Source organism: Alginatibacterium sediminis (genome assembly GCF_003610775.1).
GTDB lineage: Bacteria > Pseudomonadota > Gammaproteobacteria > Enterobacterales > Celerinatantimonadaceae > Alginatibacterium > Alginatibacterium sediminis.
Genome location: NZ_RAQO01000005.1, coordinates 1 through 115343, shown reverse-complemented (window position 1 = coordinate 115343; position 115343 = coordinate 1). Strand labels below are relative to the sequence as shown.

Annotated in this window: 108 protein-coding genes and 4 tRNA genes (1 of these 112 running past the window's edge); 49 read left to right on the top strand and 63 right to left on the bottom strand. The window is 44.0% G+C overall.

Annotated features, from left to right (window positions below; genetic code table 11):
- Positions 1 to 148, bottom strand: the beginning of a protein-coding gene (locus DBZ36_RS08930) for an acyl-CoA thioesterase (RefSeq protein WP_120354602.1). Its footprint begins 299 nt before the window's first position; only the first 148 of its 447 coding nucleotides appear in the window; its start codon is at positions 146 to 148; its stop codon lies off the left edge, out of view.
- A gap of 177 nt (positions 149 to 325) precedes the next feature.
- On the opposite strand from DBZ36_RS08930, the gene DBZ36_RS08925 reads away from it, so the two are divergent.
- The 4 genes from DBZ36_RS08925 to DBZ36_RS08910 all read left to right on the top strand — a co-directional run bounded on the left by DBZ36_RS08925 (position 326) and on the right by DBZ36_RS08910 (position 2407).
- Positions 326 to 1171 carry an ion transporter gene (locus tag DBZ36_RS08925; RefSeq protein ID WP_120354601.1) on the top strand — a complete coding sequence of 282 codons (846 nt, stop codon included), beginning with the start codon at positions 326 to 328 and terminating at the stop codon, positions 1169 to 1171.
- A gap of 91 nt (positions 1172 to 1262) precedes the next feature.
- Positions 1263 to 1973, top strand: a complete 711-nt coding sequence (locus DBZ36_RS08920) for a glycerophosphodiester phosphodiesterase family protein (protein ID WP_120354600.1) — start codon at positions 1263 to 1265, stop codon at positions 1971 to 1973.
- 54 nt (positions 1974 to 2027) lie between these two features.
- On the top strand, positions 2028 to 2219 hold the full coding sequence (locus tag DBZ36_RS08915; RefSeq protein WP_120354599.1) for a DUF2061 domain-containing protein: 192 nt from the start codon (positions 2028 to 2030) through the stop codon (positions 2217 to 2219).
- 2 nt (positions 2220 to 2221) lie between these two features.
- Positions 2222 to 2407, top strand: coding sequence for a DUF4250 domain-containing protein (locus tag DBZ36_RS08910; protein ID WP_120354598.1), 186 nt, complete (start codon positions 2222 to 2224; stop codon positions 2405 to 2407).
- On the opposite strand, the gene DBZ36_RS08905 is transcribed toward DBZ36_RS08910, so the two are convergent.
- The 5 genes from DBZ36_RS08905 to thrA are packed head-to-tail and all read right to left on the bottom strand — an operon-like array spanning position 2404 to position 8444.
- Entirely contained in the window at positions 2404 to 2874 is a 471-nt protein-coding gene (locus DBZ36_RS08905; RefSeq protein ID WP_120354597.1) for a methyltransferase family protein, read from the bottom strand. The genes DBZ36_RS08910 and DBZ36_RS08905 overlap by 4 nt on opposite strands.
- Complete coding sequence (gene tesB / locus DBZ36_RS08900) at positions 2874 to 3734, bottom strand: acyl-CoA thioesterase II (protein WP_120354596.1); 861 nt, start codon at positions 3732 to 3734, stop codon at positions 2874 to 2876. The genes DBZ36_RS08905 and tesB overlap by 1 nt, the downstream gene beginning before the upstream one ends.
- A gap of 7 nt (positions 3735 to 3741) precedes the next feature.
- Positions 3742 to 5022 carry a threonine synthase gene (gene thrC / locus DBZ36_RS08895; protein ID WP_120354595.1) on the bottom strand — a complete coding sequence of 427 codons (1281 nt, stop codon included), beginning with the start codon at positions 5020 to 5022 and terminating at the stop codon, positions 3742 to 3744.
- On the bottom strand, positions 5019 to 5972 hold the full coding sequence (thrB, locus tag DBZ36_RS08890) for a homoserine kinase (RefSeq protein WP_120354594.1): 954 nt from the start codon (positions 5970 to 5972) through the stop codon (positions 5019 to 5021). Before thrB ends, thrC begins: the two co-directional genes overlap by 4 nt.
- The gene (thrA, locus tag DBZ36_RS08885) at positions 5973 to 8444 is read right to left on the bottom strand and encodes a bifunctional aspartate kinase/homoserine dehydrogenase I (protein ID WP_120354593.1); all 2472 of its coding nucleotides are present in this window, start codon (positions 8442 to 8444) and stop codon (positions 5973 to 5975) included.
- A gap of 386 nt (positions 8445 to 8830) precedes the next feature.
- Here thrA and aceK point away from each other — a divergent pair, with 386 nt between their 5' ends.
- Together aceK and DBZ36_RS08875 are read left to right on the top strand one after the other, a co-directional pair.
- Positions 8831 to 10567 (top strand): bifunctional isocitrate dehydrogenase kinase/phosphatase, encoded by a 1737-nt coding sequence (aceK, locus tag DBZ36_RS08880; protein WP_120354592.1) that lies wholly within the window; start codon positions 8831 to 8833, stop codon positions 10565 to 10567.
- A gap of 191 nt (positions 10568 to 10758) precedes the next feature.
- Positions 10759 to 11316 carry a hypothetical protein gene (locus DBZ36_RS08875; protein WP_120354591.1) on the top strand — a complete coding sequence of 186 codons (558 nt, stop codon included), beginning with the start codon at positions 10759 to 10761 and terminating at the stop codon, positions 11314 to 11316.
- Positions 11317 to 11324: 8 nt separating this feature from the next.
- Here DBZ36_RS08875 and DBZ36_RS08870 read toward each other — a convergent pair whose 3' ends face one another.
- On the bottom strand, positions 11325 to 11807 hold the full coding sequence (locus tag DBZ36_RS08870; protein ID WP_120354590.1) for a putative 4-hydroxy-4-methyl-2-oxoglutarate aldolase: 483 nt from the start codon (positions 11805 to 11807) through the stop codon (positions 11325 to 11327).
- Positions 11808 to 12208: 401 nt separating this feature from the next.
- On the opposite strand from DBZ36_RS08870, the gene arcA reads away from it, so the two are divergent.
- The 3 genes from arcA (at position 12209) to DBZ36_RS08855 (ending at position 15394) form a co-directional block, all read left to right on the top strand.
- The gene (arcA, locus tag DBZ36_RS08865; protein ID WP_120354589.1) at positions 12209 to 12922 is read left to right on the top strand and encodes a two-component system response regulator ArcA; all 714 of its coding nucleotides are present in this window, start codon (positions 12209 to 12211) and stop codon (positions 12920 to 12922) included.
- 150 nt (positions 12923 to 13072) lie between these two features.
- Positions 13073 to 14485, top strand: coding sequence for a pyruvate kinase PykF (gene pykF, locus DBZ36_RS08860; RefSeq protein WP_120354588.1), 1413 nt, complete (start codon positions 13073 to 13075; stop codon positions 14483 to 14485).
- Between the two features lie 69 nt (positions 14486 to 14554).
- A complete protein-coding gene (locus tag DBZ36_RS08855; RefSeq protein ID WP_120354587.1) occupies positions 14555 to 15394 on the top strand; it encodes a 23S rRNA (adenine(2030)-N(6))-methyltransferase RlmJ in 840 nt (279 codons plus the stop codon).
- Here DBZ36_RS08855 and DBZ36_RS08850 read toward each other — a convergent pair.
- Positions 15372 to 16145: a phosphotransferase gene (locus DBZ36_RS08850; RefSeq protein WP_120354586.1), complete on the bottom strand. Its 774-nt coding sequence runs from the start codon at positions 16143 to 16145 to the stop codon at positions 15372 to 15374. The two genes, DBZ36_RS08855 and DBZ36_RS08850, sit on opposite strands and share 23 nt — an antisense overlap.
- A 65-nt stretch (positions 16146 to 16210) precedes the next feature.
- Between DBZ36_RS08850 and thiB the strand changes: the two genes are divergently transcribed.
- Genes thiB through DBZ36_RS08830 form a run of 4 tightly spaced genes read left to right on the top strand, consistent with a single transcriptional unit; the run spans position 16211 to position 19870 of the window.
- Positions 16211 to 17197 carry a thiamine ABC transporter substrate binding subunit gene (gene thiB, locus DBZ36_RS08845; RefSeq protein ID WP_120354585.1) on the top strand — a complete coding sequence of 329 codons (987 nt, stop codon included), beginning with the start codon at positions 16211 to 16213 and terminating at the stop codon, positions 17195 to 17197.
- 30 nt (positions 17198 to 17227) lie between these two features.
- Entirely contained in the window at positions 17228 to 18820 is a 1593-nt protein-coding gene (locus DBZ36_RS08840; protein WP_120354584.1) for an ABC transporter permease subunit, read from the top strand.
- A complete protein-coding gene (gene thiQ / locus DBZ36_RS08835) occupies positions 18804 to 19532 on the top strand; it encodes a thiamine ABC transporter ATP-binding protein (protein WP_120354583.1) in 729 nt (242 codons plus the stop codon). The genes DBZ36_RS08840 and thiQ overlap by 17 nt, the downstream gene beginning before the upstream one ends.
- Positions 19529 to 19870: a hypothetical protein gene (locus DBZ36_RS08830; protein ID WP_120354582.1), complete on the top strand. Its 342-nt coding sequence runs from the start codon at positions 19529 to 19531 to the stop codon at positions 19868 to 19870. Before thiQ ends, DBZ36_RS08830 begins: the two co-directional genes overlap by 4 nt.
- Here the strand turns inward: DBZ36_RS08830 and dapA are convergent.
- Positions 19867 to 20739 carry a 4-hydroxy-tetrahydrodipicolinate synthase gene (gene dapA, locus DBZ36_RS08825; protein WP_120354581.1) on the bottom strand — a complete coding sequence of 291 codons (873 nt, stop codon included), beginning with the start codon at positions 20737 to 20739 and terminating at the stop codon, positions 19867 to 19869. The genes DBZ36_RS08830 and dapA overlap by 4 nt on opposite strands.
- Before the next feature lie 248 nt (positions 20740 to 20987).
- Between dapA and rsmC the strand changes: the two genes are divergently transcribed.
- The 5 genes from rsmC to DBZ36_RS08800 all read left to right on the top strand — a co-directional run bounded on the left by rsmC (position 20988) and on the right by DBZ36_RS08800 (position 27557).
- On the top strand, positions 20988 to 22010 hold the full coding sequence (gene rsmC, locus DBZ36_RS08820; RefSeq protein WP_158589058.1) for a 16S rRNA (guanine(1207)-N(2))-methyltransferase RsmC: 1023 nt from the start codon (positions 20988 to 20990) through the stop codon (positions 22008 to 22010).
- Positions 22011 to 22208: 198 nt separating this feature from the next.
- Positions 22209 to 23429, top strand: a complete 1221-nt coding sequence (glgC, locus tag DBZ36_RS08815) for a glucose-1-phosphate adenylyltransferase (protein WP_120354579.1) — start codon at positions 22209 to 22211, stop codon at positions 23427 to 23429.
- Between the two features lie 250 nt (positions 23430 to 23679).
- Positions 23680 to 25107: a glycogen synthase GlgA gene (gene glgA, locus DBZ36_RS08810; protein ID WP_120354578.1), complete on the top strand. Its 1428-nt coding sequence runs from the start codon at positions 23680 to 23682 to the stop codon at positions 25105 to 25107.
- 80 nt (positions 25108 to 25187) lie between these two features.
- Positions 25188 to 25478: a late competence development ComFB family protein gene (locus DBZ36_RS08805; RefSeq protein WP_120354577.1), complete on the top strand. Its 291-nt coding sequence runs from the start codon at positions 25188 to 25190 to the stop codon at positions 25476 to 25478.
- Between the two features lie 309 nt (positions 25479 to 25787).
- On the top strand, positions 25788 to 27557 hold the full coding sequence (locus DBZ36_RS08800) for a putative bifunctional diguanylate cyclase/phosphodiesterase (protein WP_120354576.1): 1770 nt from the start codon (positions 25788 to 25790) through the stop codon (positions 27555 to 27557).
- A 25-nt stretch (positions 27558 to 27582) separates the two neighbouring features.
- Here DBZ36_RS08800 and DBZ36_RS08795 read toward each other — a convergent pair whose 3' ends face one another.
- Complete coding sequence (locus tag DBZ36_RS08795) at positions 27583 to 28455, bottom strand: CvfB family protein (protein WP_120354575.1); 873 nt, start codon at positions 28453 to 28455, stop codon at positions 27583 to 27585.
- 166 nt (positions 28456 to 28621) lie between these two features.
- Here DBZ36_RS08795 and DBZ36_RS08790 point away from each other — a divergent pair, with 166 nt between their 5' ends.
- The 6 genes from DBZ36_RS08790 to DBZ36_RS08765 all read left to right on the top strand — a co-directional run bounded on the left by DBZ36_RS08790 (position 28622) and on the right by DBZ36_RS08765 (position 33378).
- Positions 28622 to 29962 carry a MipA/OmpV family protein gene (locus tag DBZ36_RS08790; RefSeq protein ID WP_158589057.1) on the top strand — a complete coding sequence of 447 codons (1341 nt, stop codon included), beginning with the start codon at positions 28622 to 28624 and terminating at the stop codon, positions 29960 to 29962.
- A 117-nt stretch (positions 29963 to 30079) separates the two neighbouring features.
- Positions 30080 to 30155, top strand: a tRNA-Phe gene (locus tag DBZ36_RS08785).
- A gap of 267 nt (positions 30156 to 30422) precedes the next feature.
- Entirely contained in the window at positions 30423 to 31349 is a 927-nt protein-coding gene (locus tag DBZ36_RS08780) for a class I SAM-dependent methyltransferase (protein WP_120354573.1), read from the top strand.
- Positions 31350 to 32024, top strand: a complete 675-nt coding sequence (locus DBZ36_RS08775; RefSeq protein ID WP_120354572.1) for a trimeric intracellular cation channel family protein — start codon at positions 31350 to 31352, stop codon at positions 32022 to 32024.
- A gap of 65 nt (positions 32025 to 32089) precedes the next feature.
- A complete protein-coding gene (locus tag DBZ36_RS08770; protein WP_120354571.1) occupies positions 32090 to 32836 on the top strand; it encodes a winged helix-turn-helix domain-containing protein in 747 nt (248 codons plus the stop codon).
- Positions 32830 to 33378 carry a hypothetical protein gene (locus DBZ36_RS08765; protein WP_120354570.1) on the top strand — a complete coding sequence of 183 codons (549 nt, stop codon included), beginning with the start codon at positions 32830 to 32832 and terminating at the stop codon, positions 33376 to 33378. The genes DBZ36_RS08770 and DBZ36_RS08765 overlap by 7 nt, the downstream gene beginning before the upstream one ends.
- A gap of 83 nt (positions 33379 to 33461) precedes the next feature.
- Here DBZ36_RS08765 and DBZ36_RS08760 read toward each other — a convergent pair whose 3' ends face one another.
- The 9 genes from DBZ36_RS08760 to DBZ36_RS08720 form a co-directional block, all read right to left on the bottom strand.
- Entirely contained in the window at positions 33462 to 34625 is a 1164-nt protein-coding gene (locus tag DBZ36_RS08760; RefSeq protein WP_120354569.1) for a carbohydrate porin, read from the bottom strand.
- Between the two features lie 194 nt (positions 34626 to 34819).
- Positions 34820 to 35506, bottom strand: a complete 687-nt coding sequence (gene aqpZ, locus DBZ36_RS08755; protein WP_120354568.1) for an aquaporin Z — start codon at positions 35504 to 35506, stop codon at positions 34820 to 34822.
- A gap of 146 nt (positions 35507 to 35652) precedes the next feature.
- Entirely contained in the window at positions 35653 to 36765 is a 1113-nt protein-coding gene (locus DBZ36_RS08750; protein ID WP_120354567.1) for a carbohydrate porin, read from the bottom strand.
- 282 nt (positions 36766 to 37047) lie between these two features.
- The gene (locus DBZ36_RS08745) at positions 37048 to 38187 is read right to left on the bottom strand and encodes a carbohydrate porin (protein ID WP_120354566.1); all 1140 of its coding nucleotides are present in this window, start codon (positions 38185 to 38187) and stop codon (positions 37048 to 37050) included.
- A gap of 779 nt (positions 38188 to 38966) precedes the next feature.
- The gene (locus tag DBZ36_RS08740; RefSeq protein ID WP_120354565.1) at positions 38967 to 39941 is read right to left on the bottom strand and encodes a substrate-binding domain-containing protein; all 975 of its coding nucleotides are present in this window, start codon (positions 39939 to 39941) and stop codon (positions 38967 to 38969) included.
- Positions 39942 to 39971: 30 nt separating this feature from the next.
- Entirely contained in the window at positions 39972 to 40979 is a 1008-nt protein-coding gene (locus DBZ36_RS08735) for an ABC transporter permease (RefSeq protein WP_233558114.1), read from the bottom strand.
- On the bottom strand, positions 40976 to 42508 hold the full coding sequence (locus DBZ36_RS08730) for a sugar ABC transporter ATP-binding protein (protein ID WP_120354564.1): 1533 nt from the start codon (positions 42506 to 42508) through the stop codon (positions 40976 to 40978). Before DBZ36_RS08730 ends, DBZ36_RS08735 begins: the two co-directional genes overlap by 4 nt.
- The gene (locus DBZ36_RS08725; RefSeq protein ID WP_120354563.1) at positions 42508 to 43656 is read right to left on the bottom strand and encodes a Gfo/Idh/MocA family protein; all 1149 of its coding nucleotides are present in this window, start codon (positions 43654 to 43656) and stop codon (positions 42508 to 42510) included. The genes DBZ36_RS08730 and DBZ36_RS08725 overlap by 1 nt, the downstream gene beginning before the upstream one ends.
- A gap of 3 nt (positions 43657 to 43659) precedes the next feature.
- Positions 43660 to 44721, bottom strand: coding sequence for a sugar phosphate isomerase/epimerase family protein (locus tag DBZ36_RS08720; RefSeq protein ID WP_120354562.1), 1062 nt, complete (start codon positions 44719 to 44721; stop codon positions 43660 to 43662).
- A 382-nt stretch (positions 44722 to 45103) separates the two neighbouring features.
- Here DBZ36_RS08720 and DBZ36_RS08715 point away from each other — a divergent pair, with 382 nt between their 5' ends.
- Positions 45104 to 46096 carry a LacI family DNA-binding transcriptional regulator gene (locus DBZ36_RS08715; protein WP_120354561.1) on the top strand — a complete coding sequence of 331 codons (993 nt, stop codon included), beginning with the start codon at positions 45104 to 45106 and terminating at the stop codon, positions 46094 to 46096.
- 189 nt (positions 46097 to 46285) lie between these two features.
- Complete coding sequence (locus DBZ36_RS08710) at positions 46286 to 46837, top strand: thioredoxin family protein (protein WP_120354560.1); 552 nt, start codon at positions 46286 to 46288, stop codon at positions 46835 to 46837.
- On the opposite strand, the gene rimI is transcribed toward DBZ36_RS08710, so the two are convergent.
- The 6 genes from rimI to DBZ36_RS08680 all read right to left on the bottom strand — a co-directional run bounded on the left by rimI (position 46822) and on the right by DBZ36_RS08680 (position 49465).
- Entirely contained in the window at positions 46822 to 47277 is a 456-nt protein-coding gene (gene rimI, locus DBZ36_RS08705) for a ribosomal protein S18-alanine N-acetyltransferase (protein ID WP_120354559.1), read from the bottom strand. The two genes, DBZ36_RS08710 and rimI, sit on opposite strands and share 16 nt — an antisense overlap.
- Positions 47274 to 47663, bottom strand: a complete 390-nt coding sequence (locus DBZ36_RS08700; protein ID WP_120354558.1) for a DNA polymerase III subunit psi — start codon at positions 47661 to 47663, stop codon at positions 47274 to 47276. The genes rimI and DBZ36_RS08700 overlap by 4 nt, the downstream gene beginning before the upstream one ends.
- Before the next feature lie 139 nt (positions 47664 to 47802).
- Positions 47803 to 47878 (bottom strand) — tRNA-Trp (locus DBZ36_RS08695).
- Between the two features lie 87 nt (positions 47879 to 47965).
- Positions 47966 to 48538 (bottom strand): YceI family protein, encoded by a 573-nt coding sequence (locus DBZ36_RS08690; protein WP_120354557.1) that lies wholly within the window; start codon positions 48536 to 48538, stop codon positions 47966 to 47968.
- Positions 48539 to 48558: 20 nt separating this feature from the next.
- Entirely contained in the window at positions 48559 to 49110 is a 552-nt protein-coding gene (locus tag DBZ36_RS08685; protein ID WP_120354556.1) for a cytochrome b, read from the bottom strand.
- A 279-nt stretch (positions 49111 to 49389) separates the two neighbouring features.
- Positions 49390 to 49465: transfer RNA gene (locus tag DBZ36_RS08680), tRNA-Phe, on the bottom strand.
- 388 nt (positions 49466 to 49853) lie between these two features.
- Here DBZ36_RS08680 and DBZ36_RS08675 point away from each other — a divergent pair.
- The 5 genes from DBZ36_RS08675 to DBZ36_RS08655 all read left to right on the top strand — a co-directional run bounded on the left by DBZ36_RS08675 (position 49854) and on the right by DBZ36_RS08655 (position 55901).
- On the top strand, positions 49854 to 51323 hold the full coding sequence (locus DBZ36_RS08675) for a peptidoglycan DD-metalloendopeptidase family protein (protein WP_120354555.1): 1470 nt from the start codon (positions 49854 to 49856) through the stop codon (positions 51321 to 51323).
- A gap of 64 nt (positions 51324 to 51387) precedes the next feature.
- Complete coding sequence (locus tag DBZ36_RS08670; protein ID WP_120354554.1) at positions 51388 to 52578, top strand: class I SAM-dependent rRNA methyltransferase; 1191 nt, start codon at positions 51388 to 51390, stop codon at positions 52576 to 52578.
- Between the two features lie 251 nt (positions 52579 to 52829).
- Complete coding sequence (locus DBZ36_RS08665; protein WP_120354553.1) at positions 52830 to 53783, top strand: pyridoxal-phosphate dependent enzyme; 954 nt, start codon at positions 52830 to 52832, stop codon at positions 53781 to 53783.
- 263 nt (positions 53784 to 54046) lie between these two features.
- A complete protein-coding gene (locus DBZ36_RS08660) occupies positions 54047 to 55114 on the top strand; it encodes a FecCD family ABC transporter permease (RefSeq protein ID WP_120354552.1) in 1068 nt (355 codons plus the stop codon).
- 10 nt (positions 55115 to 55124) lie between these two features.
- Positions 55125 to 55901, top strand: a complete 777-nt coding sequence (locus DBZ36_RS08655; RefSeq protein WP_120354551.1) for a heme ABC transporter ATP-binding protein — start codon at positions 55125 to 55127, stop codon at positions 55899 to 55901.
- On the opposite strand, the gene DBZ36_RS08650 is transcribed toward DBZ36_RS08655, so the two are convergent.
- The 3 genes from DBZ36_RS08650 to DBZ36_RS08640 all read right to left on the bottom strand — a co-directional run bounded on the left by DBZ36_RS08650 (position 55888) and on the right by DBZ36_RS08640 (position 60407).
- Positions 55888 to 56877 (bottom strand): TIGR01620 family protein, encoded by a 990-nt coding sequence (locus DBZ36_RS08650; protein ID WP_120354550.1) that lies wholly within the window; start codon positions 56875 to 56877, stop codon positions 55888 to 55890. The two genes, DBZ36_RS08655 and DBZ36_RS08650, sit on opposite strands and share 14 nt — an antisense overlap.
- Positions 56877 to 58283, bottom strand: a complete 1407-nt coding sequence (locus tag DBZ36_RS08645; RefSeq protein WP_120354549.1) for a YcjX family GTP-binding protein — start codon at positions 58281 to 58283, stop codon at positions 56877 to 56879. Before DBZ36_RS08645 ends, DBZ36_RS08650 begins: the two co-directional genes overlap by 1 nt.
- Positions 58284 to 58406: 123 nt before the next feature.
- Positions 58407 to 60407, bottom strand: a complete 2001-nt coding sequence (locus tag DBZ36_RS08640; RefSeq protein WP_120354548.1) for a methyl-accepting chemotaxis protein — start codon at positions 60405 to 60407, stop codon at positions 58407 to 58409.
- A gap of 269 nt (positions 60408 to 60676) precedes the next feature.
- Between DBZ36_RS08640 and bfr (DBZ36_RS08635) the strand changes: the two genes are divergently transcribed.
- Both bfr (DBZ36_RS08635) and bfr (DBZ36_RS08630) read left to right on the top strand, forming a co-directional pair.
- A complete protein-coding gene (gene bfr, locus DBZ36_RS08635; RefSeq protein ID WP_120354963.1) occupies positions 60677 to 61153 on the top strand; it encodes a bacterioferritin in 477 nt (158 codons plus the stop codon).
- A 1-nt stretch (position 61154) separates the two neighbouring features.
- Complete coding sequence (gene bfr / locus DBZ36_RS08630) at positions 61155 to 61622, top strand: bacterioferritin (protein ID WP_120354547.1); 468 nt, start codon at positions 61155 to 61157, stop codon at positions 61620 to 61622.
- Positions 61623 to 61657: 35 nt separating this feature from the next.
- Here bfr (DBZ36_RS08630) and DBZ36_RS08625 read toward each other — a convergent pair whose 3' ends face one another.
- The 6 genes from DBZ36_RS08625 to DBZ36_RS08600 form a co-directional block, all read right to left on the bottom strand.
- Positions 61658 to 61876, bottom strand: a complete 219-nt coding sequence (locus DBZ36_RS08625) for a hypothetical protein (RefSeq protein ID WP_120354546.1) — start codon at positions 61874 to 61876, stop codon at positions 61658 to 61660.
- A 10-nt stretch (positions 61877 to 61886) separates the two neighbouring features.
- Positions 61887 to 62897, bottom strand: a complete 1011-nt coding sequence (locus DBZ36_RS08620; protein WP_233558113.1) for an HD domain-containing phosphohydrolase — start codon at positions 62895 to 62897, stop codon at positions 61887 to 61889.
- Positions 62898 to 62907: 10 nt separating this feature from the next.
- Positions 62908 to 63702, bottom strand: a complete 795-nt coding sequence (locus DBZ36_RS08615; RefSeq protein WP_120354545.1) for an ABC transporter ATP-binding protein — start codon at positions 63700 to 63702, stop codon at positions 62908 to 62910.
- On the bottom strand, positions 63703 to 64596 hold the full coding sequence (locus DBZ36_RS08610; RefSeq protein WP_120354544.1) for an ABC transporter permease: 894 nt from the start codon (positions 64594 to 64596) through the stop codon (positions 63703 to 63705).
- A 21-nt stretch (positions 64597 to 64617) separates the two neighbouring features.
- Positions 64618 to 65586, bottom strand: a complete 969-nt coding sequence (locus tag DBZ36_RS08605; RefSeq protein WP_120354543.1) for an ABC transporter substrate-binding protein — start codon at positions 65584 to 65586, stop codon at positions 64618 to 64620.
- Between the two features lie 141 nt (positions 65587 to 65727).
- Positions 65728 to 66138, bottom strand: coding sequence for a DUF3859 domain-containing protein (locus tag DBZ36_RS08600; protein WP_120354542.1), 411 nt, complete (start codon positions 66136 to 66138; stop codon positions 65728 to 65730).
- Positions 66139 to 66207: 69 nt separating this feature from the next.
- On the opposite strand from DBZ36_RS08600, the gene DBZ36_RS08595 reads away from it, so the two are divergent.
- Positions 66208 to 66648, top strand: coding sequence for a DUF2059 domain-containing protein (locus tag DBZ36_RS08595; RefSeq protein ID WP_120354541.1), 441 nt, complete (start codon positions 66208 to 66210; stop codon positions 66646 to 66648).
- Between the two features lie 35 nt (positions 66649 to 66683).
- Here DBZ36_RS08595 and DBZ36_RS08590 read toward each other — a convergent pair whose 3' ends face one another.
- The 12 genes from DBZ36_RS08590 to nudF all read right to left on the bottom strand — a co-directional run bounded on the left by DBZ36_RS08590 (position 66684) and on the right by nudF (position 79387).
- Positions 66684 to 67361: a ChrR family anti-sigma-E factor gene (locus tag DBZ36_RS08590; RefSeq protein WP_120354540.1), complete on the bottom strand. Its 678-nt coding sequence runs from the start codon at positions 67359 to 67361 to the stop codon at positions 66684 to 66686.
- Entirely contained in the window at positions 67348 to 67911 is a 564-nt protein-coding gene (locus DBZ36_RS08585; RefSeq protein ID WP_158589056.1) for a sigma-70 family RNA polymerase sigma factor, read from the bottom strand. The genes DBZ36_RS08590 and DBZ36_RS08585 overlap by 14 nt, the downstream gene beginning before the upstream one ends.
- A gap of 165 nt (positions 67912 to 68076) precedes the next feature.
- The gene (locus DBZ36_RS08580) at positions 68077 to 68736 is read right to left on the bottom strand and encodes a 7-cyano-7-deazaguanine/7-aminomethyl-7-deazaguanine transporter (protein WP_120354538.1); all 660 of its coding nucleotides are present in this window, start codon (positions 68734 to 68736) and stop codon (positions 68077 to 68079) included.
- Positions 68737 to 68910: 174 nt separating this feature from the next.
- Entirely contained in the window at positions 68911 to 69312 is a 402-nt protein-coding gene (rraB, locus tag DBZ36_RS08575) for a ribonuclease E inhibitor RraB (protein ID WP_120354537.1), read from the bottom strand.
- Complete coding sequence (locus DBZ36_RS08570) at positions 69309 to 70088, bottom strand: 1-acylglycerol-3-phosphate O-acyltransferase (protein WP_120354536.1); 780 nt, start codon at positions 70086 to 70088, stop codon at positions 69309 to 69311. Before DBZ36_RS08570 ends, rraB begins: the two co-directional genes overlap by 4 nt.
- A 121-nt stretch (positions 70089 to 70209) precedes the next feature.
- Complete coding sequence (parC, locus tag DBZ36_RS08565) at positions 70210 to 72492, bottom strand: DNA topoisomerase IV subunit A (protein WP_120354535.1); 2283 nt, start codon at positions 72490 to 72492, stop codon at positions 70210 to 70212.
- Positions 72485 to 74908: a putative bifunctional diguanylate cyclase/phosphodiesterase gene (locus tag DBZ36_RS08560; protein ID WP_120354534.1), complete on the bottom strand. Its 2424-nt coding sequence runs from the start codon at positions 74906 to 74908 to the stop codon at positions 72485 to 72487. The genes parC and DBZ36_RS08560 overlap by 8 nt, the downstream gene beginning before the upstream one ends.
- On the bottom strand, positions 74905 to 76809 hold the full coding sequence (gene parE, locus DBZ36_RS08555; RefSeq protein ID WP_120354533.1) for a DNA topoisomerase IV subunit B: 1905 nt from the start codon (positions 76807 to 76809) through the stop codon (positions 74905 to 74907). The genes DBZ36_RS08560 and parE overlap by 4 nt, the downstream gene beginning before the upstream one ends.
- Before the next feature lie 52 nt (positions 76810 to 76861).
- Positions 76862 to 77446 (bottom strand): YqiA/YcfP family alpha/beta fold hydrolase, encoded by a 585-nt coding sequence (locus DBZ36_RS08550; RefSeq protein WP_120354532.1) that lies wholly within the window; start codon positions 77444 to 77446, stop codon positions 76862 to 76864.
- A complete protein-coding gene (gene cpdA, locus DBZ36_RS08545) occupies positions 77446 to 78270 on the bottom strand; it encodes a 3',5'-cyclic-AMP phosphodiesterase (RefSeq protein ID WP_120354531.1) in 825 nt (274 codons plus the stop codon). The genes DBZ36_RS08550 and cpdA overlap by 1 nt, the downstream gene beginning before the upstream one ends.
- A 62-nt stretch (positions 78271 to 78332) precedes the next feature.
- Entirely contained in the window at positions 78333 to 78755 is a 423-nt protein-coding gene (locus tag DBZ36_RS08540; RefSeq protein ID WP_199711818.1) for a DUF1249 domain-containing protein, read from the bottom strand.
- Between the two features lie 2 nt (positions 78756 to 78757).
- Positions 78758 to 79387, bottom strand: a complete 630-nt coding sequence (gene nudF / locus DBZ36_RS08535) for an ADP-ribose diphosphatase (protein ID WP_120354530.1) — start codon at positions 79385 to 79387, stop codon at positions 78758 to 78760.
- Between the two features lie 232 nt (positions 79388 to 79619).
- Between nudF and tolC the strand changes: the two genes are divergently transcribed.
- Positions 79620 to 80939 (top strand): outer membrane channel protein TolC, encoded by a 1320-nt coding sequence (gene tolC, locus DBZ36_RS08530; protein ID WP_120354529.1) that lies wholly within the window; start codon positions 79620 to 79622, stop codon positions 80937 to 80939.
- 72 nt (positions 80940 to 81011) lie between these two features.
- Here the strand turns inward: tolC and hldE are convergent, their stop codons facing one another.
- Positions 81012 to 82442: a bifunctional D-glycero-beta-D-manno-heptose-7-phosphate kinase/D-glycero-beta-D-manno-heptose 1-phosphate adenylyltransferase HldE gene (hldE, locus tag DBZ36_RS08525; protein WP_120354960.1), complete on the bottom strand. Its 1431-nt coding sequence runs from the start codon at positions 82440 to 82442 to the stop codon at positions 81012 to 81014.
- A 106-nt stretch (positions 82443 to 82548) separates the two neighbouring features.
- Between hldE and lpxL the strand changes: the two genes are divergently transcribed.
- Positions 82549 to 83475 carry an LpxL/LpxP family Kdo(2)-lipid IV(A) lauroyl/palmitoleoyl acyltransferase gene (gene lpxL / locus DBZ36_RS08520; RefSeq protein ID WP_120354528.1) on the top strand — a complete coding sequence of 309 codons (927 nt, stop codon included), beginning with the start codon at positions 82549 to 82551 and terminating at the stop codon, positions 83473 to 83475.
- An 11-nt stretch (positions 83476 to 83486) separates the two neighbouring features.
- Here lpxL and glnE read toward each other — a convergent pair whose 3' ends face one another.
- The gene (glnE, locus tag DBZ36_RS08515) at positions 83487 to 86351 is read right to left on the bottom strand and encodes a bifunctional [glutamate--ammonia ligase]-adenylyl-L-tyrosine phosphorylase/[glutamate--ammonia-ligase] adenylyltransferase (RefSeq protein WP_120354527.1); all 2865 of its coding nucleotides are present in this window, start codon (positions 86349 to 86351) and stop codon (positions 83487 to 83489) included.
- Positions 86352 to 86440: 89 nt separating this feature from the next.
- Here glnE and DBZ36_RS08510 point away from each other — a divergent pair, with 89 nt between their 5' ends.
- Positions 86441 to 87202 (top strand): potassium channel family protein, encoded by a 762-nt coding sequence (locus tag DBZ36_RS08510; protein WP_120354526.1) that lies wholly within the window; start codon positions 86441 to 86443, stop codon positions 87200 to 87202.
- 1 nt (position 87203) lies between these two features.
- On the opposite strand, the gene DBZ36_RS08505 is transcribed toward DBZ36_RS08510, so the two are convergent.
- Together DBZ36_RS08505 and DBZ36_RS08500 are read right to left on the bottom strand one after the other, a co-directional pair.
- Positions 87204 to 87998 (bottom strand): ElyC/SanA/YdcF family protein, encoded by a 795-nt coding sequence (locus DBZ36_RS08505; RefSeq protein WP_120354525.1) that lies wholly within the window; start codon positions 87996 to 87998, stop codon positions 87204 to 87206.
- 4 nt (positions 87999 to 88002) lie between these two features.
- Complete coding sequence (locus DBZ36_RS08500; protein ID WP_158589055.1) at positions 88003 to 89553, bottom strand: CYTH domain-containing protein; 1551 nt, start codon at positions 89551 to 89553, stop codon at positions 88003 to 88005.
- Positions 89554 to 89719: 166 nt separating this feature from the next.
- Here DBZ36_RS08500 and DBZ36_RS08495 point away from each other — a divergent pair, with 166 nt between their 5' ends.
- The 3 genes from DBZ36_RS08495 (at position 89720) to DBZ36_RS08485 (ending at position 92444) form a co-directional block, all read left to right on the top strand.
- Positions 89720 to 90397, top strand: a complete 678-nt coding sequence (locus tag DBZ36_RS08495; protein ID WP_120354523.1) for a TIGR00153 family protein — start codon at positions 89720 to 89722, stop codon at positions 90395 to 90397.
- Between the two features lie 19 nt (positions 90398 to 90416).
- Complete coding sequence (locus tag DBZ36_RS08490) at positions 90417 to 91682, top strand: inorganic phosphate transporter (RefSeq protein WP_120354522.1); 1266 nt, start codon at positions 90417 to 90419, stop codon at positions 91680 to 91682.
- Between the two features lie 153 nt (positions 91683 to 91835).
- A complete protein-coding gene (locus DBZ36_RS08485; RefSeq protein ID WP_120354521.1) occupies positions 91836 to 92444 on the top strand; it encodes a TIGR04211 family SH3 domain-containing protein in 609 nt (202 codons plus the stop codon).
- A gap of 71 nt (positions 92445 to 92515) precedes the next feature.
- On the opposite strand, the gene DBZ36_RS08480 is transcribed toward DBZ36_RS08485, so the two are convergent.
- Together DBZ36_RS08480 and DBZ36_RS08475 are read right to left on the bottom strand one after the other, a co-directional pair.
- Complete coding sequence (locus DBZ36_RS08480) at positions 92516 to 93250, bottom strand: general secretion pathway protein GspB (protein WP_120354520.1); 735 nt, start codon at positions 93248 to 93250, stop codon at positions 92516 to 92518.
- Entirely contained in the window at positions 93250 to 94950 is a 1701-nt protein-coding gene (locus DBZ36_RS08475; RefSeq protein WP_120354519.1) for an ExeA family protein, read from the bottom strand. The genes DBZ36_RS08480 and DBZ36_RS08475 overlap by 1 nt, the downstream gene beginning before the upstream one ends.
- Before the next feature lie 76 nt (positions 94951 to 95026).
- Here DBZ36_RS08475 and DBZ36_RS08470 point away from each other — a divergent pair, with 76 nt between their 5' ends.
- Positions 95027 to 96268, top strand: coding sequence for a multifunctional CCA addition/repair protein (locus DBZ36_RS08470; protein WP_120354518.1), 1242 nt, complete (start codon positions 95027 to 95029; stop codon positions 96266 to 96268).
- Here DBZ36_RS08470 and DBZ36_RS08465 read toward each other — a convergent pair.
- The 3 genes from DBZ36_RS08465 to folB are packed head-to-tail and all read right to left on the bottom strand — an operon-like array spanning position 96265 to position 97927.
- Positions 96265 to 97068, bottom strand: coding sequence for an undecaprenyl-diphosphate phosphatase (locus DBZ36_RS08465; protein WP_120354517.1), 804 nt, complete (start codon positions 97066 to 97068; stop codon positions 96265 to 96267). The genes DBZ36_RS08470 and DBZ36_RS08465 overlap by 4 nt on opposite strands.
- Positions 97068 to 97580 carry a 2-amino-4-hydroxy-6-hydroxymethyldihydropteridine diphosphokinase gene (gene folK / locus DBZ36_RS08460; RefSeq protein WP_120354516.1) on the bottom strand — a complete coding sequence of 171 codons (513 nt, stop codon included), beginning with the start codon at positions 97578 to 97580 and terminating at the stop codon, positions 97068 to 97070. Before folK ends, DBZ36_RS08465 begins: the two co-directional genes overlap by 1 nt.
- Positions 97577 to 97927, bottom strand: a complete 351-nt coding sequence (gene folB / locus DBZ36_RS08455; RefSeq protein ID WP_120354515.1) for a dihydroneopterin aldolase — start codon at positions 97925 to 97927, stop codon at positions 97577 to 97579. The genes folK and folB overlap by 4 nt, the downstream gene beginning before the upstream one ends.
- A gap of 134 nt (positions 97928 to 98061) precedes the next feature.
- On the opposite strand from folB, the gene plsY reads away from it, so the two are divergent.
- The gene (gene plsY / locus DBZ36_RS08450) at positions 98062 to 98655 is read left to right on the top strand and encodes a glycerol-3-phosphate 1-O-acyltransferase PlsY (protein WP_120354514.1); all 594 of its coding nucleotides are present in this window, start codon (positions 98062 to 98064) and stop codon (positions 98653 to 98655) included.
- A 2-nt stretch (positions 98656 to 98657) separates the two neighbouring features.
- Here plsY and tsaD read toward each other — a convergent pair whose 3' ends face one another.
- Complete coding sequence (gene tsaD, locus DBZ36_RS08445) at positions 98658 to 99674, bottom strand: tRNA (adenosine(37)-N6)-threonylcarbamoyltransferase complex transferase subunit TsaD (RefSeq protein ID WP_120354513.1); 1017 nt, start codon at positions 99672 to 99674, stop codon at positions 98658 to 98660.
- Between the two features lie 203 nt (positions 99675 to 99877).
- Here tsaD and rpsU point away from each other — a divergent pair, with 203 nt between their 5' ends.
- From rpsU to DBZ36_RS08415, 6 genes are all read left to right on the top strand, one after another.
- Positions 99878 to 100093, top strand: a complete 216-nt coding sequence (rpsU, locus tag DBZ36_RS08440; RefSeq protein WP_120354512.1) for a 30S ribosomal protein S21 — start codon at positions 99878 to 99880, stop codon at positions 100091 to 100093.
- Between the two features lie 21 nt (positions 100094 to 100114).
- Positions 100115 to 100558 (top strand): GatB/YqeY domain-containing protein, encoded by a 444-nt coding sequence (locus tag DBZ36_RS08435; protein ID WP_120354511.1) that lies wholly within the window; start codon positions 100115 to 100117, stop codon positions 100556 to 100558.
- 85 nt (positions 100559 to 100643) lie between these two features.
- Positions 100644 to 102401 carry a DNA primase gene (gene dnaG, locus DBZ36_RS08430; protein WP_120354510.1) on the top strand — a complete coding sequence of 586 codons (1758 nt, stop codon included), beginning with the start codon at positions 100644 to 100646 and terminating at the stop codon, positions 102399 to 102401.
- A gap of 147 nt (positions 102402 to 102548) precedes the next feature.
- Positions 102549 to 104381 (top strand): RNA polymerase sigma factor RpoD, encoded by a 1833-nt coding sequence (gene rpoD, locus DBZ36_RS08425; RefSeq protein ID WP_120354509.1) that lies wholly within the window; start codon positions 102549 to 102551, stop codon positions 104379 to 104381.
- A gap of 100 nt (positions 104382 to 104481) precedes the next feature.
- Positions 104482 to 104558 (top strand) — tRNA-Ile (locus DBZ36_RS08420).
- Positions 104559 to 104980: 422 nt separating this feature from the next.
- Positions 104981 to 106537 carry an amidohydrolase family protein gene (locus tag DBZ36_RS08415; protein ID WP_158589054.1) on the top strand — a complete coding sequence of 519 codons (1557 nt, stop codon included), beginning with the start codon at positions 104981 to 104983 and terminating at the stop codon, positions 106535 to 106537.
- A 136-nt stretch (positions 106538 to 106673) separates the two neighbouring features.
- Here the strand turns inward: DBZ36_RS08415 and DBZ36_RS08410 are convergent, their stop codons facing one another.
- Entirely contained in the window at positions 106674 to 107513 is an 840-nt protein-coding gene (locus DBZ36_RS08410; protein WP_120354507.1) for a glycerol kinase, read from the bottom strand.
- A 179-nt stretch (positions 107514 to 107692) separates the two neighbouring features.
- Between DBZ36_RS08410 and DBZ36_RS08405 the strand changes: the two genes are divergently transcribed.
- Complete coding sequence (locus tag DBZ36_RS08405; protein WP_120354506.1) at positions 107693 to 108622, top strand: DMT family transporter; 930 nt, start codon at positions 107693 to 107695, stop codon at positions 108620 to 108622.
- On the opposite strand, the gene DBZ36_RS08400 is transcribed toward DBZ36_RS08405, so the two are convergent.
- From DBZ36_RS08400 to DBZ36_RS08375, 6 genes are read right to left on the bottom strand one after another with little or no spacing between them, the layout of a single operon-like run.
- Entirely contained in the window at positions 108581 to 108982 is a 402-nt protein-coding gene (locus tag DBZ36_RS08400; RefSeq protein WP_233558112.1) for a type IV pilin protein, read from the bottom strand. The genes DBZ36_RS08405 and DBZ36_RS08400 overlap by 42 nt on opposite strands.
- A gap of 20 nt (positions 108983 to 109002) precedes the next feature.
- The gene (locus tag DBZ36_RS08395; protein ID WP_120354504.1) at positions 109003 to 112707 is read right to left on the bottom strand and encodes a pilus assembly protein; all 3705 of its coding nucleotides are present in this window, start codon (positions 112705 to 112707) and stop codon (positions 109003 to 109005) included.
- A 6-nt stretch (positions 112708 to 112713) separates the two neighbouring features.
- Positions 112714 to 113130: a pilus assembly PilX family protein gene (locus tag DBZ36_RS08390; RefSeq protein WP_199711817.1), complete on the bottom strand. Its 417-nt coding sequence runs from the start codon at positions 113128 to 113130 to the stop codon at positions 112714 to 112716.
- Positions 113130 to 114218 carry a PilW family protein gene (locus tag DBZ36_RS08385; RefSeq protein WP_158589053.1) on the bottom strand — a complete coding sequence of 363 codons (1089 nt, stop codon included), beginning with the start codon at positions 114216 to 114218 and terminating at the stop codon, positions 113130 to 113132. The genes DBZ36_RS08390 and DBZ36_RS08385 overlap by 1 nt, the downstream gene beginning before the upstream one ends.
- 1 nt (position 114219) lies before the next feature.
- Positions 114220 to 114654, bottom strand: a complete 435-nt coding sequence (pilV, locus tag DBZ36_RS08380; protein WP_120354502.1) for a type IV pilus modification protein PilV — start codon at positions 114652 to 114654, stop codon at positions 114220 to 114222.
- Positions 114645 to 115106 (bottom strand): GspH/FimT family pseudopilin, encoded by a 462-nt coding sequence (locus tag DBZ36_RS08375; protein WP_120354958.1) that lies wholly within the window; start codon positions 115104 to 115106, stop codon positions 114645 to 114647. The genes pilV and DBZ36_RS08375 overlap by 10 nt, the downstream gene beginning before the upstream one ends.
- Positions 115107 to 115343 lie beyond the last annotated feature (237 nt).

Sequence of the window (115343 nt, the reverse complement as noted above, 5' to 3'; positions counted from 1 at the left end):
CTATACCTGCTGCATGTAAAAATGCGATCCGAGCCGATTCGAAATATTTGAAATAGACAGTATTGTTGACATGCTGAAGTGCGTCCATATCGCCCCACGCAACGCTTTGCTCTAAAACAACTGGGTACTCGCTCAATTCCTTAATCATTAAATCATCCTTTAGCGCTTTTAAAGCTTGTTCAATAACAAGCTTGAATGTTATTAATATGTTGCTAGACTGCACCAAGTTTACTGGTCAGTCCAGAACAATTCGGCCAAAAAAACTTGATTTATACGAGTTAGCAGCCGATCTTAAGCGCAAATAATTGTTCGTAAGGTAGCGTTAATGGAATCAAGCTCAACTCGCTCGCCGCTGCAAGAGCGTTTATATGACATCATATTCGGTTTTGATAGTGTGGCTGGTAGACGCTTTGACCTCGTGTTAATCGTGCTTATTCTAAGCTCAGTGCTCGTCGTATTACTCGATTCCGTCAGTTCGATCCCATTACACTATCATCGCTATTTCTTTTGGTTAGAAATGCTATTTACGCTTTTTTTCACCGTAGAATATTTAGTACGTATCTATTGCTCGCCTAAGCCTCGTGAGTACATATTGAGTTTCTATGGTGTCATCGATTTTCTATCGATCGTTCCAGTCTATCTAAGCTTTTTCTTTCCTGCTGCCCAAGGCATGTTGCTACTGCGTATTTTGCGGTTTTTCCGTATTCTGCGCGTACTACGCTTAATGCGCTATTTAAGTGAAGCCAATTTGTTGATGCGCAGCCTCAAAGCATCAAGACGTAAGATCTTAATTTTCATGGTCGCAATTTGTGCACTGACGCTTATCTACGGCAGCTTAATGTACGCAGTTGAAGGACCAGAAAACGGTTTTACGAGTATTCCAAAATCGGTGTACTGGGCCATCGTAACCATAACAACCGTGGGCTACGGCGATATATCTCCTGCTACACCACTTGGGCAAGCACTGGCATCCTTAGTTATGATCACTGGTTTTGCCATCATTTCAGTACCGACGGGAATTGTGACCGCTGAACTTGCTAATGAGATGCGAAAAGAGCGTAGTAGCCTAATGTGTAACCATTGTGAGCGGGGCGGTCATGATCGCAACGCTAAATTTTGTAAACACTGCGGGGTAGAGTTAGAAGACGATACGCTCGTTGAATTGTCATAAACATCGCTTATAACTACAGTTATTCGCTTATACACCACAAATAGACCAAGCCTATGCTGAGCTTGATCTTTGATAAAGAAAAAGGAACGTTATGGTCATCGTCGGTCATCGCGGGGCAGCAGGCAACGCCCCAGAAAACACCCAAGCCGCTATTTTAGAGGCCAAACGCCAAGGTTGCAGTTGGATTGAAGTCGATGTCCAGCTAAGTTTGGACCATGAAGCAGTAATCTTTCATGATACGACGCTTGAGCGCAGTAGTAATGGCCGAGGGCATTTATCTGCGCACAGCTTAAGAGAATTACAGCAATTAGACTATGGGACTTGGTATAGCCCGCAATTCGAAGGCGAAGCTTTGTTATCACTTAAGCAGTGCTTAGACTTGTGCATGCGTTTAAATTTCAAAATTAACTTGGAACTTAAGCTTGTTGAAGGTCAAGATCCTAATCGTTTAGTTGCGGTGGTTCAAAGTTGCCTCGACGAAAGCCGCTTCGCCTGCGATGATATACTTATTTCTAGCTTCGACCATCAAGTACTGAAAATCTTCCAAAAAGACGCTCCCCATTACCGCTACGGTCACTTATTTGACCACCTTCCAGATAATTGGTTACAACAGTGTGAAGCTATAAAAGCTCAATCTTGTCATTGCAACATTGAACACTTATCGCGCGCGCAAGCCCAGGCTGTAAAAGAGGCCGGCTACCAATTGATCTTATATACAGTCAATCAAGTAGAGCAAATTGAGCCGATTAAAGACTTAGTCGATATTGTAATCAGCGATTATCCCGAGAGATTTCTAGGATAATCCTTGCAATGCAAATGATAATGGTTATCATTACCTTAAATTAAGGAGATAACCATGACTAAAACAATTAGCTTTGCCCTGATCCATTTTACGGTAGCGTTTAGCCTAGCTTACTTGCTTACCGGCGATATTATCGTCGGTGGTGCTTTGGCGTTAATTGAACCCTGTGTAAATACAGTTGTTTTCTATTTCCATGAGAAATTTTGGCAGAGAAAGCAGCATGCAGCGCAACTTTTAGCAGTATGAATATGCCAATTAACTTAGATCTAGACGCCGCGATTTTACTAAGTTTAGTCAACACTAAAATGCGTAACCAGAAGCTCGACTTAGTCAGCTTATGTAAACGCTATAATATCGACTCTAGCTTATTGCTAGAAAAAATGGCAAGTATTGACTTCAGGTATGTGGACGAATTAAAACAGTTTCGCAACTAAATCCAGCGACGTACTGTATTACAATAGCTCGTAAAGCTAGGTCCAAATTTATCAGCCAAATGTGCTTCTTCGATTTGAATTTGAAAGCGGTTCATGTAGAAGATGAACAGTGGACAAAGTGCTAGAGAAAATCCGTTATCCAGTAATATTCCCCAAGCAATAAGTGCCAAAAGCATGGCTACATAGATTGGGTTGCGCGAGTAAGCAAACACACCGCTTTGTACCAATTGCTGACTTTTCTCTGGATAACGAGGGTCTAATGTGGTTTTAGCTTGACGAAAGCTGGCTGCAGCTGCTGCCATAATCAACAGACTAAGACCTAACAACAGCACGAATATCAATAATCGTAAGCTAGAGTTTAAGCTTAGATCAGGTAAGTTTTGAGCAGCTATGAACATTAGCACCGCCGTAATCATCACTAATACTAGCGGTGGGATTTTCAAATCCAAACGATGCTGCGGGCTCACTAACGACGCTCTCGAATAAGACCTTCTTGTACTGTAGAAGCTACAAGTTTACCTTCTCGCGTGTAAAACTGTCCTTGGACTAAGCCTCGTCCATGGCTTGCGCTCGGACTTTTCACCACATACAACAACCAGTCATCTAAACGGAAATCATGATGGAACCACATGCTGTGATCAATGGTCGCAGCTTGAATACCCGAGTCCATAAACGATCGGCCATGGGGCTGCAGCGCGGTTGGTAAAAAATTAAAGTCAGATGCATACGCGAGCAAGTAACGATGGATACGAAAATCATTAGGCATTTGACCGTTCGCTTTAAACCACACCATTCGCTTGGCTTCCATTGGTTGCGGTCGCAGCGGATCAATGAACTTTACTGGTCGCATTTCCAAAGGCTTATCGCAAATAAACTTATCACGCAGAGGCTCAGGAATTTGATCCCGTAGTTGGAAAGCATATTCTTGCTCGGACTGGAGGTCATCAGGCATCAGCACGTCGGGCATCGGATCGTAGTGCTCAAAACCTTGGATAGGTTCTTGATACGAAGCCGTCATGTAGAAAATAGCTTTGCCAAACTGAATCGCTTTCACTCGCCGAGTTGAAATTGATCCGCCATCACGCAGGCTCTCTACGTCATAGACAATCGCTTTACTAGGATCGCCAGGGCGCAGAAAATAACTGTGGAAGGAGTGAACGGAACGGTTAGCTTCAACCGTCTCTTTAGCGGCGCTCAAAGCCTGCCCCATCACTTGCCCACCAAAAACAGCACCAAAGCCTAAATCTTGGCTTTGGCCTCTAAATAAGCCCTCTTCAATTTTTTCTAGGCTTAGCAGTTCCAGCAGATCTTTTAATACTTTACTCATAACACTCTTATTTTGATTCTAATAACATTTGACGCAACAAAGCATAGTCTGCAGGCAAGGTTTTAGACAATAGTTCTAGATCGGCACGCTGAGCTAATGCATCTGGCAGTGCTATGTCAGTTTTAAGAATTTCGTCGACACTTTCTTTAAACTTGGCCGGATGAGCTGTACAAATAAACAAACCATACTCGTCATCGGCTAGTTTTTCACTCAACTGCTGATATGCAATCGCCCCGTGCGGTTCGCAAATATAGCCTTGGGAAGCTAAATTTTGTACCGCTTTTGCAGTTTGTTGATCATCCATTCGACCACTAGCAAGCTCACTGAGTCCCCAGGCTTTTACTTTAAATAGCTCTTCAATGCGCGGCCAATTGTTCGGTTGACTTACATCCATAGCATTAGACAGAGTCGCTTGCGTTGGTTTTGGATCCCATTGACCGTCGCGCAAATAACGTGGCACAGTATCATTGGCATTGGTTGCCGCAATAAAGCGTTTCACCGGTAAGCCCATCGCTTTTGCTATCAGTCCAGCAGTTAGGTTACCAAAATTCCCCGACGGAACACTCACAACGGTTTGGGCTCGCTGCGCGGCAGGCAATTGAGCAAAAGCTTCAAAGTAGTAGCAAACTTGCGCTAAAAGACGACTGATATTGATGGAGTTTGCACTATTTAAGCCAATTGCCTGTTTAAGTTCTTGATCGTCAAAAGCCTGTTTAACCATCGCCTGACAAGCATCAAAGTCACTTTCGATAGCGATCGTCTTAATGTTGCCACCCAGGGTACAAAATAGCTTTTCTTGCAGAGGGGAAATTTTGCCTTTGGGGTATAAGACAACAACTTCAATATTTTCCATGCCGTAAAAAGCATGAGCAACTGCAGCTCCGGTATCTCCAGATGTAGCTGTTAGAATAGTGGTTTTGCTGCCATCGGCAAACGTCGCTAAACATTGGGCCATAAAACGACCGCCAAAGTCCTTAAATGCCAATGTAGGTCCATGGAATAATTCTAACGCACTAATTTTGTCTGAGACGCTAACAACTGGCGCGGCAAAATTAAAGGCTGAACCTAATATCGCTTGTAGCGTTTCATGGCTTAGTTCTTCACCGAGTACCTTCGATAATATCAACGCGCTACGCTCAACCAAATTTAGAGATAGTAGTTCATCGATGTTATCGAAAACTGGCAGTGATTCTGGGAAAAACAGACCTTGGCCGCGCCCTAATCCTTGTTGCACAGCTTGCTCAAAACTAACTTGTTCTGTCGGGTCTTTGATATTGTAAAGCTTCATAGTTGTGTTCCTGTAACGCGCGTTCCACGCGCGTCAATTTGGCAAATATGGCAAAAGCCATCGTCATTCTGAATAAAATTAGTTTGCAACCATTGTTGCAAACGCTGTGCATGTTCGATCTCATCAGTGACAACGAATACGGTTGGACCTGAGCCTGAAATCCCCATCGCTAATGCGCCACTTTGGCTTGCCTGTTCGCGAACATTGGCAAAGCCTGGTATTAATTGAGCCCGATACGGTTCGGCGATCACATCTTTAAGTAAACCAGCTGCAATTGCCGGCTGCTTACTGTAACTGGCATGAACAAAACCTGCAAGATTACGCCCAAAAGCTAAGGTGTCTTGGCGGCGATACTGCGCTGGTAAAATAGAACGCGCTTCGGCTGTTGATATATTTATTCCAGGGTAAGCCAGTACCCAATACCAGTTTTCAAAATGCGGTATAGCTTGGGATATTATCCCCTGCTCTTCTAGCATCAGTTGCATGCCACCTAAATAGCAAGGCGCCACATTGTCATAGTGAACGCTACCACTGATTTTACCTTCGAGTTCGCCCATTAAGGCCAACATATGTTGTTTATCAAAGGCATTATCGTGAAACACGTTTAGGCCTTCTAAAGCAGCTACAACTGAACAAGCGCTTGAGCCCAGACCACTGCCTACTGGTAAGTTCTTCTCTAGACGCATGGCCAAAGGTTTTATAGCTTTGCCATAATTCGATAGCTCTAAAGCAAAGCGCTCGTAACAATCAAATAATATGTTCTGGCGCGGATCTTTTGGTAGTTTGTGAGCGAAACTGCCGACGGTTTCAATGCTAAAACTATCCGCAGCATAAACTTGTACACGGTCACCAAGCAAGGTGCCATCAATGGGCGCAAAAGCGGCCCCTAGTACGTCAAAGCCAACACTGACGTTGCCTGAAGAGACGGGCGCAAATACAACAACACTCATTTACAGTTCTCTCTTCCAGTTTAAAGTTCTAAGTACATCTGCAAACACCCCTGCAGCAGTTACCGCAGTACCAGCACCATAACCACGAAGCACTAGCGGTATTGGTTGGTAATAGCGACTATAGAATGCAAGCGCATTCTCGCCATCTTTAACTCGGTGTAAAGGATCTTCAGCTGCCACTTCACGTAATGAGACAGAACACTTACCGTTTTCAATTTGGCCGATATAACGCAATACTTTATCTTCGCGCTGGGCTTTTGCTAGTTTGTCTTTGAAGTAGCCATCCGTTTGTTTCAGCCTTTCCATAAAGTGGTCGACATCACCTTCACTATCAAAATCCTCCGGCAGCATAGCTTCTACAACTATATCGTCTAGGCTAAGATCTAAACCGGATTCACGGGCTAAAATCAGTAGTTTTCGAGCCACATCCATGCCTGAAAGATCATCACGCGGGTCAGGTTCGGTAAAGCCATTTGCACGCGCTTGCGCTGTGGCTTGCGAGAAGCTTAAGCCCTCATCTAACAAACCAAATATGTACGACAACGATCCTGACAATATACCATTGAAACGAAGTAGCTGATCACCTGCTCTCAGTAGGTTCTGCAAGTTTTCAATCACCGGTAAACCTGCGCCGACGTTAGTATCGTATAAAAACTTGCGACGGTTTGCCATGGCGCTCTGACGTAGCTGGTGATAGTAAGCCATGCTTGCAGTATTAGCTTTCTTATTGGCAGTGACAACGTGGAAACCATGATCAAGAAAGAGCGCATACTGCATTGCGATTGCATCGTTACTGGTACAGTCAACAATGACAGGGTTTATGACATGATTTTCGGCAACTAACTGCGCTGCACTTTGCAAAGAAAATCCATGTTGAAGCCCATCTTGGTTTAAGTCCTCGCGCCAATTACTCAGATCAATACCTTTTGCATTCATCAACATTTGACGCGAATTTGCGATAGCACACACTCTTACTTTAATTTGTTGCTGAGCTAAGTGTTGCTGTTGCTGCTCAATTTGTTCCAATAAAGCAGCGCCAACACCACCACAACCAACCAAGAACACATCAATATATTGGCGGCTATCAAACAAATTCTGATGACATGAACGCAATGCTTCGGCGCTTCTCTGTTGTGGAATGACAGCTGAAATAGAGCGCTCTGAACTACCCTGCGCGATAGCAACTACGTTAACACTGGCTTCAGCAAGTGCAGTGAAGAAGCGCGCCGACACCCCTTTGTTGGTGCGCATTGAATCACCAACTAAGGTAATAATGGCAAGGTCATCAATGGTTTCAAGTGGTTCAAGTAAGTTGTTCTTCAACTCCAAATCAAATTCGGCAGCAACAGCTTGCTGCGCCTGCGATTTGTCTTGCGAATAAATACAAAAACTAATGCTGTATTCGCAAGAACTTTGGGTAATCAATGCTACGGAGACTTGACTGCGCGCCATAGCGTTAAAGACACGGCCAGCCATACCGACCATACCTTTCATTCCAGGCCCTGAGACTGTCAGCATGCTCATTTCATCAAGGCTAGACAAGGCCTTCACTCCATACTGTTCTGCATCGCATGACAATTGACTGATCAAGGTCCCTTCACCTTGTGGATTAAAGGTATTCTTAATTAAACACGGGATGTGATAGCGTGCTATTGGCGCTATCGTTTTAGGATGCAGTACTTTAGCTCCAAAGTAGCTAAGCTCCATAGCTTCTGGATAGCTCAATGATTTAAGCAAAAAGGCATCACTGACGACTCGCGGGTCGCAATTATAGACACCGTCAACATCAGTCCAAATTTCACAACATTCAGCATCTAAACAAGCGGCAAGAACGGCAGCGCTATAATCGGAACCATTGCGTCCTAAAACAACCGTTTCACCCCTTGAGTTTGCTGCCGTAAAGCCCGGCATTAAATAAATAACATTTAACTCAAAGCTACTTTGGGCAAAACGTTGTTTGCTTTGGTCAATATCTACTTGGGCTTCTAAATAACCGCCTTGATCTGCCAGCAGCATTTGTTGAGGGATAATCAGTTCAGCTTTAAAGTTCATGGCTCTGACTAATTGCAACATGCAATTAATACTTAACCACTCTCCGAAAGCCAAAATCCGCGCTTGAATATTATCTGGACATTGCTTTAACAAAGACACGCCATGCAGCAGTTGTTGAAGCTGGGCCAGTTCATTATGAATTAAAGCTAATAAAGGTTCGCTTTCCAGATTTGGATACTGAATATGGAGCTGAAGAATCAATTCTTGGAAAGTTTGCTCTATTGCTTTGACGTGACTGGTGCCATCTAACCCCTGGCTAACGGTCTCTACCACGGCAACTAAATGGTTGGTGACTCCAGCAGGGGCTGACAACACCACTGCTGTTCCGCTTTGTTTAGCATTGCTAACTATAATATCTGCTGAGCGTGTGAAACGTTCAGCATTTGCTAAAGACGATCCACCAAATTTCAAAACACGCATTACTTTCCTCCCTAAAAAAAAACCCGTATCGGTTAAGGATACGGGCTTTTCGATGAGTAGTTTCAGGATACTACCAAATCAGCCCGGGCACCGAGGTGCGGGTTGTTGTGGTAATAATGATTAGAACACTTAGGCTCATCCTGAACTCAATTTATTTGAAAACTGCCTTCTAAACTAAGGATTGCCTCTGATTTGTCAAGGCAAAGACCAAATAATTCGTAATTTTGGTATCACATGATGTTTTTTACAGTTTTTGGGGTGAATAATTCGATACATCAGTCTCGCGTCCGGTAAAACAATTGCCAATATACTCGATAGTTGTAAACAAGCGTTTGAAAACTTGCTAAGCTAATGTTGCGGCTATATTAATCAATAGTGAGGCATCAATGTCACAAGTAACCCAACTTAATGCGGAGCAAATTGATTTAGCTCAGCAAGCAGCCGGCTTAATATTCGAGCGCTTCATTGCCTTTTATGACTGTTTCTATACGGTTACTCAGCGAGCTAAACAACGATTTGAATCCGAAGATTGGTCTGGCGGGCAAGAGGATGCGAATCAGCGTATTCGCCTATATGACCAACACGTTGACAGCGCTCGCAGTTCGATCAAGACATTGACAGGACACTTAAGCCCTAGCGATGAATTTTCGAACGCTGTAAAAATGTCTTATGCCAAGCTGCTTAAACGTCATGATAATTTTGAAGTTGCCGAGTCTTTTTACAATTCAGTATATCAACGCCTATTTCGACATCGTTACATACGTGCGCATCGGCTGTTTATTGAGCCGAGTCGCTATAGTGCGGCCTTTGACTATCATCCAGAAGTGACAAAAGTCAAAGATCAAAACTTAGCTGGTTTGCTGCAACAATGGCTCGTTAAAAGTGATAATCAACTTCCATTTGCATCTGGTGATGCCCCGATAAAATCAATTACTAACTATTTAGAGAGTCGCTACCCGCAATTGCATCACATAAAGAGTCATCAGTTAGAGTTCACTAAAGAAGTTTTTTATCGCAATCGCGGCGCGTATTTAGTCGGGCAATACCACGGCACTGGACTAAGTTTTCCAATCATGCTGCCATTAGTCATCCGTGAGCATCAACTACATATAGATAGTGTGCTTTGTGATAGCGATGAGCTAAGCATTGTGTTTGGGTTTGCGCGGGCTTATTTTATGTTTGCAACACGAACTCCTCGCCGCATCGTTAATTTTTTAAAGCGCTTGATGCCCAACAAAAGTGACGCCGAACTATTCACTGCGATTGGTTGCCAAAAACACGGTAAAACTGAATTCTATCGCGACTACCTTATACACATGCAGAGTTCTGAAGACAATTTTGAGCTTGCAGCAGGGATTAAAGGCATGGTGATGTGCGTGTTTACCCTGCCCAGCTACCCCGTGGTATTTAAGCTAATAAAAGACGAATTCACCCCACCGAAAGATATCGACGAGAAAACTGTCAAAGCTAAATATCAATTGGTTAAACGGCATGACCGAGTCGGTCGAATGGCTGATACCCAAGAGTTTCGAAATCTCGAGTTTCCAATATCGCGATTTGACCCTCAGCTTATCAGTGAACTTCAAAATCTAGCACCGTCAAAGATAAAAATTGTGGATGAAACTCTGACAATTTCGCACCTATATATTGAACGGCGAATGATACCACTCAACATTTATCTTGAGCAGGCCAACGCTGAGCAGCTAGAAAACGCAGTTGAAGAATATGGCAGTGCCTTAAAACAATTAGCTGCTGCGAATATATTTCCAGGCGACATGTTATTTAAAAATTTTGGTGTAACCCGTCACGGTAGAGTGATTTTTTACGACTATGACGAAATCTCCTATATGACTGAAATGAACTTTCGCGAACTGCCAAAAGTCGATAGCAGTGACTACTTTAGTACGCCAACGCATATCTCCGTAGGACCCAAAGATGTATTTCCTAAGGAGTTTGCGACCTTTTTGCTCAATCGGGCTGATCTCAGATCGTTGTTTCAGCGTTTTCATCCCGACTTGTTCACGGCAAAGTTTTGGCAAGATTGTCAAAACGATATCCGTTTGGGGCATTACCAGGAGGCATATCCTTATCGTCACAAAGCTGGATTCAATCAATGCGACTAGTCCTCGTCAATAGCGGCATAACTATTGCTTAGTTAATAAGCAATAGTTATGCCGCTATTGCTTAGTTAATAAGCAATGAAAAATAGCGCTTAATCGTCCAATTATTGACAAAATTTTTAGCAAACATCGCTCGTTATTTATCAGATTTGGTCCATAATAAAGATGTTAATCACTTGTAAGGGAGTATAAATATGTATTTTTGCCGCGTTCGCTCCCTGATCAAGCTGATCCCCATCGTTACAGCGGTACTTTCAACAAGCCCTGCTTTCGCAGCAGAATCGAGTTTAGAACTGTCTATCGGTGAAAATGATTATTTTGACAGTCAGGCCACATTTAATAATTGGTATGTACGTGGCAATAATCGGCCGCTGGTGAGCCAATTAACCGTCGATGACAACAGCGAACAGCTTAATTTTAACGGGGGTTATACGCATCCACTCCAAGAAAACTGGTCGGTATTTGTTGAAGCCGGTGTGAGCAATCGTTACGACGATATCGCAACCGACCGTGGCTTTAATGTCAGTACCGGGCTTAAGTTTGCGCCAAACAAGTCATTAAGCGTCGTCGGCTCGCTCAATTCACAACAAGTAAACGAACTTGAAGACAGTGAACGAGCATTTGAACTGCGCAGCTCATATCGGGTAGGTCAGCTTGTTAATTTGCAAGCCAGCTACGCAATAGAAGACACCAGTAAACTCGATAGCCCACTACAACAGTACTTCCAAGTTGGTTTAGGCTACCGCTTCTAATCATTGAGTTATGCTAACTCAAGTTTATGCTCACTCATCGCAACCCCATTTAGATCTGCATATATATAGTTACCGGGTTTAATCAAGGTTCTATCGACAACAATCTCTTGTTCAATTTCACCTTTACCTTCGCGCTGTGAACGAATCGGGCATGCGCATAATGCTTTGATGCCAATAGGCATTTGCGACAAGGTGTGGACGTCGCGAATCGCCCCATAAATAATGACTCCACCCCAATTATTGTCTATGCCGCTTTGAGCAATCATATCGCCGATAAGTGCTCGCTGGGTTGAACCTTGTCCATTAACCACAAGAATGCGACCTTCTCCAGGACTAGCCAATAGTTCTTTAATCCGGCTGTTATCTTCAAAGCAGTTTACTGTCACCGCTGGACCAGAAAAGTAACATAGAGCTCCATAATGCTCCCAATGACTCGAAACTAATTGCAATTGTGAGGGGTGTTGATCAAATAGATCGGGAAGAATGTCCATATTTGTTCCTTTTTAAGGTCTGTGTTGTTATTTTTTTTCAATAAATACTAATTTTGGTCACTTAAGTACATTTTCGATTGATATGTATCAAACCAATTCTAAAATAACTAGGCAAAATACATTCATCAGTTGTTAGTTCCGTGTTAAGTCCATACAATTATTGGCAGACATGTAACAAACAACAATTCAAAAACAAGCTTTTGTGAGTGAATACGATATTTAGATTCACAAAATATTGATAAGAATTTTGCTAAAGTCGGGTTTTTAACACAGACTCAACATATAATGTGACTTAGCGGCTTACAAGTTCAGTCGCTGATTTTCGTGTTTTTATTACATTACTAGTAAGCCAAGTACCCAATTCTGGTGTGGCTTTACACTATGACTAACAGAGGAAGACCATGACACCGAATATCCTGATCGTTGAAGACGAACTGGTCACCCGAAATACCCTGAAAGATACTTTCGAAGCTGAAGGCTACAATGTATTTGAAGCCGCTGACGGCAACGAAATGAATCAAGTCCTTGAGCAAAACAGCGTTCACTTGATTATTATGGATATCAATCTTCCAGGAAAAAATGGACTTCTGTTGGCGCGAGAGCTTCGAGATCGCGAACAAATTGCCTTAATGTTTTTGACAGGTCGTGATAACGAAGTCGACAAAATACTTGGTCTTGAAATTGGCGCCGATGATTACATCACCAAACCCTTTAATCCTCGAGAGCTAACAATACGCGCGCGCAATTTACTGAATCGAACGATCAGTGCAACCGGTAGCAACGAAGAAAAAGACAGCGTTGATGCATATCGCTTTAATGGGTGGGTTCTTGATATTAATAGTCGCTCGCTAGTTAGTCCTGCGCAAGAAGTCTATAAACTTCCGCGCAGCGAGTTTCGTGCCATGCTTCACTTCGTAGAAAACCCAGGGCAAATTCAAACCCGAGCCGATTTACTTAAGAAAATGACTGGTCGTGAGCTTAAACCTCATGACCGTACTGTAGACGTAACTATTCGACGTATTCGTAAGCACTTTGAGTCATCACCAGAGACCCCAGAGATTATTGCTACGATCCACGGCGAAGGCTATCGCTTCTGCGGTGAACTTGATCAATAACAGATCTGTTCAATTAACAAACCTCGCTATCGCGAGGTTTTTTGATCAAGATTATTGTTTTGTTCAAAAAATCAATCAAAGAATCAGTTAATGTGCGTATAATGTGCGCCAGTTAACATTCAGAGTCATCCGAAGCGGAGCAAAACTTCAATGAAGAAAACCAAGATCGTATGTACCATTGGACCAAAAACTGAGTCAAAAGAAGTCCTCAGCAAACTAGTCGACAGCGGTATGAACGTAATGCGCCTGAACTTTTCACACGGCGATTTCGCAGAGCATGGTACTCGTATCAATAATCTACGCGAAGTAATTAAAGAGACTGGCAACCAAGCAGCTATCTTGCTTGACACAAAAGGTCCTGAAATTCGTACCATCAAACTAGAAAATGGTAATGACGTTCTACTAACAGCTGGTCAAGAGTTTATCTTTACAACTGACCAAACCATCATCGGCGACGTCAACAAAGTTGCAGTGACTTATCCTGGTTTTGCTCAAGATCTACGCGTTGGCAACATGATTTTGGTTGACGACGGTCTAATCGAAATGGAAGTTATTGCTGTAAGCGACGAAGAAGTTAAGTGTACTGTGCTTAATACTGGTGAGCTTGGCGAAAACAAAGGTGTAAACCTTCCAGGTGTAGTTGTAAACCTTCCTGCTTTGTCAGCAAAAGATAAAAGTGACTTGGTATTTGGTTGCGAGCAAAATGTTGATTTCATCGCGGCTTCTTTTATTCGTAAAAAAGAAGATGTTCTTGAAATTCGCGAATTGCTTAAAGCAAATGGTGGCGATTCAATCCAAATTATCTCTAAAATTGAGAACCAAGAAGGTGTAGATAACTTTGACGAAATCCTCGAAGTTTCTGACGGTATCATGGTAGCTCGTGGAGATCTTGGTGTTGAGATTCCAGTAGAAGAAGTAATCTTCGCCCAGAAAATGATGATTGAGCGTTGTAACCGTGCACGTAAACTGGTTATCACAGCAACTCAAATGCTAGATTCAATGATCAAAAACCCGCGTCCAACCCGTGCTGAAGCCGGTGACGTTGCTAATGCCATCCTTGATGGTACTGATGCAGTGATGCTATCAGGTGAATCAGCTAAAGGTAAATACCCTGTAGAAGCGGTAAACATTATGGCGACTATCTGTAAGCGTACAGATGCTGTAATGCCTTCTAACCTTGATCCTGCTCGTGACAGCGGTAAGTTACGCATCACTGAAGCTGTATGTAAGGGCGCTGTTGAAACTTCTGAGAAGTTGGCTGCACCACTAATCATCGTTGCGACGCACGGTGGTAAATCAGCGAAGTCTGTACGTAAATACTTCCCACAAGCTAACATTCTAGCGATTACAACTAACCACAAGACTGCAGCTCAACTTTGTTTGACTAAAGGCGTTGTGCCACACGTTGTAGACTCAATCGACAGCACAGATGCATTCTATGCCTTAGGTAAAGAAATCGCACTTGAGTCTGGTTTGTCGTTCAAGGGTGATATCGTAGTTATGGTTTCTGGTGCACTTGTTCCTTCAGGTACAACTAACACCTCTTCAGTCCACGTTCTATAATAAGACACGTATTCTGAAAACCGATACGGGAGCCTTTGCTCCCGTTTTTTTCGTCTAAGGAAAATCATCATGCTAAGTTATCGACACTCCTTTCATGCTGGCAATTATGCCGACGTACTTAAGCACGTCACTCAGCTGAGTATTCTTGACTACATGTGCCAAAAAGATGCCCCTATACGCTATGTTGACACTCACAGTGGTGCAGGTGGCTATTCCTTAGAAGAGAAACAAGCGCAGACGACACTTGAATATAAAGACGGAATTCAAAAGCTGCTACAGGCAACTAATCTCAACCCGCTTTTACAACGTTACGCGAGCCTAGTTCAGAGCTTTAATGATAATCAGGGACTGAGTCACTATCCAGGCTCACCATGGTTTGCTCAACATATTTTGCGCCCGCAAGACCGATTGTTCCTGCATGAAATTCATCCAAGTGACTTTCCGCTTTTAGCAAAAACGTTTTCCCGAGACAAACGAGTTTCATGTCGTGACAAAGATGGCTTTGAAGGGCTTGTGAGTTTAATGCCACCTCGAGAGAAACGTGCCATGGTTCTAATTGACCCGCCTTATGAAATCAAATCAGATTATAAATTGGTGGTAGAAACCATAATCCGAAGTCACAAACGCTTTAAACAAGCATGTATTGCACTTTGGTATCCGGTAGTAAAGCGTGAACGCATTCAAGAGCTTGAGAACCAGTTGGTCAGCAGTGGGATTCGTAACATTCAACTTTTCGAACTTGGCTTAAGTGCGGATAGTAGCGGCCGAGGAATGACATCCAGCGGTATGATAGTGGTCAACCCACCATGGACTTTAATGGCGCAAATGAATGAAACGTTGCCCTTGCTCAGTCGAATACTAGCGCCGACTGATGGCCAGTTTCGTGCTATTGAGTTGGTTGGCGAATAGCAGTTTTAGCCATTGAGGCAGTTGACCAAAGCTTGTCAATGCTCGCGCTCGCAAGCTCAAGTAGCTGCCACTCCCAGAGGCTTAGGCCACTTTGGCTCTGCAGCTGTTCTTTTTGAGCACTGGATAAATTTAAGTGCAGTGAACAATAAACCCAATCCCAACCATAGCTGGAATGCGAAAGGTATTCCCAGTCTAAAACCCGTAGTCGTCCATCCGACTGGAGCAAAAAATTGTCGTTGTATAAGTCATGATGATTGAGCCCTATTCGTGAATACAAGCGCAGTTCTTGGCTTAGCTCTCGACACTGTTTAAAAAAGCTGTGGTTTAATTCTTCCTTATTCTCCGAACTAAGCTCGCAGGCCTCGATTAAAACCTCGATGTATTCCGACAAATCAAAACGCTCTTTATCGCACTTCAAAGGCTGGCGCATCGCATCAAGAAAACGACAAAGCTGATCAAAGGTTCGCGGGTCGCGCCATAGCTTATCTTCAATGGCTTGACCTTCTAAGAACTGCCAGATTTGATAATTTTGGTCTTGTGACAACAGCTTAGCAGCCCACCCGCGTGGCTCTAATTCTTGTAATATTTGGGCTTGGCGTTGATAATCGAATCGCCAAAAGTTATGTTGCTGCTGTAAGCGACGCATTACCAAGCATTGCTGCTCATTAACCAGCAAAAAACATTGGCCACGACCTTGCTCAAACTCTCGAACGCTAAATTGGCGTTCATTGAAAATGAAAAACTCGGTCATAATTTCGTTACTACGATTACTCAAACTCAAATTCGCAATTGAATCACATATAACAGGATGTTTTCATGAAAGCTAACGTTTGGCTACCTTTAAGCTGCGCCGCTCTAAGTTTTAGTCTTGCAGCACAATCCCCAGCAGAGCTCACTATCTACACTTATTCATCATTTGTTTCGGATTGGGGACCAGGACCTGCGTTAACGCCGCTTTTTGAAGAACAATGCGATTGTACAATTAACTGGGTCGGTCTGGATGACGGGGTTTCTATTTTAAACCGCCTCAAACTAGAGAAAGGCAACAGTAAAGCAGACGTTATTTTGGGGCTCGATACGCAACTAATGCAGGAGACGAGAGCGTTAGGTGCTGTACAAGATTTTGAATTGAGCCTACCCACTTTAGCTTTCGACTGGACTGAAACCGACTTCGTACCCTTTGATTATGGTTACTTTGCGTTTGTGTATAACACCGAAACGCTAGAAAACCCTCCTTCTTCTATGGCCGACCTACTGGATAATTTCGAAGGTAAGGTTATCTATCAAGATCCTCGCACTTCAACACCAGGGCAAGGTTTGATGCTATGGATGAAAAGCATCTATGGCGATCAAAGTGACGCCGCTTGGAAAAAACTAGCCACCAAAACCGTTACGGTAACCAAAGGTTGGAGCGAAGCATATGGCATGTTCCTTAAAGGTGAATCAGACTTAGTTTTGAGCTATACCACTTCCCCTGCTTATCATGTCGTAGCAGAGCAAGACGAGCGCTTTGCTGCAGCGCTTTTCAGCGAAGGTCATGTGGCTCAGATTGAAGTGGCTGCGGTTTCGGCTAACAGTGAGCAAACCGAACTGGCTAATCAGTTTTTGAGTTTCTTAATTAGCGAGCCGGCTCAGGCGATTATTGCAACGACCAATTGGATGCTACCCGTCAATCCGCAGGCTGAACTCCCCGAGGCCTTCTCGCAACTGATTCAAGTAAAAGATATACCGGTTGATTCAAACCAGGCAGCTGAAATGCGACAAACTTGGACTAAAGAATGGCGCAATGCACTTAGCCTGTAGCACTTATATAATCTAAGGCAATAATAACGCGTGTTATCGTTTAATCGTCTTAATGTTGCCCGTCTCGCGGGCAACACCGTTAGTCTATTTTTACTAAGTGTCGTTAGCCTTGCATTTTGGGGCTTGTTGTCCAGTAGCGACACCGTGTTTTGGAAAAACTCCTTCGATCCCTATTTATTGAGTGTATTACGCTTCAGTCTTTGGCAAGCGTTCGTTTCTGCAATCGCATCACTCGGTATAGGCCTCCTAATGGCTCGCAGTCTTGCTATGCTTAGCTCACAATTCAATAGCTGGCTTTTGAGCTTATGTCTTCGGGCTTGGGGTTTATGTTTTGTTGCTCCTGTCATATTAGTCGTACTTGCTGTGGTTTCCAGCTTAGGTAGCTCTAGCTCGATACAGCAAATGTTACCCATCGAATGGAATTTGTATGGACTAAATGGCATTGTCATAGCCCATTGCTTTTTAAATGCACCGCTAGTTGCACGACAAACTTACTTGCTATATCAAGGCATTCCTAGCCGTTATTGGCAGCAAGCGGAGCAACTCAATTTCAGCTCATGGCAGCGTTGGCGAATTATCGAATGGCCCCAACTTAGGGGCAGCATTTTTTCTCTGTTGTGCTTAGTATTCCTACTTTGTTTCGGCAGCTTCACCGTCGTGTTAGCCCTGGGTGGCGGTCCTCAAACAAGTACTCTAGAAGTCGCGATTTACCAGGCATTGCGCTACGATTTTGACTTAGTATTCGCCGCACAATGCGCCCTAGTCCAGCTAGCCATTTCATTATTGATTGGTGGCTTTCTATTGGGCCGCGAAAAAGTAGTTGCCTTGCAGCCAAGTATAAGCCGATTTAGCTTAAACCTAAGTCCTTGGCAAAAGCTGAGGCACCGTTTAATTCTTAGTTCAGGCAACGTGTTCCTGTTATTAATCGCAAGTGGCGCATTCAGTTCTATCCATGAACTTAATTGGTCAAATCTACCTTGGGACAAGCTTGCTCAAAGTGCTCTTTGGTCAGTCTCAATCGCGATGTTAAGTCTAGTGTGGGTACTATGTATGGGCTTATCACTGTTATGGCGTCACTATAACTTACTTCAACAACAGCGAGGCTTAGGCCGTTTTCAAGAGCTGCTAGCATCCATATTACTGCTTTGCCCTTCGATGGTAATCACAACCGGTATCTATTGCCTGCTACTGCCCATCGCTGACATTGAATCCTATACTCTGCTAATTGTTTCATTGGTGAATGCGTTAATTGCTTTACCATTTTTTATACGTAGCCTTAAACAAACCTTACATCAAATTCACTTAGACTATTCTAAGTTGCTGCAAAGTTTGGATATTACTAGTATTGCAGTTTTGCGTTGGGTGATTTGGCCACGAATGCGTCATGCATTTTCGCTTGCGTGTGCTTTAGTGTTAGTTTTGAGTATTGGTGATATGGGTGTTATTGCGTTAATAGGATCAACGCAGATCGTCACCTTGCCACTGCTTTTATACCAACAACTCTCTAGCTATCAATTTGCCTTAGCGAGCTTAACCGGATTAGTTTTACTATTATTGTGCGGATTACTATTCTGGATTTGTGAAGCTCTTATCGTTGGAAAAAGCCATGACCCTAAAACTTGAACAGCTTTCATGTCGTTTTAAAGAACACCAATTTGAGTATTCTTTAGAGCTCGAAGCAGGTGAAATTATGGCGGTGCTAGGGGCTAGCGGCGCAGGAAAAAGCACCTTAATTGAACTCATTGCCGGGTTTTGTAAGGCAGAGGCTGGGCGGGTTTCTTGGAATAATCTTGATTTTAGCCAGAACAATCCCGCGCAACGCCCGGTGACCACATTGTTCCAACAACACAATTTATTTAATCATTTGAGCTTACGCCAGAATATCGCATTCGGCTTACATCCAAGTGGTAAACTAAATGCTCATCAAACACAGTTACTGCTTCAGATAGCACAAGAGCTTGGGATAACTGCACAGCTTGACAGCCTGGTAAATCAGGTTAGTGGCGGGCAACAACAACGAGCAGCATTAGCTCGATGTCTATTGCGAAAACACCCGGTATTATTGCTCGATGAACCTTTTAGCGCACTCGATCCAGTGACCCGAGCTGAGTCCTTGAGCTTGGTTCGAGAATACGCGAAACGCTTGCAACTTTGCGTGATTATGGTTAGTCATAGTTTGAGCGATGCAATGCATGTCGCGGATCGAATTTTGTTCATTGAACAAGGGGAGATCCAACAAAATAGTTCCGCGAGTGATTTTATTACTGAACCCGCAAGTAAAAACATAGCCGATTATATTCAAGCCAGCTCATTAGCTGCCGTTAACAAGCTATGAAGGTTAATTATGATTTAGGTGCAGCGAGTTTCGAATCTATCTATGCAATGCGGCAACGTATTCAAGGTAATTCACCGCGCCCTACGATCACCGAATACACTGCTAATCAGCAGATGCGCTCACCTGGGTCAAAGGTATTTGGTACCGGCCGCGATGTACCACCAGACCAAAGTGCTACTCAGCTACGCGAAGGCCACAACGCCCAAACAGCCAATAGAAAAGCGATTAGAGAAGCGATGAACCGCAGTATTGACGATGTACCGCGCCACATTCGCCAATATGCCGAAGCAATGGACGAACGCGGTAATCGCGGTCAGGTATTACTCGCTAGAGCTTAAATCAACTCCAGCTTACGCATCGCAGTTTCTATTTCGAGTTTGCTTTCTTCACTCAAAGGGGTAACTGGTAGTCGGCTATCAGCCTGAGCGCGATTAAGAAGTGAAACAGCATATTTTGCGCATGATGGACTAGGCTCTAAGAACATTGCTCGGTGTAACGGCAAAAGCTTATCTTGCAGTTTTCCAGCTAGTTCGTAATCTCCGGCTAATGACGCCTCTTGCATTTGCGCACATAACTTCGGTGCGACATTGGCAGTTACAGATATGCAACCGGTTCCGCCACTTACGTTATATGAAACTGCTGTGGCGTCTTCACCGCTTAACCAGCAAAACTCATCTTCAATAACAAGACGCTCGAACAAAGGACGAGTTAGGTCTCCTGTGGCATCTTTTACTCCTACTATGCGCGGCAAAGTTGCCAAACGCTTAATGGTATCTATCTCTATGTTTACCACGGCGCGCGGGGGAATATTATACAAGACAATCGGTTTGCTAGTCGCGTCATGCAGCATTTTATAGTGCTGAAACAAGCCCTCTTGACTTGGACGATTGTAGTAACCGGCAACATGTAAAGTGGCATCCGCACCGGCATCTTCAGCATGCTGAGTGTATTCGATAGCTTCCAAGGGATTATTAGACCCAGCACCAGCGATGACAGGAACTCTTCCCGCAACTTGCTCAACTACTGTTTTGACTACCTTAATATGTTCATCATGACTCAGGGTTGGGCTTTCTCCAGTGGTACCAACAGGTACAATTCCGTGAGTGCCTTGGTCCACATGCCAATCAACTAATGCACGTATTGCTTCGTAATCAACTTCACCATCTTTGAATGGTGTGATCAAAGCAACAATTGATCCCTTAAACATAACAACTCCTTAAAACGCAAAGCCCAGCTGCAGCGCCGGGCCTAAATTATAATTTTTTAGTCCAGTGCCTATGCACTTCGGAAGATGGTATTAGTTTCGCTAGCACCAATTAAAAGTCAAGCGATTGATGGCATCAGGCACCGCTTGAGTTCTAAAATCTTAGTAAAATTGAATAAATGGTGCCTAAGACAGCCAAAAGCCGTCAAAACTGCTATGATCGTTGCAAACTTTTTAAGCTATTTCTGAACATGCTACGCACACTCTCAGCCCCTTCGGAACTTTTAGTTCGCCATTTAGATTTGTTTAAAGACCAGAATCTAGCCTTAGTTGGACAAATCCATGATGACTTTGCCTTAGACCTGCTTGAGCATAGCGCGAGTGTCACGGTTTATTGTAATCATTTTGGCCATTACCAGCACTTACAAACGCAAGAAAGAGACCAACTCAAGGTCGTATTTACCGCAAGCCCAGTTATTAACGAAACCATAGACACTTTAATTTTGTATATGCCCAAAGCCAAAGCTGAAGCACAGTTTTTGTTGGCGCAAGTGTTAGCGCAACTTCAGCCGGGCACTACTATTTTTATCGTCGGTGAGAATAAGGGTGGGGTTAATGCGGCGCCCAATTTACTCAAAGAGCATCAACTAAGTTGCCAGAAAATAGATAGCGCACGACGTTGTTCGCTATATTTCAGTGAACTTGAAGGGACAATCAAAGCCTTTGAACTAGAATCTTGGATAAAGCAGATCCCAGATTTGCAAAGTCAGCTTGAATTGGTTTCTTTGCCTGGCGTTTTTGGTCATGGCAAACTTGACGAAGGAACGAAACTCTTACTTGAACACTTGCCGAAACTATCTGGCTCGGTTCTCGATTTTGGCTGTGGCTGTGGCGTGATTGCCCTTAGTTTAGCCACCCAATCAACACTAAAGGTTAGTGGTCTGGATGTCAGTGCTTATGCTATTGAAAGTTGCCGCCTCAATCAGCAGTATAATCAAATCAATGCCCATTTTTTTGCGTCAGATGGATTGAATGAAGTGAAGGACAGTTATGATGTCATCGTCAGCAATCCTCCATTTCACGAAGGCACCAAAACTCAATACCAGACCAGTGAGACCTTTTTAAAGCAAGCCAAGCAACACCTTCGTCCAGAAGGTGAACTGTGGTTAGTTGCCAATAAATTCTTGGCCTATGAAAGCATATTGCAAAGCCACTTTTCTACGGTTCGAGAAGTAGCAAGTAACGGGCGATTCAAAATTCTTGCCGCTAGCTAAAATTTAAATAAAGTAAAAGCTTTAATTGTGTGCGCTGCGTTAATGCCCAACACATTAGACCGCAACCTTTGCAACATTAATTTTACAGCAAACATAAAGATATATAGCTAGACTTGGGTATCGGTTTACTTCTTAAGCTAAATATGGAATTTTAAACCCTGAAAACGATTTCAAGCATACAATTAATGAGGAAAGTAAATGGCTGGTATCTTATCGATGATCTTAGCGGGTGGTGAAGGCACGCGTTTATACCCCCTTACAGAATCAAGAACCAAACCTGCGGTGCCTTTTGGTGGCAGTTATCGACTCATCGATTTTGCTCTTAATAACTTTGTAAACTCCGACTTTCTAAAGATTTATGTTCTGACTCAATTTAAATCTCAATCATTGAATATTCACCTGAGACAAGCTTGGCATTTGTCAGGTATTACCGATCGCTTTATTGATGCTGTACCTGCGCAAATGAGAGTTGGTAAACGTTGGTACAACGGAACTGCTGACGCAATTTATCAAAACGCTCGATTTATAGAAATCAACGAACCCGACCACGTTTGTATTTTTGGTAGCGACCACATCTATAAAATGGATGTGCGCCAGATGGTGGATTACCATAAGCAACTCAAAGCTGATTTAACTGTTGCGGCGATCAAGGTACCGATCTCACAAGCTGACCAATTTGGGATTATAGAAGTTGACGAACAAGGCCGAATGATAGGCTTTGAAGAAAAACCAAAACAAAATCCGAAGACCATCCCTGGCGACCCGGATCATGTACTGGCATCCATGGGTAATTATGTCTTTGAAACTCAAACTTTGCTGACATCGTTGAGCAAAGATGCTGAGAACCCTGAATCGAGCAACGATTTTGGTAAAGACATCATCCCTGAGTTGTACGCCAAGGGGAATGTTTTCGTCTATGACTTTACCACCAACCAAATCGAAGGCGAGGTTCACCACGGCTATTGGCGCGATGTAGGTACTATTGACTCTTATTGGGCAGCTCATATGGACTTACTAAGTGAAGATCCTGAGTTCTCACTCTATAATCCTAAGTTTCCTTTACATACTTATTACCCTCCGCTCCCCCCTGCGACCTTTAAGGATGTAGGAGAGAACGTCGTTAAAGTAAGTCAATCTCTGGTATCCGCTGGTAGTTTCGTTTTAGGCTCGGTGGTTGAACGCAGTGTCCTTGGCTTTAGAAGCCATGTTCGTAGCGGCTCTATTGTTTCTGAGTCGGTGTTGATTAGTAACTGCCGTATTGGCGAAGGTTGCCGCATTCGACGGACTATTATCGATAAAGGAGCTGAAATTGCTCCAGGGACTATCATTGGCGAAAATCTCGAACAAGACCGTAAGCTGTATACCGTCTCTCCCGAAGGGATTGTGGTCATTCCCAAAGGTGCCAAAATAGGATTCTAAGCTTAAAGCAATCAAATGCTGGAGTGCAGCTCCAGCGTTTGATTGACTTGCAAGACGCAAGGCCTAGTAACGCACCTTATTGCATTACAATATGCTCCTGTTAATATTGATATTTATTCAAGTCGGCTTAGATAAGCATTTATCAATACTTATGTTACATTTTCATGCCTGTTTATCTAAATTGATTTCTCTTTGCCCAGTCTTTAGTCCAGTGCTTTAACCTGATCAAGCATTGGCTTAGGAGTTCTAATTGAATAACTCAAATTTTAAAATATTGTTTGTTGCCTCAGAAGTTGAAAGCTTGGCTAAAACAGGTGGACTTGCAGATGTAGCTAAGGCCCTGCCATTAGCATTAAAAGAACAGGGCTTTGATGTTCGTATTGTCATGCCGTTCTATAAAAGCATAAACCGCCGCGAACAAGCCAAGTCCATCGCTAGTTATCAGAGCCATACTATTGGATTCGGAATTAGTGAACTTAAGATCGCTGATGTTCCAGTTTACCTAGTAGAGCATGATGACTATTTTCTCCGTGATGAACTTTATACTGAGAATGGCCATGGATTTGCAGATAATGGCGAACGTTTTAGTTTCTTCTCCCAAGCCGTTTTTCCTCTTTGCGAAACCCTAGACTTCAAACCCGATATTATCCATTGCAATGATTGGCATACTGGATTAGTCCCATTTTTACTTGAGAAGCAGTATCGCGGTTCAGAATTCTTCAAAGATACCCGCAGCGTTATCACTATTCACAATGCGGCTTATCAAGGCATATTTCCTGGTCAGCAATTTGCGAAGTTGGAGTCACAATTGAATATTGATGAGCTCTACGAAGATCACCATGCCGTCAATATGTTAAAAACTGGGATCCGCTTTGCCAATAAAATTAATGCCGTTAGCCCTAGTTATGCTGCTGAGTTACTTACTCATCTTGGTTCGCACGGATTAAGTGACATCCTAAACGAAAGGGCTGATGACCTAAGTGGCATACTTAATGGCTGCGACTACTCAGATTGGGATCCGCAAACAGACCCTTATCTACCCTCTAATTATTCACAATCGGATATGAGCGGCAAAACGGTTTGTCGTCAAAGCTTGCAGATTAAAGTGGGACTTGAGCAAAACGACGTCGCTATTTTTGGTGTCGTAGCTCGACTCACTGAACAAAAAGGATTCCATATGCTTATTGAAGCTTTGGAAGACTTTTTGATTCATGATGTACAAGTGATCATTGTTGGAACGGGCGACCCGAAACTAGCATCGCAACTACATCAACTTTCTCAGCAATATCCGCAAAAACTAGCCTTTATAGAAGCTTATAGCAATGAGCTTGCTCATCTCATAGAAGCCGGAAGTGATTTCTTTTTAATGCCTTCGGTGTTTGAGCCGTGCGGACTCAACCAGATGTATAGTCTCGCCTACGCAACTTTACCTATTGTACGCGCAGTTGGAGGTCTGAAAGACACAGTAATCGACTATGACCAGAACCCAGAACAAGCCACTGGTTTCGTATTCGAACAACCTAGTGGACAGACCCTACTCAATAGCCTTCGTCGCGCACTGCTTTTATATTTAGAGCATCCGGACGCTATCCAAGACATGTGTGACCGAGCTATCCAAACTCGCTTCTTGTGGCAGGATTCATTACCACAATACACCGAGTTATATAAACAAGCGTGATCACAAATCGATGCATAGCTGCTTTATCACAATCAAGCACATGCTATATATTAAATGACTTAGACTAAAAAGAGCGAACTATGGCGATTTCAGAAGACGTACATAATTTAACCGAGCAACTGTTAGAAGACCAAATACTTATTGCCGGCTTGAATGACCGATACCCACCTGATTTTGTAAGTGATTTATGTTGTTTAGCCCTGAACCGCCTTCCAGTTCGTTATGTACGTCATCATGTTGATGCCCTAAGCGCGTTAAGTGACGGCGAACGACAGGACCTAACTCGTGAAGTTATTTCAGCCATAAAAGACTGCGAGCATTTCTTAAAAAAAGACCGGCGCATCGAAGAACGAGATATCATCGCTCTTTAAGTCTAGTCCCCTTGAGTTATCAATACGGCTTCGTTCTGAAGTGCGTATTGATACTTCAGTTTTGTATAAGCCTTAGCTCCTCATCGATTTTAAGCACTGTTGAATATTTTTACTGGTCCATTGCCTGCGCCGCTAATAAGCGAACCCTAAATAAGTAACTCATGAACAAAGAGTTCATACATGATTGATTTGTATGCGATTTTAAACTGGCCGTACTTATTTATTTACGCATCAAACAAGTGCTTGGGCTATCAAAGTTATAGACCTTTAAGATAGAATAAGCGCTATTATTTATACTTGGTTGTTTTCATGTTTTCGTTGTATGTCACCTTAGTTATTCTCTGTATTGCGGTTATCTTTCTCTGGGTCAAATATCAATCAAGTGTTAAAGCTCTAGAACAAAGTGAAAAAAGTGCGCAACAGCTGCAAGCATTAATGGATAGCACACCCGATTCTGCCTGGATTAAAGATCTTGATGGTTACTACGTTTGGACTAATGCCCATTTTGCGAACTATTTTGGGCTCAGTAGCCAACAAATTGTTGGGAAACGAGATTATGACCTTCTAGAACAATCTATCGCCGATGAATTTTTCGATGAAGATCAACAAGTTGTCCGTTCTCAAGAAGCATTAGTGAAAGAGCACGAGAATTCTAGCACGGCACTGAGCTCATGGTCAGAAACCGTAAAAGTACCAATCTATAACAGCTTCAACTTAATCACTGGTACTGCTGGTATTAGCAGAGATATTACGCAGCGGAAAAACTCAGAAGATAGGATCCGACAATTAGCACTTTTTGACCGATTAACTGGCCTTCCAAATCGCATCGAGCTAGAAAAACGAATTGAGCAATACATTCAAGACAATCCCGATAGTCATTTTCATATTGCCCTCATCGACTTAGACAACTTTAAGCTAATAAATGATGGTATCGGTCATCAAACTGGAGACCGCATTTTAAAATCAGTCGCGGATAAATTGAAAGCAATACAAAATGATAACATGATCCTAAGCCGCCTTGGCGGCGACGAGTTTGTACTTATGGTGTGCGATAGTGAGTACGGTGCTGAACAACTTGGGAAGTTTATTGCCAATGCGGTCAACGGTGAGATAAAACTCGACGATTTAAATTTCGAGATTTCTGCAAGTATCGGAATATCGCAATACCCAAGAGATGGCAACGAATATGGCATGTTGCTGCGTCACGCAGATTTAGCGATGTTTATGGCCAAGCAAAAAGGCAGAAATCAAACTGTATTGTTTGAATCGAAACTGGCTAATACTGCCCTTGAACGCGTTGAAATGGAAAAAAATCTACGAATGGCCCTGAATCAGGACCAGTTCGAACTCTATTATCAACCTCGTGTTTCTCAAACGGGTCAAATCTTAAGTATGGAAGCGCTTATTCGCTGGCGTAATCATGAGCAAAAGTCGATACCACCAGGTATTTTCATACCAATTGCTGAGCAAGCAGGTTTGATGCTCGGTTTAGGTAACTGGGTTGTTGACGCAGCTTTAACTCAATTACAAAGCTGGATCGAGCAAGGCCTACAAGTGGTCCCCGTCTCCATCAATATTTCAGCCATTCAGCTGCACCAAAAAAACTTTAGTCAACAGCTACTACAGCGCATTAGCAAATTTAAAGTCCCTTGCAAACTGATAGAGCTAGAGATTACAGAGTCGTTACTGATGGAAGACGTGCAACTGGTGAGTACCCACTTACACGCCTTACAAAAAGCGGGCATTGGAATTAGTATCGATGATTTCGGCACTGGTTATTCAAGCCTCGCTTACCTAGCCAACTTCCCTAGTGATTCACTTAAAATTGACCGCTTGTTCATCACGAATCTGCACATAAATGTGAGTAATCAGCGACTAGTTCGTGCAATTGTCGATTTAGCCGAACACTTTAATCTTAATGTTGTAGCTGAAGGGGTTGAAACCCAAGCCGAGCTTAGCGCGGTTATCGAATGTGGTGTGGATGAAATACAAGGTTACTTCTATTCAATGCCACTGCCTGCGGATCAAATTGCGAGTAATTGGTTGCAGTTAAAAGATGTGAACAATCAACAGGCATAGCGCCTGTTGAACGCTTGAAAAAAGACTAACTCACTTCTTCGACCAATACGATACCAGTCGCCGATATTTTTATTTTTCCGGCTTTATACAAGGTCCCAATGGCCTTTTTGAAGTTGCCTTTGCTGACTCCAAACACCGCTTGAATAAGCTCCGGAGCAGATTTGTCGTTCATGGCCATATAGCCACCTTCGGCACTTAAGCGCTCAAGAATTCGCTCGGCAAGATCAGGTAAACGCTGCGCAATGGGCGCTTGTAAGCTCAAGTCAACCTTACCGTCTTCGCGAATACCGCTAATGAAAACCTCTAGCTCTAAACCTTGACGCAAACGCTGAAACACTTGGTCTTTATACAGTAAGCCCCAGAACTTTTGTTCAATGACACACTTATACCCAAGGTCTGTGCGCGAAGCGACAATAGCATTCACTTTTTCTCCGACTTTTAGGCCGGTACTTTCATCTTGAATAAAGCGATCGATTTTTGCAGTCGATACGACACGGCCGCTATGATCAACATAGATGTAAACAAGGTATCGCTTGCCCTCTTCCATTGGTTGGCGTTGGTTACTAAAGGGTAAGAATAAATCCTTATCTAGGCCCCAATCCAAGAAAATTCCAACTTGGTTAACTTGATTAACTCGCAATAACGCGACTTCACCTACTTGGGCTTTAGGAAACTGTAAACCAGCTTCTAAGCTACCGTCGCTGTTGCGATTAAGGAAGACTCGCAGCGTATCCCCAACGGCTGGGACATCTCTGTAGGCCGCTGCTGGCATAAATACTTGTTCGTTCCCCGATTCTTCAGACCACGCTTGCTGAGCAAGGCTCTCTTGCCCTAAGACCAAGCCATGGTCCAATACTTCATTTACAATCAGTTCAACGGTTTGTCCTGCACTAAGCATTGCAACTACCTTTCATTCAAAATTCGCTTTCATTAAGCCTTAGTTTTTAATTATAACAGCCTAGTTGGATGAGAGCTTCGCTAATTTAAGCATTGTTGGCATGACTTATCTTGCATTTCAGGCTTATCTCGCTAATATTCGCAGGACTAAATTAAAAGGACTTATTGTGCGTTTTCTACTAATTTTCAACCTCATTTTTATCACACAAGCCCTCGCGAACGACAACAACCGATTTATCAATATCAATGGTGATGATGACTGGCTTCTCGGTATCAGTTTGCGTAACGCGGATATCCCATTTGCGGAAATTGAAACCTCAAATGGAGAAGTAATACCTCGCTCTGATAAAGTAAAAGATCTTGTACCATTATTTTATTACGAAGGTGACTATCTGTATTTAGAAGGCGCAGCTGGCGGGATAAAGTTTTGGGATGAAGGTTCGAATACTGTGTCGCTTCACTCAGAGTTCCGCTTTTTTGATATGCCCGCTGAAGTACAGAATTTAAAGTCAGACAATGGCATTGATGTTGGTGTGCGTTGGCAATACAAGTTCTCACAAGACAAAGCCTTACTCGCAAGCCTTATGAGTAACAGCCAAAATTTACCTTACTCTAAAATTGAGTATCGTCAGAAAACGCAATTTGGAAACTTGATTGCTATTCCCTACGTACAAGCAACCATCAAAAGTGCGGAGTTTAACGATTACTTTTATGGACTTAATTTTGCCACCGATTACGATACCAATGCTAAAGCTGACATTGACTGGCGATTAGGTGCTTCCTTTCGCTACCCTATTTGGCAAGAGTTTAGTGTTATTGGCGATCTAGCAGTAAATCGCCTCGGACATAATACCCGAAGTCTGGAGACTATCGACAGTGACTATGAGCTACAAAGCAGTATCGGGATTAGCTTTAGTGGCGAAAGCATCGGAAAACCGATTCCAGAAAACCCAGGTTATGTCCGTGTAGCGCATGCATGGGGTACGCCTTCTAATCTTGATGACATCATTCACGGTAACACTGAAAAAGACTTCAACAACAACCAACTAACTTCTCTTTTTTATGGTCACAAGTTGAGTGATACCCTACTTACACTACCAATTGAAGTCTATGCAACGCCTGGTATTGCTTACCACCATTCAAGTGCAGGCCAAGATCGCTTCTTAGAATATGTTTTTGCTTTCAAAGGTTACTATACGCTGCCATTACCTTGGAGAATTCGTTTAGGGGTTGCAGAAGGTCTATCCTATACGTCTCAAATCAGTGACTTGGAACAACGCGAAATAGTCGACAAAAAAGGCTACGCTAACGCAAGCAAGTTACTCAATTATTTAGACTTTAGCCTCGACATTAGTATTGGCGATGTTTTCAGAAAAAATGAACTCAAGGAGCTTTGGCTTGGTTATGGTATCCACCACCGTAGCGCTATTTTCGAAAGCTCTTCCTTATTCGGTCGTATTAAGGGCGGAAGCAACTATCAGAGTGTTTATCTGCAGTGGCATTGGTAGAAGTTGCTGATAGATTGGTCGACTTGAGTATAAGTTCGGCAAACGGTCTTAAAATACAGAATTATTAGCTTAAGCTGCTTGACATAAAACCGTCATTACCGTTTAATAGCCGCCGTTGCCCGGATAGCTCAGTCGGTAGAGCAGAGGATTGAAAATCCTCGTGTCCCTGGTTCGATTCCGGGTCCGGGCACCATATTTATGTTGAGTTACCGAACTCAAAACGAAAAACCCACGCCTAGCGTGGGTTTTTTCGTTTTCGCGCTATATCTATTCCATTAGCAACCGCAACGCGATGGAAGTCATTACCTAAAGCGCAAGCCTTCTCAAATTAGTCATGATCAATACATCGATAAATGAAGAAACTCTGCTTTTTTTCGCGGACTTGATTTTGTAATGAGAGCGATTGCTATAAGCTACTTCAAGTTTAAACCAGCTACCCAACTACGGAATAACAGAAGCCATGCAAGCATTGTTAGATACCATTGCCTCTATTGAAATTGGCCATGACGTGCAGCGATTATTTCACGGACGCGGTGGGCGTTTTGAGAACTGCGATAACTTAAATCTTGACTGGTATCCGGACGTTTTTTTACTCACTAGCTTTGAAGCGCTGGCATTTCAAGAATTAGAAGCTATTCGTGACGCCTTAGAACAGCGCTTGCTGCAACTGGATTCATCTCGAATTCTTAATTTAGTATTCCAACATCGTCAAAGTGGTCAAGCCGCCCAAAGCACGCTCATTTGTGGCGCGGTGCCAGAACCACATTGGGTTAGCGAACTCGGAATAGCCTTTCAAGTGCACTTGCTAAAAGGGCAAAACCACGGCCTGTTCTTGGACATGCGTCAAGGTAGAGCGTGGGTACAAGAGCACAGTGCCGACAAAAACGTACTGAACATGTTTGCCTATACCGGCGGTTTCTCAATGGCAGCACTTAAGGGTCAGGCGCGCCAGGTTGTGAATATCGACATGAGTAAAGGTGCTCTGAATATTGCGAAGAGAAATCACCAATACAACCAACTGGACCATGGCGTACGATACTTAAGTCACGATATTTTTAAGTCTTGGGGAAAACTAAAAAAACTTGGGCCTTATGAACTATTAATTGCCGATCCACCGAGTAATCAACGCGGCAGTTTCGTTGCCACAAAAGACTATTCTCGCTTATTAAAACGCTTACCAGACTTGTTAAGTGACCAAGCCGACGTTTTACTATGCCTAAATGCGCCGGAGCTCAGTCGTGATTACCTTAAATCTCAAGTCAGTGAATATTGCCCTCAGCTCGAATTTCTAGAACAAGTGGCTAACCCTAGTGTTTTTGATGACATTAATCCTGAACGAGCACTTAAAGTATTACGTTATCGTTATAACAAGCTAATAGAGGGTTAGATGTCAGCCGCGACTTTTGACGCTATCATCTACAATTTTGGCCTATTCGCTGTGTTTGTCTTTGCACTCACAGGCGCTGTGTGTGCGGCAAAAAAAGAATTAGACATATTTGCGTTCATCCTTGCAGGTGTGGTCACAGGAATTGGTGGTGGAACTCTGCGCGATGTATTGCTGAACATCGACCAAGTTTTTTGGATTGAGGATCCGGCTTACTTAAGCATTTGTATTTTTGCGTCTGTAATTACTTACTATGCTGCCCACTGGGTGGTGCATCTCGACAAGTTTCTATTATGGCTAGATGCGGCTGGTATCGCATTATTTGCTGTACTTGGCACCCAAAAAGCGATGCTATTTGGAGCTCCACCACTGGTTGCAGTGGTGATGGGAGTAATGACCAGTACCATAGGCTCCGTCTTGCGCGATATTATTATGCAGCAGCGCCTAGTGATTTTTGATCCAGAAATATATGTAACCGCCTGTTTAGCCGGATCGACATCCTATTTAGCTCTCATATATCTCGAAGTTGAGCCCTTAACAGCCACACTCATTGCTAGCAGCTTAGCCTTTGCACTGCGTGGTTTTGCCCTTGCATTGGATATCCGTTTTCCAAGTTACCAGCTTTCTAAACTTCAAAGCCGAGAGCTAAAAAAACAACAAGACTCTCAAGAACCCTGATCTAGACAATTGATCTTCGATGCATTAGTCCCTATCATCGATTTTTTGCGACCAAAGGCCACTCCATGCAATCCCCATGTTATCGCCTCTCCAATTTGCTGAGCTTTGAGCCCTTAAAGCAGCAGTTATATGACGAAAACGGGGAAGTAGTGCAAACGCTTGGCAACAATGAAGCTAAAGCGTTGATGATACTGATTGATCGACGTGACCAAATTGTCACCCGAGAACGACTTCAGGAAGAAGTTTGGCGTAAACAGGGACTGGAAGTTGATGACAGTAGTATTACTCAAGCTATTTCCAATCTGCGAAAGTTACTTAATGATGACAGTAAAACCCCTCAATTTATTCGAACCGTTCCCAAGAAGGGCTATATCTATATTGGTGATGCGACTCCGATCAGTTTTGAACAACTCGGCGCAGTTAATTCGAAAAGGTTAAATCTCCCCCTTTGGCAGTGGGGAATGTGGGCCATGTCTACCTGTATGATAATTGCAGCTATAAGCTTTGTTTTCGTCCCTAAACCTGACTTTAGATTACCTGAATTTCAAAAAGTTGAATTTGAAGGAATTAACTATTATGCATCAGGGGTTAAGCCCGACGACTTTTTAGACAACATTTCCGAAATCGCGGATTGTACCGATAGCTACAGACAACAGCTCAAACTGCAAGATTCAAAAAATGTGGTTATATTTCGTCGTGGTAACAATATTAGCCTAAGCCTAATAGACCCCAGAGACTCCAGTGCTGGTCGGCCAAATCGAAGCACAAACATATATTTCAAAAACCTCGAAGCGTGGGATATCGGATGTTAATCGGAACTAAACTCACTTCAAAAGCACTCATTTGTGTCGCAGTATTTATTCTAAGTTTTGTACTCATGGCATATAGCTATTATCAACGTGGTGTCGGTGGCATAAAGAGCGAGATTCTAGATAAACGTTGGTCCTACAACTCGGTTGCTTTTGATTATGGGGATGAGATCAACAGTTTTGCGCAAAACATCGAAAATGGGACTCAGTTACATGGCGAACTCATTTTGCATCCAAATCAAAAACTCACCATTACTAGTCATTTTCAAACCAGTCCACCATTTACTAGCGAGAGAGTATTACTAGATCTAGTTTCTCGGTCGAACTGGGAGTTAAGTGGACAACATTTACTCACTCAAACTGAAGATATTGTCATTAAATCGCGCGGTGTAAATCAACGGGCTTTGAGCCCATCCGACCAAGAACATATTAAACTAATGCATAGTTTTTCAATGGGTGTGACCCGAGAAATAGTTAGCGTATCCGATAATTTCTTATTGATATCAGGGGCCCAAGGCTTGTCAGTATTTCATACTAGTCCTTAGCCCTTAAATGCATACTCCTAAGTGGATACGTATCAAGGTCAAAGCAAAAACAACCCAGTAAACTGGGCTGTTTTGCTAAACGATTAGAAGAAATATTTTAGGCGAACACGTGCTCCCGAATCTTTCTCAAAGGTATTGTTTAGAACTTTGTCTTTGTCATCCCAATTTGAATGGTAAGCACCTAAAAACACTGAGAAATCTTCCACCGTCATGACATCTGCAAATTCATAGGCTGCATTCAGAGTTTGACCCGCAGCAGTTCCCGCATTTAATGTCGTAGAACTACTCGCTTCAATTTTGTTTTCTGTCCAGAAATAGCCGAGACCAATGTTATTCCACGTGACTGTTGCACCGATACTTTGATCTTTTTCGTTCAATGCATCTAGGTAAGCGTAGCTTAAATTGGCATTGACACCATTTGCATCGTAGTTCGCTGTAAGGCCATAACCGGTGCGATTACTTACATCTCCAGCAACGGTCACCAGTGCGTCACTAACCAAATTGGCTTCCATAGCTGCCGACAAGGTGAAATCACCGACTTTATACGAGATGACTGGACGAACAATGAATGAGTCTTTGTCAGCCGAAATCTCTTGCCCATGGTAATAGCGCTGGCTTGCAGTCGCGGTTGGGGTACCATGAGTTGATTCTGTACCAAAAAAACTCGCACGGTCACCGATAAGTGTTGAGACTTCAATGTAGAAATTATTGAGTTGATGCCCATACATGATTTGACCCGCAGCATCGCCTCGTCCGCGGCCTTCTTTCATTTGATAGAAATAACCTTCACCGTCGTTGTATTGCTCATCCGAAGTGTTACCCGTAGTTTCCAAAAATACATCCATACCTTTAGGAAACATGTCGAAGGCTTCATAACGACCAGCTTTTACCATCCAGCTATCTTGACCGCCAAAAGCAAAAAAAGCGTTATCGATACCTGCATTGCCCGTTGTTTCAGCTAGTAGTTCGACATTTACGCGAAGATAATTACCGTTGTCCAGTGTACGTAGGCCGTCAAAGTCAATTAGTACCCGTCCCCCTTGACCATAACTGTTGTCATTCGGACCTGCTTCTGGAGTTTGATTTGGGTTACCTTTTTTATCACGGTAATCAAAATCAAATTCAACATCGCCGCCTATGGCAAAACGGCCTTGCTCATTATCAACAATCGCAATGCCTGCATGGCTTGCAAATGAACTCATTAACGCTAGCGCGAGCGCGCTAGGTAGCAATTTAGAATTTTTCATAGCTTCATCCTGTGCTTAGAATAGTGTCGCAGTTATTAATTTGAGCTGCGTGCCTCTAATTGATGATTAAAGGTCAGACTAAGCATAAGATATATAAGGCTTTACGAATATAAATTTCCATACAATAAATAAGGATTTGTAAGCTTTTGTTTACAAATCCTTATTTATTTTTAATAGATGATAATCTAATTCTATTAGTTGGCTTTCGCTATCATTTTGTAGAGTTTTGCGCCAATAACAGCACCAACAATAGGTGCGAGCCAGAATAACCACAGCTGCCCCACAGCCCAGTCGCCCACATAGATAGCAACACCAGTACTTCGCGCTGGGTTCACTGAGGTATTGGTAACCGGAATGCTAATCAAGTGAATTAGGGTCAAACACAGTCCAATCGCTATCGGAGCCAGCCCTGCTGGGGCGCGATCATCAGTTGCACCCATAATGACAAACAAAAACATAGCCGTGAGTACGATTTCGCATACTAAGGCCGCCGTTAGACTATAACCACCCGGGGAGTGCTCACCATAGCCATTACTGGCAAAGCCTCCGCTGAGCGAGAACCCATCAGCACCGCTAGCAATTAGGTACAGGACCCCACCAGCGACTACGCCACCGATGACCTGCGCAATAATATAAGGAACCAGCTCCGCCTTATCAAAGCGTCCACCAGCCCACAACCCTATCGAGACAGCTGGGTTTAAGTGGCAACCCGATATATGTCCAATGGCAAAAGCCATGGTGAGTACGGTTAAACCAAAGGCCAAAGACACACCAACAAAAGCAATCCCCAGTTCTGGAAAACCTGCCGCTAAGACTGCGCTGCCACAGCCACCTAAAACTAACCAAAAAGTGCCGACTAATTCTGCTAAATACTTGTTCATAAACGTCCTTATTAAGTATTGGCTTACAATTAAGCTCTAGATAGCATTAGCCACAAATTGGTATTTTGCGAATTTTGAGCACAAAAAAGACTCGCATAACGAGCCTTTGCTTAGTTACAGGCCAAAACCTGTAAATTAAGTGTTGTTTAGAAGTAGTACTTCAAACGTACGCGTGCGCCAGCATCCGAGATGTTTGGCTCTGTACTTCCTTCAAATTTGTCTTCAAAGCGAGAATAATAGGCGCCGAGATAAACGAAGAAATCTTCAACTGCCATTACGTCAGCGATTTCATAAGAAACGTAGCCAGTCTGGATTTGGGTTTTGCCCTCAGATCCTGACAACCAATGGTTATCGTCAAACTTAGTTTCGCCCCAGAAATAGCCTAAACCGAAGCCATTGTATAGCGCAGTAAGACCTAGCGATTGGTTTTTCTCATCAACTGCGTCCATGTAAGCAAAGTTCGCATTAAGTTCGAGGCTATCAACCGCATAATTACCGCTTAAACCATAGCCGGTCCGCTTACTGATGTCTTTCTCACCAATTACGAAAGCATCACTAATCAATTGATGTTCAATTGCAGCTGAGATACGAAAATCACCGGCTTGATAAGCAATCACTGGACGCAGGTAAAATGCATCTTTGTTGCTTGCGTCAAATTCAGCAATATTTCTAACTGTTTCGGAGAAAAAGTCTTCACGGTTACCAACCACCGAACCAAGCTCAAAATACAGATCCTCTGCTTGGTAGGCATACATCAACTGACCCGCATCCGCACCACGACCGCGAGCTTCTTTCATCTGATAGAAATAGCCATATTCACCATACTGTGAATCAGAGGTATTACCGGTTGTCTCAAGGAAAACGTCTTGGCCTTTAGGAAACATATCATAGGCTTCGTAACGACCAGCTTGGATTTTCCACTCATTTTGACCAAAGGCTAAAAATGCGTTATCAATTGCGGCGTTGCCGTTGGTTTCAGCCAATAACTCGACATTCATATGTAAAAAAGTACCGTTATCAAGTGTCCGTAGACCATCAAAGTCAAGCAAAATACGGCCTCCTTGGCCATAGTTTGTCTCTTTGACACCAGACTCAAAATCAATATTTTTTTGAGAACGATAATCAAAATCAAATTCAACGTCGCCGCCAATTGCGAAACGACCTCTGTCGTTGTCAACGATTGCGATACCTGCTGATGCAGTAAAAGAAGTTGCTACAGCAATCGCCGCTGCGGCTAATTTGGTATTTAGAGTTTTCATTTTGCTGATACCTGTAATTTGAAATAGCTAAGTAAGCACCGGGATTGGGCTACTCTTAAGCTTCGACTTCGTGTCGTATTTCCATCCCTGGTTCAGCTGTTAGCTATTAAAGGTATCTAAAGTGGCTTGCTCAACTAAAACAGCCTTGGTTTTCAAAAAACTGGCTTTTAGAGTTTTATGAGTCTAAAACAACAAGCAATTGCGCTGACACTGATTAAATTTGCGAACTTGATCAAAAAAAAGGCCTGCTAAGCAGGCCTATAGTATGACGATAGTGTTGGCTTAGAAGAAGTACTTCAAGCGTACACGAGCACCCGCATCTTTTTCATAGGTGTTCATAAGAACGTTGTCTTTGTCATCCCAAGCAGAGTAATAAGCGCCTAAGAATACTGAGAAGTCGTCAACCGCCATTACGTTTTTAAATTCGTAAGCTGCATTGAGCATTTGACCGGTTGCTTTACCAGCATTGGCTAAGCTAGAACCTTCTTCAATCTTGTTTTCAGTCCAGAAATAACCGAGACCGAAATTGTTCCAAGTTACGGTAGCACCGATGCTTTGGTCTTTTTCGTTTAACGCATCAAGGTAGGCATAACTTAAGTTAGCGTCGATACCGTTGGCATTGTAGTTAGCGGTTAAACCGTAGCCAGTACGCTTACTTGCATCGCCATCAATTGTGGTAATTGCGTCTTTAACTAAGTTAGTTTCCATAGCTGCTGATAAAGTGAAATCACCAGTTTGGTAAGATACAACAGGGCGAACTATGAACGAGTCTTTGTCAGCTGATATTTCTTGGCCATGGTAATAACGCGTATCACCGGGGTTACTAACATGTGTAGAGCCAGTTCCAAAGAAGCTAGAGCGGTCGCCAATCAATGTTGAAACTTCAAAGTAGAAGTTGTTTAACTGATGACCATACATGATTTGGCCCGCATCAGCACCACGACCACGACCTTCTTTCATTTGATAGAAGTAACCTTCGCCATCGTTGTATTGCTCGTCAGAGGTGTTACCCGTGGTTTCTAAGAATACGTCCATACCTTTAGGGAACATATCAAAGGCTTCGTAACGGCCGGCTTTAACCATCCAGCTGTCTTGGTTACCGAAAGCAAAGAACGCGTTATCTATTGCCGCGTTACCGCTAGTTTCAGCCAGTAGCTCAACGTTTACATTAAGGTAGTTACCGTTGTCTAAAGTGCGAAGTCCGTCAAAGTCGATTAGTACCCGGCCGCCTTGACCATAAGAGTTGTCGTTATCGTGTCCGTCGTTGCCTTTTTTATCACGATAATCGAAATCAAATTCCACATCACCACCAATGGCGAAACGGCCTTGTTCATTATCTACGATTGCAATGCCCGCGGTCGCGGTAAAAGAAGTGGCTACTGCAAGAGCTGCAACAGCGATTTTAGTATTTAGTTTTTTCATTATGCTGATACCTGTAATTTGAATAGCGTTAGTTTCTTTCTATATAGAGCGAGAAACTGGTATATCGCCACGACACCTTGTCGTTTTTCCATCCGTGGTTCAGCTGGCAGCACTATGCTAAGGACTCGCTATTTGAGCAACAAAAAGCATCTGAATTAAGAAAAACCCTAAATTAGGGAAAATTTTTAGAAGATGAGAAATCAAACAGTACTAATTTAGCTAAAACTTGTGATAACGATCGTCTTTGGGATATGGGGAAATAGAGGTCATCCGGTTCACGAATAAGAATATGTCATTGCTAATCAGAGACTTAATAGCTATGAAATTGTTTATAAAACTAGTTTCTCAATCGCTGTGAAACAGCTCACATAAACACTAAACACAGCACAGCATCTGTTCAATAAACAAGCAGCGCTAACATTGGAAAGCTCAAACACTCGTATTTTTTATAATATAAAGCACTAAAAACCAGCTAAACCTAGTAAGTTTTAGCTGGTTTAGATTTACTTAGAAGTTTTAGAGCAATATTTTAGAAAGAAGGCATGGGTTTAGCAGACTAAATAGCGACTTGCATCACAGTTGCAGCGAGAAAGCATTGACACGCAGCATTTTGCAAACAAACAGAAAAATAGTAGTAAAATAGTGACTATAAATAAGACTCGCTTAATCCTAATAAGTTCCCAGAAACCTGGTTTTTTTATTACGGACATAAAAAACCCAGCTTACGCTGGGTTGGTCTTAGCTAGGAGGTTACTCTTAGATGGCTACACAAAGCTTGCTTAAAACGCAGCATCGGGCACATAGAAATGCTCGGCATTGTCTTTAGTTACAAGTTCAGCGGCCAAAATTACGCGCGATGGAGAGGTATGGTACATGTCACCTAGGTTTTCACCTTTAATACCAGTAACGGCTAAAGCAATACCTGAAGCAACCATGCTCGGTGGATACGTTACAGTGGCACGAACAACCGGGTCCCCGTCAATCACCATTTTAATGATGTCTTTAGAACCGGCTCCACCGAGTACCGTTTTAATCTCAGTACGGCCTGATTCTTTAATTGCTTGCATTACACCTTTTAACATATCGTCATCTTGACACCAAACCGCATCAATATGGGAATGCTTCTGCAAGAAGTTTTCCATCACTGCCAATGCTTTTTGGGTCGACCAATCTGCAGGTTGGCTATCAAGAATTTCTATGCCTGATGATTTAGCAATAACTTCATTAAACGCATCTACACGCTGTTTGTTGATTGGAATGGACATCCCTTCAAGGACAACAATTTTACCTTTGCCTTTCATTTGCTCGGCCATCCAAACACCACTCTCGCGACCAAGGCCTGCATTATCACCTGCGATAAATACGTTCTGAGCTGGTGTTTCAAGTTCTCGGTCAACTACAACCGTGTAAATTCCTTCACCATAGGCTTCTTCAATAACTTTCTGCAAGGTTGCAGGGTTATGCGGCAAAATAACCAAGGCATCTATACCTTTGATCATTAAGTCCTCTACATCGCCCACTTGCTTTGAGCCTGAACTTGCAGCAACAACATAAAATTCAACTTCGTCACCTTTAGCTTTGTAATCAGCAACAGCCTTTTCAGCCCACCACAACAAACCAGCCGTCCAACCATGGTCAGCCGATGGGACCGATACCCCTACTTTGTATTCAGCAGCCATTAAAGGACTGACGACAAAAGCCGCGGTCAGACCTGCAATTGCTAAGGATTTTGTTATTGTTTTAATCACTTGCATTGTATTGCTCCTTTTATTTCACGTTCACGGTTAGGTTCTATTTTTTTGAAACTGCATCAATACTGCGATCAGAATCACCAAACCTTTTACCGTTCCTTGTAGGTAGGGGCTAACCCCTAACAGATTCAACATGTTGTTAATAATCCCCAAAATGATGGCACCAATAACGGTCCCCCAAATGGTTCCTTTCCCTCCTGACAAAGATGTTCCACCGATCACTACCGCGGCTATGACATCAAGTTCATAAAAAAGTCCAGCATCACCGGGGCTTACGGAATTCAATCGAGAGGACAGCATTACCGCTGCAATCCCTACCGTAATTCCGGCAATAACAAAGGTTAAAAAATAAACGCGATTAATATTAATCGCAGAGTAACTAGCAACTTTAGCATTCGACCCTACCGCACAAACGTGTCGTCCATAGGCGCTATGGCGTAAGATTAAATGCCCAATGATGGCCAAACCCAAGAATAGCCACACTGGAATTGGTATCGATAACCAATAACCACCGCCAACTTCGGGATAAAACGTATTACGCGATACCACTTCTCCGGCGTCTGAAATATATAAGGTGAGAGAACGGTATACAGACATGGTGGCAAGCGTTGCAATAAACGCAGCGACTCGTCCTTTTACCGTTATCAGCCCATTAATTGCACCGAAAATAACACCAAGGACAACCGAAGCTCCAATTGCCAATGTAACGGCTGTCCATCCGTCTCCGAGATAGTTGAGCAGCATCACCACTAGAACACCAATTAAGGCAATCATTGAGCCGACACTAAGATCTATGCCACCAGCGATAATCACAAAGGTCATGCCTAAAGCAATAATGCCGGTGTAGCTAACTTGGCGCAGAACATTGGTTATATTACGCGGAATTAAAAAGTGCTCGCTGGCCATAGCCGAAAGCACAATAAGTATGATCAGGGCAATTAGCGGCGCATACTTACTAAGCGAAAGCTGTGGCAGATGAAAACCGCGTTGATTAGAGCCTGAGCTGCTATTAATTTGGGTTGATTTACTGACTTGGCTCATGCGCGCTTCCCTTGTGCATTGTTGGAGTCTTGTTGCTCGCGAAGTCCTGCTGCGAGATACATAATTTGCTGTTCATTAATGTCCGCACCACAAAGTTCGCCTTGAACTTTGCCCTCGCGCATCACCATAACCCGATGCGCTAAACCTATGACTTCTTCCATCTCGGAGCTAATAACGATAACGGCAATGCCTTGCTCGGTAAGCTCTCGGATAAAGTGATAGATTTCCTTTTTAGTATTCACATCAATACCGCGGGTAGGTTCATCTAGAATGAGGATCTTAGGTTCGGTATCCATCCATTTAGACAAATACACTTTTTGTTGATTGCCGCCACTTAAATTGACTAAAGGTGTTGAGACGGTTTCGGTCTTGATTGAAAACAGCTTACGATAGTGTTCGGCCCGTTCGCGGGTTTTTTGGTGCTGGATCAGCCCTTTTTTATACTTATTCAAGCTAATGAGGGTAATGTTCTCACTAAGATCAAAGTTCATAATCAGGCCACTGCCTTGTCTGTCTTCGGACAAATAGGCCAATTTATGCTCAACCGCATCTTGCAAACTCTTAATATTAACAACTTCGCCAAACACCTCTATTTGACCCTGACTACGTTTGCGCAAGCCCATAATTGCTTCGGCGGTTTCAGTTCTACCACTGCCCATCAAACCAGCAATGCCTAGCACTTCTCCACAGTGAACCTGCAAATTAATGTCACTCAATAAATTTGGAACGGTTAAGCCACTAACGTTTAGAGCTAACTCTTGACCACCCACTGTCTTGGCTGGGAAAACTTGACTGAGTTCACGGCCAACCATTAGCCGTGCCATATCATGCTCGTCGAGCTCGCTAACTTTTTCTAATGCTACAACTTCGCCGTCTCGCATAATTAACAAGCGGTCGCACAAGCGTTTTACTTCTTTGAGCTTGTGTGAAATAAACAACACTGTAACGCCCTTGGCTTTTAGTTTGTCGACCAAAGCAAACAGCACATCGGCCTCTTGCGCGGTAAGTACCGTTGTAGGTTCGTCCATAATTAGAATACGAGCATCGTTAACTAAGGCTTTGGCAATCTCGACCATTTGTTTTTGAGCCACGCTTAAGTCTTCGATCATGGCGTCACTAGGTAATTGGGTTTCAAGCAGCGCCATCAGGCTTTGAGTTTTTTCACGCATAGTGCGCTTGTCTAGCCATCCATGACGTTTAAGCTCATTACCCAGAAATATATTTTCAAATACGTTGAGACTAGGAATGAGGTTAAACTCTTGAGGAATCATCGCGATGCCAAGCGCTTTCGCGCTACTGGCATCTTTGATGCTGACGACTTTGCCATCAACGCAAACTTCACCACTGCTTGCATGATATATACCGCTGATAATCTTCAGTAATGTTGACTTACCGGCGCCATTTTCACCGAGGATGCCAAGCACCTCTCCGGCAACTAACGAAACGTTAATATCATGTAAGACCTGCACCGCACCAAACGATTTGTGGATATGGCGTAGTTCAAGTAGCGCAGTTTGCGGTTTGCTCATCATGCACCCCCAAGGCTAGTCCAGCGTCCATCAGCTTCAGATGAATCAAGGATAGCTTGAATAAACTCCAAGCCATCTACACCATCACTAACCGTTGGCAACAAGCTGTCGTTAAGCACATCACTGGCCAATTTGCCCGTCGCACAGGCCTCTATCCCATCAGCAATCTCGTTGTATAAGTTGGCAAAGCCTTCCAAATAGCCTTCTGGGTGACCCGCCGGGATACGAACTAAGTGCTCACTACCGGTATAACCGTGACCACCACGGGTTAGAATTTGCTGTGCACTGCCAAACTTATCAAACACTAAACGGTTTGGACTTTCTTGCTCCCAACTCAATCCGCCTTTGTCGCCATAAATACGAACTTTTAGACCATTTTCATTGCCTGGAGCAACTTGAGAGCTCCATAGCATGCCCTTAGCACCTTTTTCAAAGCGCAACATGCTATGTACATTGTCATCAAGCTGACGCCCTTCAACAAAACTGGTTAGGTCAGCACTCACTTTTTCAAGTTTCAGTCCTGAGATAAACCGCGCTAGATGATAAGCGTGAGTCCCTATATCACCTAAGCAACCGGCTGGACCCGAGCGTTTAGGGTCGGTGCGCCACTGTGCTTGTTTATTATCACCAAGCTCACTAGCTTCGGTGAGCCAGTCTTGGGCATACTCAGCTTGAATAACGCGAATGTTCCCTAAGTCACCGTTTTCAACCATGGCTCTAGCTTGACGTACCATGGGATAGGCGCTGTAGTTATGGGTGAGTACAAACATCACTTCGCTGCGTTTGGCGATTTGTGCAAGCTCTAAGGCGTCGGCTAATGAGCTGGTCATAGGCTTATCGCAAATAACATGAATACCTTGTTCCAAAAAAGCTTTGGCCGCGGGGTAGTGCATATGATTTGGGGTAACAATAGTTACTGCCTGAATACCATCTTCACGCTTGGCTTCTTCGATAGCCATTTGTTTAAAGTCTGAATAACTACGCTCTGGCGAAATGTGTAATTGCTTTGCAGACGCTAAGGCCCTCTCTGGATTAGCACTTAAAGCGCCAGCAACTAGCTGAAACCGACCATCAATACGCGCTGCAATACGGTGAACGGCTCCAATAAAGGCGCCCTGCCCGCCGCCTACCATGCCTAAACGAATCATGACCTACTCCTTAGATAAACCTAATATTCTGCGATTTGCGGCTGCATCGATGTCACCACCTGCAAAGTCATCAAATGCACGCTCTGTTACTCGAATAATATGGTCTTCAATAAATCGAGCCCCTTCGGCTGCGCCATCTTCGGGATGCTTGATGCAGCACTCCCACTCCAGTACTGCCCAACCGTCAAAGTTGTACTTGGTTAGCTTTGAAAAAATACTTCGAAAATCGACTTGTCCATCCCCTAGCGAGCGAAAACGACCAGCTCGGTCCTCCCATGATTGATAACCTCCATAAACGCCATCGCGTCCGGTTGGGTTCAGTTCTGCATCCTTAACATGGAACATTTTGATACGTTCGTGGTAACGGTCGATAAAATCCAGATAATCAAGGTGTTGGAGTACAAAATGACTCGGATCAAACAAAATGCAACAGCGCGGGTGGTTGTCTACAGCCTCTAAAAATCGCTCAAAGGTGGCACCATCATGTAAGTCTTCTCCGGGGTGAATTTCGTAACACACGTCCACACCAGCGGCATCAAATGCATCAAGAATTGGCCGCCACCGTTTCGCAAGCTCTTCAAAGCCTTGTTCAACCAAGCCTTGAGGGCGCTGCGGCCAGGGATACATAAATGGCCAAAGCAAAGCACCAGGAAAAGTAACATGCGCAGTTAGACCCAAATTTTTCGAAGCCTTTGCGGCCAAAAACATCTGATTTACTGCCCATTTCTGACGAGCGTCGGGGTTTCCACGAACGCTTGGGTCTGCAAAACCATCAAACATTTCGTCATAAGCCGGGTGTACTGCGACGAGTTGCCCTTGTAGATGGGTTGATAACTCAGTAATTTCTAGGTCAAATTTTGCCAAGGTCGCTTTAATCTCAGCGCAATAAGCGAGATCTTCTGCGGCTCGAGCCAAATCAAATAAACGCGCGTCCCAACTTGGAATTTGCAGACCTTTGTAACCTAATCCTTGTGCCCATTGCGCAATGCTTTCTAGGCTATTGAACGGGCTTTCATCCCCTGCAAATTGCGCTAAAAATATAGCGGGGCCTTTAATACTCTTCATGGCTTGCTCCCTGGCTTAAAAATTGTCGCCTTGATGTAATCGATTACATTTTCGTGTAAAAAAAAACACTCTTCAAACCTGCAACCCTTCCCTTAGAATAGGGGAATATTGAAAGTCACTTAAACAAATGTAATCACTTTGTAATTAAACTAGACCCTAATTTCGACTAAATCTAGGCCTTTTTGCACCATGCCGGTGAAAATGTGAGCTAGATTTCATTTTTGAGAGCAAAAAACAGCCTGCTCTCACATTGGCATGATTTTATATGAGAAAATATTGCAATCGATTACAAATATTTACAACAAGCATATTTACTGTAGTCTATGCTGAACAACTAGGAACACATTTAGATTGTTTTCAAAACGTCTTTTCCAGGAGCAAGATGCCTACCATCAAAGAAGTTGCCTTACTCGCAGGAGTCTCTACTGCTACGGTTTCGCGGGCGATGATGAACCCTCAGCAAGTTGCTGAGAAGACTAGACGTAAAGTTGAAGCGGCGATCGCCGAAGTCGGCTACTCGCCCAATGCTATCGCGAGAAACCTACGTACCAGTGAGTCGAAGACGATTGTGGTAATCATTCCCGATATCGAAAATATGTTCTTTGCTAAAATTGTTCGTGGTATCCAAACTATTGCGCAACAGCAAGGTTACAAGGTCTTGTTAGGTGATACGGTGCACAACGCTACATTAGCGAATGATTACCTGGAGTTAGTGCGCAGCAAACAAGCTGATGGCGTTATCAGTTTAACTGCTGAGCTACCTAAGGTACTCCAACATGGGACCAGCATGCCCATGGTAATGGCCTGTGAGTACTTTCCTGACTTCCCTATTCCCACTGTGCGCATTGACAATCAAGCTGCCGCTTATCAAGCGGTAAAGTATCTTCTAGAGCTGGGACACAAGCAAATCGCTTATATTAGCGGCCCTCTGGATAACCCTATTTGTATTGCTCGCAGTGCGGGCTACCGACAAGCTATGCAAGAAGCTGGGTACTCCATCAATGAATTGGCCAAGGAGGAAGGTGATTTTAGTTTTCATTCCGGACATGCCGCTTTTGAGCGCCTTCATCGCCAGTATAAAATGAGCGCACTGTTTTGTTTTAATGACATGATGGCGCTGGGTGCAATGCGCTCGGCAATTTCTTTGGGCTTAAAAGTACCCGATGACTTATCCATCGTAGGTATGGACGACCTACTCTTTAGTCAATATACCGACCCTCAACTCACGACGATCATGCAACCTCAGACTTTGATTGGCGAAACCGCTATGCAAATTCTGATAAAAATACTTAATGCTAAGACGGTGCATCAAGACAATGTGCTGCAAACCCAGCTTTTGGTTCGATCCAGCAGTCGCCGCTATCAAAAACTATAAGCAAAGTCTCCAAATTCAAGATCTTCGGTCGGGCGCCGATAATAAGTGTGACCGGCTTAATCGCGAATATTGTTGAACAACGCTACACTAAAGCCGTTGATAACTGACTAATAAATCAAATTCAGGATTGGGAGAGCAATGCATTGAGCCAGCCCTGTTTTACTTTTGTAAGCATAAGAGTGAGTCCAAATGCGACGACGTAATTTAAGCAAAGCCTATTCTAGGATTGGTTTGTTATTGCTCTTGCTTGCGATGTCGGCGGCGGCCGGATACATCTATTTAGAACGAGGTTTGGATCGTCAAATCTCAGCCAGTGATGGCTGGTTTTTCGACCTTGACGGCTATTATCAAGCCCTACGCGAATCAAAGCTTAGCGGTAAACCAATGCTAATTTATGTGCGCCGTAAAGCCTGTCAACGTTGTTTAATCTTGGAAAAAGAACTACTTAATGAAGATGGGATCAAAGATTTTTTACAAGGCTACGTAAAAGTTAGAGTCTATAGTGATCAAGATCGAGCTAGCCGTTTGTTCAGTGAAAATTATCCAAGCCGAGTAACACCAGTACTCTATGTACAAGACCCAATGGAAGCAAAAGTATCCACCCATTTATTAATGGCTATGGACCAAATTTGGGTCGCCAATGATGAAATTGGTACCGGTAATTTCATGCATCTTAGTCCACTAACCTTGAGAATATCGATTGATAAAGCAACCTTGCTGTTACCTCAAGCCTCTAAATAACGCTGATACAATAGTGCGTCTTCACGTCCTTGCGCAGCTGGGTAGTAATTTTCCCGCTTACCTATCAAACTAAACCCAAATCCCTGATACAAGTTCTGTGCTGATTTATTACTAAGTCGCACCTCTAAGTCAATTTGCGACCAATTATTTGTCCGCGCATTATCAATCAAATACTGCATCAACTGACGCCCAAAACCTTGGCCTTGAAACGTAGGATCAACTGCTATGTTAATTAGCTCCGCTTCACTAGCAACTACCCTAAGGATGCAATACCCGCGAAGCTGCTTACCATCGAATAGTCCAAAGTTACAATATAAGCCGCCAAAATTACTGCGCATTAAACTTCGCGACCAAGGGTTTAGATGTGCCTTGGCTTCTATCGCCATTATGGCGTCAATATCTAAGGCTTGTAGAGGGCTAATCGACAGGTCACTACTCATAATGCGCTTGCTATTCGCTTCCACAACGCCCGCTTGGCAATGGCTTGTTGAGCGTTGTCTGTATGCTGTAATTGGTCAAAGTCGAGGTGAAGGTACTTTGCTGGCAATGGCTGTTCTTGTGCTTTGATCGTTGGCCCACAATCAAGTATCCAAGCCATACTCGGCAGCGGTTGCGCCAAGTTCTGGTGATGATCTAACTCATCAAAGCTAATATCTAGACAAAGGCAGATATCCAGTAACAGCTTATTAGCTAAAGCCTGCTGTGGAGCATTTACAATCACCGCTTTACGCTTCGCGTTTGACTTCGCCAGTTTAAATTTAAAACCGGGTTTCGCTTTCCATTGATCAATCCCAAGATGTTCTATGAGTTGTGGTGAACGCTGCATGCTTAGTCCATGTGTAGATGATAGAGCGAAAAATGAATAAAACTAAGTCACTTACTTGACTTAAAGTGTAGATGCTAACAGTAACGGTGGTAATTTGCAGGCATAAAAAAAGCACCTAGAAGGTGCTTTTTTTAAAATTTGGCAGGGGCGGAGGGATTCGAACCCCCAACATTCGGATTTGGAATCCGACGTTCTGCCGTTGGAACTACGCCCCTAGAACGCCGGCTAGTATACCCAACCCAATACAAAGGTAAAGTGCTAATTAGTGCCAAAGCGTTTGTTTGCGCAACTATTGGGCAACTTTACTTCTTAACCCCTTCAACGTTCAAAATGATGGTGACTTCTTCAGATGCAGGGCCCAAGTTCATTGGAATATCAAAATCCGTCAGTTTAAACTTAGTTTCTCCAGCAAAACCAACACGCTCGCCACCCCATGGGTCTTTACCTTCGCCAATTTTGCTGACATCTATCGTGACTGATTTGCTAATACCACGAATCGTTAGATCGCCCATTAAAACAGCCATCCCGTCTTCTTTTTGTTCAAACGATGTACTTTTAAAGCTAGCTTCTTTGAATTTGCTAACGTCTAAAAAATCGCCGCTTTTGAGGTGTTTGTCACGCTCAGCGTGGTTACTGTTAATACTGTTTGGGTTTATGTTGACCATAATACTAGATGCACTTGAATCCGCATTGTCGTAACTAAATTCGCCAGAAAACTCGTCAAAGGATCCGTATAGCCAGCTATAACCAAGATGTTGGATCTTGAAGATAACAGATGAATGCGCAGTATCAATGGCATAGTCAGCGGCATGTACGTTGCTTGCTGCAAATCCTAGAGCCAAAGCTAAACTCGATGCTAGTAGTTGTTTTTTCATAACACTCTCCTTAGGTTAGATTAATCTTTGCCCGGTAACATCCGCAGCAAGGTTTTGTCTTTATTGATAAAATGATGTTTTAAAGCTGCTAATCCATGCAGTCCAGCAAGAATCACTAACGCCAGTGCAGCGTACTCATGAACCAAACCAGCACGCGTAGCTTGATCCGGCAAACCAGTTACAGATGCGGGTAGTGAAAACCAAGCAAACACTTCTATGCTGCGGCCATCTGCGGTCGATATTAAATAACCAGATATCAATACCGTCACCAACAATAGTAACAACAGCATGTGGGCGGCATGTGCTGCCTTTTGCTGTAGCGGTGGATCACTTGCCAGAGGTTTAACCCGCACACTTAAAGCTTTCCAAATAAAACGCGGTAACACTAACAACAACAATATGGCGCCAAACGATTTGTGCCACCACGGGGCCGATTGATACCACGAGTCATAGTAGGTTAGGTCAACCATATAGGTGCCCAAAGCAAACAAAGCAATGATCGTAATCGCAAACACCCAGTGGAAAAGTTGCGAAATTAAGCCATAACGGCTTTCACTATTTCCAAGTCGCATGCTGATCTCCATAAATTCAATATGCTTATTTTAGTTCTAAAAATTCGAAATAAAATCGCATTTTAACGACCTTTCTTTTCTAATTTATAGAACTCTTACTGATGTAGGTATGCGTAAGCGCGAAAAGCAATGCTAGTAAGAATTATTACGCCATCGAAAAAGACAATAAAATGAGCCAACGGAATAAGGAAGTATAGGTGGTAGAATTGAAGCTGAGCGAGTAGTTAACAAAAATTAGATATAAAAAAACCTCGATATATTATCGAGGTTTTAAAATTTTGGTGCCCGGACCCGGAATCGAACCAGGGACACGAGGATTTTCAATCCTCTGCTCTACCGACTGAGCTATCCGGGCAACGGCGGCTATTAAACGGCAAGCCCGATATTAAGTCAAATCTTTTTTTAGAGATCGTTCTTGTTTGAACAATTTACGAGCATATTTACGCCTAAAGCAACACATCAAGCTAACTAACGCTTGTACCATTAATGCTCTGCATAAAAAAATTCAGTTTTGCCTACGATGAATTGCCAACCCCGATGACTAGCTCAATGCCTATTCGCGGACAAAAGCGCTCGTTCGAGAATTGTTTCGTCAATCGAATTAGTATACTGTATTGCGCAATTGATTAAGGCTTTAAGACCCTAAGTCCATAATCTCGCCGACTGTTTCCGCAGCATTGCTTTCTAATGGCGAAATTTGTCTCGATTTAAGGGTCCATTACGATTTCCAAGGTTCTCCTTCCATGCTGTTAAAACAGAAGGCTCATACGTCTTATCGACGTTTTCCAAAGCGTCACCGCAAGCTAAGTATCGTTCTTGTTGCAATCGTTGCTATCGCTATAATCTGGCCGTTATCAGAACCCGAACCTGAATCAAGTTCGGTGTTAGCTCAGCGACAATCTTTAGCTTTAGGGCAGAAAAACATCCATGAGCAACAAGATAATCGACACACAACCACAGCAGCAAACCAAACCAAAGCAGAACCTATTTCGCCCTTAGCTGCGCGACGTAAACAAAATAACCAACAGCAACAGGACAGTGAGAGTATCGTCCAACAAGAATTGGCTGTATCTCAAGAGCGACTCAAGACTGATTCAGCAGAGCCTTCTGTCCCAAGTTTGGAAACAATCCCACTTAATCAAGCCCCAAGCCCGCGCACCGAAGTCTACACCATTGCTAAAGGCGACACCTTGAGTACGATTTTTGAGCAATTTGATATCGGGCAAAGCGCGATGTATCAAGTGCTTGAAGCTGATGTTTCACTTTTAGCTTTAGATACCTTAAAGCCAGGTGACCTGCTCAAATTTTGGATCGATGAACATCAACAATTGCAAAAGTTGGAAATCCGCTTCAATCCCGCTCATCAAGTTCTATATAGCCGAGTCGATGATAAAGAGTTTACTTACGAAGATATAATTATTGATGGTGATTGGGCTCAGTTCCCCATCAAAGGTATTATTGAAGGAAGTTTTTCGGTTTCGGCAGATAGGGCAGGATTGACGCGCGGCGAAGTTGCACAAGTAGCAGGATTATTTAAAGACAAAATCAATTTCAATCGTGATTTCCGAGTCGGAGATACATTCGAAATTGTGCGAAATCGACAATTTATTAATGGTGTACCCAGTGGGCAAAGCGAACTCAGCGCTATTCGACTTGGCAACCAAAAGCGCGAACTAAGTGCCTACCTCTATCAAGATGGCAATTATTACGACGTTAAGGGCGACAGCTTAGCTCGAGCGTTTTTACGTCGTCCTTTGACCCAAAACTATCGCGTAAGCTCTTCTTTTAACCCGAATCGAAAACACCCAGTAACGGGCAGAATCCGCCCGCATAATGGTGTCGATTTTGCGACGCCACGTGGGACTAAAGTGCTCGCTGCCGGTGATGGGGTTGTCACGCGTATTGAGAATCATCCCTACGCGGGAAAATATATCGTCATAGAACATGGCGGCCAATATCGGACTCGCTACTTACACCTTAACAAATTTAAGGTGAGCAAGGGTCAAGCCGTAAGCCGAGGGCAAACTATCGCATTGTCTGGAAATACAGGTCGTTCAACGGGACCACATTTGCACTATGAATTTCACATTAATGGCCGCCCCGTAAATCCGCTGACAGCTAAAATACCGGTTGCGGCTGCTATTGACTCCAGTGAGCGAGACAAGTTCCAAGCATTGGTCAAAGAGCTCAATCAAATGATGGAAGCTGGCTAAGCTTTCACTACGCTCATCTAAGTCAATAACTGCTATACTCGCTGCTTTTTAAAGGAGCGAGTTTATGAGCGCCACTATTGTACTGAATCCCAAACGCGAAAAGTCACTGCTACGTCGCCATCCTTGGATATTCTCCAAAGCCATCTCTAAAATAGACGGCGAGCCTCAATTGGGCGAAACAGTCGACGTGGTTTCAGCTTCTGGTCAATGGTTAGCTCGCGCAGCTTACTCGCCCAACTCTCAAATCCGTGCCCGCGCGTGGAGTTTTGAGCGTAAACAAAAAATAGATAGCAAGTTCTTTGAAGCCCGTATTAAAAGCGCTCAATCGTTAAGAGGCTTACTAGCACGTTTTAGTGAGGGTGATAGCTATCGTTTAGTCGCTGGAGAAAACGATCAACTACCGGGGATCACGATTGATCGTTACGCAGACGTGTTGGTGTTGCAACTACTAAGCGCTGGCGCTGAATTCCATCGACAAACAATAATCGACGCATTGATAAAACTCTATCCGCAATGCTGCATCTATGAGCGCTCTGATGTCGATGTACGCAAAAAAGAAGGATTAGAGCCCCGTGTAGGTGTTATACACGGCCAATTACCTGCACAGCCAATGATAATCCAAGAAAACGGTCTTCAGCTATTGGTGAATATAGAATCAGGTCATAAAACTGGTTACTACCTTGACCAACGAAATAATCGCAAACTGATCGGCAGTTTATCCAAAGGTAAAAATGTATTGAACTGTTTCTCTTACAGTGGAGGATTTGGAACTTATGCACTGGCTGGCGGAGCGAGTAAAGTCACTAATGTTGATGTATCTGCTCCAGCCTTAGAACTAGCAGCTAAAAACGCTGAAATAAACCAACTCGATACCCAACGCTTAGTCAACCTCAACGCTGATGTATTTGCGCAATTGCGCGTCTATAAAGAACAAAAAGTAAGCTTCGACTTGATCGTTCTTGATCCTCCAAAATTCGTAGACAGTAAGGCATCCCTTGCCAAAGCCAGCCGCGGTTACAAAGATATTAATATGCACGCAATGGCATTACTTCCGAAAGGTGGCTTACTGGCAAGCTATTCGTGCTCAGGCCTTATGCCACGTGACTTGTTCCAAAAGATAATGGCTGATGCGGCCTTAGATGCAGGCCGACAAATTCGCTTTATTAAAAGTTTGGAACAAGCAGAAGATCATCCGGTGGGTGGGGCCTATCCGGAGGGTTATTATCTAAAGGGATTTTTATGTGTTGTCGATTAGAAACTAAGATCATTTGGCTATGATCCCTGTTCCTAGGGGATGTCAATTAAGCAATCGAAAATATAGATAAAAAGAAATTTATAACTAAAGTGAAGTGCTACGATTGACGCCATTTTGATATCGTCTAGACGCCGTGTTTTTTAGCGGTCTAAGCGATCTTATCCACAGACTTGATAACAGATTCTGTGGGAAAAAAGATCGCTTCATTTTGACAAAACTTAGCATGACTTATTACATTTTGGTGAATTATCATGATCCAACTCTCCCCATCCCCCATTCAAAGCATGCAGTTCGAAAATAATAGTCTTTACATTAAGCGCGATGATCTATTGCATGCCCAATTCTCCGGAAACAAAGCCCGAAAATTCCAGTACTACCTAAATTTAAACACCCAATTAGTTGATAAAGTTGTGGCCTACGGTTCGATTCAAGCTAACTCTTTGTATAGTTTGGCCGCCCTGTGTGATTTGCGCAGTTGGGAACTTGAATATCATTGTGAGCACATTCCAAAGCACCTTCAAGACCATCCAAGCGCCAATTTCGCTCAAGCATTAGCATTAGGTGCTAGGATCATCCCTTTTCGGCAAAGCTCAGAAAAACAATCAACCACAGCATTTCATGCTCACTTAAAAGCGATCGAACAACAATGTACTGACAAGACCTTGTTTATCCACGAAGGCGGTTTTGGTGTTGAAGCACGTTTTGGTGTTCACCGCTTAGCTTTGGAAATTGAACAGTGGATGCATGAAAAGAAACTTTCAAAGTTACAATTAGTACTACCTTCTGGGACCGGGACTACCGCCGGATTTTTGGCTGATAGTTTCGAAGCGCTTCAACTTGCTGTGCAAGTCATTACTTGTCCATGTGTTGCCGATGTGGCTTATTTACGCCAACAATGGAAAAATTTGTCAATTGATTCGCAACGGATTCAGATTTTACCTAATTTCGAAGACCGAAAGTTTCGCTTTGGCAAGCCTCACATCGAGCTATTTAATATTTGGCAACATGTACAAGCAACAACACAGATAGAATTTGAGTTGCTCTACGACCCGATCGCCTGGTATTTCTTGGCTAAAGCACTCAATCAAGGTCAATTGACAAGTAGTGATGCTAATCCAATACTTTATTTACACCAAGGGGGCTTGCTTGCCAACCAAAGTATGCTGCCACGTTATGAACGAATGCTAAAAAAAATGGCAAGCTAATGCTTGCCATCGTCAAAATTGACTTAAAATCAGCTTTCGCTGCGTGTGGAGAGAGTACTTTCGTACCGGATTAAACAAACAACGGCAATGAATATTCTTCATGTACAATGCGCTACACTCATGAACATCAACTACTTATGCCATACTTGGACCGACCAAAGCTCAAGTACGAATAAGAATAGATCGCATTTAAGTTTAATGCAAGTGATTCTCATTATCTTTTTTATAGAAAATGTAACAGCTAGGGATTATTCCACATTACGATGAAAAATAACGCGCCTAGAGAGCACACCATAGCGAACCATGCTGGTCCAAGGCGTAAATCTAGAATAAGCCTGAGCTTAACTGCCGCCCTATTATTATTGGTCGCCTTTTCGTTAACCAAAGGTAGTTTTGATCTAAGCCTAAGTCAGCTTTGGTCCATCCTAAATCTAAGCGCTAGTGATGCCCAAGTTCAGACCGTGATTTGGCAACTGCGAATGCCACGGACGCTATTAGCATTACTCATTGGAGCTATGCTAGCGAGCACTGGCGCGGTTATACAGGGGATTTTCCGTAATCCGCTTGCTGAGCCTGCGGTCATTGGCGTATCAAGTGGCGCTGCACTCGGTGCAGCTCTAGCTATCTACTTGTTGTCGAAACTAGATATTCAATATTTGTATGGTGCGAGTTCACTGCTAATCCCCTGCGCTGCTTTTGTGTGTGGTTTGCTTGCCACCGCATTAGTTTATCAACTCGCACAAAATAACAACGGAACCTCCGTGATGATGATGTTGTTAGCCGGCATAGCTATTACTGCTGTCAGCGGCGCCGTCATCAGTTTGCTGAGCTACCTCGCTGATGACCAAACTTTGCGGCAGCTAAGTTCGTGGCAAATGGGGAGTCTTAATGGCGCAAGTTGGAATCAGGTATGGCTTTGCGCGGTTTGTTTCGCATTTACATTACCAATATTTATTTGGCGTTCCCAGCATTTGGACACCTTATTACTAGGTGAGGCAGAAGCCCGCTACTTGGGTATTAATGTATCGGCTTTAAAAACCCAAATCATATGCTTAGTAGCACTATTGGTCGCGGTTAGCGTTGCTAGTGTTGGAATTATCGCCTTTGTTGGTTTAGTAGTGCCCCATTTAGTCCGTCTCATGTTTGGAGTGAGTCACCGCTATTTGATCCCAAATTGCGCCCTGCTCGGTGCGGTTCTGATGCTAGCTGCAGATTTAATCGCACGCACCATACTGGTTCCGATCGAATTGCCTGTTGGCGTACTAACTAGCATTTTAGGCGCGCCATTTTTCATTCTACTTTTGCTAAAACAACGCCAGAGTCTAGGCTAGGGATAGATACATGAACCAAGCTAGTCTCGCACTACAAGATATTAGTTTTAGCTATGCCGAACGCCATTTATTTGAGCAATTTAGTTTGAAGTTTTGGCCAAACCAACATTGTGCGATTCTTGGGGCCAATGGTGCAGGCAAAAGTAGTTTGTTTCAGCTAGCCAGCGGCGTACTCAGTCCAGTTGAGGGACAAGTCCATATCCACCAGCGTCTCTTGTCCCAATGGCCTAGCACAGAACTGGCACGCTGTTTTACCGTCTTGCCCCAGCAATCTAGTCTTAGCTTTGGTTTTAGCGTAAGTGAATTAATACTGCTTGGTTTACAAAATCATAAATTTAGCCGTCAACAGCAACAATTGGCGCTCAATCAACTACTCAATGACAGTGACTTAAATCACTTGGCTCAGCAAAATTATTTAAAACTATCTGGCGGAGAAAAGCAGCGCTGCCATTTTGCTCGCATTCAGGCACAAATTTTCGAGTGTAAGCCATCGCAACAAATACTACTGCTTGATGAGCCCACTGCCTCACTGGATATTGCTCATCAGCATCAGCTTATGCGTTCAGCTCAGAACCGAAGCGAACAAGGCGCCTGTGTTATTAGCATTGTGCATGACCTTAACCTGGCAGCGAGATACTGCCAGCGTTTGATCCTAATGCACCAAGGTCGAGTGATCGCAGACGGTAGTGCTGAGCAGGTACTGACGCAAGATAATATACATGAAGCTTTTGGCTACAAAGCAATGATCCACACCCACCCACAACTCGGATGCATTATGGTGACTTAGGCTTATCTAATTGCTTACCGATAAAACTGCTAATGCCTTGTATCGCTTGTTTAAGTTTAGGGCGCTGTTCTTGAGTAAATGGGATTGGACGGCAAACCCTCATAGTCTGAATACCAATACGAGCATTATATAAACCCACACCAATACCTTGAGCAGCTCGACTACTCGCATTGCCAAGTAATCCCGAGCTTACATCTGCAACCATGTCACTACCTATTTCCGAAACGCCAACCCAGGCTAAATGTTTCACGATCATGCGCGACAGTTTGATTCGGCCTAGAAAACTGGGTCTTATGCCATAAATTTGCGCTAATTCGTCAACCATGCGAAATGAATTTAGCAGTGCTAGCAGTAAATCCGCAATCACTAACGGGCTAATCGCAACCATAACCCCAGTGCGTTTACTGTAACGACTTACCACAGCCAGAGCTTGTTCGTCTAAAGGTTGCATCACATGTGCATCGATAATGTGTAATACCTCTCGATCGTCATGATAGTCTTGAATCAGAGCTAAGGTTTGTGTCAATAGCTCCGCTTGGGGCTTACCTTGATATAGCTTTTCCAAGCTTGAAACATAGTGTTTAGATCCGCCGACTTGCCGTTGGCTTTGCAGTTGCTTCGCTTGCGTTTGCAAGCTATTGATTTGTTCGCCGTCATTCATACTCGCACGCAAGCTTCGAAACACCTGTAGGGTGTATAAGCCAAGTAAGGCTAGCAACAACCATAACGCTAAGCTGAGTCCCCAGTGGATAGCGCTTAAAAAAACGTGCATCTGCCACAGTTCCCATGCTGCAAATGAGAATAGCAGCAAAAAAAACAGGCGAGCAAAGGTGCGCATTCCTTTAAGTGCAACACGCTCTAGCTTAAATTGCCTAGGATTATCCTCAAGATCTAGGCCATCAGAAAGCGACTCAGGTGCTGTTTCGATGGTTTCATCAAGAGCGACGAAATAGGGGTCATTTTTATTGTCAGTCATTAAAATCGATCTCCGATTAACTCTCGAATAATTGTATCCATACGAATATGTGGCAGGCTTTTACCTTGGTCTAGTTTAAGTCCCGGAGGCGGTAGCAATCGTTTAGGCTTCCAGTTTAGTAACTCTTGCCATTGCTCAGTCTCAGGTAGATGGCTCGGGATTTGAGGGTGTGATAACAACGCGGCCCCTCCCCCTTCTACGACCCCTTTGAGCATCGATTTTCCCTGATAAGGCTCGATACTACTTGCGCGTATTGCCGCAAATGCCTCGCACTGAAACTCTATGCTTTCAAATTTGGCTTCTCGATAAGCTTTCGCAGTTAATTGTGCAACTAAAGAGCGCACATTTTCGTGTTGTTCTGGCAAAACTTGATCAATCTTGGTAGCAGCAATGAGTAAACGCTCAATTCTAGGGCTAAACCACCGGCTTAATAGAGAGTTTTTACCATAGTTAAAGCTTTCAAGTACTGCTGTTAGAGCTTGCCGAGTATCTTCAAAAACACCTGGGCCACCGGACAAACTAGCTAAAATATCCACCAACACTATTTGTCGATCAACGCCAGAGAAGACGTCTTGGTAGAATGGCTGCACCACTTGTTTAAGATAAGCTTTATACCGTTGCTCCAAGACGCTTGCCCAGCTCGTACTTGCATAACGAATATTAGGATCAAGTTGACCTGGAAAGAAGGCCAACCATTGTTTGTCGCGTTCGGGCATCAGTAAACGCCCAGGTTGCAACATAACTAAGCCTTGGTCTTGGCAATGAAGAAGGTATTGCTGATATTCACGCATTAGATCATCAGCAAGTTCAGGCTCAAAGTCTGAACTTAAATCTAAGGCGCTTAGTTTGCTGATGATACTTGATGAGAATTTACATCGCTGCTCACTTGAGGCTTGCTCAAACTGATGCTGCGACCATTGTTGGAAATCTAAACCCAGCATTGGGAGGTCAAGTAGCCATTCGCCAGGATAGTCGCGTATTTCCAGTATAAGCGATTGCGTATCAGACCCTAAATTAAATAGGCCCCGACGACTTCGTTTATAGCGAAGTTCTAACTCAATATGACTTAATGCCGACGTAGCTTTGGGCCAGCTTGCTGGAATTTGGCTAAGCGAGTTCAAACTAGCGTCATAGTTAAAGTCAACAAAGTCACCACTAGCTGAGCACAGTTTGGCGCCAAGTAACTGACCTTTTAATGCGGGGGTAAAACTAGGAAGTAAGGCATGTTGCGGATTCATTAGTTGGTAGATAAGGCTCGTCACAAAACTGGTTTTACCTGCTTTGCTTAAACCGGTTACACCGATACAAACTCGGTCACCAACTAAACGATGACCAAATTTTTCTAAACTCTTTTGCTGTGCCTTTAAGGTACTTTTAATGCGTTGCTCTAAGCCTTTGGAGCTCATATTGCGATGCCATTAGTGTCGATGAAGCCTAGATTGATAGTAACCTAAGCTTATCGACACTAACAATGGGCTATTAACTTGAATAGCGGATAGATCCAATTGCTAACCAGCTACTTAGCTGGCCTAGAGATGATAGCGAGACACTAATTTTTGCAAGGTCTCTACTTCGTCTCGAATGCTATCTCCTGCGCGACTAGCGTCCTCAACAACTCCCATGGCTGCATTCGCTCCATCGGAAATTTGTACAACGTTTTGCTCAACATCACTCATCACCATACTTTGCTCTTCGATGGCACTTGCAATATTGGTGTTAATACCAACCACGACGTCTACTCTTTGGGTAATGTCGTCTAAAGAACTTCGCGCTTCTTGAGCTTGCTCCACGCCACTACTGGCTCTCTGGGTAGCACTTTGCATAGCATCGAATGACTCTCGAGCACCTGTTTGTAAACCTTCGATCATGTTTTGAATTTCATCGGTTGAGCTTTGGGTGCGGCTCGCTAATGTCCGAACTTCATCAGCGACAACTGCAAAACCACGTCCCTGCTCTCCCGCTCGAGCCGCTTCAATAGCAGCGTTTAATGCAAGTAGGTTGGTTTGCCCGGCAATGTTGCGGATAACATCAACCACGCCACCGATCTCTTCGCTACTTTGTTGTAACTTATTCACCAGTTCTGAAGTGATGGTTACTTCATTATTAATCTCATTAATGGTGGTTATCGTTTCGCCAACAATGGCTTGGCCATTTGCAACTGCTTGTTGTGAAGCAAGTGTTGATTCAGCACCTTGCTGAGCATCAGCAGCCATACTGCCTGCCGTTGCAGTCATTTCTGAAACTGCGGTGGCAACTTGATGGGTTTGGCTTTGTTGTTCATCGATCGCTTTGCGTACGTTAATGGAGGTTTCTGAGATGCTCTCAACTGCGCTAAGCATTTGATTTGAACTCAGTGTTACTTGCTCAAGTAAACTGCGCAATGCGTTAAATGTGGCGTTGTAATCCTTGGCGATGTCGGCGAGTTCATCACGCCCGTAAATCACACAGTCTTGGTCGAGTTCACCACGATTTACTTTAGCCGCTACCATACGTATTTGTTTAACCGTGCGACGAACCGAAAGGTAGGCACCGACCATGAAATAAACGCAGATCAGTAAAATTATAATCAAAGCAATTATTGTGACCCAACTATTTTTGACTAAGGTGTCATGACGCGCACTTAATTCTTGACCAAACTCTTGCCAAGTACGCTCTTGTAATTGCTCCAAACCAAGTAAAGCCGAATTAGCCAACGAGAAAATTTGTTCGGTCGTGGTTCGGACTTCTTGGTCCTTAATGATGTCTACTTGAATTAATTCCACGAAGCTTTCTAACGCTGACAAGGTTTGACTTAAGTCTGCACCAAGCTCGCGTTGATATTTGTCATCAACTGCGTACAGCTGCAGCGTCGATTTATTCATATCACTTAAAACTTCAGCCGAACTGTCTGAACGATAACTCAAATCGCTTAAGCTTTCGGCATCCAAAATACCAAAATCACTCACATCACCAGCTCGATCACGTAAACGAGCAACTAAACTTTGCAGCATCGGTAATCGATTGATCGATATATCAACCAAGTAATAACTGCTAACTTGCGGATCCCTAACCACACCAGTTTCAACCGAAATTGAATTAATCAGGGCGCGAACTTCTCGAGCTGCTTGCTCGTGGGTATCCAGGATTGCAGATAACGGGCCTTTGTTTGCGTCCAGCGCCAATACACCTTGTTCGATATTGCCAAAATCATTTTGCAATGATGGTGGGATAAGTTGCGAGACAGTTGCTAATTGAGACTGCAATTCTGACTTCAGGCTTTGGATTTCTGAGCTTGATACATCTTGGCCCATGTTCTTCTTCGTTGCGAGGTGTTGATGCTGGGCGATCAATGCAGTGATATGTGGAATTTTTTCAATGATCGAATAACCTTCCAATTCTTCATTGGCAATAGAAATTTGCTCTTGAACATTGCTTAGTAGCGCGTAAGACCCGTATAAAATCGGAACCAAAAACAAAGCCGCCCACAGCATAAACTTGTATTTAAAACCCATCCGGTCGCTGATCGCGATTGCTGGCGAAAATAAGGTCACATCATCATCCTTTGATTAGAACTACATCAATACTTTAACGGCCATTGTATTAACTAGTTTAGAGCAAATTACCATTCTTCCGTAGATTGTCTCAGATATCAAGAAACTGAACGCTCGGTCAACGAAAAATATCGAGTAATAATTCAAACCGAAGTAGTAATCACACTTATTTAGGTTCAAAGTGCTTGATTTATAATGAATAATTGATCCAAATCAAGTTTGCGCTATACTTTGCAGTTAGTAAATTGTTTATCAATAATGAGGGACGTATGCAAGGTAACCCTAAGGTCTTGGAAAATCTAAACAAGGTTCTTACAGCTCAGCTTACCGCCATCAATCAGTATTTTTTAGTTGCCCGAATTTTTAAGAACTGGGGAATTTCGACTCTAAATAGTGTTAACTACAAAAAGTCGATTAAAAATATGAAGTTAGCTGATGACTTAATTGAGCGAGTGTTGTTTTTAGAGGGGCTTCCAAACATGTCGGCTCTTAACCAATTGATCATTGGCGAACACACAGCCGAAATAATGGCATGTAATCTTCAGTTTCAAGTTGACGCAATGCCCGACTTGCGTGAAGCAATCGCCCATTGTGAACAAGTTCAAGATTTTGTTACTCGTGAACTTCTCGAGGGAATATTAAGCCATGAAGAAGATCACTTGGATTGGCTAGAAACCCAGCATTATCAAATCGACAAGATCGGTATTGAAAACTATATTACCGCCAACAGCGTATCAGGAGATTAACATGCAAGGTAGTCCGGCAATTATCACCGCCCTAAATGAGCTTCTCGCCAACGAACTGACGGCAATGGACCAGTACTTTATCCACTCTCGTATGTACGAAGACTGGGGCATGAACAAACTGTTTGAGCGCATTGATCATGAGTTTGATGACGAAAAAGAACATGCATCATTGCTGATTCAACGTATTTTATTCTTAGAAGGCACGCCTGATTTGAGTAAACGCGACCCGATTAAAGTTGGTCACGATGTTGTTTCAATGCTTAGTAATGATCTACAGGTAGAATACACCGTTGGTGCTTTACTTAAGAAAGCCATGGCATTGTGCGAGCAAGAAAGTGACTTTGTAACGCGTAATATGCTACAAAAATTAATTGATGACACCGAAAATGACCATACCTATTGGTTGGAACAACAGCTCGGTTTGATCAAGAAAATAGGCATAGAAAACTACATTCAAAGCCAGCTGTAATTTAATCAATAACGAGTGTTTGCTGTAAACACTCGTTATTTTCCAGCACGACTCATATCAAGTTGAATTTCAGTACAACCTTTAGCACAACGAACATACGCAAATCCATCTTCAGCTTTGAGCTTTAAGCTCAGTACTTGGCTACATTCTCCACAAAGGCAGCTTTTTCCGGCTAGCACTTGTTTGATCAAGCGTTGCTGTTGTGCAAAATTATTTTGCGAGTTTCGATTGAGTTGTTTAAAAGCGTCTTTCACGAAAATCCCATCATTGGTAAAGGTGCTGAACCTGCTTAATATCGTCTAAACAGCTACTGAATGCACGCACTACTTGAGGATCAAACTGGGTACCGGCATTGGATTTGATGTAGTCAGCTGCAGCCTCAAAACTCCAACTGTCTTTGTAAGGCCTGATGCAAGTCAATGCGTCGAAAACATCTGCCACCGCCACAATCCGTCCGCACAAGGGGATTTGATCTTGCTTAAGCTTACGCGGATAGCCGCTTCCATCCCACTTCTCATGGTGTGATGCCGCTATACTGCTCGCCATTTTTAATAGTTCTGATTGTGGTTTACCCAAAATTTGTTCACCAAATTCCGGATGCTTTTTCATCAATTCCCATTCTTCGGAGTCAAGTTTTCCGGGCTTACATAAAATAGCGTCGTTGATACCAATTTTACCTAAGTCGTGCATCGGCGCAGCAGCTTGTAACAAGTCGCAATATCGCATTTCTAGACCCATAGCTTTAGCAATTAATCCCGAAAACCGACTCATACGCTCGGCGTGTTGACCGGTATCAAAGTCGTTATATTCTGAGGCCCTGCCTAAACACTTGATGAGTTCCATACGGCTGGCCTTCAACTCAGCAGTCATTTCACTGACTTGTCTGCCCAACTCTCGCTGCTGGTCATATAAGGCTAAATGCGTTTTAACACGGCTTTGAACTAAAAAAGGATTAATAGGTTTGGTGATGTAATCAACCGCTCCAATTTCCAAGCCTTTACGCTCATCGTTAACATCCATGCGAGAGGTTACGAAAATCACCGGAATTGCACTAGTGAGGGGATTTCGCTTCAGTTGGCGGCAGACCTCAAAACCGTCAATTCCTGGCATTAGAATGTCTAACAAGATCAATTGAGGAAGCCATTGAGCGGCCAAATTCAAACCTTCCAATCCATTATAGGCTTGTTTTAAGTCATAACTATCTTGCAAACTAGCTTCTAGTATCGCTTGGTTGCTCGGACTATCATCGACAATCAGAACTTTTTGTATAGTCACGGCGTGTTCCTCATCCCAGTAATAGACTGTCGTCGCTCAACTGTTCACCTTTGGTCTGAGCGAACAAATTAAGTAAGTCGACAATTTGCATTTTATCGCGCTCCGGCCCATGAATGTCGAACACCACTTGACCTTCATGGAGCATAATAGTGCGATCCCCGTGGTCCAAAGCCTGTTGCATGCTATGGGTCACCATCAATGCCGTTAGTTTCCGTTTGCGTATGTATTGTTCGCTAAGCTCCAATACAAACTTGGCGGTTTTTGGATCAAGCGCAGCGGTATGCTCATCTAAAAGCAATATCTGCATGGGTTGCAAGGTTGCCATAAGCAAACTAACCGCCTGACGCTGTCCACCCGATAAAAGTCCCATCTGATCATCGAGACGCTTCTCTAAGCCTAGACCAAGCTCGCTTAAAGCCGCCACAAATTGTTGCTGATATTGCCGCCTTAATGCCCATCCTAACCCACGTTTTTTCCCGCGGCGCATCGCTAAAGCTAGATTCTCAGCGATACTTAGTTTTTCGCAAGTTCCAGCCATGGGGTCTTGAAAAACACGCGCGACCATTGAGGCTCGTTGATGGCACTGCAAATGGTCAACACGCTGATCGCCAATACTAATTTCTCCGCCACTAATATTTACGTCGCCAGAAAGAGCGTTTAACAAGGTTGATTTCCCCGCACCATTACTGCCGATCACGGTTACAAACTGTCCTTGCTCAATACTCAAGCTTAAACCGCGTAGCACGTGGTTCTCGATAGGCAATCCGCGATTAAAATATACGTCTAATGCTTTTACATCGATCATCTATACCGCCTTCGACTTTGGGCTACGTTGTTTTTTAAAACGCGGTAATACAATCGCAATCGTAACCAAAAGTGCAGTCACCAAATTGAGATCTTGTGCTTTGAGTCCAATGACATCAGCGTTCAACGCAAAAGCGATAGCAAGGCGATATAAAACAGCCCCAACAACAGCGGCAATGACAGCTAAGACAACCGTACGCGTCGACAATAGCGCTTCCCCACCGATAACCGCTGCCAATCCAATGACAATGACCCCGACTCCCATGGTGATGTCTGCACTGCCCTGGCTTTGCGCAAACAAGGCACCTGCAAGGCCGACCAAGGCATTTGCTAAAGCCATGCCCAAAATCGTAGCCAATCCGGTATTAACGCCATTTGAACGTGCCATACGTTGATTAGACCCAGTGGCTCGTAGCGATAGTCCAAATTCAGATTGCAACAGCAGAGCAACCAACACCATGACCACTGCAACAATCACAGCGAGCAACATGGGTATTGCAAAGTAGTATGCAATGGGCCCATTTTCGACCGCTGAAATGACCGTGGTTTCACCCAGTAGAGCAATATTTGGCTTGCCCATGATGCGCAAATTAATCGAATACAGCGCAATCATCACCAAAATCGATGCTAATAGATTCATAATACCTAACTTCACATTCAACCAAGCGGTCAAAGCACCAGCTAAGGCGCCAGCGAAGGTAGCCATGAAGGTAGCAATCCAAGGATCCACACCCGACACAATAGCAACCGCGGCAACACCGGCTCCTAGAGGGAAGCTTCCATCAACGGTAAGATCAGGAAAATCAAGAATACGAAATGAAATGTAGACGCCTAAAGCTACGAGACCAAAAATTAATCCGGTCTCGAGCGCGCCCATAAAAGCGATTAAACTCAAAGCATACCAACTTAGTAGAAACTACTTAACGACAGTTTTAGCCATGGAGATAAGTTCACTTGGCAGTTCAATACCCATGCGTTGTGCAGCGCCAGGGTTAACAACAAGTTCTACCTTCTCTACACCCTCAACAGGAATGTCAGAGGTAGGCGTTCCAGATAAAACTTTAGCAACCATCACACCGGTTTGACGTCCAACGTCATAATAGTTAAATCCTTGGGCTGCTACAGCGCCGCGCGAAACGGACTCTGTATCAGCGGAAATGACTGGAATCTTGTTTTGTTCACCGACTTTAATCACAGCTTCTAATGCCGAGATTACAGTATTATCGGTGGGTAAGTAGATGGCATCTACTTTACCAACTAGAGAACGAGCCGCGGTTTGAACATCACTACTTTTAGTTGCAGCGCCCTCAACAACTGTTAGGTTCATTTCGGCGGCATGAAGCTTCACCAGCTCGACTAAAGATACCGAATTAGCCTCACCAGGGTTGTAGATAACGCCTATACGCTTGGCTCCAGGTACGACTTTTAGAACTAGCTCTAAGTGTTTGGCTATCGGCGACATATCACTGGTACCTGTGACAAATGCGCCTGGCTGGTCCAGCCCTTTAACCAGTTTTGCGGCAACCGGATCAGTCACAGCACTAAATATGACAGGAATACCGCGGGCTGAAGCTGCTGCGGCTTGAGCAGAGGGAGTCGCAATAGCAACGATTACATCAGGGTTATCACCGGCAAATTTTTTGGCGATCTGAGCCGCAGTAGCAGGGCTACCTTGAGCACTTTCATAACTCCATTTCAGATTTTCATCTAATACATAGCCTTGCTCCAGCAACTCATCTTGTACGCCTTGACGTACAGCATCAAGCGCTGGATGTTCAACAATTTGGGTAATAGCAACATGCGCGTTATCAAGTGCCATCACTGATGACGTAAACATTAGTCCTAAACTAGCGGCTACTAATGTGCGACTCCAAGATTTAATCATTATTAAGTCCTTTTAATAGATTACTACAACAATCGATTTATCAAGCTAGCAAAATATAGACTTCATGAATAGGGTGCTTTTGACACAGACTTGTCAAAATTAGATCTAAAGAGTTGGTTTTCGTAAACTTACGATGGAAGATTAATCAAATAAGTCTAATGGGCGAGCTTTAACTAAGGTGATCGTCTTTTGCGCAATAGTTTTGCCATGCAGGCTTAAACTCAGGTCCCATGGACCTAGCTTATCTTCTAAAGGCAGCCAAACCGTGTCGCCAAGGAAGAAGTTCCAATCATTACTACGAACATAGACCTCGCCTGTAAAAGGGGCCATAGCAAGGCCTTGTTTATCGCTGATCTGGGGATGGTTGATGCAATACTCGAGCTTTTCTCCTTTGGCTTTCTTGATATTGATAACCATACCGAACTCCACATCAAGTACTGCCTCTACAGTTTGGGTAAACTCGAGAATGTCGGGTAGGTCTTTACTTTGGCTGTCCCAAGTGGAATAACGGCCATAACTAACCAATTTGGCCTGTATTTTTGCTTTTGCCATTGAATTAACCCATGCTTATCAAAGTCATAAGTGTACCCAAGTTCAAGCCAAAAATTTAGGAATTTATAGATGAAAAAGTTCAGCTTTGCTTTACTGCTCCTTAGTATTAGTCAATTCGCCCACAGTCAGGAAAGTGTGGATGAGTTGCTGGAATTACTTGGAGGTCGACAAAATGCGATAAAACTACAACAACAGTTTGTGATTAATGTCACTGCCCGGAATCCTGAACTCAAACCTTATGAGGCGGTACTGCGAAATTGGGCTCAGGAATATTTCACCTGGGAAGCGGTAAGCCACGAACTTGAGATTATCTATACTAGCCACTACAGCGATCAAGAAATTCAGGATCTACTCGAATTTTATCGAACCCCAACCGGCCGGAAATCTATTGAACTTATGCCAATCTTATTTCGCGAAGGGGCAAAAATAGGAACCACGATTTCTAAGCGTCATGAAGCTGAATTGCGAGTACGACTTAGCAAAGCGATGCAAGTTCAACAATCACAATAATCGCCCTTGTTCACGAAAGAAAAAGGGCGCTAATCTCAGTTTTTATCGAAAAAGTACTGGCTGAAAGGGTTGAGTAAACTAGCTAAACCGGATTTGAAGTGCAATGGCGCGTCTAAATACGTTAAGCACAAGCAATCCTGAGTAGTATTAGTTCGAGGCTGATGACTATCATTTGGCCCCTTAACCAACAAGTCGCCCGCACTATAGACGCCGTTGTCATCAGAAAACTCTCCATGTAAGACCAAGGTATATTCCTGGCCTTTGTGGGTATGCTCAGGTAATTGCGCCTGAGTATCCATATGTAACAAATCGAGCTGGCCATTCACAGCTGCCGGAATTTTAGCCCGGTGCAACTTGCCAGGGATCCGTCGCCACGCTTCTATACGCTGCTGATGACGAGATAGAACCCGCGGTAAATCGAAACATCTACCTTCTAAAACTATTTGTGCCGAGCTCGGCTTAGTCTCAGGGCTAGTCGCAATCTGTTGTTGTTGCAAAATACCAGACATCATTGATTCAAAATTCGGCATTTCAGTCTCAGGTTGCAGCAACATTTGCTCAGCGTTTTGCTGCTCAATATCGGCAATTTTGTCTCGGCATTGCGGACAAAAGTCTAAGTGCGCACTTACGATAATACTCAACGCAAGATCTGCATCTCCAGAGGCGTGCAGCCTCAGTAAGTCCTGACTTGGGTGGTGATTACATTTCTTCATCGAGCATCTCCCGTAAACGGCGAAGGCCTAAACGCAAACGACTTTTAACAGTGCCTAGCGGCACTCCGACTTCGTCTGCGACTTCTTGTTGAGCTTGCCCATGCAAGTAAACTCTACGTACTACGTCGCTTTGTAGCTCGGGTAATTTGTCGATTAAATGACTCATTTGCTCAGCAACAATAGGCTCGAACTGTTCATCGATACCGTCTTTTTCTGGTTCGATTTGAGACCATATGTCGTCAGCGCTGAACCATTGGCTTTGATGTTTATTTCGGCGTAAATAATCGTAGCGAGTATTACGAGCAACCGAATAGATCCAGGTTATAGCAGTGCCTTTGCTCGCGTCATACAGCGCCGCTTTCTGCCATACCTTGAGCATGGTTTCTTGTAAAACTTCACCAGCCATACTCGGATCGTTTTGCTGCTTAAGCAAAAAAGCATAAACACGTCCTGAAACGGCTTTGAAAAGTTTTGCATAACTTTGTTGGCACGCTATCGAACCGACAGCTTGCAGCCAATCATCTAATGGTTCTTGTTTTGCTGAACTCATATTTAAGTTCGTCGCCTTCATCACGCGTCCGGTGTGTGGTAAAGCTATCATCGCATCTACAACTTTGAACTTGCAAGGGGTTTGGTGTTATTACGCGTCGCCTGAAGCATTGGATCAAAAACGGACCAAAAAAGGTCCGTTTTATTTTCAAGTGACTAAATTGGTTTAAACATTCAGTGCCTGATTGTTACTCAAATCCAGGCGTTTACTGATAAATCGCAGCAACATTCCGTAAAGCGGAACAAACAAAGCAAGATTAATCACAACTTTAAACAAGTAATCGACGAAAGCGATCTCAGTCCAATGTTCTGCCATGAATGGGTCTGAACTCATGTAGAAAGCTATTGAGAAGAAAACTAAGGTATCCACCGCATTACCTATAAAGCTTGATGCTGCTGGCGCTGCCCACCACTGTGGAAGCTTACGTAAACGGTCAAAAACTTTTACATCGAGCAACTGTCCAATCACATATGCAGCAAAGCTCGCGAACGCTATACGCGCTACGAATATATTAAGCTCACCTAATCCGCTAATTCCAACAAAGCTACCTTCGTAAAACATGACCGACACAACATAGGACACAATCAAGGCAGGAAACATTGAATAGAAAACGATTCGTCTAGCGGGTTTTGCACCGAAGGTACGCACCGTTAAGTCGGTCGCTAAAAAGATAAACGGGAAAGTAAATGCGCCCCAAGTCGTATGGAATCCAAATATGGTAAAAGGTATTTGTACAAAATAGTTACTTGCGGCAATGGTTACGATATGCAGTAAGGCTAAAATTAGCAGGCTACGGCGGGCCTTATCATCAAACTGAGTCAACATTGAGTTGTCCTTCTTTTTGGCAAATGGGGTAAGAGAACCCAAGGGCGCGTATCCTACTAAATTCATGCTATGTGTCAAGCGTTTCTAGCGGTGCATAACTAGAAAAAAGGCCAATGCTCTAAAAGCATTGACCTTTTTGGTTCAAACACTAAAGTTGTAAGCTAATAAAAAAGACTAATCGTTGTCTTCATCGTAAACTTCACCTTCGATTTCGTCGCCATCTTGAGGCTCAAAATAAGTACCCCAACCGTCATAAATCAATTGGTGTTTATCTGCTATCTTGGCTAAAAGTGCAACGTCGGCCTTTATCTGCTCAGCTTTTAACTCACGTTCAGTAAGTACATCGAAGCACATAATGAGGCCGCCATCGTCTAGCTCTAATTCTTCAGCGTCACTCACTTCAAAGCCTGCCTTGAAGGCATCAACAGCTGCTTTTTCTAGCTTGGTAAAGTCACGCCCGGCAATATGATGCTCGACATTATAACTTGCATCAGGATCGCTTCCATCTTCAAGTAATTCACTAATAATATGGTCAGTTTCATCTTGCCATTGGGCAATTATTTGTTCAACGTTCATGCTTGTTCCTCTTGCATAGGCTGCTCTAAACTCGCTTGGTACTCAGTGTAGTCAAAAGCTTGGCCGCGCGCTTCGAGGGTTAACTCATAAACGCGTTGTTGCATCACTTGATGCACCTGTTTAATGTTCTGTCGGATTTCATTTTGGTCCCAATGCTGGGCGGCAATGGTTTCTCCGACTTCAACGATCACTTTACCGTTGTTCCAGCGATTTAACTTTATCTGCTGATGCGTTGATGAACAAAAGATAGGAACAACAGGAACGTTCGCCTGACGGCTAAGGTGGAATGCACCAGTTTTAAAAGGCAATAAACCGCGGCCATAACTTCTCGTTCCTTCCGGAAACATCCACACCGACAAATTACGTTCTTTAATTTGTTTTGCTGCTTCTTTAAGGGTTTGTACGCTGCGACTGCGTTTGTCCCGGTCTATTAGAATGTTACCGGTTATCCAATATATGAGCCCAAAAAATGGGATCCAGATAAGACTCTTTTTGCCGATAGAAACCACCCCATCTCGCAGTGCAAAAGGAAGCGTAAATAAATCCATGCTGCTTTGGTGATTGGCGATCCACACTGCAGGCTCCGGTAGGTCTTTGCTTCCTTGATAGCGAAGTTCTACTTCGAGTCCCAGAAATTTTCCAGTACGAGCAATGCCATGCCCAATAACGTTAACTAAAGAACGGTGTCGAGGCTTGAAACAACAATAAATCATGCCGATTGGGAACAAAACCACAATCAAAATGATAAACCAAACTATACGAGCTAGCGCTAACATAAACCCTCTACCGCCAATGACTGAGCGCGCAGTATACAGATGCTATTTTAGCGCAGCAAGTCGACATAGCGAATCAAGCAAATTAGTGACGGCGCACAGCCCTATACGCCATCAGTTTACGCTACTCGACTACAGGCTCACCATCGAGCTGTGCTTTACCTAAATCAACTTCAATTCGGTCAACACGTTGTAGACCGCGAGGCAATTTATTTCCCCGACGCCCACGTTCGCCGTGATAGTGCAGTAAATCATTGGCTTTTAGCGTTAGTTTGCGCTTACCCGCGTGAATCGTTACATCACTATCAGTTTTGATCACGCTTACAATCACTACAAACTCTTCTCGGGACTTCAGTCGCGCGCTTGGAATACTGATTAATTTATTCCCTTTACCTTTACTTAAGACTGGTAGGCTATCGAGACCAAAGATGAGCATTCGCCCTTCGTTGGTAATCGACAAACAAAAGTCTTCACGACTTTGCAAGGGGATGGGGGTCATGACTTTTGCAGCTTCGGGTAAATTGAGTAAGGCCTTACCGTTGCGATTCTTACTAATCATGTCTGAGAACTGGGTTATAAAACCATAGCCTGCATCGCTACACAGTAAGAATTGTTGCTGATCGTCTGCCATTGTGACATGCAAGAACTCAGCGCCAGGTGCTGGATTAAAACGTGTGGTTAAAGGTTCACCCTGGCTACGCGCTGAAGGCAGCGTATGGCTATCTAATGCGAACGCTCGTCCGCTAGAGTCGATAAACACTGCAGACTCATTACTTCGACCTTTAGCTTCAGAGCAAAAACCGTCTCCCGCTTTATAATTAAGACTACTCGCTTCTATGTCATGGCCTTTTGCCGCTCGGGCCCAACCTTTTTGCGAGAGTACAACCGTAATCGCTTCGTTAGGCATAAGGTCTTTGTCACTTAAGGCCTTAGCTTCTTCGCGTTCGATGATAGGAGAGCGACGCGGGTCTCCATAACTTTGAGCATCGGCAAGGATTTCTTTTTTAACCAAAGTGTTCAGTCTGCGATAGCTCGACAATAGTTTTTCTAGCTTGTCTCTTTCTAAGGCAAGCTCGTCAAGTTCGCCACGTATCTTAATCTCTTCGAGTTTGGCCAACTGACGCAGTTTGATTTCAAGAATAGCTTCGGCTTGACGTTGACTGAGATTAAAGCGCTCCATCAGCGCTTGTTTTGGCTCGTCATTGCTACGAATTATCTCAATGATTTCGTCAATATTCAAAAAGGCTATCAGCAAGCCTTCGAGGATGTGCAGTCGGTCCAGAACCTTGTCGAGGCGGAACTGCAGGCGACGACGTACAACATTGACACGGTAGACCAACCATTCTTGCAAAATAGTGCGTAGGGTTTTAACTTTGGGCCGATTATCGAGGCCAATCATATTTAGATTGACTCGAAAACTGCGCTCTAAATCCGTTGATGCAAACAGGTGATTCATTAGCTGGTCAACATCAACTCGATTAGAACGAGGAATAATTACGATTCGAGTTGGATTCTCGTGATCCGACTCATCGCGCAGATCAGCAACCATCGGCAACTTTTTGGCCTGCATTTGTCCGGCAACTTGCTCTAATATCTTAGCCCCGGAGGTTTGATGCGGCAGCGCGGTGATGACAATATCACCCTCTTCAGTATGAAATACTGCGCGCATTTTTATGCTGCCCTTACCCGTGGTATATATTTTGTGAATATCACGTTTAGGGGTAATTATTTCAGCTTCAGTTGGATAATCAGGGCCATCAATAAACTCAAATATGTCCTGGTCTGTTGCTTTTGGATTATCAAGCAGATGAGCACAAGCGTTAGCAACTTCGTAGACATTATGCGGAGGAATGTCAGTCGCCATACCGACTGCAATACCGGTGACGCCATTTAGTAAAATATGCGGCAAACGCGCCGGTAAGGTTAGAGGTTCCTTCATAGTGCCATCGAAGTTTGGTCCCCAATCAACCGTCCCTTGTGCAATTTCGCTGAGTAGCACTTCTGAGAATTTCGACAACTTAGCTTCGGTGTAACGCATTGCAGCGAATGATTTAGGGTCATCGGGTGCTCCCCAGTTTCCTTGACCGTCAACCAATGGGTGACGATAAGAAAAAGGTTGTGCCATTAACACCATCGCTTCATAACACGCCGAATCACCGTGGGGATGGTACTTACCAAGTACGTCTCCTACGGTACGCGCTGATTTTTTGTACTTGGCATTCGCCGACAGTCCAAGTTCAGACATTGCATAGATAATTCGGCGCTGTACCGGCTTAAGGCCATCACCAATGTGAGGTAAGGCACGGTCCATGATGACGTACATTGAATAATTCAAATACGCCTGCTCGGTAAATTGCTCTAGCGGTTGACGCTCAATGCCCTCAAGGCTTAGCTCAGCATCATTCATAGCTGGATTCCTGATCTTTAGAAAGTAATAACACTTCGGCGGTTCGGTCTATTTGCCAGTATTGCGAAGCTGGTGCAGGTTTACCGATGTGGTAACCCTGCGAAAAGTCGACGCCAAGGTCTATCGTTGCTTGTTGTATGTTTTGTGTTTCAACAAACTCAGCAATCGTTTGATAGCCCAATTGTTTGGCAATATCGACCAACGCTCGAACAAAGACTTGGTGATTTGGATTGTGTTCAATATCGCGTACAAAGGAGCCATCTATTTTAATGAAATCAAAAGAAAGACGACTCAAAGAGTGGAACGAAGAGTAGCCAACACCAAAGTCATCGAGCGCTAACTGGCAACCTAACTCTTTTAAGGCCTGTATATGTTTCTGAGCCAATTCGAGGTCGCTCAACGCAGCACTTTCGGTGATTTCGAAGATAATATAGCTGGCATCTACTTTACGCATTTTTATCTCATGCACAATCGATGAAATAAGATCCTCACTACAAAACGATCGGCCAGAAAGATTTACCGCTAAACGACATAAATGCCCGTGTGCCATGTTACTTTCAAGTTGCGTTAACGCGCATTGGACTACATAACGATCAATTGCTTCAATCAGGCCGTGCTGCTCAGCTGCTAAAATTAGCGGGTAGGCACTTTGCAAGCCTCCACTTGAATCGCGCACTCGCAGTAACACCTCGTAGTGCTGAACCATTTGGCTATTGTTGTTCAAAATAGGTTGGTAAAACAGCTCTAACTGCTGCTCCCCAATGGCTGTTTTTGCTTTTTCTAACCAATAATGCTGCTGTTTAAAGTCTTCGCCGCGCAAGTCTTGTTGATAAGTCACCACACAGTTTTTACCGCGATTTTTGGCTTCTTGTATGCATAAATCTAAAGCGGTCATCAAGTCTTCATAGCGTTCTCCGTGCTCAGGAGCAACAGCAATACCAACACTCACCGTTGGATTATGAATAATTCCAGAGCCCGCGACTCGCAATTGATTTGCCATAACATTAATACGCTGCCCTAAAACTTGGGCATGTCGAATACTTAAATCAGGTCCGAAAATCAAGAATTCATCAGAGCTTAAACGTGCTACCAAATGGTCGCTTGCAACTATTTTTTTGATTTGTTCGGCCAACTTAATTAATAGCTCATCCCCAACGTCATGACCACTAATGTCATTCACATATTTAAAGTTATCGATATCAACTAACAACAAAGCACCGTGCTCATTGGTAATTAATCTTTTTTGCAAAGTGTGGGCCACAAAATTACGATTGGGTAGTTCAGTCAGAGCGTCATAGTTAGCGGTCCATTCTAACTCTAAAGCGCGTCCTTTAAGGTCTGACTCATAATTTTCTAGTTGGTGTGATAAACGCTTTAAGGCTCGACCAATATCATCGCTTTCATCATGAAACCAGCGCCGGTTTTGCAAAGCCATACGTTGTCGAAATCGTTCAAAGTTAGAGTGGGCTAACAAAGGTAGTAAGCGAATTGTGCGGCTGACACGACGCAGCAGAGTTCGTAAAATAATTAAGGAAGCAAACAAGCTCAGACTGATAATTAAGACACTGTACCAGGAGTTTTTTTGACGAATCGACTCTATCTTTGCTAATCGCTTGGTGATATCACTGATTTTAATCAGATAAACAGGGCTCGACTGCATACCAACATCAGACACCCTAAATTCGAAATTGCGGCCGCTGTAATCAATATGATGCAGGTTTTGATTTAAGTCATAGTCTTTGACCAGCTCCAGAATTTTTTCAACATTCCCTTTTATTGCTTCTGAAGCGTAAACGGCGTGATAGTTACCATTCTCATCGGGGCTAATAGCAATATGATGCGAATCCAAATCTAAAGGGAAGGCGTTTAGGAAACGGCCAGCATCAAGCCCATAAAACGCTTGCAGCGACGGGCGATTCAAACGCTCCACCGTAACCGTGAAATAAACTATACAATGGGGATTACAATCGACAACCCAGCTTTGTTCTTCTGTATTTTGCAGTAAAACTTTTTTTGCTCGCTCACTAATTTTTGAGTAACCAAAGCGGTGGCGATGCTGGTCTACCTCTTGAGATTCCTCGAAAAACTCCGCTCCTAAGATTGGCAAATGACTATAGATGTATAAGTTGCGCCAATAATTAATCAATTTGCGATCATCAGCTTGATGATTGAAATCCACTTGCGCTAAATGTGAGCGAGCGCTAACACGCAAGTAATCCATGGTTTCTTCGACAAACTCGCCGAGTTGACGCTCATAGTTAAGATAGGAGAATTGCTGTTCTTCTTGCGCAAAGTTGTCAAAATTGCGCTCGTTAAGATTAACCAAGCCCGCCAATCCAATAAGTAAAACCAAACCAAGAACAAATAGAACTTGGTTTACTACCGTTAATCTGAAACGACGCGCTTGGCTTTTCAAAGTTCCTCTACCACCATGTCGTCGGCTCGATCACCTTTTTCCTCAAGCCAAGTTTTACGCTCTGATGCTCGTTTTTTAGCAAGCAACATATCCATGATGGCGTCAGTCGCTTCAGGATTATCAATGGTAAGCTGCACGAGTCGACGAGTATTTGGGTCCATCGTTGTTTCACGCAGCTGGATCGGATTCATTTCGCCCAAACCTTTAAAGCGTTGGACGTTGACTTTTCCGCGTTTTTTCTCAGCTTCAATGCGATCCAGCACCCCTTGTTTCTCTGCATCATCCAACGCGTAATAAACTTCTTTACCAATATCAATACGATACAAAGGCGGCATTGCAACATAGATATGCCCGCGCTCAACCAAGGTGCGAAAATGCTTCACAAACAGAGCACACAAAAGGGTTGCGATATGCAGACCATCTGAGTCAGCATCCGCCAAAATACAAATTTTCCCGTAGCGCAAACCACTAATATCATCGCTATCAGGGTCAATTCCCATCGCTATAGAAATATTGTGCACTTCTTGCGAAGCTAAAACATCACTCGCATCGACTTCCCAAGTATTTAAAATTTTACCTCGCAACGGTAATATCGCTTGAAATTCACGCTCTCGAGCTTGTTTGGCACTACCGCCGGCAGAATCACCTTCCACCAAGAACAGTTCACCTGCGCTAGGGTCTTGGCTTGAACAATCAGTAAGCTTCCCAGGCAAAGCAGGACCAGAAGTAACTTTCTTTCTGACGACTTTTTTTCGCTGACGTAAGCGTCGTTGCGCGTTATCGATACACATTTGAGCTAATTCTAAGGCAAGCTCGGTATTACTATTTAGCCACAAGCTAAATGAGTCCTTAACGACGCCCGAAACAAATGCTGCACTTTGACGCGACGATAAACGCTCTTTAATTTGACCCGCAAATTGTGGATCTTGCATTTTAACTGACAGAATATAGCTACAGCGGTCCCAAATATCTTCCGGGGATATTTTAACTCCGCGAGGCAATATGCTTCTAAATTCACAAAATTCGCGCATCGCATCAAGTAGCCCTTGGCGAAGACCATTTACATGAGTACCACCCGAAGGTGTTGGGATTAAGTTTACATAGCTCTCAGTAACACTTTCTCCCCCTTCCGGCATCCAAATCACGGCCCAATCGACCGCTTCATTATTTGCACTTAAGGAGCCGGAGAATGGCTTAGCCGGTAAGGTAACCCAATCAAGTACTGACTGACTTAGATAATCTTGCAAACCTTCTTGATAACACCATTCATCAGTATGTCGGTTAACTTTGTCATGAAATTTGATGTTAAGGCCTGGACATAAAACGGCCTTGGCACGCAACAAGTGACGTAAGCGGGTAACACTAAAACGAGGACTATCAAAATAACTAGGGGTCGGCCAAAAGCGAACTTTAGTACCGGTATTACGCTTACCAACCGTCCCCACTTCTCGAAGTTCTTCAACTTTAGCGCCATGCTCAAAGGCTATTTCAAAGACTTTACTATCACGCCTCACACTCACTTCAACACGACTGGAAAGCGCGTTAACCACCGAGATGCCTACGCCGTGTAAGCCTCCTGAAAACTGATAATTGTCATTCGAAAACTTACCACCGGCATGCAGTCGAGTCAGGATCAATTCAACACCCGATACTTTCTCTTCAGAGTGGATATCGGTTGGCATACCACGACCATCATCGGTGACTTCTATGGATTGATCTTCATATAAAGTGACCACGATGCTGGTTGCGTGGCCAGCTAGCGCTTCATCGACACTATTATCAATGACTTCTTGTGCAAGGTGGTTTGGACGCGTGGTATCGGTGTACATGCCAGGTCGACGTTGAACTGGCTCTAATCCACTGAGAACTTCAATCGATTCCGAATTATAGTTTTCGCTCATACAGACTCTAAATTAGGATTGAATGGGTAAAATTAACCCGAAAACACAAGAATTAAAACAAAAACGCCTGAATTTCAGGCAGATAGCGGTGGAATCCTTGAAAACTATGATCCCCGCCACACTCAATTGTCATTCGACTATCACGGTAGCGCTTAATCGCAAATTGCACATCAAGTACTTCATCACCGGTTTGTAACATGACCCACTGCCTTAACGGCCGCTGGCTTTTGAGAATTTCCAAGTCTTTGAGCTCAGACATATGCTGCTGACTTAAGCTAAAAGTTTCGCCAGTGTATGGGTGTTGATGTTCGCCTATATACTCGGACAATAACACATAGGGGTGGACAGCGGGGTTTATCAATACACTCGGGCAGTCCCATTGTTGAGCCACCTTATCCGCTAGAAAACCGCCTAAAGAGCTTCCCATAACCGCCAACTGTTGGCCACTATGGCGCTTAATGATGGACTCAATTTGTTGCCAGGCAGCTAAAGGTGTACAGGCTAATTGTGGGCAAACAAACTCAACATGCGCAGCATTTGCCTCTATGTATGTTTGGGTTTGCGTCGCTTTTAGGGACTGAGGCGAACTTTGAAAACCATGTAAATAAAGTAAGACCGCCGATTTTTTCGCTTGCACTAATAACCTTTTGAATCGGGATCAGGTAAAAAGGTTCGCTCTGCCAGACGGCAGACACGGGTAGAGATAGTGCCATCGGACTTTAATGTAATGTAACGCCAGCCTGGTTGTTGATGATCGAGCGCAAAGTGAGCTGATAATGGCAAAAATTGGATGCAGGTACTTGGGCTTGCCATAAAAGCGATCCCGCGATGCTCCATTTCAAAGTTTTGATGTACATGCCCGAACAACACCGCCCTTACTTTAGAACAACCGGCAACGACTTGAAAAAATTCATCAGCATTTTTCAGATTATGTTGATCAAGCCAGCGACTCCCAACGGGCACGGCTTGGTGATGCATACAAATTAACACTGATTTCTCTGGATACTGTTGCAGTGCAGTAGCCAAACCTTCGAGTTGTTCAGATGAAAGCAAACCCATTGGCTTACCCGTCACTTGTGTATCCAACATAATGATCTGCCAATGCTCACTGATCAAATGCTTGGCGTCGATAATTCCGGATTCACTCAAGGCAGTTGTATGCGGCCGAAAATCATGATTACCGGGTAACCAGAAACACGGTTTTTCAAGTTGGCGAGTAATATTAGCAAAGCGTCTGTAGCTGTCTTTGCTATGATCCTGCGATAAATCACCAGTTGCGAGTACCCAGTCATAGCTTTGTTGAGAGTGGCGAATTTCTTCGACCACCCGCTGGTAGCTATCAGAGGTATTAATTCCAAGCAGATTGTGCTCATCCTTAGCAAACAGGTGCGTATCTGTTACTTGTAATAGGCGTATGTCGCCGTTGTCGGCGCAAGCTAATTCAAATTGTTCAAAAGCCACGATAAATTAATCTACAATCTCTTAGGAATTTTATTGCGGTACGTAACCATGCCTAATGACAGTTATGGACCTGCAAATGTAATAAGTGCTTTTTGTTCAAAACAGTGTTTTAACCAATCGCTTAAAAAACGATTCACTTGATATTTCTCATCGCGTTGTAGCATGCGGCGATTTGGGTAATCATAACGTGGCGCAAAGCTAGAAATCTGTTGGCTTCTGCACACTTCGGCTAACTGAGCATCATGATACAGTCTAATCTGTAACTGAGGTCTCAAAAAAGCAGCAATATCTTGACCTTGGCCCATATCAAGCAACGAAGTATAACGTGTTTGCTCAACAATTCGTAAGTAGTATCGATGATCATGATTAATCTCGATGTTGTATTCTGTCCCTACCTGCTGATCTAAATCAAATAGCTTTTGCAGAAGGTGATAGCTGCGGGTATAAACACCCATTAAAGCATTGAGATCAACATGATAAGCCATACTTACGACCACTGCTCACGTAAGTGCATATGGTTTAGCTGTAAATATTGCAAGGCAATAACTGCCGCAGCGTTGTCGATTTGTCCCTGAACGACACCACTATAGGCTTGCTCACGACTGAGCACTTTGACTAAAATATCTTCGTTCTCGTATTCCAAGCCATGCACTCCACCAGCTTTACTGCTGTCAACTTCACCTACAAATAAAAAAATACGTTCACTTAATCCACCAGCTCCAGGCATAAAACTGTTAATGGCCTTCAGTCGTTTAACGACTAATCCTGCTTCTTCTACAGCTTCACGCTCAGCAACTTGCTGGGCTGATTGTTCGGTATCAATCATACCGGCTACGATCTCGAGTACCCATGGGCTAGTGCCGGAGCTTGCCATAGCACCAATTCTAAATTGTTCCACCAGGACCACTTGGTCGAGTTTCGGGTCATACAGCAAAATTCCAGCAGCATTACCCCGCTCCATCATTTCACGCTGAAAAGTGTTTGACCAGCCACCAGCATAGAGTCGATGCTTTAAGGTATAGCGTTCCATTTTAAAGAAACCTTGAAAAACGGTTTCTACCTGTTCTATTTCCACATCACTATGCGAAAATGTCGAGTCTAAGCTATCTGTTTTCATAAACACCTGAATTTGACTAATAAATTTATCATTGCTGTAAATTTCTGCGCACATTTGCAATATATGAACGTAAATTACGGTAAATCAAGATGAAAGCAATTACAGCCCAACAATTTTTGGTTAAACTAAAATTAAGTTGTACCATATTTATACCAAATATCTAATTTGAAGCGGTCTTTGCTACACTTCAATTAAATTTCCTTTCTAGATTCAGTAACAGGGATGAATCCAAATGCTTAAGTTAAAGTCCAGTCTCGTTATTCTTGGCTTATGTGGGCTCAGTAATATTGCTCTTGCTGACGATATACTCCAAATCTACCAATTGGCTAAAGAGCGCGATCCTCTTATTTTACAAGCCAAAGCCCAACGAGATGCCCAATTCGAGCGCATTACCGAAACCCGTGCAGCAACCTTGCCGCAAGTGGGCCTGACTGCCGGAGTCAGCTATACCGAAGTCGGAGGCTCTAGTGCCTTCTCAAACGGAAATGCCGGAGTTACCGGTAATATTGGGTTTAGTCAAAACCTCTACTCACAAGCGCTATGGACCAACCTAAGTCTTGCCGAAAAAGCAGCGTCTCAAAGCGATGCCGAATATGGCTTCCAGCAACAAAGTTTGATTACACGGGTTAGCCAAGCCTATTTTGATGTCCTGCGTTCTTTGGACGCCTTAACGTTTGTTCGTGCTAACAAAGATGCTTCGGCTCGTCAATTGGAGCAAACCCGTCAACGCTTTAATGTCGGCTTAACCGCTATCACTGATGTTCACGAAGCCCAAGCTGAGTATGACCGTACCGTTGCCGATGAGATTAGTGCAGAGAATAACCTTTCGAACTCTTACGAGGAACTGCGTGAGTTTACCGGTGTAGAGCACCGTGATTTATCGTTACTAGACACCGAACGCTTCGACCCGCAGCCGCTAGCTGAAGAACGTCAAGTTTGGGTAAACCAAGCATTAGACAAAAACTTAAACTTAAACGCGCAGCGCATTGCGAAGGACATTGCCAGTGAGCAAATTGACTTAGCTCAAACCGGGGATGGCCCAAGCGTTGATTTAACCGCAGCTCTAGGTTCAAAATATGATGCATACCGAGACAGTCAAAGTCTTGATGGTTCTTTGAACAATGCCACCGTTGGTGTGGAGTTTAGTTTGCCGCTTTACACTGGTGGCCGTGTTGACTCACAAGTGAAACAAGCGCAATTTTCATACGTTGCAGCATCGCAAGCACTAGAGCAAAGCTACCGAAGTACACAGTCAGAGCTTAATAGCAGTTTGAACAACGTTGCGGCTAATATTGGCGCGATTAAGGCGTTTGAGCAAACAGTGGTATCTTCAGAGAGCGCTCTAGAAGCAACAGAAGCCGGATTTGAAGTCGGTACACGGACCATTGTTGATGTACAAAATGCAACCCGTAGTTTGTTTCAATCGAAACAGCAATTGGCCAGCGCCCGTTACGACTATATTCTTAACATGCTAGCGCTTAAACTTGCGGCAGGTACCTTAACCGATGATGACGTTGTAACGATTAACTCAGGTCTAATCGAAGCCAACTAAATCCAAAGTTACGCAGACCAAAAAAGCCAATCGAAATACGATTGGCTTTTTTATACCCAAACTCAAAACGGATTAGTTGTCTTGGGTTTTGATCACTCGAATCATATCACTGGTGGAGATACCATCTTCAAAGTTAAGCACTCTCACTTCACCTCCGTTTGCAATGACTTCCTCACCACCAGCTATCTCATCAGGCTGGTAATCGCCACCTTTAACTAACAAGTCTGGCAATATACTCGCGATTAAGCGCTGCGGGGTTTCTTCAGCAAAATCAACAACCCAATCAACGGCGCCAAGCGCTGCTAATACAGTCATACGCCTATCGAGAGGATTAATCGGTCGGCTTGGGCCTTTCAACATTTTGACCGAGTCATCACTATTTACAGCCACTATCAGGCGATCGCCCAAGTCAGCCGCGTGTTTAAGGTAGGATACATGCCCTGCATGTAAAATATCAAAGCAGCCATTGGTCATCACCACTTTCTCGCCACGCCGGTGCGCCGCTTCAACGGCAAACTTCAGTTGTTGCTCATCAAGAACCCCAAAGCCACCTTCTTGGCCAACATAAAGTGCATTTGCCAGTTCTGCTAAGCTAACCGTCGAAGTACCGATTTTTCCGACCACAACACTAGCAGCAGCATTGGCTAAAGCACATGCCTGGTCCATTTGCGCGCCACTGGCCAATGCACTAGCTAGGGTGGAAATAACAGTGTCGCCGGCACCAGTTACATCAAATACTTCTTGGGCTTGCGCAGGTAGATGCAAAGCTGGTTTGCCTTTTTGCAATAAGGTCATGCCATGTTCACTGCGAGTCACGAGCAAGGCTTCAAGCTCCAGTGATTGAATTAATGCTTGGCCTTTAGTGACTATCTGTGCTTCCGTTTCGCATTGCCCAACAACCGCTTCAAACTCCGAAAAATTAGGCGTGAGTAGCGTTGCACCACGATACTTCTCAAAACTACTACCCTTGGGGTCAACCAACACCGGTTTGTTTTGATTGCGAGCCATTGCGATTAGTTTTTCAACTTGGCTAAGCGCGCCCTTGTTGTAGTCAGAAACAACAACCACACTATGTTTAGACAGCTGTAATTCAAAACGCCGTTGTAAATCGCTATTATCTACGCCGCTAAAGTTTTCTTCGAAATCTAGACGGATCAATTGCTGATGACGACTTAAAACTCGTAATTTGGTAATGGTTGGATAATCAGCGAAGCTTGAAAAATCACAGCAAACTCCCGCCACATTTAAACTTTCGCTAAGCATTGCGCCAGCTTCATCTTGTCCTATCATGCCTAGAATGGTGGCTTTACCGCCCAATGCGACGGAATTTAAGGCAACGTTGGCAGCGCCGCCTGGACGTTCCTCGCTATTTTGAACACGCACCACTGGGACCGGAGCTTCAGGGGAGATACGGTCAGTGGCGCCGTGATAATAGCGATCTAGCATCACATCGCCTACAACTAATACATTTGCTTTCGAAAACTCGGGAAGTGCCACCCGCATAGCGATTACCTGTTTAAAAATCAAGACATCGAAATAGTACCCTAAGTTCCTATCGAGACCAATAAATCGTACAATACTCTCATCATTTTCAACTTTCAGGTTCACTATGGCAGCGGACGTTCCACGCCTTGATCGAAGCTCACTACATCCAAAACATTGGGGAATGTGGTTACTAATGGGCATATTTTTTAGCATTAGCCTCATCCCGTATTCTATCCAAGGCTACTTAGCCAGAGGTATTGGCCGAATTGCGAAGCTGGCACTACCCAAACGCGTAAAAATTGCTCGTCGAAATCTCCAACTGTGCTTTCCTGAACTTTCAAATGGACAAATTGATGACCTAGTTGATGAGAATTTTCAACATGTTGGATATGCGATTACAGATACAGCAAACGCTTGGTTTTGGCCACAATGGCGTTTTGAACGGAAAATGGAAGTACAAGGCTTGGAAAACCTAGAAGCAGCGCGTCAAAAGCCGGGAGGACTGCTCGCCATCAGCTTACATTTCTTAAGTTTAGAAACCCATGCTCGGGCGCACGGAAGTGTCGAGCCAGGCGTAGGCGTTTATCGTCCCAATAAGAGCCCTGTTTACGATTATTTTCAATTTCATGGCCGCGTACGTAAAAACTGCTACTTAGTCGACCGCAATGATATTCGCGGCATGATCAAAGCGCTTCGAGATGGCTTAGCGCTTTGGTACGCACCTGATCATGACTATGGTCATAAAGCGAGTTGCTTTGCACCTTTCTTTAATGTTGAAAAAGCAAATACCGTTACAGGGACATCGACATTAGCCAAGGTCAAAAACTGCCAAGTTTTGCCAACCTACACCATAAGAAAACCTAACAACCAAGGTTTCACGCTCATCATTGAACCCGTGATAGAGAATTTCCCAACTGGAGATGAGCTTGCGGATGCCACGATTATAAACCAGCATATAGAGACCATCATTAATCGCGCTCCTGCCCAATACATGTGGATGCATCGGCGCTTTAAGACTCGCCCAGAAGGCGAGCCTTCACTTTACGACTAAGCTTGCTTTAATTAGTGTTCGATTGGGGGCAATAATTGCTCCCAAATTCTTTTAACCGGCTCTAAGTCCAAACTGAAATCTTGTTTATTGATAATTCTCGAGTTGCCTTGCAGCGCTTGCCTATGGCACTCATCTCGAACATCTAAATAGCGTTGGATTAGAAATTGGGCATCTTGCTCGCTCAACAAACCTAATTCACAACAGTGCTCAAAAATCCTAACATTATCAGTCCAGCGGCTTAATTGCTCATGCTGCGCTGTATTTGCTAGTACTAAATATTGAGCAATAAACTCAATATCAACCATGCCACCAGCAGAGTGTTTTAGGTCAAAAATTTCATCCGTTTCTCGACTTAAATGCTTGCGCATTTTAGCCCGCATTTTGCTAACTTCCTCACCAAGCTCAACCGGCAAGCGAGGCCGACTTAAAACGCTATGCCGAATACTAGCAAAGCGTTCAAACAAACTTTGGTCGCCGTAAATAGGTCGCGCTCGAACTAAAGCCTGATGCTCCCAAGTCCAAGCTTCTTGATTTTGATAATCCGCAAAGGAGTCAACATGAATCACTAGCAATCCCGATGCCCCCGAAGGACGTAAGCGCATATCCAATTCGTACAAAACACCCGACGAAGTACGCGTGCTGCATAAATGCATAATTCGTTGCGCCAATTTGATATAAAACTGCTTACTTTCAATCGGTTTTTCACCCAAGGTTGGCGCGTTGGTCTCACAATCATGGACAAATACAAGATCGAGATCGGAGCCATACCCGGTTTCAAAGCCACCAATTTTACCATAGGCTATCACGGCAAAACCTCGCTGCTCTGGAGATGATAAATGAGCCGGCTGGCCATAGCGCTCGATCATTTGTTGCCATGCCAATTCAACGACGGCACTAATAATCGCTTGAGCAACCGCTGTTAAGTGGTCACTGACTTTCATCAACGGTAAAGCCCCAGCAATATCCGCGGCTGTAATCCGCAATTGTTGAATTTGTTTAAACTGGCGATGGGCTTCCATTTGCTGTTCCATATCATCAACAGGAACCCGCAACATAAATTGACGTAGCTGATCAGGGTAACTGTTAGGGTCAGCAGGTGAATATAGAAGCTTTGGATCTAACAATTCATCAAGCAAAATCGGAAAACGTGAGAGCTTTTTAGCCAGCATTTGCGAACCCGCACATAAACGTAACAGCTGATTAAGCGTGGCTGGATTCTCTGTCAGTAATTCAAGGTAGGCAGTACGCGACATAATGCTTTCGAGCAAACTGGTGATCCGCGGCAACACTAATTGGCAATCTTTGTGCTCAAACACCCTAAATAACAACATTGGGATCAAACGCTCTAGGGTTTGCCGGCCACGCTCGCCAACATTTCGGCGTTCTATAGCGTGGAACAAATGGTACAGAGGATCTATAGCCGACTCACTAATCGCTGGGTCAAGATCTACTTTTGCTAAACTCTCACGCAACGCTTCTCTGTCAGCACCACTATGCCAAACGTCTTCATACTCGGTGCAAACTTCACTTTGTTCCGTTTCATCTTCACCGACTGCGTGAGCAAATACTTGTGCCACACCTTGCAAAACCGTTTGTAATTGCTGGTAAAAATCTGGCCAATCCTGGCATTGCATCGCCTGCACCAAACGTTGTTGATTGATCGCATCTATCGGTAGCGACTGGGTTTGCTGGTCGCCAATTTGTTGCAAAATGTTTTCCACTCGGCGTAAATACAAGTAGCTCGAACGTAATAACGCCACTTCATCACTGCTCATGACTCCGGTTGATTCCAGAGCAGTTAGGGTCGGTAGTAACGAGCGAGAACTTAATATCGGTTCACGTCCGGCACGGACTAATTGAAAAGCTTGGACCACAAACTCAATTTCTCGAATTCCGCCACTACCTAATTTGATATTATCTTTAAGGCCTTTGCGGCGCACTTCCGAACGAATGGAGGCCTTCATTGCTCGCAAGGATTGAATCGCACTGAAATCGATGTAACGTCGATAGACAAAGGGCCGCAGTAAATCACGGAACTGTTGGTCAAATTCAACTTCAGAATTTAACACGCGAGCCTTTACCATCGCATAACGTTCCCAGTCACGACCATGATGCTGATAATAGTCTTCGAGAGCAGCATAACTGACCGCTAATGGTCCTGAATCACCGAATGGACGCAGGCGCATATCGACACGGTAGGCAAATCCATCCGCTGTTTTCTGATCCAGTAATTGAATTAGTCGTTGGCCTAAGCGAATAAAAAACTGCTGATTGGCAATACTCCGCCGCCCCCCCTTAGTTTCTCCGTTTTCGCCAAAACAAAAAATTAAATCGATATCGGATGAAAAATTAAGTTCACCACCACCAAGCTTGCCCATGCCTATAATAAGCAACTGCTGCTCAACTCCTTCTTTGCTAAGTGGCGTGCCGCTTTCAATTTTGCAACGTTCAAACAGCCACTCGTATGCACATTGGATAATCACTTGCGCCAAATCACTGATATCTTTCATACTTTGTTGTACATCAAAGTTATGACAAAGCTCTCGCCAGGCAAAGATCAACATCGATTGCTGACGTGCACGGCGTATAATCACCTTAGCGCCTTCATCGTTAATTTGCTCACTCAAAGCTTGCTGTAGTTGTTCGCGTTGCTGCTTCGCCTGCCAAGGTTTATCCAAGCTTTGCTGCTCAAGAATGTGATGTAAGTATTGCGGTCGAGAAATGCAGGTTTCGGCAATGAAATCGCTCATTGCGAAGGCTATTTGCGTTTGTTGCTGTTGATCTGCGCTTAATTCCAGCACACTTGGGTCTTTGGCAACGAGTCGCTGCCAAGACTTTTCAGCAATACTACGTAAAGATGGATCAAGGTTTGTCATACGGCAACCATTCCTAGTTTGGATTTTGCTATGCGTCTAAGTTTGCTACATTATTTGTTAGCTGAACATAGCCAAGCACAGGGATTTTTATGTCAAAAAAACAATCGGCCATGGATGTGGTCATGTTTCTGCTCTCAATCGTAGCGATTATCATCGTAATCGCAAGCTATCTCGTTGATGATGATATAGAACTTTGGCAGCTTCTGATCGCACTCGACACCATGATTTGCCTCATTTTCATGTCACACTTTTTTGGGCAATTGTTGAGTTCAGAGAGCAAATGGGACTATCTAAAAAGTCACTGGATTGATTTTGTTGCAAGCATCCCAATAATCGGAGCCACTCGATTCTTGCGGGTATTTCTAATTGTGCGTATGTTTCGCATTTATCGTCGTCAACAAGCACGCCATAAGATTGATAATAACGTCCGTGATATGACTGCCGCCGGAGTACTGCTGATGGTTGCAATGGTGATCATTTTGGGCTCTGTTGCCATCCTTATTGCCGAGGAGCATAACCCAGCAAGTAAAATAAACACCGGTATAGACGCCTTATGGTGGTCATTAGTCACGGTGTCTACTGTCGGTTATGGTGACCTCTACCCGGTCAGTACTTTCGGACGCATTGTCGGTGGGATTTTAATCTGCGCTGGTGTCGGAACCTTTGGTATCTTGTCTGGCTTGGTTTCGTCGATGGTACTAAAAACCAATAAACGTGCAGAGCACCGGCTCGAAGAATTAATGCACTTTCAATCTAAGCAAAATAAACTACTGATTAAAGAAATCCAAGAACTCCGAGCTATGGTTAATAACCCGTCTTCAACTGAGAAAAAACAAGAGTCGGAGTCTTAAGCTAAGCCTTAGCGGGGAAAAAATTAAGGCTTAGCCAAACCCACGCGTTACCTAAGGTCTCGTACCATGCTGTTCGAAGGTTTACAAGGTGACTAGCTCTAGGCCAAAACGCGTGCCGGTTCCAACGATTTTGATTGCTTGCCGTTTTGTAATTACAGGGCGCAGCAATTGGATCTAAGCCTTGTGCTTGGAACAAGCGCATCGCTCGGGGTATATGAGAAGCATCGCTAACTAAGGCAAATCGAAGATTACTGCTTCCATAGCTTAGTTTAAATCGCCTTGCTTCATCAGCTGTATCAAGAGTCATATCATTGATTCTAGTTCGCAGAGGATCTACACCTAATAGGGCAGCGGCCTTAGCCATATATTGTGCATGACTGAGCCCAAACTTGTCTGGCATCCCACCTGAGAATACAATTTTGGCATTGGGAGAGAGCTGAGCAAGACGCAATGCCTCGACTATACGCCTTGCTGAACTATCATTTAAAGCATTGGTAAGTACTTCTCCGCGCGCTAGATTATGGTAGCCGCCAAGTACCACGATGTAATCAAGCTCACCGGTCTCAACTAATGGCGCATACTTGTGTTCCCAATACCCCAGTAAGTGGCCACCTATCATGCCGGTCGAGAACAAATACATCAGCGTTATAGTGAGTAGCAGGCGCCTCTTTGCCGCTTTATAACGTTCTCTATATAGCAAATAAAGACAGCTGATAATCAACAAAAACAACAAACTACTAGGCATCAATAAGGAGCCAAGCAGCTGTTTCGAATAATAGATAGACTCAGATACCATAATCTTATATCCAAAAATTACTATTCAATACAGCTTGCTGGCGACTAAATAACACCGCTTTTTGCAAACTCAAATGTTTGTGTTGATACCATTGCGTGGTGGAACTCTGTTTTTTATCTTCTTCATTTGTACCAAGCACATCTTGTAAGTTCTGATAAGCAACTAGCTCTTCGATTCCGGCTAACACGTCTTGCCAAGAAAGTAGGTAGGATTGAACTTGCGCATCATCAAACCACGCGGCACTGAGCTGACTCAAGATTAAGCTATCTTTGATACTAAGCTGCGAAGCAAAAAGCTCAGCATCACTAAACTGTGTTTGCGTGTCAGAAAGTAGCTTGTTCCTTGATTGCATGCGTGATTGCAAGCTGGATAGATACGCTGTTACGCTAAAATCAGACTCCTGAACAGACTCAATGCTAGTTTGGGACGAAGCCGAGTATATAAGTTTGGTCATGGCCAACACTAACTGGCAGTGCTGGGTACTGTAGATGTTTTGGGTAGTTTTATTCCATAAATCAAGCTCTAACAAGCGTTGCTCGATGATCTCGTTTAAATGTTGCTTTGTGCTGAGCCCGCGAAACAAATATTCTTGGTTTTCAATTAAATACCAATACTGCTGCGCATCATTAATGACATGAAAGCGTTCAAGATAAGTCGTCAATTGTTGGCTGGTTTCTTGTGTACTTTTGTCATTGGGTAATAAGGATAAACAAAGCGCACATGCTTGCATCGATTCTTGCAGACCTTGCAGTAAGCTCAGTACGGTTTGATGACTAACTCTATTGCTATCGTTCTCATGGCCATACTCTTGCATGGCTGCAGCCACTGCATTCTCATTGTATTGCCACGTGCTAAAACAGCGTTCCAACAAGGCCTTATCAACACTTTGACTATCTCTGAAGCCTTGTAAAGGGATCGAAGCTATGGTCTTTGCATTGAGTACTGGCAGCGACTGAGCTGCAAGGGCATATCCGCGCTGCGCTTTACTAACGTTGGATAAGCGCAGTCCATCTAGTAGCGCAACTGAATCAGCCAATAAAAACAAATCGTCAACATTACCGCTGATTAGCTCAAGTTCAATCTCATTAATTGCGCTACTTCGCTGGTCGACGACGATAGATCCTTGATCATAAGCTATTTCAATCGTGGAGTTAGAAAACTCAATTAACCAGCGCTGTCGGACAAAGTCAGTTGCAAATAAGACCGCTAATTGCGATTGCATGAGTTCGATGTTTGCACTTTTAGGCCAAATCTCGTCGTTAAACAAGCTTAAATCAGGACGATCGCCATCAATACTAAAATTGTATTCTGGTCGTTGATGTATGCCGCCGATAACTTTACCCGCAGTTTTAATCGTTTGGGTATTTTCGAGTTCACTGCTTCGAATTCTAAGGCCCATTTTCCATTTGCGAAACTGCATTGATGGGGTATCAAAATACGCATTGCGTAGACTCAATTGCTGTTGTTCAAGAACAGACCATTGACTTAAAATTTGCTGTAAATTGTCGATTTGTTGACCTCGACACAAAAATTTAATCTCTATTTCATCACTCATACATAATTTCTCGAAAACTGCTAACCTACGAATAAGCAAATGATTTTCCCGCGATACATGTTTAACATGGAAGAAACTCGCGGAAAGTGCTTGCATGGCCTAAAACTTAAGTTAACATGCGCCTCGTTTTAATAATATTGTTTGATCGATAATCAGGACTCAGCTTATGTCGAATACAATCATGGGTTTATTTGCGAAATCGCCGATAAAACCACTCGAAGAACATATAGATAAAGTTCAGAAATGTTGTGAAGCCCTAGTGCCATTCTTTGAAGCAGTCTTCAACAGCGATTGGGACGAAGCAGCTGCACAGCGAGTTGTTATCTCTTCTCTCGAGAAAGACGCTGATAAAATGAAACGAGACATTCGTCTCAACTTGCCTAGTGGCATATTCATGCCCGTTGAGCGAACTGATTTACTTGAACTCATTACCCATCAAGATCGTATTGCTAACAAAGCAAAAGATTTATCGGGTCGAGTTTTAGGACGTCGACTAGAAATTCCAGAATCCATTCAACCCGTTTTCATGGCGTACGTGAAACGCAACCTTGATGCAACCCAGATGGCTAGAGAGGCCATTAACGAGCTAGAAGAATTACTCGAAACGGGTTTTAGAGGTCGTGAAGTTTTCGTCGTTGAGAAAATGATCAATAAGCTTGAAGCTATCGAAGACGATACGGACAGCCAACAAATACAGTTGCGCCGAAGCTTAAAAGCTTTGGAAGACCAACTAAATCCTATCGATGTTATGTTCCTCTACCATCTCTTAGAGACAGTAGGCACGCTTGCCGATCAGGCTCAACGCGTAGGTGCACGACTCGAACTTATGATTTTTAAAGCTTAGGAACGAACAGGTAAATCCCATGGAAATACTTGCTACTCACGGTACCACTCTGGTGGTTATCGCAGCTCTTTTTGGTTTCGTTATGGCGTGGGGCATCGGTGCAAACGATGTTGCTAACGCAATGGGAACCTCCGTTGGCTCAAATGCTATCACCATTAAGCAAGCCATCATTATCGCAATGATATTCGAATTTGCGGGCGCATATTTAGCCGGTGGTGCTGTAACGGATACTGTACGAAAAGGAATAATCGACGCAAATGCGTTTATTCCTCACCCCGAATTACTCGTTATTGGCATGATTGCTGCGCTACTTGCAGCAGGCACTTGGCTACTCATTGCATCGTATAATGGTTGGCCGGTTTCAACCACTCACTCTATTATTGGCGCAATTATTGGTTTTGCATCGGTAGGCGTAGGTACAGATGCTGTGGCTTGGGGTAAAGTCAGCGGGATCATCGGCTCTTGGGTTATTACCCCGGCAATTTCCGGAGTTGTGGCTTACTTCATTTTCATCAGTGCACAAAAGCTAATTTTTGATACTGAAAAGCCATTAGAATCAGCTAAACGCTGGGTACCGTTGTATATGTTTGCAGCAGGTTTCACAATGGCCTTGGTTACTATAACTAAAGGCCTCAAGCACGTCGGCCTTGGTGTTGGTACCGGTGAAGGGTTTATGCTTTCGGTTGTGGTTGGTATCGTGGTCGCTGCAATTGGTAAAGTTATCATTGCCCGTTTGAAAATTGACCCTGAAGCCGACCGCGAAATGCACTACAACAACGTAGAAAAAGTATTCGCTGTACTTATGGTTGTTACCGCTTGTTGTATGGCATTTGCCCACGGTTCCAATGATGTTGCAAACGCAATTGGACCTTTGGCTGCAGTGGTTAGTGTCGTTGGAAATAATGGTGAAATTGGGGCTAAAGCAGCTATTGCTTGGTGGATCCTTCCTTTGGGTGGCTTAGGTATTGTTGCCGGTCTAGCTTTATTCGGACATCGCGTTATCGCGACTATCGGTAAAGGTATTACTCACTTAACACCTAGCCGAGGCTTTGCCGCCGAGCTTGCAGCAGCAACTACCGTTGTAATTGCATCAGGTACTGGATTGCCAATTTCTACCACTCAAACCTTGGTTGGCGGCGTTCTTGGCGTAGGTATGGCTCGTGGTATCGCTGCGCTTAATCTAGGGGTTGTGCGCTCTATTGTGATTTCTTGGATCGTGACCTTGCCAGCAGGTGCAGGCTTATCTATTGTTTTCTTCTACATCTTGAAAGCGATTTTTGTATAAACTCAAGCAACACATTTTAGTCGACTAAAGCGAGCTATTAGCTCGCTTTTTTCTATTTTTTTAACTTCGAAACCGTCTGAGGTTTGCTCATTGCCGGATTAATTCGTACACTGAGCTACCTAATTGTCCCGCAACTGCAAAAAGAGATTTACCGTGATATTTCGCATTTTGACCCTCATTTTGGGCATCACTATTAGCGGCGTTAGTTTTGCCGAATCCCGTTACATAGCCGACGACCTGTTCGTATATATGCATTCTGGTTCAAGTAATGAGTACCGTATTACTGGCTCGGTAAATGCCGGTGAAAAAATCACCGTGCTCAACTACAATGCCCAAACAAAGTACACTCAGATAAGAACGGCTAACAACCGAACCGGCTGGGTCGAAAGTAAGTTTTTAAATAAAGAAGAAGGCTTAGCAGCACAACTAGCTGCAACGAAGGCTACATTATCGACAGTTCAGGCACAGTTAGACGATTTTCAAAACAACAGTGAGCTGAAGCAAAATCAGCAAGCCAAAACAATTGTCGATCAGCAAAATGAACTTGATAAAGTGCTTATCGACAATGCCGACCTAAGCTCTCAAATGTCGCAATTACGCCAGCACAATGGTGAACTGCAACAACAAATTGATACGATGGACGAAGCTCAGCTAATGAAATGGTTCATGTACGGCGGCTTTGTGGCTGGCGCTGGTTTGATCTTAGGATTGATAATTCCGATGCTACCCCGACGTCAAAAACGCGATCCACGTTGGATGTAGTTTAAACTTACAGCGCTGTACCTGCAGCGCTGTAAGTTCTTTCCTGCGTCTATAAATCTAAAGCCCGAGCGTTAACCCCAATCTTTTAAGGCTGGTAGACGACACTTCACGCCAAACACCCTCAGCACAATATCGTCATAGCGAATCGCTAATAGCTCAACTCCAGCTTGTACATAGTCACCCTCAACAAAGCGCTGATCATTGAGTCGAACAAAGCGACTTTCTTGGTCAGTAGAATATACATGCGAATTAAAAGTCATCGGTCTAAGTTGAGATAAAACCGACGGGTCTAGCTGACTAAATAGTGTAATAACGTCATTTGATTGTTCATTTTGTCCTTGCCAATCCATCCCATCGGTTGACTCAACTGCTAAAGCAAAACGTTGCTGCAAACTTAGATCATCATCACCGCTGTCCACGGGTTCTAAATCAATGGTCTTACTAGCACTGTTAGTCGACTTCACCTGAGTGTTTTGTACAAAGTTTTGCGCTTGGGCTTGTTGAAATCTCAGCTCTTGTAAATCCACTCGTGATGCAGTTAAGGGAGGAATTGCTTCTATACGTAACACCCCGTCTAAACTGCTCGGCTTGGTTACAGTTAACGAATTTGGTTCCGAAATAGAAGCTGCTGGTAACTCCTTGTTATCCAGAACTTGGCCTGTATTTTGACTCAAAACAGCCGCGCTTTCGTCTTGGCTCCGTATGCCAAGCGAGCCCTTGTTGCTAACCCCAATGAGCAAAATTAAAGCCAAAGCGGTGATGCAAGCGCTCAATACGATAACAATTTTGCTTGCTAGTTGGCGCATTACGAATTTCCTTCCAGCAATTGCGGTTGCAGCGGTTGTATAGCTTGCATCAGTTTAATCATGGTTTGCTCACCAACGATGCCATCGGCTTTGAGTTGATGTTGTAGCTGGAATTGAGTGACTGAGGCCTCAAGTTGCTCGTCGTAGTAGCTTAAGGCTCTAGGGGAGCGGTTTTGTAATTGTGACAAACTCTGTTCTAGCCAGAACACGATAGCTCCCCGAGCTCCTGGTTTAATCAAACCTTCAAAGCCACTTGGTTGCTGCCATAGTGTCATCATTTGACCCTGCCAGTAGCGCTTAAACCAGGTTTCTTCAACAAACACCCGTTGCTGGTCAAACCACAATTCCAATTCACCCTCTCGCACATGACGAAGCAATGCATAGACTGCGTTATCGTCGATATTCAGGCTCACAATTGCCGGGTAATTAAGCTGCTTTAAGCTATGCCAATCACTTGTTTGCTCTTTACATTGTAAAGATAATGTCGTCACCAATTCACATCTGCTTTGAGCTAAAGAGACCTCATAGCCCCATATGCGTAGCAGTTTTTGTAAAGCGCTCGCTTGTGAATTCGATTCTAAAATAATAGATTGCCAATTTTCTTGTATAACCGACTGTAGTTCCACTGACTCGTCCATAACAAACAGCTGATTTACAGGCTCATCCAAAACAGGTTCCGGCAATGACTCGGCCAGCAATAGTTGATTGGCTCCGTTTACTTGTTTTGGCTCACTAGCTATAGCGGGCTTAGGCTGGCCATTAATTAGGGCTGCGAACAAATCAGGGTTTAGCAAAGAAATTGAAAAAGCTGCCGCACAGGCAATCGTAACCCCGCAAAGCGCCCACGGCCACCAGCGTAATGGCTGGGTATCGAGTGTAGAAAAGTTAGTTTGCTGGGCAGCCAAATAAAGCTGCTTAACTTCAACCCGTGACAACTGATTGTCGGCTGCAATTTGCATGGCACGCTCAGCAATTAGATTGATTAGTCGAGGCACGCCACCGCTATGAAAATACAGTCGCTTTAAGGCGGCTCGACTGAAAATAGTACGGTTTGCTCCTGCAACTTGCAGACGAAATGTGACATAAGCTTGAGTTTCATCGCTATCTAGGGCTAGTAAGTGATAACGGGCTGTGATTCGTTGTGCAAGTTGACGAAGGTTTGATTGTGCCAATAGTGCTTGTAACTCCGGTTGACCAATGAGCACCACCCGTAATAGCTTTTGCACGTCGGTCTCTATATTAGTCAACAAGCGCAACAACTCTAAATTCTCAACCCCAAGGTGCTGAGCTTCATCGATGACCAAAATACATTGTAAGTCTGCCGCATGCTGCTGACGTAAATAGGCTTCGATGAGATCAATAAAGTACTTAGGCGAATCGCTGGATTGGTAGTCTATGTCAAAGCCATCACAAATAGCGGCCAGCATTTCCATGCTATTAAGACCTGGATGCACAATATGCGCAAGCTGACAATGGCTGGGTAACTGCTTAAGCATAGTACGCAGGGCTGTGGTTTTTCCAGTACCCACTTCGCCAGTCAAAAGCACAAAACCACCGCTACTTTGCGCGTGATCTTTGCTATCAAGCCCGTACATAAGCTGCTTTAGTGCTTCTTGATGGCGATCGCTCATAAACCAATACTTTGGATTAGGGGCAATGCTAAACGCTGCTTCTTCTAAGTTAAAAAACTGAAAACTCATATGGGTTCGAATTAGGCCTAAGACAATCAATTGGTATACTATCAAGCTTTACGTGAAGATAAAGAACTCTCCATCAATGCAAGTCTATTTAGTCGGCGGCGCTGTCCGCGATCAACTCTTAAACATTGAAACCAGTGACCGCGATTATGTGGTGGTTGGCGCGACGCCAGCTCAACTCATCGACCAAGGTTACCAGCAGGTTGGCAAAGATTTTCCTGTGTTCTTGCACCCTGCCAGTGGCGAGGAATACGCCCTCGCACGCACCGAACGTAAACAAGGCCAAGGCTATACTGGTTTTGAATGCGACTTTGAGCCGAGCGTAAGCCTAGAACAAGACTTGTGTCGACGCGATCTCACTGTGAATGCGATTGCAAAGGACAGTGCTGGCCAACTTATCGATCCGCATCATGGCCAACAAGACTTAAACAATAAGATCCTACGCCATGTCAGCGATGCCTTTGAAGAAGATCCTTTACGTGTGCTACGAGTTGCACGCTTTCATGCGCGCTTCCATCATCTTGGTTTTAAAATTGCGCCAGAAACCCTAGCCTTAATGCGCAACATGAGCCAGTCAGGAGAGCTTGATGCACTAACGCCGGAGCGGGTTTGGAAAGAAACCGAAAAAGCCTTACAAAGCCAGTCGCCTCACATCTATTTTCGCAGCTTGCGACAATGCCATGCACTCAAGGTTCTATTTCCCGAGTTGGAAGCTTTGTTTGGTGTTCCAGCGTCTCGAAAATGGCATCCAGAGGTTGATAGTGGCGACCACACCTTAATGGTATTACAACAAGCGCAGCGTATGGGCTTGCCAACAACAGCCCGCTTTGCCGCACTTTGTCATGACTATGGCAAGGCGCTAACCAAACCACAAAACTGGCCATCACATCATGGACATGGCCCCAAGGGTATGAAATTGGTGATGCGCTGCTGTCGGCGACTAAAAGTACCCAACAGTTATCAACAATTGGCACTTATGGTGGCTGAGTATCACATCACTATCCACAGCGCTCTAGAACTTAAACCGATAACGATTCTCAAGATATTTAGTGCTTGTGATGCCTGGCGTAAACCGGAGCGATTTGAATTGATGCTAGCGTGTTGTAAGGCCGATGCATTGGGTCGCGGCGTGAATGACGAGATACATGAGCATCAAGATGACTACCCTCAAGCTGCCTACCTACTCGAGCAGTTTAAGCGAGCACAAGCAGTAGATGTACAAATGGTGATTCAAGATGGCTTTAAAGGCGCAGAGATAAAAATTGAATTAGAAGCGCGGCGAACCGTTATTTTAACGGAACACCGAGCCAATCAATCTTAGGAAGCTAAAAGAAAGGTGAACAACACTACACCTAAGCCAATGCGATAAATCACAAATGGCATCATTCCGATCCGGCTTACCCAAGAAATAAACAAGTGGATACATGCATAGGCCGCTAAAAATGAAACCAGAACCCCAAGTCCAAGCTCAGGGCCACTAAAGCTTACATTTTGTTCACTTGCATCTTTTAGCATTAGTACACAGGCGCCTAAAATCACCGGTATCGACATTAAGAATGAGAATCGGGCAGCGGCTTCACGCTTTAGCCCTAACATTAGGCCGGCGGTCATGGTAATCCCGCTGCGCGATGTTCCCGGTATAATCGCAATAGCCTGGGCTAAGCCGATGTAAAACGCCGTTTTCCAGGTTAGTTGGTACTCATTAATTTCCTGCTTGGCCATTTTGTCTGACCACCACAGTAGTAGGCCAAACAAGATAGTTGTGAAGGCGATGACATAGGCCGAGCGTAAATACAGCTCTATGTAATCTTTTAGCAATCCCCCAAAGAACACAGCCGGCAAGGTCGCAAGTATGATAAACCAAGCTAGGCGAGACTCAGGGGTGTGCTCACGCTTAACAATTGACGCAATCCAAGCCAGCAATAATTCCCACACTTGGACACGAAAATACATCAGTACTGCGAGTAGTGAGCCCACATGCACTGCAACATCAAACACTAAGCCTTGATCATCCCAGCCTAAAATTTGAGATGGCAAAATTAGATGGGCTGAACTAGAAATAGGCAAAAACTCAGTCAACCCCTGAATTAAGGCTAAGATTACAATTTCAATTGTTTCCATTAGCTATTTGTTTCCTCTAAAAATGTTGCATCAACGCGAGTTAATGCTTGAGATTGTTGATCATAATTATCCCAGTGCCAGGCAATGCTGTGTTGGGTAATGGGATGGATAAACTGCGCTGCAATATCGAAAAGCGGCTTTAATACAAAGGCATTTTTTAGCACTTCGCCACGTGGTAATTCACATGGCGAATTACAAACTAAATTGTCGAAGAAAAGAATGTCGATATCGAGGGTTCTACTGGCCTTCTTTTTTGCGTCGGCTGGCCGATCGAAATCAAATTCTATTTGTTTAAGTTGGACAAGCAAACTGGCGAGATCTAAATCTGTTTGCAGTTCGACCACAAAATTATAAAAACGAGGCCCGTTAAAGCCAAGCGCTTCACTCTCGTACACCGGTGATACATCAAGGTGACCAAAACGTTGTCTCAAGGTAGCTAAACCCTGTGACAAATAGTGTTCACGATTAATATTGCTACCAAGGCCTAAATACACCAGATGGCTTTCTATCATGAGCTGCGCTCTATCATCACAGCAACATTGCTTGCTGCCGCAACCGCTCCGGGCTTGTTCACGCGCACCTTGACACTTGGGGCTTTAAACTCGCTCAGAACTAGAGCTGCGATCTCTTCAGCGACTGCTTCTATGAGTTCAAAATGCTTACTGGCGACCAAGGCCGTCACCTTTTGGCTCACCTGCGCGTAGTCTAAGGCAAACTCCAAATTGTCACTATTGCCAGCGGCTCGATTATCCCAGGTCATTTCTAGGCTAATCACAAGTTTTTGTTGAATACCTTTTTCCCAGTCGTAAGCACCAATGTTGGCCAGCAAACTGAGCTCGTCGATAAAGACTTTATCCAATGTATTTCCCTTAGATGGTAGCTATTGAAGCGTTCGCGATGGTATAAGAAAAAGCGTACACTAGCACGAACGACACGGATTTTACCTTAAAATAGCGAGGGTTTGTTGACCTTTCAGGAGCAAGCTAAGAAATTATGGCATTGAGCCCAATAATCATCATTATCGCTGCCTACTTGCTCGGTTCTATTTCTAGTGCCGTTCTTATTTCGCGCATTTTTAGTTTAAATGATCCGCGTAAAGAGGGATCTAAAAATCCAGGCGCTACCAATGTGTATCGACTCGGTGGTGCTGTTCCAGCAGCCTTGGTGTTGCTTTGTGATGTGCTTAAAGGTGCGTTACCGGTACTGCTTGGCTTAGAACTTGGCTTTCAATCCTTGGCGATTGCAGCAATTGGCGTCTCAGCCTGTTTGGGCCATATGTACCCGGCTTTCTTTCATTTTGTAGGAGGCAAAGGCGTTGCTACTGCCTTAGGCGTTTTACTGCCTTTAAGTTTAACCCTGTGCTTGGCATTGATTATCACTTGGACCGTGGTATTAAAGCTGCGAGGCTACTCATCGCTAGCAGCCTTGGTGACGGTAGTATCGGCGCCGTTCTATTGTTACTTGTTTGCTCCAGAGCACCTCAGCACCGTTATTTTGCTATGCGCCCTGGTTTTTTGGCGCCATCACAGCAATATTGAGCGGCTTCGTAATCACACCGAGTCGAGCATCGTAAAAAAAAGGGACTAGACTTATTCTACCGGCTCCAGTTCATCGATAGGCCAACGCGGTCTAACCTGAATACTAAAATCGTTTAATTCGCCGGATTTAAAACGCTGCATTCCCGCAAACGCAATCATCGCACCATTATCGGTACAAAATTCAGCTCTGGGATAGTACACGCGGCCATGGTGCTTTTGCATCAGTGTTTCGAGTTGAACCCGTAAATAAGTATTGGCGCTAACCCCACCGGCAATCACTAAGCGTTTTAGGCCCGTTTCTTTGAGCGCACGTTTACACTTGATAACCAAGGTATCAACCAAGGCATGTTGGAAAGCGTGAGCAATATCAGCTTTGGTTTGCTCGTCCTTGGCCTCTTTGGCTATGGTATTAGCTGCAAACGTTTTTAAGCCTGAGAAGCTCATATCCAAACCAGGACGATCAGTCATTGGCCGAGGGAAAACATAACGCCCCATCACGCCTTTTTCAGCAAGCTTACTTAGTCGTGGTCCACCAGGGTAATCTAGCCCCAGTAACTTGGCTGTTTTATCAAAGGCTTCACCAGCTGCGTCATCAATTGACTCTCCCATAATCGTATAGTGGCCAATTGCTTCAACCTTAACAATCAAAGTATGGCCGCCGGAAACTAACAAGGCCAAAAATGGAAACTCTGGGGCATCGTCTTCGAGCATTGGCGCTAGTAGGTGCCCTTCCATATGATGAACCGCTATCGCTGGTTTATCCCATGCCATCGCAAGGCTTTGTCCAATCGTTGCTCCCACCAGCAATGCGCCAACCAGTCCAGGGCCGGCGGTATACGCTACCCCATCAATGTCCTTAGCTTGCAGATTAGCTTCTTGTAAACAGGCTTTAATTAAAGGAATTGTCTTTCTAACATGGTCACGCGATGCTAGCTCTGGAACAACCCCGCCATAATCAGCGTGCACTTCAACTTGGCTGTATAATTGGTGCGCCAATAGACCTTGTTGATCGTCATAGATTGCGATACCTGTTTCATCACAGGAAGTTTCTATGCCTAAAATTTTCATTTTTTCCTCGCCACATTATATAATGACCGAATCACCAAGCCATGTTCTGCGCGACATAGTAACGATCTTGTGAATATTTCACCAGTGATTCAGAAATTCGCTTTACATTGACCACCGCTTGGGATTAGAATTCCGCACCAAATTTAATCACTATGGCTGTTGTTTAATCCAGCCCTCAACTATACCGGAAGGTGAGAAGGCATATGCCAATCGTTAAAGTACGTGAAAACGAACCATTTGACGTAGCTCTACGTCGTTTTAAGCGCTCTTGTGAAAAAGCGGGTGTTCTTTCTGAAGTTCGTCGTCGCGAATATTATGAAAAGCCAACTACTGCTCGCAAACGTGCTAAAGCGTCTGCTGTTAAACGTCACGCTAAGAAATTAGCTCGTGAAAACGCACGTCGCGTACGTTTATACTAATTCAAAACTGCGGTAGCTAAGATGTCACTGAGAATTGAGCTTCAAGAACAGCAAAAAGCAGCCATGCGTGCTCGAGATAAAGCACGCCTAGGTACATTGCGCATGTTACTTGCGGCCGTTAAGCAAAAAGAAATTGATGAGCGTGTAACCGTTACCGATGATGACATTCTTGCCATCATTGTCAAAATGGTTAAGCAACGTAAAGATGCAGCGCAACAATTTACCGATGCAAAACGTCAAGACTTAGTTGATATCGAACTCGCAGAGATCGTCGTTCTTGAAGAGTTTTTACCGACTGCACTTAGCCAAGATGAAATCGTAGCACTTATTGCTGCTGCGGTTGAACAAAGCGGTGCTCAAGGTATGCAAGACATGGGTAAGGTAATGGCTGTGCTCAAGCCTCAAGTTCAAGGCCGAGCCGACATGGGAGCAATTAGCAGCGTTGTACGCCAGCAGCTCGCATAACCCTACTTACTCGATCGCCACAAGCCGTGCTCTCTTAGAGGCCACGGCTTGTTTCTTTTCTATGCTTGTGCAACCAAGGGCTTAAATGGCGGGTCGTATACCTCGACAATTTATCGATGATTTACTAGCTCGAACCGATATCGTCGGTTTGATTGATCAACGTGTTCGCCTAAAAAAAACTGGCAAAAACTATTCAGCCTGTTGCCCGTTTCATAACGAAAAATCTCCCTCATTTAGTGTTAGCCCCGACAAACAGTTTTACCATTGTTTTGGCTGTGGTGAACATGGCAACGCCTTAAGCTTTTTGATGGAATATGACCAGCTCGAGTTTGTTGAAGCCGTTGAAGAGCTTGCCAGTAGCCATAACTTGCAAGTTCCCCGCGAAGAAGGTAATAGTCCGGTTTCAAGTAAACCCGCCTACCCGCAAGCACAAAATTTATACGAGCTATGCCAACAAGCCGCTGTTTATTTTCAAAAGCAGCTACGCAATAATCCCAATAAAGCCAGCGTCATAGACTACCTTAAAGGGCGCGGCTTAAGCGGTGAAATCGTTAAACAATATGCAATTGGTTTTGCCCCCGAGCAATGGGATGCATTGTGTTCCCAATTTGGTAAAACCTCAGAACAACGTAAGTTGTTACTTGATGCAGGATTGTTAATTCGTAATGACTCAGGTCGTGAGTACGACCGTTTCAGAAATCGGATTATGTTCCCGATCCGCGACCGACGCGGCCGTTGTATCGGTTTTGGTGGGCGAGTTATGGGTGACGATACCCCCAAGTATCTTAACTCACCAGAAACCCCTATTTTTCATAAAGGCCGCGAACTGTACGGCTTTTACGAGGTCCGCCAAGCCTATAAAACCATTCCGCAAATCTTAGTGGTCGAAGGCTATATGGACGTGGTGTCCTTAGCTCAGTTTGGTCTCAATTACGCAGTAGCATCGCTAGGCACCGCCACCACTACCGAACATCTACAACTGCTGTTTAGAGCTACCGGTAAAGTGGTATGTTGTTTCGATGGTGACCGAGCAGGCAGAGAAGCAGCTTGGCGCGCATTAGAGAACGCCCTACCCTTGCTACGCGATAATGTCGAACTTAGCTTTATGTTTTTACCCGATGGCGAAGACCCCGACACCTTAGTTCGCGAAGAAGGTCTAGAGCAGTTTGAAGTGCGGATCAGCAATGCAGAATCCCTCACTCAATTTATGTTCCGCCGGTTAACCCAAGACTTAGAAATTAACAGCGATACCGGAAAAAGCCAGTTAGCCGCCCAAGCCAAAGCCTTAATTGAACAAGTACCGGCGCAGTTTTATCGCGAAGCCTTACTTGACCAACTTGCTTTACACACCCGCTGGACTCGAGAACAACTCGAACGCAACATCAGCGCGCCAAAAGCCAAGCATCAACTTCAAGGTCGCAGTAAAGAATTTAAGCTGACACCAATACGCCGAGCCATTGCAATGTGTTTGCAAGCACCGCAAGTGTGCGTCGAACTAGAACTCAGTGATTTTGACCAATTATCTCAGCTCAACTTAAAGGGGATGAGCCTGTTAGTTGAGTTACTGCAACGTATACAGCAATACCCGCAGGTAAACACCGGGCAGCTTTTAGAGCATTGGCGCGAACGCTCGGAATACAATGCACTTAGCCGCTTGGCTATGCACAACCTACAAATTGATGAAACTCAGTTTAGCGAAGAGTTTCAAGACATTATCGCTGGCTTTATTGACCAGTTATTACAGCAGCGTTATGACGCTCTGAACTTAAAGTCTCTGCAAGGTAGTTTGAGTAGAGAAGAAAAACTAGAAATGAACCAATTATTATTGATTCTGAAGACCTAAAACTGAAGAACAGAGTAGTTCTTCGAAAAATATATCAAAACAATACCTTGATATAGCAAAAATCAACCATACTTGTTAGTATATCGCGTTGCGCGTTTGCGCGCTCGCCACAAGTATCGCTAGCTTTCACGAACTCGGATGACATCTATGGAACCAACGCCACAGTCTCAACTCAAACTGCTTTTAGCAAAAGGCAAAGAGCAAGGCTATTTGACATACGCTCAGGTAAACGATCACCTGCCGACTGATCTCGTAGATACCGATCAAGTCGAAGACATCATTCAAATGATGAACGACATGGGCATTCAAGTCTACGAAAGTGCCCCAGACGCCGACGATATAATCCTACAAGGTGGTTCAACAACCTCCGAAGAAGCCGAAGAAGCGGCTGCGCAAGCCCTGGCAACTGTAGAATCTGAACTTGGCCGCACCACTGACCCAGTACGTATGTATATGCGTGAAATGGGCACAGTTGAACTGTTAACCCGTGAGGGTGAAATCGATATCGCTAAGCGTATCGAAGAAGGTATTAACCAAGTTCAACGCAGTGTTTCTGAATATCCAGAAACCATTGCTTTGTTGCTCGACTTATACGACAAGTTTCAAGCTGAAGAACTTAAAATCAGCGACATCGTTAATAACTTCATTGATGAAAGTGAAGTTGCGGAAGCTGCTCCAACAGCGACCCACGTTGGTTCTGAACTCGAAGAAAAAGATCTCGAAGACGAAGACAGCGACGACGATGAAGACGAAGAAGAAGAAGACACCGGTCTTGATCCTGAGTTAATCAAAGAGCGCTTCGAAACGCTACAAGCTCAGTACGAAGTAACCCACGCTGCAATTAACAAGCATGGTCGTTCTTCTAAGCAAGCAGTTGCCGAAATTCACGAACTAAGCGAAATTTTCCATACCTTCCGCCTTGTACCTAAACTATTCGACCGAATGGTTCTGGCAATGCGTAGCAAAATGGATCGTATTCGCACCCAAGAGCGTTTAATCATCAAACTTTGTGTTGAACAAAGTAAAGTGCCTAAGAAAGTATTCGTAGCCGCATTTGCTGGCAACGAAACTGAAACTGAATGGTTCGACAAGCTACAAAATGCCGGCGCCGCTTACTCGCCAGCACTTAAAGAAATTGACGAAGAAATTCGCCGTAGTGTCTTCAAAATGAAGAATGTTGAACAAGAAACTGGCCTCACCATTCCTGGTATTAAAGACATTAACCGCCGTATGAGTATTGGCGAAGCCAAAGCTCGTCGCGCCAAAAAAGAAATGGTAGAAGCCAACTTACGTTTGGTAATCTCCATTGCTAAAAAATATACAAACCGTGGTTTGCAGTTCTTAGATTTGATTCAAGAAGGCAACATTGGTCTGATGAAAGCTGTTGATAAGTTTGAATATCGCCGTGGTTATAAGTTCTCAACTTATGCAACTTGGTGGATCCGTCAAGCAATCACCCGCTCTATTGCTGACCAAGCGCGTACCATCCGTATTCCGGTACACATGATTGAAACGATTAACAAACTTAATCGTATCAGCCGTCAAATGCTTCAAGAAATGGGTCGTGAGCCTAATCCTGAAGAATTGGCAGAACGCATGATGATGCCAGAAGACAAGATCCGCAAAGTACTTAAGATTGCTAAAGAGCCAATCTCAATGGAAACGCCGATCGGTGATGATGAAGATTCGCACTTAGGTGACTTTATTGAGGACACCACACTAGCTATGCCAGTTGAGGCTGCAACTAGTGAGAACCTTAAGAACGCCACTCAAGATGTACTAGCGGGCCTCACACCTCGTGAAGCGAAAGTACTGCGTATGCGCTTTGGTATTGGCATGAACACCGACCATACCCTTGAAGAAGTTGGCAAACAGTTTGACGTTACCCGTGAGCGGATTCGTCAAATCGAAGCTAAAGCCTTGCGTAAATTGCGTCACCCTTCTCGTTCAGAGCAGCTTCGCAGCTTCCTAGACGAGTAAACTGCCAATTAAAACACCCTAAGCGCGCAAATTGTGCGCACTTAGTTCAGTGTTGGTAGACAAGGCGGGATGCTTTAAATATAATCCTGCCTAACAATTTGGCCCTTTAGCTCAGTTGGTTAGAGCATACGACTCATAATCGTCAGGTCCCCCGTTCAAGTCGGGGAAGGGCCACCAAATACGGAAAGCCCGTGAATTTATTCACGGGCTTTTTTCTTGCCTTTTTTATTTATTCCAGAGCTCATTCTTTGACAGCAAAGAATCCTCAATCGCTAAGCAAAATCCACTGTTCTGCAAGAGCAAGAAACGAAGTTCAGTGTGAATAGTGACTCAGCTTATACCCGCAGATTCACTTCCAATCTAGGATAATCTAAGGCGAAATTTTCTCGATATAGCCTAACCATTTGTTTAATTGAACTGTCGACTTAACCCTTCCAGCTACAACGACACTAAAAACCTCTCAAAAGTTTGATGATGGTTGCGTCCTCTCCAGTGTATTAACGCTCATTTCATGCGGCCCGTATATTAGCCATCAACTTAGAGATGGCCGCAACAATCAGCCGATGAAATTTTCAGCAATCAGATATATAGGAATTATGATGAGAATCAAAAACAGTTTAACCCCACTAGCGTTGGCAATAACTTTAATTAGCGTTGGCGTATATGCTCAAGACTACGATATCGCAATATTGAATGGCCGGGTAATGGATCCAGAAACAGGTTTCGATAAAGTCGCAAATGTAGGTGTTAAAGATGGCAAAATTGCGGTTATTACCCAGCAAGATATTAGCGCTGACGAAGTTATCCAAGCCCAAGGTCATGTTGTAGCACCAGGTTTTATCGACACGCATTCACACAGCTCGCATATACCCTTTGGACAAAAACTACAGCTACGAGACGGTGTTACTACGCCACTTGAACTCGAAATCGGTGTATATCCCGTTTCAGAGTACTATGAAAAAATGGAAGGCCGTTCGCAAACTAACTTCGGAGCCACGGTTTCAGCTGCTGGTATCCGAGAAAAGATAGTTAACCCAGAATACAACTCAACAACGGGTTCTATTGTACAGGATGTTTTTGACGCAAAGTCTCATGAGCACTCTCATGTCACTATGGAAGTGCAAACCTTTGTTCCAAATAGTGAACAAGTAGAACAAATTAGTCAGATGGTCGAGCAAGGTGTTAAAGAAGGCGCTCTAGGGGTTGGCGTTCCTGTTGGATATATGAGTAAAGGGGCAACTTCAAAGGAGATGCTTTCGTGGCAAAAAATTGCAGCTGATAATGGCATGTCAACGTTCTTGCACGGCCGATTCTCTAGCCAAATGCCTGACACTACGGGTGTGCTTGGATTCCAAGAGATGATATCTAGCGTTGGGATTTATGGTGGCGGTTTATTGATTCAGCATATTCACCAACAAGCCCTAAACAAAACACCTGAAGCACTAGAAATGGTGGCTGACGCTCGTAAAGCGGGGCTAAAAGTTTCGGCTGAAGTATATCCATACTATCAAGGCGCAACCATTGTCGGCGCGGATTACTTAGTGCCTGAGAACTATGGTCCAAACATGGGACGTAGTTATGAAGATATTATTGAAGTGGAAACCATGAAGCCTCTGACAAAGGATCGCTACGAAGCCTTAGTGGAAACCGACCCAGGCACATCAGTAATCTTCGCTGGAATTTCAGAAGAAGGTTTAAATGACGCTTTGGCGGACCCAACGACGCTAATCGCGAGTGATGCTATGCCGCTTACTATCAGCTCAACCGGCGATATGGCGATAGACTGGCATACTTCTTATGAAGATGTTCAAGGTCACCCTCGAGCAGCGGGTACCCATGCCAAGGTCTTACGTTTGACTCGCGAAAAAAATATCATGCCATTGATGACTGCAGTATCAAAAATGACTTACATGCCCGCCAAATTTTTGGAAGAAAATGGAGTGAAAACAATGAACAACAAAGGCCGTATGCAGGTTAATAAAGATGCCGACATCACAATATTTGACCCTGCAGGGGTGCAAGACAACTCAACATTAACAGCCGCAGGCCTACCTTCAACCGGGATCCCATATGTACTGGTCAATGGCACCGTCGTGGTAAAAGACTCTAAAGTACTTGAGGGTGTCTACCCAGGCTTAGCTGTAAAATCTAACTAAACGATAGTTTATTTTATTGATTCATTAGTAATGATAAACGCCACACTGGTTCAGTAGTTGGCGTTTATTCATTTGAAGCCTATCGAATAACGTTCGCGAGCTGGCTTTTCTATCGTACAGACGATTACCCCGTTAGCTAATAGGCTTGAATACCGTATTTCAGTAACTGTCGCGGCAGCACTTCATCAAGGTTCTGAATATCGTCAGCGCTTAGTTCAATCAGGTTAAAACCGTGCTTGTAATACGCCTCTTTTTTCAGGGTATCGTCATCACTGGTTTGGGTGCTGTCCCAATACTCTATATATAGCTTGGCATCCGGTAGATAAAAACCAGCATAAAGCGTTTCGTCGATCGGCAAACGTCTTTGCGTGGCATGCCTAATCAGGGCAAGGTAGAGCCAATTATCTATACTGAGCTCAGCTTGAGATGCAAGAAAATGACCGTCAATCGCTCGGTATTTACCTTGCGGGGGATACACAGCGTTATCGTTTGTTTCAAGAACGTTCTCAATTAGACTGGTTAAACTGATGTTATCCAGAATACGACCAGGCCAGGTAACAAAGGGGATCCCTGAGTGTTCATCCTCGTTTTGTATGCCGCCAACTCGTAGCCCCTGCGCACTGACTTTCCAGCCTTTAATCGACTTTTCTAACCAGCCTAATTCGGCCAATAAGTGATTAACCTTAATTGGGGATATCACAAAATGCTTGCCAATAGCGGTGGCGCTCAAAGACTTGGCACGCTCACTCGAAACCGCATTGATTTGCTCAAGGCTAAGCGCCTCTGGCCACGCCACGTACTCGCCATATTTGGAGTGGTTTTTCATTTCGCCACCGGCGATAATTCCGGCATTAGTAAGTTGCCAATGCTCGTCTATACGTTGGATAAACGACGCACTTTCAAAGCGTTGAAACATCTGTTTGGCGCTCAAACCATGTTTTTTAGCCAATGCCGAGGTTGAAATTTTGCGGCTCATTGTGCCTAGCTCCACTGTAATGATTGTTTAAAAATAGCCTAAAGCACAGCGCTAAGCTATTGAAAAGTCGTGTTTGAACTAAGTTCTGCCCGGCCATATACGTTTGCGGTACTAAAACCCACTGCTGATGCGCAAAAGCTCTGTTAGGATGGGACTTAGCCAACACCTTGCGATGGATTATGCTCACCACACTTATTTATATATTTACGGTTATCATTTGGGGAACCACTTGGGTGGCAATTGCCTATCAAGTTGGCGAAGTCCCGATTAGCATCTCCATTATGTATCGTTTTGGCATTGCAGCCTTACTCTTGTTACTTGGCTTAGGCTTGTTTGGCAAACTTCAACGCATTAGCTTTAAGCAGCACCTCAGTTGCCTTGCGATTGGTATGCTGTTGTTTAGCTGCAATTTCATGCTGTTTTATCACGCTGCTTTAACCATCCCTAGTGGACTAATATCGATCGTGTTCTCGCTAGCAACGGTTATGAACTTGCTGAACCTACGTGTTTTCCAAGGGCAAACCATCAGCCGCAGTGCAGGTTTTGGTGCTATGTTGGGAGTTCTGGGCTTAAGCGCCATGTTCTATCCGCAAATATCCCAGTCTAGTCAACCAAGTGAAATTTTTGTCGGCTTAGGCTTGGCACTAGCTGGCACGTACTGCTTTTCGATCGGCAATTTGCTTTCGGCCAAGCAGCAACAAAGCGGTCTTTCAGTATTGTCAGTCAATGCATATGGTATGGCTTACGGCACGATACTGCTGGCATTGTGGTCGTATCTAACAGGTGCAAGTTTTAGTTTGCACCTTGAACAGCAATACTTCGCCAGCCTGTTATATCTGGCGATTATAGGATCGGTTGTGGGCTTTAGCTTATATCTAAGTTTGGTTGGTCGCATAGGGGCCGCTAAAGCTGCTTACTGCACGGTGATGTTTCCTGTCGTTGCCTTAGGGATATCGAGCTTGCTAGAAGGCTACCAGTGGAGTCCTATTGCGATATTGGGATTAATATCGGTCCTCCTCGGAAACCTACTGGTGTTTATGCCACAGCGCTGGTTTAAAGCATTCCACTTACCAACACTCATCAAGGGTGCGGCTAGCCCCCGAGACTGACGTTACTCCGGCTTGGTTTATCGAAAAATTACCACAGGCATCGGCTGCCATAACACCTTTACGGGTCAAGGTAATGCTATAGGTTGTGGCAGCAGCACTTTGACTAACATCATAGTACTTAGTGCTCTGATCGGTGGGGACCTCTGCATACGGCAGGGTTGCACCAACATAGCTAAAGTTTGCCGTGTAATGACGTTCCATAAACTGGGCTAGTTCAAGCAAAGAAATTTTAGCCTTACTACGCTTTGAGCTAGCCACAAATTCACGATAACTGGGATAGGCTACAGAGGCCACAATAGCCACAATGGCCACTGCAACCATCAACTCAATTAAGCTAAAACCTTTTTTCTTAGTAACCATAATCTACTATCTCTTTGTACTTAATTGACTTGTCGCCATGACATTCGCCCGCTATTTTCGTCAAATGTAGACTCTACAACGGTCGATATACCATTGGTGCCGCTGATATACTTGAACTCTTTACTGCCATCAGCTGCTTCGATGATAACCGGAGAGCTTTCAATTTGGTCAGATTTACGACCAGATGCGGGTACCCAAATAGCATCTTCTCCATCCGCTGCAATATTTATGTAATCCCCGCCAGACACCGAGCCATCTCCATTCACATCGATAACATTGTAGTTAAGACGTGAACCGTTGATCGGATCGATTTCCATTAACCATGAATCCCCTCCACTTTCACACTCTGCACTAGAAGGAATGATGGTGGTGAAAATTGCTCGACCTTTATGTACCTGAATATCATCAACAATACGTTCACCGGTCAGAATAATATTGTCGCTACTATCCACTGAATGAGGACTAATTACGTTTAAATACCAACCTTTTTGGCTTGGGTAAGTCACCTTGGTGTCGCTGACGGTGCGAATATCATAGATTGACGTTCCATCGCTGGTTTCAACGTCAGAGGCGGTTTTCTCATAAATGATGGTTTGTTCTTGTAAATTTACCGGGCTAACAACTGCGCCGTTATCCCATATGCCGTACATCGCTTCCACTCGTGAAGCTGTAATATCGTCATCTCGGAAAAAACTACCACTGCCAAATAACACCATTACACCACCATGGGGATGAGCAATAGCCCGTGGTTTAGCCGTTATAGGACGCCATGTACTTGACGAGCAAGTACCATCACAGGCCTGATATAGTGATTCAGGGGTGCTAGAGTTTCCATAGGCAACTTCCCAAGAATTAGAGTTATTGGCAGACAAGTCGAACTTCCACATATTGCCTTGCAAGTCCCCGGCATAGACAGCGTCGATGAGCTTATCTGAATTAGTATCAACGGCCAATACACTACTTAAGCCATTGGGATTACTCGCATCACCAACTTTAGTATCGAGAATTTGCTTAACACTGCCGTCTGTTAAGTCTAAGACAACTAGCGCTGCGGTATGGGTGTCACTGTTATATCCATTTGGAACAATAGCAACCCAGTCTCCACTAGCCGTTTTTCCAATAGCGGTATCGCCCGTAACACTGCCCAAATAATCAACTGAACTCTTTACGGCACTATTTATTTCCCAAAGCACATTATCAGTTCCAAATGAGTCTGGTGTTCCCACATCTAATGCAAACACGCCTCGTCCACCGCCACCTAAGGTGGAAACCAAGACGCTGGTCCATTCAGGCGAGCCTGTACCAATGTTTGCATCAGCCACCCTTGCATTGGCATCGACATAATAGCGATGGTTGTAATTCGGAGAAGTCAGCGCGCTTATATTGTCTTGGCTGCTACCACTAGTGTTTACGATGGCATTTCGAGGCACATAGGCAAAAAGTTCGACGCCTGTGTCTGCGTTTATGCCGTGCATCATGCCATTGTTTGCTCCAAAATAAAGCATGTTAGAGCGGTCTACATAGTCAGATGTTGCTCGCCAAAGTGCATAACTAGATTTTTCAGATGTGCTAAGTCCACTAAAGCCAGAGGCATAACCAAAGTCGCCTTGTTCTACATACGTAGGATTAGAATTTACGATGTCACCAATCAAGGTTGAACGGTTGCGGAAACTGCTGTTTGAGGTATCTCCTCGTAGATAATTCAATCGAGCTTCACCAAGATTATCAACAGTACCGGAAATATCCTGATTGAGGGCATTACTAATCACGCTATCGAGACCAGTCGCCCCCCATATAAATTCAACTCCTGAGCTCGTGCCATAGGTGAATATTTCTCTGTCAGCATGATCGGGTAACATATCAGATGCTTTCCAACCATCAGCGATATCGCCAATACTTCCATCACTATTTATCGGATAAGCAAGTATATCCCCAGTCCAGTCGCTACTATTAAATTCGGCGCGATAAAGCTTGGTGAGCGTTGATATTGAAGATGTGTTGGTTGAACCTGCTGTCGATGATGCGACTTGAGCGGCAATACTAGATAGCGCATTTGATAGTGCATCAGCTAATGAACTAGGGTTGTCAGCACTAAAGTATTCCCCGCGGCTATTCAAAGTTGCATGCAGTAGGTCATCAATTTTGTCAGTAGTTTCACCGGTGCCCGTGACTAAGGGCCAATCTTTACTTCCATCCGTAAGAGCGACCAAGTCATTTGGTAAACTTATTGTTCCACCGACCCCAAAGCCGACCCCATAGGTTACCATGTGTTGCCAAAAAGCAGGGTTTTCTGAAGTGGCTGCAACATTGTTAGTCATGTCACCACGTAAATCATTACTCCAATAATAAGTAGCAACATCGGCAAGCGTACTGCCATTGACAGTATTACTACCCGCGGTTTTGTAGGGCCTAACCGGTGAATATCGAGAAATACCATCGATAAGAGGGCCAGCAGATTCGATAGCGTCATCAGTAGCCGAATAGCTATGCGAATTGTTCCAATAACCATCTGTTGTCACAATTGCAAAGTTTTTTCTACACGTGACTTGGTCTTCTAAAGTCTCAGTTGGATCACTGACTCCAGGCTGATCAGACCAAGGCCCGGTAGAATTAGTAACTTTGAAATAGTCTCCAACTTCTCTAAGAGCTCGCGGACTATGCGTCCCATGAGAAGCGTAAACACGAGTTTTGTATAGCAAATCATAGAATTTAGATTTGTCAGTTCCGGAAAAAGGACGAACGCCACATGCAATCGAGTTCATATTCACTGCGCAATCTGTGATACCTGTATAGCTATTGCCAGAACGGTGATTAAGCGAAGCATATCCAATTCTAGTTTCACCGGTTAAATCGCTAAGTGCATAACCAATTGCACCACGAGCCATTAGCGCGCGCGACCGGTAATACGTATACCAGTTTGCATAATTTTGAATTTCTTCATCATAAGTACAACTAGTACCAGCACAATCAACACGATTCTCATACTTGGGATATGTGGTTTGAGTGCAAGCATCTACACTTGCATCGTTTGGATCCTTTGGCGGATTACTTGGACAAATGTCGATACGAGTGTAATTAGTCGCCGTGGTTTCTTGGGTATTATCACCATCTACGCCGTCGTATCGATAATAAAATGAAGGCCAGAACTGATAACTACCTGCAAACTGGCCCGCATATCCAATATCCGTGGTCCCACCAAAACCTGCTTCTGAATCTTTGTTATATACACCATCAACTCCACTAGCGCTGTTGAGAGAAGTTAGGTTTCGAGTTCCTGCTGACGAGTTCTCTGGATTTGTTGGTGCGGCTGTGGCTGGAGCATTGGGGTAGATAGTTCCATCCGCTTTGATCCACGGCGGGTAATAAGCTTCCGGATCATAATAAATTTTATTGTTGTGCGGAGAGCGACTATAAATATTGCGAATATCATCCGGGTGATAGGTAATGATATGACTACCTTTATTCGACGCCAAATATATGTTTGCTACGGTTGTCGGGAAGATAAAATGGATTCGCTTTCCTCCAAACTTTCTTTCTACCGTATTTGGCATCATTTCTTCTTGCATAGAGCCGGAATCATCCCAGACCAGCATAATGTTAGGATCAACACCCTGCGCTAGAAACAAAGGCGATTTTGCGATATCAACAGCAGCTTGAACGCTACCAAAACTGTAGAGAAAACTAAATAGTAGCCATTTGATTCGTTTCATCTTTCGTATATTCATTAAACGTTAATCCATATAGGTGCTTTGCAGCACAACATTGGCACTACCAGGCCCTGCCCCAGAAGATTCAATACGATAAACAAACGACGCAGGACTAACTACCCCAGCTTCAAGGTCTTGCATTGTTCGTTGTTGAATTTCTGTTCGATCTATATTATACGTGCTTTGATGCTTAAACATGGCATCGAGCATAAACGTACCAGTAGCCGTTGAAGTCGGTTGCGTCAGGCGAGCTATCTCTTCGGCTTTACGTAATCCTGATTCAGCGGCTTGAAAGGCTAAGTTATAGTCACGACTATTGCCGGCCATTTTCTCTTGAATGGTGGCGTCTTGCATCGATACCAAGGCAATAATAGTTAGCATCACCAAAAAAATGAGGCTTGTAACCAAAATCATACCATCTTGATGTTTAAAAGATTTCACTAGAACGTCCGATTTCGAAGTACAACAGTGCTGCGCACCATCTGGTAATAACGGGTATCAGCCATAGCTGCTTCAGCTTGATTACCAAAGTTCAAACTAAAGCGCTGTGGCTCATCAAGTAAGCCCGTTTCATCGCTACCAATTAACAACTCGATGCGCACTGATATCACGTCATCCCAATTGCTAACAGAGGCTTCATCTTGGTAGACCGTCACTTGTTTTTGTCCCACAGTATCAACCCCATAGAGCGTGCGAAAACTATACACATTGCTCGCCAGCTCTAAGGCTGTATCATTGTCGGATTTGCGAAATAAACTAGAAACACCATCGACATTATTAGCCACAAAATAGGTTAACGTGGTTTTGCGAATAAGTTCTGAATCACCACTATACAAATCACCGGTATTATCTCCCCAGGAGGTCGTTGAATTTCCCGGAGTACCCGACGCCGCATGTTCAATGCGTACATTACTAGCCACAATATTAACGTTGGTCGCTTGAAATATTTTAGCTTTAGAACAATCAGCCAGCATAACAATATCACCGATACAGAACCCTCCAATAGAGTTCCCCCCACCGCTACACGCCCGCGAAGTATCACCATTATCGCTCACCGTAAGGTTAGCACCTTGCTTTGGTGGCAACAGAGAGATTGCATCACCAATTGCAGAACTAAACAACAACAGAGAATTGCCATCAGTAGGGGTTGCATCACTCGCAAGTAAGCTGTTCAAATTAGGGATGCCAGCCCCGCCGGTCGGTAGCGTACCGTTGACCAAAATTGAATAGAGATCATTCTCATATTCCCAAGCGGCACTCCCAGCATGGTTAAGTACATTATCGACTTCGATATCCGCACGGGTCATACAGCCTGAATAGCCTGCCATGCGAATATCCTTAGCCAGAATTTGCGTCAAATAACGTGCTTTTTCCTGTACTTGCGATACACCACGATTTACATCATTGGTTTTAAGGCTCGGAATGTATACTTGAATAATGCCTAACATCAACACCATAGCTAATGCCATCGCAATCATTAATTCAACTAAACCAACACCAGCAATGCGCCTTAAACCATATCTTGGCACTTTAATACTCCGCCATATATACAAAATTTTGAATAGCACCGCCCTGCATGCGCGACTCATCCCATTGCACAGTGATTGTGGCAATTCCACCACTTTGAGAGATTGATCCATCACCTAAGGGCAATTGCGACAAGCTATCCTTCCAATTATCTAAGTCAATTTCGGCGATAGTCGAACGGGCTGATGATGCTCCGATGGCGATGTTATAGTCACCCGCTTCTGCTGCCGTGCGGTTTGCCCGCATAAGATCAAGAACTTCATAAGCATACAAAGTTGCTTCACTTCGATGTAAAGCCCCTTGATTACTCTTAATACTATTTAGCATCATAGCCGCCATTCCAAGTAAGCCAATAGCAAGAATGACCATAGAGATCAGTACTTCCAGTAAAGTATAGCCTTGCTGCTTGGAATTGAATTTAGCTTTATCTAGGGACATGAGAGAGTTTCTACTTTAACGCGCCCAAGGGCATTGAGAGAAATTCGGCGAATCGCTTCAGAGACACATTCGTTAGGGGTTATCGTCCACTGCAATTCAGTACCAGGGGTTATATTAACAAAACCCGTGGGTAAATACTCTACGCTGGCAGGGGCTCCAACATACACCAAACGACTATCAGCACTTTGAATATTACGAACAACATTAACGCCTTCGTTGATCACCCAACCTTCATGCCAATTAGCATTAACGGGATTAATTGTGATCGAGACATCACGCGATACCGCCTCAGAGCGCGCATAATTTAAAGTTCGACTTAAATTAGTTGCTCCAGCAGATGCAGCATCTTTTTGAATAAACAGTGAGTAACTTGGAATTGCTAGAGCCAAAGTAATAGCCAAAACAGCTACCGCTATCAACAACTCAATTAATGTAAAGCCCCGAGGCAACATACCCTTCCTTGTTACAAACGCGTCTGTTAACAGCGATTATCTGCAATACCATTTTATAGCGTAGATATTGCCTAGCTTATTGAAATAATTCAAGGAAATGCTAAAAATTTGAGCTATTCCCGAGCCTAGTATATCGCAAAATACATTTACGATTTAGTTACAAGTCACAAGGTGAAAAGAGGAAAAGAAGCGGAAAGCAAAGAAAGTGGAAAGAGCGCAGCAAAGCTGCTTCAAGGA

Excerpts from the sequence above, each read along its gene's own strand:
- DBZ36_RS08735 (WP_233558114.1), bottom strand. The coding sequence starts at position 40,979 with ATGAGCCAAGTCAGTAAATCAACCCAAATTAATAGCAGCTCAGGCTCT.
- DBZ36_RS08750 (WP_120354567.1), bottom strand. The coding sequence starts at position 36,765 with ATGAAAACTCTAAATACCAAATTAGCCGCAGCGGCGATTGCTGTAGCA.
- DBZ36_RS08615 (WP_120354545.1), bottom strand. The coding sequence starts at position 63,702 with ATGATCGATGTAAAAGCATTAGACGTATATTTTAATCGCGGATTGCCT.
- parE (WP_120354533.1), bottom strand. The coding sequence starts at position 76,809 with ATGAGCGAAAACTATAATTCGGAATCGATTGAAGTTCTCAGTGGATTA.
- DBZ36_RS08395 (WP_120354504.1), bottom strand. The coding sequence starts at position 112,707 with ATGAATATACGAAAGATGAAACGAATCAAATGGCTACTATTTAGTTTT.
- thiQ (WP_120354583.1), top strand. The coding sequence starts at position 18,804 with ATGACCCTAAAACTTGAACAGCTTTCATGTCGTTTTAAAGAACACCAA.
- rpoD (WP_120354509.1), top strand. The coding sequence starts at position 102,549 with ATGGAACCAACGCCACAGTCTCAACTCAAACTGCTTTTAGCAAAAGGC.
- DBZ36_RS08590 (WP_120354540.1), bottom strand. The coding sequence starts at position 67,361 with ATGAAGAAATGTAATCACCACCCAAGTCAGGACTTACTGAGGCTGCAC.
- DBZ36_RS08925 (WP_120354601.1), top strand. The coding sequence starts at position 326 with ATGGAATCAAGCTCAACTCGCTCGCCGCTGCAAGAGCGTTTATATGAC.
- DBZ36_RS08505 (WP_120354525.1), bottom strand. The coding sequence starts at position 87,998 with ATGGTATCTGAGTCTATCTATTATTCGAAACAGCTGCTTGGCTCCTTA.
- DBZ36_RS08660 (WP_120354552.1), top strand. The coding sequence starts at position 54,047 with ATGAAAAATAACGCGCCTAGAGAGCACACCATAGCGAACCATGCTGGT.
- pilV (WP_120354502.1), bottom strand. The coding sequence starts at position 114,654 with ATGTCCCTAGATAAAGCTAAATTCAATTCCAAGCAGCAAGGCTATACT.
- DBZ36_RS08770 (WP_120354571.1), top strand. The coding sequence starts at position 32,090 with ATGCAATCCCCATGTTATCGCCTCTCCAATTTGCTGAGCTTTGAGCCC.
- DBZ36_RS08795 (WP_120354575.1), bottom strand. The coding sequence starts at position 28,455 with ATGCTTAGTGCAGGACAAACCGTTGAACTGATTGTAAATGAAGTATTG.
- DBZ36_RS08480 (WP_120354520.1), bottom strand. The coding sequence starts at position 93,250 with ATGCGCCAACTAGCAAGCAAAATTGTTATCGTATTGAGCGCTTGCATC.
- aceK (WP_120354592.1), top strand. The coding sequence starts at position 8,831 with ATGTCACAAGTAACCCAACTTAATGCGGAGCAAATTGATTTAGCTCAG.
- DBZ36_RS08580 (WP_120354538.1), bottom strand. The coding sequence starts at position 68,736 with ATGTTGACTCAGTTTGATGATAAGGCCCGCCGTAGCCTGCTAATTTTA.
- DBZ36_RS08570 (WP_120354536.1), bottom strand. The coding sequence starts at position 70,088 with ATGTTAGCGCTAGCTCGTATAGTTTGGTTTATCATTTTGATTGTGGTT.
- DBZ36_RS08410 (WP_120354507.1), bottom strand. The coding sequence starts at position 107,513 with ATGAGCCGCAAAATTTCAACCTCGGCATTGGCTAAAAAACATGGTTTG.
- dapA (WP_120354581.1), bottom strand. The coding sequence starts at position 20,739 with ATGTTTAAGGGATCAATTGTTGCTTTGATCACACCATTCAAAGATGGT.
- DBZ36_RS08665 (WP_120354553.1), top strand. The coding sequence starts at position 52,830 with ATGATCCAACTCTCCCCATCCCCCATTCAAAGCATGCAGTTCGAAAAT.
- DBZ36_RS08920 (WP_120354600.1), top strand. The coding sequence starts at position 1,263 with ATGGTCATCGTCGGTCATCGCGGGGCAGCAGGCAACGCCCCAGAAAAC.
- tesB (WP_120354596.1), bottom strand. The coding sequence starts at position 3,734 with ATGAGTAAAGTATTAAAAGATCTGCTGGAACTGCTAAGCCTAGAAAAA.
- DBZ36_RS08915 (WP_120354599.1), top strand. The coding sequence starts at position 2,028 with ATGACTAAAACAATTAGCTTTGCCCTGATCCATTTTACGGTAGCGTTT.
- DBZ36_RS08720 (WP_120354562.1), bottom strand. The coding sequence starts at position 44,721 with ATGAAGAGTATTAAAGGCCCCGCTATATTTTTAGCGCAATTTGCAGGG.
- DBZ36_RS08710 (WP_120354560.1), top strand. The coding sequence starts at position 46,286 with ATGCGACGACGTAATTTAAGCAAAGCCTATTCTAGGATTGGTTTGTTA.
- DBZ36_RS08675 (WP_120354555.1), top strand. The coding sequence starts at position 49,854 with ATGCTGTTAAAACAGAAGGCTCATACGTCTTATCGACGTTTTCCAAAG.
- DBZ36_RS08595 (WP_120354541.1), top strand. The coding sequence starts at position 66,208 with ATGAAAAAGTTCAGCTTTGCTTTACTGCTCCTTAGTATTAGTCAATTC.
- DBZ36_RS08730 (WP_120354564.1), bottom strand. The coding sequence starts at position 42,508 with ATGAGCAAACCGCAAACTGCGCTACTTGAACTACGCCATATCCACAAA.
- DBZ36_RS08760 (WP_120354569.1), bottom strand. The coding sequence starts at position 34,625 with ATGAAAAATTCTAAATTGCTACCTAGCGCGCTCGCGCTAGCGTTAATG.
- DBZ36_RS08740 (WP_120354565.1), bottom strand. The coding sequence starts at position 39,941 with ATGCAAGTGATTAAAACAATAACAAAATCCTTAGCAATTGCAGGTCTG.
- DBZ36_RS08500 (WP_158589055.1), bottom strand. The coding sequence starts at position 89,553 with ATGAGTGATGAAATAGAGATTAAATTTTTGTGTCGAGGTCAACAAATC.
- DBZ36_RS08495 (WP_120354523.1), top strand. The coding sequence starts at position 89,720 with ATGTCGAATACAATCATGGGTTTATTTGCGAAATCGCCGATAAAACCA.
- DBZ36_RS08375 (WP_120354958.1), bottom strand. The coding sequence starts at position 115,106 with ATGTTGCCTCGGGGCTTTACATTAATTGAGTTGTTGATAGCGGTAGCT.
- DBZ36_RS08400 (WP_233558112.1), bottom strand. The coding sequence starts at position 108,982 with ATGGTTACTAAGAAAAAAGGTTTTAGCTTAATTGAGTTGATGGTTGCA.
- rraB (WP_120354537.1), bottom strand. The coding sequence starts at position 69,312 with ATGAACGTTGAACAAATAATTGCCCAATGGCAAGATGAAACTGACCAT.
- parC (WP_120354535.1), bottom strand. The coding sequence starts at position 72,492 with ATGAATGATGCTGAGCTAAGCCTTGAGGGCATTGAGCGTCAACCGCTA.
- thrC (WP_120354595.1), bottom strand. The coding sequence starts at position 5,022 with ATGAAGCTTTACAATATCAAAGACCCGACAGAACAAGTTAGTTTTGAG.
- dnaG (WP_120354510.1), top strand. The coding sequence starts at position 100,644 with ATGGCGGGTCGTATACCTCGACAATTTATCGATGATTTACTAGCTCGA.
- DBZ36_RS08700 (WP_120354558.1), bottom strand. The coding sequence starts at position 47,663 with ATGCAGCGTTCACCACAACTCATAGAACATCTTGGGATTGATCAATGG.
- DBZ36_RS08715 (WP_120354561.1), top strand. The coding sequence starts at position 45,104 with ATGCCTACCATCAAAGAAGTTGCCTTACTCGCAGGAGTCTCTACTGCT.
- DBZ36_RS08780 (WP_120354573.1), top strand. The coding sequence starts at position 30,423 with ATGCAAGCATTGTTAGATACCATTGCCTCTATTGAAATTGGCCATGAC.
- DBZ36_RS08470 (WP_120354518.1), top strand. The coding sequence starts at position 95,027 with ATGCAAGTCTATTTAGTCGGCGGCGCTGTCCGCGATCAACTCTTAAAC.
- bfr (WP_120354963.1), top strand. The coding sequence starts at position 60,677 with ATGCAAGGTAACCCTAAGGTCTTGGAAAATCTAAACAAGGTTCTTACA.
- pykF (WP_120354588.1), top strand. The coding sequence starts at position 13,073 with ATGAAGAAAACCAAGATCGTATGTACCATTGGACCAAAAACTGAGTCA.
- DBZ36_RS08435 (WP_120354511.1), top strand. The coding sequence starts at position 100,115 with ATGTCACTGAGAATTGAGCTTCAAGAACAGCAAAAAGCAGCCATGCGT.
- DBZ36_RS08805 (WP_120354577.1), top strand. The coding sequence starts at position 25,188 with ATGGCGATTTCAGAAGACGTACATAATTTAACCGAGCAACTGTTAGAA.
- DBZ36_RS08585 (WP_158589056.1), bottom strand. The coding sequence starts at position 67,911 with ATGAGTTCAGCAAAACAAGAACCATTAGATGATTGGCTGCAAGCTGTC.
- DBZ36_RS08670 (WP_120354554.1), top strand. The coding sequence starts at position 51,388 with ATGAGCGCCACTATTGTACTGAATCCCAAACGCGAAAAGTCACTGCTA.
- DBZ36_RS08600 (WP_120354542.1), bottom strand. The coding sequence starts at position 66,138 with ATGGCAAAAGCAAAAATACAGGCCAAATTGGTTAGTTATGGCCGTTAT.
- plsY (WP_120354514.1), top strand. The coding sequence starts at position 98,062 with ATGGCATTGAGCCCAATAATCATCATTATCGCTGCCTACTTGCTCGGT.
- DBZ36_RS08605 (WP_120354543.1), bottom strand. The coding sequence starts at position 65,586 with ATGATTAAATCTTGGAGTCGCACATTAGTAGCCGCTAGTTTAGGACTA.
- DBZ36_RS08490 (WP_120354522.1), top strand. The coding sequence starts at position 90,417 with ATGGAAATACTTGCTACTCACGGTACCACTCTGGTGGTTATCGCAGCT.
- DBZ36_RS08415 (WP_158589054.1), top strand. The coding sequence starts at position 104,981 with ATGAGAATCAAAAACAGTTTAACCCCACTAGCGTTGGCAATAACTTTA.
- DBZ36_RS08725 (WP_120354563.1), bottom strand. The coding sequence starts at position 43,656 with ATGATTCGTTTAGGCATGGTAGGCGGCGGGCAGGGCGCCTTTATTGGA.
- DBZ36_RS08830 (WP_120354582.1), top strand. The coding sequence starts at position 19,529 with ATGAAGGTTAATTATGATTTAGGTGCAGCGAGTTTCGAATCTATCTAT.
- DBZ36_RS08910 (WP_120354598.1), top strand. The coding sequence starts at position 2,222 with ATGCCAATTAACTTAGATCTAGACGCCGCGATTTTACTAAGTTTAGTC.
- nudF (WP_120354530.1), bottom strand. The coding sequence starts at position 79,387 with ATGAAAACAGATAGCTTAGACTCGACATTTTCGCATAGTGATGTGGAA.
- DBZ36_RS08475 (WP_120354519.1), bottom strand. The coding sequence starts at position 94,950 with ATGAGTTTTCAGTTTTTTAACTTAGAAGAAGCAGCGTTTAGCATTGCC.
- rimI (WP_120354559.1), bottom strand. The coding sequence starts at position 47,277 with ATGAGTAGTGACCTGTCGATTAGCCCTCTACAAGCCTTAGATATTGAC.
- rsmC (WP_158589058.1), top strand. The coding sequence starts at position 20,988 with ATGCTACGCACACTCTCAGCCCCTTCGGAACTTTTAGTTCGCCATTTA.
- hldE (WP_120354960.1), bottom strand. The coding sequence starts at position 82,442 with ATGCGGGTGGCACTTCCCGAGTTTTCGAAAGCAAATGTATTAGTTGTA.
- DBZ36_RS08875 (WP_120354591.1), top strand. The coding sequence starts at position 10,759 with ATGTATTTTTGCCGCGTTCGCTCCCTGATCAAGCTGATCCCCATCGTT.
- DBZ36_RS08870 (WP_120354590.1), bottom strand. The coding sequence starts at position 11,807 with ATGGACATTCTTCCCGATCTATTTGATCAACACCCCTCACAATTGCAA.
- folK (WP_120354516.1), bottom strand. The coding sequence starts at position 97,580 with ATGATAGAAAGCCATCTGGTGTATTTAGGCCTTGGTAGCAATATTAAT.
- DBZ36_RS08745 (WP_120354566.1), bottom strand. The coding sequence starts at position 38,187 with ATGAAAAAACTAAATACTAAAATCGCTGTTGCAGCTCTTGCAGTAGCC.
- bfr (WP_120354547.1), top strand. The coding sequence starts at position 61,155 with ATGCAAGGTAGTCCGGCAATTATCACCGCCCTAAATGAGCTTCTCGCC.
- arcA (WP_120354589.1), top strand. The coding sequence starts at position 12,209 with ATGACACCGAATATCCTGATCGTTGAAGACGAACTGGTCACCCGAAAT.
- glgC (WP_120354579.1), top strand. The coding sequence starts at position 22,209 with ATGGCTGGTATCTTATCGATGATCTTAGCGGGTGGTGAAGGCACGCGT.
- tsaD (WP_120354513.1), bottom strand. The coding sequence starts at position 99,674 with ATGAAAATTTTAGGCATAGAAACTTCCTGTGATGAAACAGGTATCGCA.
- DBZ36_RS08765 (WP_120354570.1), top strand. The coding sequence starts at position 32,830 with ATGTTAATCGGAACTAAACTCACTTCAAAAGCACTCATTTGTGTCGCA.
- aqpZ (WP_120354568.1), bottom strand. The coding sequence starts at position 35,506 with ATGAACAAGTATTTAGCAGAATTAGTCGGCACTTTTTGGTTAGTTTTA.
- DBZ36_RS08510 (WP_120354526.1), top strand. The coding sequence starts at position 86,441 with ATGTCAAAAAAACAATCGGCCATGGATGTGGTCATGTTTCTGCTCTCA.
- tolC (WP_120354529.1), top strand. The coding sequence starts at position 79,620 with ATGCTTAAGTTAAAGTCCAGTCTCGTTATTCTTGGCTTATGTGGGCTC.
- DBZ36_RS08650 (WP_120354550.1), bottom strand. The coding sequence starts at position 56,877 with ATGACTGACAATAAAAATGACCCCTATTTCGTCGCTCTTGATGAAACC.
- DBZ36_RS08855 (WP_120354587.1), top strand. The coding sequence starts at position 14,555 with ATGCTAAGTTATCGACACTCCTTTCATGCTGGCAATTATGCCGACGTA.
- DBZ36_RS08690 (WP_120354557.1), bottom strand. The coding sequence starts at position 48,538 with ATGAAAAAACAACTACTAGCATCGAGTTTAGCTTTGGCTCTAGGATTT.
- thrB (WP_120354594.1), bottom strand. The coding sequence starts at position 5,972 with ATGAGTGTTGTTGTATTTGCGCCCGTCTCTTCAGGCAACGTCAGTGTT.
- DBZ36_RS08800 (WP_120354576.1), top strand. The coding sequence starts at position 25,788 with ATGTTTTCGTTGTATGTCACCTTAGTTATTCTCTGTATTGCGGTTATC.
- DBZ36_RS08655 (WP_120354551.1), top strand. The coding sequence starts at position 55,125 with ATGAACCAAGCTAGTCTCGCACTACAAGATATTAGTTTTAGCTATGCC.
- DBZ36_RS08405 (WP_120354506.1), top strand. The coding sequence starts at position 107,693 with ATGCTCACCACACTTATTTATATATTTACGGTTATCATTTGGGGAACC.
- DBZ36_RS08465 (WP_120354517.1), bottom strand. The coding sequence starts at position 97,068 with ATGGAAACAATTGAAATTGTAATCTTAGCCTTAATTCAGGGGTTGACT.
- rpsU (WP_120354512.1), top strand. The coding sequence starts at position 99,878 with ATGCCAATCGTTAAAGTACGTGAAAACGAACCATTTGACGTAGCTCTA.
- DBZ36_RS08775 (WP_120354572.1), top strand. The coding sequence starts at position 31,350 with ATGTCAGCCGCGACTTTTGACGCTATCATCTACAATTTTGGCCTATTC.
- thiB (WP_120354585.1), top strand. The coding sequence starts at position 16,211 with ATGAAAGCTAACGTTTGGCTACCTTTAAGCTGCGCCGCTCTAAGTTTT.
- DBZ36_RS08685 (WP_120354556.1), bottom strand. The coding sequence starts at position 49,110 with ATGCGACTTGGAAATAGTGAAAGCCGTTATGGCTTAATTTCGCAACTT.
- DBZ36_RS08850 (WP_120354586.1), bottom strand. The coding sequence starts at position 16,145 with ATGACCGAGTTTTTCATTTTCAATGAACGCCAATTTAGCGTTCGAGAG.
- DBZ36_RS08645 (WP_120354549.1), bottom strand. The coding sequence starts at position 58,283 with ATGAGCTCCAAAGGCTTAGAGCAACGCATTAAAAGTACCTTAAAGGCA.
- glnE (WP_120354527.1), bottom strand. The coding sequence starts at position 86,351 with ATGACAAACCTTGATCCATCTTTACGTAGTATTGCTGAAAAGTCTTGG.
- lpxL (WP_120354528.1), top strand. The coding sequence starts at position 82,549 with ATGGCAGCGGACGTTCCACGCCTTGATCGAAGCTCACTACATCCAAAA.
- thrA (WP_120354593.1), bottom strand. The coding sequence starts at position 8,444 with ATGCGTGTTTTGAAATTTGGTGGATCGTCTTTAGCAAATGCTGAACGT.
- DBZ36_RS08540 (WP_199711818.1), bottom strand. The coding sequence starts at position 78,755 with ATGGCTTATCATGTTGATCTCAATGCTTTAATGGGTGTTTATACCCGC.